This window comes from Bacillus atrophaeus (genome assembly GCF_039519175.1).
In the GTDB taxonomy this organism is placed as follows: Bacteria; Bacillota; Bacilli; order Bacillales; family Bacillaceae; genus Bacillus; species Bacillus atrophaeus.
In genome coordinates, this window is the sequence record NZ_CP154443.1 from 230687 (window position 1) to 346029 (window position 115343).

Below are 115343 nucleotides of genomic sequence, written 5' to 3' on the forward strand. Positions count from 1 at the left end.
AAAATGAGCATTAAACTCAGTCATTATTTCAAACTGCTTGGGATTTGTCAACGGCACTGGGTTTCAGCAAAAAAACAAAAGCTTCAAAAGCTTTTGCCAGACAATCATATTTATGGAGCCAAGGGGGCTCGAACCCCTGACCTCTACGCTTTTAGTTTTCTCCTTACATACTTTACTATAATTCCACATACTCTATAAACCTTGATATGACAGGCCTCAAAGACTCTTTCATCCTTTTTAATTCTTTGACGTAATTCTTTGTAATCTATATTTTTTAAAATTTTGTTGCCATTTTTATTTCTTCATTTGCCCCTCGTAAAATGACTCTGATACCTGACTGGGCAAAACGCCCACCCAGCTTCTAACATCGTGAAATGCGCTTCCAGCTTTTAGACAAAACAAAAAAACCCCCCATATTAAATGAGAGTCAACACAACATTATTCATAAAATTTACGCACATGCGGCAGCCATTGCTGCTCCACACACAACATCACATGCTACACCTGCAGGCGGGAATGCAAGAGTAACCACTCCACAGTAGTTAATACACGCTAATACTCCAAGCATCCCACAAGCAAAGGATTTTCCACTCCAACTGAATCCTTGGGTTGACATTTGACCTGGAGAGCTAACCGCATTATCTTTTCCAAACACTTTGAAATTACTATCATTTTTCTGGATGAGCACAGTAACATCATCTTGATGTTTAGAGTTATGAGGCACTTTCAAAACACTAAAATTAAAGAATTTTTTAGTTTCTTTGGCGTATCCTAGTGTATATGTAATGACATCGCCTTTTTCATTTTTATAAACACCGTAGACAAACTCTAAATCAGATTTCGTTCTATCTTTATCAATCTGAGCATTTTTGTAAAGTAAACTCTTATCTTTTAAGTCTACTTTTTTGTAACCCAAATCTTTGTATTTATCAATAGTATCTTTAAATTTGTCACTCTTCTCAGCTGCAAGTTGTTCTACTTCTTTAACACCCTTGTTACTCAATGTTTCTACATCAATGTTGTACACATCTTTAATCTCTTTTATTAGTTTCGCTTTGTCACTACCTTTTGAACATGTTTGACACTCTTGATCGCCACTGCCATTCTTGGTAGTTGCTGAAGCATTGAGTGGTAATAATGCCATTATTGCCACCGCTAAAATTAAAGCTAACTTTTTCCTCATATTTCTTTCTCCTTTGAATTTATTTAAAAACACGCCGAAGCGTATTTTTATCCTTTTTTATCTTCACCTTCCCAGATATCCCCAAATCTTCCGTATAAAAATTTAAGAATTAAACCCAAGATAATACCAAATAAAAGGAAAAGCACTGCATATATCAAGAAATCTGTAGTCATCATTTGTTTTCCTTTCATTGATCCAACAACGAATTGAACTACAATAAAAATAAGAGCCATTCCAGTTGTCGTAAAGGGTAAGCGTTTTACCCAACCATTATAATTTTTCTTCATTTTTTCAACTGTTAGCTTTTTAGTTGCCATCTGAATCACTCCCCTCATAAAAATCCTATCATAAATAATTTTTCCAAAGGGTAATCTTTTCGAATCATTTCACTTTAAAAATTAGTAAAAATGGTGAGTAAAAGATCAAGAAGAAAAGGGTCATTTGTCTTGGCTTTTCTTCTGATCTTTTGCTTGATTGGTTGAGACCGTGGATAACGGCTGGACAAGTTGTCTGCCTGAATTTGCTTGTGAAAAAAATAAACAAACTCAAGCAGGCGACTGATTAACTTGATTGTATATCAACTTGCGGTATCCGTGTGTATCACCCTATTTGCCGTTGGTTATTCCCCAAACAAGCCTACTGTGTCAAGTGTCCCTAACAGGTTCAGAAAATCCAACTTTGGATCCTTCTACTTGTGGCTTGTCCTACATAGTCAGTACAGCACTTGACTATGGTGTAGACAACAAGATGATCAAAACCAATGTAGCTAAAAAAGTAATACTTCCTAAAGAACCTAAACGCAAGAGAATTGATGTTTGGGATTTAGAGCAAGCTAACCAATTCCTTGAAACATCTAAAGAGGATGAACAAAACAGGTATCATTTGGCTTATGCTATCGCTATTATCTGTGGAATGCGTCAGGGAGAAATACTAGGGCTTACCTGGAAAGATGTTGACCTAGAAGAGAACCTTCTTTTTTTGTTGAACAAACATTGTCTCATGACGGTAAGGAAATTCTCGATGATACTAAGACTAAAAAAAGTAGACGAACAATTGAATTTAGTGAATCATTAGTAGATCAATTTAGAGAACAAAAAAAGGTTATTGAGAGCGAGAAAGAAAAGTTTGGGGACGATTACCAAGATCAGGACTTAGTAATATGCACAGAGCTTGGTAACCTAATCAATGCACGAAACGTTCCTAGAAAGCAAGCTAAATGGAAAGAAACCAACTTTGAATGATCTGAAAAGGAAGACAGGAAAGAAAGAAGAGGATATCCGTGCAGCTGTGAAGTATGTTTAAGCTTATTACTTTATTACTTATTATTTCTAGTTAATTCTTTAAAAGGAATTAGATGATTCGATTTAGACCAAATTTCTAAGTTAATGTTAATACTACAATACGGTTGCCTAAGAGCAACCGCAATTCTACTATCGACCCGTTAGCTTAAACATAAAAAGCACCTGTTTTCAGGTGCCCCAAACAACTATGATATTCTCCTCAATCTATTCGCGCCGAATCCACTGCTTTGGTATGTTTTGACGAGATCGCCCAATCGTACCGAAAAGCCCAAGATGCCGCTGCCCCTGTTCGTTCCACGCGGTACATCATACCACTCTCCGCTTAATTCCACCGCCCCACTCCAATCGTAACTCACTTCCCCTTCTAACACATTGGTCCAATTATGACCACTGCCGTTGTCGCTTAATCCTACCCACCAGATCTTATTGTTATCAAGATGCCGGATGTAGTAAATGCCTCCATCGTCGCCTCGCCAGGTTCCTGTCAAATCGTACGCAGGTTGCCTCCAATGAGTTAGTATAGGTACCTGATTGTAGTACATAAGTAGCACTCCTCTATTGGAATTTTTATTCGTTACAGCATAAGTCCACAACAAACAGCTAGCTTTACCATCGAAGTCGTTGCCATGTAGTCGCGCCAATTCCACCGGCTACCTTGGTCAACCGGTCTCCACTACGGGCGACGACCAAGGTGCCGCTGCCCCTGTTCGTTCCACGCGGTACATCGGCCCAATTGCCAGAGATTACTTCTGATCCAGTCTCATCAAACATCCGCATTCCATGAAACACGTGTGTCCAGTGTTGCCCCCTGCCGTTGTCGCTAAAGCCTGCCCACCAGACATGGGGGTCATCATGCCGGATGTAGTACACGCCTCCATCGTTGCCTCGCCAGATTCCTGTCATATCCGTTTCCTGCCGAGTCGCTTGTGCATCAACAAAAGACTCCCGATCATGCATATGCCTCCAATGAGTTAGCATAGGAACCTGATTGTAGTACATAATTAGCACTCCTCTATTGGATTTTTTTGGTTTTATCACAACATAACATATGCCAAAACAAAACAATTGAACCTAGGGATTAGAAATCTCAATGATCTGATTCGAATAGTAGGTATAATGACACACATCGAATTGATCATTCCGCCCTTTTGAACCACATTACATTCTGCTTCTTCTTTTTCCCATGGTAAAATCTTGTTGAAGTTTTTAAATGAAAGGATATGAACATGAAAGTATTTGAAGCCAAATCACTGCTTTCCGAAGCTGATAAACGTGCAAAAGAATACAAAGAATTAAGAAGTCAGATGATCAATCTAAAGAAGGCCTTTAAAGCCGTAGCTGATTTAGATGACAGTGAGTTTTCCGGAAAAGGTGCAGATAACATCAAAGCATTTTATAAAGATCACGCGGGTGTGGCTAATCAATGGATTGATTTAGTTGACATGAAGATTGCGTTTTTATCAAGTATTTCTGGCGTTTTAGAGGACGCCAGCTTATCCGATGCCTACGTGGAGGAATCTTTCTTAGAACATGAACTGTCTAACGCCTATACGAAATCTAAATCCATCATGTCTGAACAGAAAGAAGCCATGAAAGACATATTGAATGATATTGACGATATCCTCCCGCTTGATCTGTTTTCAACAGAAGACTTCAAAGACGAACTCGCCGATGCGAATGATAAGCGAAAAAAAACAGTCCAAAAACTAGGCACTGTAGACGAAGCGCTTATGACAGAATATGCCCAGTCGGAAACCAACGAGCAATTTATCAAGTCGGACTTTCAAAAGTTAGAGGAATCCACAGGTAAAGGAAAAAATGCTACGCCAATTCACTATAATGCCAAAGCATACCGTGAAAGTGACATACATAAGAAAAAGGGCGAAATTGAAAAGCGCACTGAAGCCTATTTAGCCATCAAAAAAGAAGAAGCAAAAGAACGTGAAATCAAGGACCTGAAGAAGAAACTTGCAGATGGTGTGACAGACCCGGATGAATATTTAGAAATTGCCAAGAAGATCGGATATGAGAACCTTACATCCGCTCAGAAGCAGTACGTCCTCCAGCTTGAACAACTAAAACAATCAGTGGAAGTTGTTGAGACGACTTGGGATGCTGTTAAAGGAGTTGGTGTTGGCCTTTATGATGTTGGTAAAGACACGGTAACAGGCGTCAAAGATTTAGCTGTCGGCGCATGGGAATTCTCTCAGCTCTCCGATGAACAAAAATTAGCCAAAACCATTTCAACAGTATTAAACACGCCCTCTTATGCAAAAATCATATGGACAAACATAGCCGATTCGTGGAATGATAAAATGGTTAACGGAGATGCGTATTCAAGATCACATTACATTACCTATGCGGTCGGAAGCCTTGTTGGACTAAAAGGGGCTGGCTCTGCTGTAAAGGTTACAGGAAAACTGGGTAAAGCAGGCGCTGCGAAGGTCGATAAAGTGCTCGAAGCTGGAGAAAAAGCTACTACTAAACACGTTAAAACAGGGATCAAAAAAGGAAAAGACTTTATCAGTTCTTTATCTAAAAATAATTATGAACCTTCACTTGTTGGAATAGCTCATGACATCGATAATACGTATAACGCAAAAAATACCCCTCTATTAAAAAGTATTATTGAAGATAAAAAAGAGAGTGTTCTCAGGAAATCTGGGACTTCTAACAACTATGGTGTAGATAATATGAAACAGGGTGATAGTACCCCTCTCGCACCTGGTGGAGGATTAGCTGCTCATGAAGCAAAAGGCGGGCACCTTATCGAAAGACATGTTGGGAAGACTGACGAGGAATTATTTCAACGATTAATAAAAGACACAAAAATTTCTGGATCTTCTTCATTTAAAGATAGAGCTACTGCAGAAAAGGTCGCAAGTTTAGTTTTGAGTGATCCAAAAAACATTAGTAAAATAAAAAAATGGCTCTCTAATTCTAATAGTAGACCTACTCTTCCTTTAAGATACAAAGGTGATGGAGAAGTTCTCGGAAGAAGGGTAGACCAAGACTCAAATGTTGCTAAGGATGTTACCAACGCCACAATAGTATTGAAAAAGAGTAAAAATGGAGAGTTTATTTTAACTGGTTATCCTACAAAATAAAAGGAGTTTTGAATAACAATGTACGATAATTATGATATTCTGGAAGAATTAAGTGATTTTTTAGAAGGAACATTTCATCAGGATATGGATTCACCAGAACAAGCTCTGGAAGAATTTATAGCTGAATCAAGTAAAGAATGCTTAGTTTTCACAATAAAATTTTGTGAAGAATTTTTAAATAAAGACATACCTGATCAAGAAAAAGAGAGCTTTATAAAATCAAACTCGGAGATTTATTTTCCGGCAATCGGTTTAACTCCTTTACAATGGTTGAAAAAAGTAATAACAGAAATAAAAGAGGCTATTTGAAAAGATGGAAAGCCTGGCGGATTAGGCGATCGAACTATTCTTGATGTATTTCAAACGTTACAGGCAATGTTCAAGACTGCTACAGAAGAATGGAAACTCATTAAAGACAATCCTATGGAGGGGTTAAGTCAGCCACATGTGGAACCAAAAGAAATGCAGTATTTTCAGACAGATGAAGCTGAAGAATGTATCCGAGTTTTATATGAGATTGATATTAAATGGCGTTTGTACTTTCTAGGTGCTATGATTGGTGGTTTACGGCGTGGTGAAGGGCTTGCCTTTCAGTGGCATTTAGATGTCGATTGGGATAGAGGTGGCTTCTATGTAAATCGCTCAATTTCTAAAACAGTCAACGGGCAGCCGCTTGTAAAAGCTCCTAAATCTCGCAGCTCAAAACGTTTTGTTAAAATGCCGGATTTCTATATGGATGAATTAGCAAAGTATTATCGCATATGGAAGAAAGAAAAGCTTATGCTCGGGGGTGCCTGGGAAGGTGGGGACAACCAATACATTTTTCACAGTGGCACTGGAAAACCCTATTACTATACCACCCCTACTGCAAAGTGGGCGAAAATATGAGTGCAATTCAAAAACGTGCTGGTCACGCGAGCAGACGCATAACATCTGATATTTACGGTCACGTTACCAAAAAACTTGAAAATGAGACAGCTCAATATTTAGATCAATTTAACCCGAAATTTATGGTGAAAAGCAACTAAATGACCTCAAAATAAAATTTTGGTCTCCAAATTGTCCCCAATTGCTTATTTGGGTTATTAGCTCTATTCCTGACAAACAAAAAAACCCTTATAGAATAAGGGTTTGAAGGTATGGAGCCAAGGGGGCTCGAACCCCTGACCTCTACGCTGCCAGCGTAGCGCTCTCCCAGCTGAGCTATGGCCCCGTGTTGTAACGTCATGTTTTATTATAGAAGATTTTTTTTTGAAACACAAGTTGTTTTTTTCTTTTTAGAGGAACTTTTTTATTTGATTTTCGTACGTATAGCAGACGAGGTGACTGTTATGGAAAAGAGAAGTAAGAAAAAAGAAGCGAGTGGTTTGATTATGCTGATTTATTTCAAATGTTGTTTTATGGAATTAGATTTATGATAAGGAAGATATTTTTATTGCTGCATCATTCTTAAATTATTGATTCCTAAATAAAAAATAAGACCTGCTCAGAGGTCTTATTTTTATTTTAGAAAAAGATCATCAGCAACACAATGCCGAGAATGATTCTGTAGATCGCGAATGGAACAAGCTTGATTTTGTTAATGAGCCGTAAGAAAAAACGGACGACGAACAGAGCCACGATGAACGCACTGATAAAGCCGACGGAAAAAAACGGCAGAAGATCAGCGTTTAAGCTGTCCCAGTTTTTCACAAGCGTTAAAGTGCTTGCGCCCATCATGATCGGAATCGCCATAATGAAAGTGAAGTCGGCGGCGGCTCGGTGATTTAAACCGAGAATGACACCTCCGGCGATTGTTGAGCCTGAACGGGAAAAGCCCGGCCATAATGCGAGACATTGAAATAATCCGGCTCCGATCGCTTGTTTATATGTGATTCGGTCCACCGTTTCCGTTGTTTCTTTTCTTTTGTTCATAAAGTCGGCCGCAAGCATCAATATGGCACCGGCGATTAAACCGAATGCTACGGTTTTGACGGAAAACAAATATTGATCAATGTAATCTTCGAACAAAAAGCCGAGGATTGTGGCAGGAACAAGACCTACTGCAATTTGGGCAATGCTCAGTTTGTGCCCTTTCGTTTGATCGCTTGTGATGTTTTTTTTCATTCCCAGCAAATTCAGAATACGGTCTTTAAAAACAATGGCTACGGCCAGAATTGAACCGAGCTGGATGACCACTTTAAATGTGTTTGCCGCTTCAGGCGTCATGAGGCTCTTAGATTTGAGCCAGATGTCATCGACTATGATCATATGTCCCGTAGAAGAAACCGGCGCGTACTCTGTTAACCCCTCTACTATCCCTAAAACAGCTGCTACAAAAATCTCCCATAGAGTCATGATTTTCTTCCCTTCATCAGACATTTATTTTTGGCAAAACTGAAGCTTTCCATTAATGGAAAGCCCGTCTTCTATAAGTATCGGCCATGCCTACTTTTTATGACCTGCAGCACGTCCATTTTTTTCTTCACCGTATAAATTGGAGCGCATTTTAAACCAGTCAAATAAATGGGTTGTTATCACTTTAACCACGGCATAGCCGGGTATTGCCAGAATAATTCCGACAACGCCGAAAAGCTTGCCTGCGGTTAAGAGAACGAAAATGATAGTGATGGGATGAATATGAAGGTTTTTCCCCATAATTTGCGGAGAAATCAGTTTCCCTTCAATCAGCTGGACGATTGTCCACACAATCACAAGCTTCAGCAGCATAAGAGGCGATGTGACAAGCGCAATGATAATGGCGGGTGTAATCGCGATTGTCGGGCCCAAATACGGAACAATGCTTGTACATGCGGCGATGATCGCAAGCAAAGATGCATAATCTAGACCGATAATCAGATAACCGATAAACAGCAAAAATCCGATGCAGAAGCTGACGATAATCTGGCCTCTGATATAGGAACTTAAACGGTGGTTCATTTCGCTTAATACAGTGAATGTCTGTTCTTTTAAGCGAGTCGGCACAAATTTTAATATGTAAACCGGCAATTTCTTTCCGTCTTTTAACAGATAGAAAAGAATAAATGGCACCGTTATGATAGAAATCACGATCTCGGTAATCGCGCCGATAAAATTCCCCACGCCTGTAAATGTGCTGTTCACAATTGTTGCCGCCTGATCTGATACTTTGTTGGCCAGATCTGAAATATTAATATTCATCGTCTGCTGCGCCTGATTGACAAAATCACTGCCGATCAGCTGTGCGGTCTGATCCTCTACAATATCCACATATCTTGGCAGATTATCAATCAAACTCATGATCTGCTCTTTCAAAAATGGAATGATTGACACGATGGTGATAGTAATCAGTCCGATAATTAAGATATATAGCAGCAAAATGGAATAAATCCTTTTTACTTTTCTCCGTTCAAGGAAATCGACTATAGGATTTAGCAGATAAAAGACAATGCCCGTTAAAATAATTGGCAGTGATATAGTTTTGAGCAGAACGATAATTGGAGTAAAGATAAATGATGTTTTGGTAAAAACCAGTATATTTAAGCCGATGAGCAGCAAAACAAGTAAAAATAAGACAAATTTATTATCTAAGAAGAATCGCTTGAATCTGCCGCTCCATGTTTGCAACGTTTCCACTGTCGTTCCTCCGTCATACATATTTTATTTAAATTGTACACTATCGGTCATATAATGAAAAATGAAAACCGCTTAAGAATTGGATTTTTCTGTTGTTCATGCAACTGACACTGGTAGTATTGCCGCGGTCCATCCCGATATAGCTTAGATTTTCAGATAAAATAAAAAATGCTTGAGCCGCCAAAGCTCGCCGTTTTCGCTTTCATATTTGTTTCCGCCTCTCTTTATCCCTTTTCTCAGAAAAAACAGCTATAATTAAAGATATCTTGTATAAAAAGGAGCAATCATTATGATTCGATTTGCAATTGTAGGAACTAATTGGATTACGGAACGTTTTCTCCAATCCGCGTCTGATATTCAAGATTTTCAGTTAACTGCTGTTTATTCAAGATCAGATGAACGCGCTGCTGAATTTGCAAAAACGCACGGCGCCGCCCATTCTTTCTCAAACCTTCAGGAAATGGCGGCGAGCGACTGCTTTGACGCCGTATACATCGCCAGCCCGAATGCTTATCATAAAGAACAGGCCATTCTCTTTATGAACCACGGCAAGCATGTATTGTGCGAAAAACCGCTTGCTTCAAACGCCAAAGATGCTGCCGATATGATTTCAGCGGCTAAGGCAAATGAGGTTGTCTTAATGGAAGCCATGAAGACAACCTTTCTCCCTAATTTCGTCAATATACAAAACCACATACATAAAATCGGGGAGGTCCGCAGATTTACCGCAAGCTACTGCCAATACTCTTCCCGATATGATGCTTTTAGAAACGGCACCGTGCTTAATGCGTTTAAGCCTGAATTGTCCAATGGTTCATTAATGGATATAGGAGTGTATTGTATATATCCCGCGGTTGTATTGTTCGGCGAACCAAAGGAAGTCAAAGCGAGCGGATACCTCTTATCATCCGGCGTTGATGGAGAGGGAACGGTTATTCTGTCGTATGACGGGTTGGAAGCCGTTCTGATGCATTCTAAGATTGCTACATCTTATGCCCCTGCGGAAATTCAAGGAGAAGACGGAACCATAATATTAGATACCGTTCACCGGCCTGAAAAGGTTGAAATTCGATACCGTGACGGACGTGTTGAGGACATATCAGTTGCCGACGATAAACCTGCCATGTTTTATGAAGCTGTCGAATTCATCACATTAATCAAAGAACAACAGCTTGAATCTGCCGGAAATACATTCGACCGCTCGTTGATGACCTTAAACATTATGGATGAAGCCAGAAAACAAATCGGTGTGGTTTTTCCAGCTGATCATTAAAAAATCCGCCGCGGCTGTTGGCCGTCGGCGGATTTTCTTACATTATTCACCCGCTAAAATGTCAGCAAACGCTTTTGCGTACTGCGGAAGGTCGGGCGGGCGGCGGCTTGAAACGAGATGTCCGTCTACAACAACCGCTTCATCAAACCATTCAGCCCCTGCATTTGTCATATCATCCTTAATGCCCGGTGTGCTTGTTACTTTTTTACCTGACAATATTCCCGAGGAAATAAGCACCCAGCCTGCATGACAAATCTGGCCGATTGGTTTTTCTTTTTTATTCATCGTGCGAATGATCTCCAAAACCTCCGGATATCTTCTGAGTTTATCAGGAGCCCAGCCGCCTGGAACAAGCACCGCATCGTATTCATTCACGTTAATGCTTTTGAAATCATAATCGGAAACAGCCGGAACACCGTATTTCCCTTTATATTGATGGTTCGCCTTTTCTCCTGCCAAATGGACGATTGCCCCTTCTTCTCTCAGCCGGTAAACAGGATACCAAAGCTCTAAATCTTCAAAATCATCACTGACGAAAGCGATGACCTTTTTCCCTTCAAGTCTCATATAGACAGCTCCTTTCTTTCCCTCAGTGTACGACATGATTCGCGGTTAAGGAAATAAAAGCTCTCACACTGTTTGGGACGGCGCCTGTCTTTTAAACAGAACTTCCCGTTCATATTGCTTTACTTCTTTCAGCCATGCCTCTTTTACCGGAACACCCATTTCTTCGCAGTAGTAATCCCAGATGGCGCCGAATGGGTACGTTTTGAACTCTTCGAATAAAGCCAGCCTTTCTGTGAAGCGCCCTTCTTCTTGTAATTGTTTTAAATGTCCGTTCGGCACAAGCATTGCATACAATAACGCTTTAATCATATTGCGCGTCCCGATTGTCCAAGCGGCGACTCGGTTAATGCTGGCATCAAAGAAATCGAGGCCGATCATGACGTTATCCAATGCCTCATTACGGACTATTTCAAGGGCAATTTCACGCAGTTCATCGTCTAACGTGATGACATGGTCACTATCCCAGCGAACCGGGCGCGAGACGTGCAGGGCGAGCTTGTCACTGTAAAGCAGCATTGCTGAGATTTTGTTTGACACCGCTTCTGTCGGATGAAAGTGGCCAGTATCGAGTAAGCACAGCTTATTATTTTTAAGCGCGTAGCCGAGATAAAATTCATGTGAGCCGACGACAAATGACTCTGAACCCAATCCGAATAATTTGCTCTCTACAGAGTCGAGATTGTGTTTCTCACTGATGTTTTCCTTGAAGATTCGATCTAATGACTCTTTTAATCTTTTTCTCGGTGTCAGCCTGTCGCTTGGGATGTCTTTATAGCCGTCCGGTATCCAGATGTTCGTTAAACAAGGCGTTCCTAATTCTTTTCCAAAATACTCACCGATACGTCGGCACGCTATGCAGTGATTGATCCAAAATTCCCTGATCTCTATATCAGGGTGGGAGAGTGTAAGACCGTCGGCCGCTTTGGGGTGTGAAAACAATGTCGGATTAAAATCTAATCCAAGGCCGCGATCTTTTGCCCATCTCACCCATTTTTCAAAATGGCGGGGCAGCAGTTCATCACGTTCGACAGCTTCCCCACTTGTTTCTGCATAAATGGCATGCAAGTTGACACGGTGTTTTCCCGGAATAAGAGAGAGTGCTTTCTCTAAATCTCTTCTTAATTCTTCAGGGGTATGCGCTTTTCCGGGGTGGTTTCCCGTCACGTCAATACCTCCGGAAAGTTCGCTCTTATTCGGTTCAAACCCTTCGATGTCATCACCCTGCCAGCAATGGATTGAAATCGGGACTTGTTTTATTTTCTCTAAAACTTGTTCTACATTTATTCCCCATTTTTCGTATTCTTGTTTTGCTCTTTCAAAGTTTTCATTACTTGTCATCTCGGCTTCAATCCTTTCTCTGAATAAAGATTACGACAAATGAAATACTTCCTGTAAGTCTTTTGAAACCGGGCTGTGGTCAGGATTTGTTTTCATTAATGGCGACATTGATTTCCACCATTTTTGACAAATCTCCGTTTCCGCCATCTTGCTCCACTTCTCTTCACTCTCTATTTCTAAATAAGCAAATAAACAGCCTGTTTGTTCGTCTAGAAAAATAGAATAGTTATGTGCGCCATGAGCTTTCAGCGCTTCTGCCATCTCTGGCCAAATTTCGTCGTGACGTTTCTTGTATTCCTGATACTTATTTTGATGAACAAACATAACGCCTGCTTTTCTTTTCAAGATCATCACCGCTTTCATTATCTGAATTAACAGCGCTTACAAAACTGTCCGCTTAAATAATTGAATCATAGAATCCCGGTCTGTTTCCTGCGGAGTGAAGGCTTTGATGTCAAATGAGTTCTTTACCAACAGGCGTGCTTGTTTTAGGTCCTGTATTTCTTTTGATGCAATCATTTGCATGAGCAGGTTTCCGATTGCCGTGGCTTCCGCCGGTCCGGCGTATACCGTTTTACCGCACATATCGGCTGTTAGCTGGTTTAGCAGATCATTGTGAGCGCCGCCGCCGACAATGTGAAGCTGCTGAATGGGTCTCTCTGTGATTTGTTCTAAGTCCTTGATGGCAATTGCATAAATGATGGCCAGATTGGTGTAGATGCAGCAGGCCAATTCACCTGCTGTGTGAGGAATCTTTTGGTGCGTTTCCCGACAATAATCCTGTATTTCCTTTATCATGTTATCAGGATGTAGGAAACGATCATCGTTGAAGTTAACAAATTGCTGGAATGGCTCTGTTTTTTGTGCTTCTTCTACTAATTGTGCAAAACTGTAATCTTCTTTTAATTGTTTTCTTATTTCTTGCAACACCCACATACCGATAATATTTTTTAAGAATCGAATGGTCTTAAAAGCGCCCCATTCATTTGTATAGTTGTTATACATAGCCAGATCAGTGAGAATGGGCGTAGCATTTTCCACACCGATTAACGACCACGTCCCGCTGCTGATATAGGCCCACTCATCACTTTCAGCGGGCGCCGCGATGACCGCTGAGGCGGTGTCATGGGAGGCTACGGTTATCACTTTGCATATCGGCAGATCAAAGGCGGGAAATCGCTCGTTTTTCAGCATGCCGAGTTCCTGTCCCGGTTCTATCAACGGTGCGAATTGCTCCTTCTTTACGGATATCGCATCAAGCAAGTCTTTATCAAATGTTCTTTTTGAGGCATGTAAGAGCTGCATGGTAGAAGCGTTGGTTGCTTCTGTTACACCGTTGCCGGTTAAGCAATAGCCTAAATAATCAGGCACCATTAAAATTCGGTCTGTTTTTTCCAAAACTGCATGGTCCTCTTCATATAACTGATAGATCGTGTTGAAGGGTAAAAATTGTATGCCTGTTTTCTGATAAATGGTTTCTTTGGAAATGGCAACAGTCAGTTTGTCAATCGTGCGTTCTGTTCTTTTGTCCCGATATGAGACAACTTCTCGTAAGCGCTTTCCTTTTTGGTCTAATAAAACATAATCTACCGCCCACGTATCAATGCCGAGGGTACAGTGCTCATAGCCAAGAGATTTGACTTTTTCCAGACCCTTTATGGTTTGCTCCAATAGATGGTCAATATCCCAGCAGCAAACCCCGTTATGAGTCGTAAATCCGTTTGCAAATCTGTGAATTTCCTTTGTTAATAATTTGCTATTTTTTATTTCTCCTATCATTACTCTTCCACTCGACGCCCCTATATCTACCGCGGCATAGACCATCTGCTCTCCACTCTCCTTCAGAGAATCGGCCATTCATTTCTTTTTTTATGATTATCTTATTATACAAACAAAAACATTTCAACAGTATATTCTTTCTTTGTTTTTGTTTTACAGGAAATAAAAAGACAAACAAGCAAACGTTTGTCTTTTTATGATGATGGGTGTACGGTTGTCACTTTTACTTTTTTCTCTTCAAGCGCTTTCATGTATTCCGGATTGATCTTGGAATCGGTGATGATCCGGCTGATGTCATGAATACGCGCAATATGAGAAAATTCACGGCTGCCGAATTTACTTGAATCCGCCATCAGGATTGTCTGGTCTGACCGTTCAATCATCCGTTTCTTTAACAGCGCCTGCCATTCATTTGAGTCGCTCAATCCGCCGTTTATATCAAAGCCTTTACAGGAAAGAAATGTTTTGTTTACATGATAGGTCTCAAGGGAACGTTCCGCTAAAGGTCCGACATATGATAAGGATTCAGACAGCAAAAATCCTCCCGTCGATATCACTTCAATTTTGTCTTTTTGACTGAGTTCAATCGCCGCTTTCATTGAATTCGTAATGACGGTCAGCTGAATATCGGGAAGTATTTTTGCCATGTACCACGCGGTTGTGCTTGCATCAAGAATGATTCGGTCTCCGCTTTCCACATATTCAGCGGCTTCACGTGCGATTGCTTTCTTTTCCGATACATTTGTGATTTCCCGTTCAGAAAAGTGAACCTCCGACTCCTGCTGCTGAATACTGACCGCACCCCCATGACTGCGGCTCAGCTTGTTTTCTTTTTCGAGTTTTTCAAGATCGCGCCGAATGGTTTCTTCGGTTACAGTGAATATATCACTCAATTCAGATACGCGTATGCTTGAACGTAAATTGACTAATTCGACTATTTTTTGGTGTCGTTCGGCTACTAGCATCAGCAACGCCCTTCCTCTATTCTACGTTGTGCACAGTTTCATTCTGTGTTTTTGTCTTTATATCTTAGCATATTTTTTCCTTGGTTCATTACCGTATTTTGTTAGCGTGTGAACGCCGCCGGAACGCCGCCGTCTACCGTAATCATGCAGCCCGTCGTTTTTTCCGCTTTAGAGGATGCTAAAAAAGCGATTGATTCCGCAATATCTTTTGGATAGATATTGACTAACAGGGTTGTGCGTTTTCGGTAATGCTCCTCTAATTGATCTGGTTCAATGCCATACGCCGCAGCCCGTTCTTCCCGCCAACTCGACCCCCAGATCGCCGATCCTTGCAATACGGCGTCAGGCAAAACCGAGTTGACCCGAATGCCATGTTCGCCTCCTTCAGCAGCGATACATCTTGCCAAATGCGTTTCAAGCGCTTTAACCGAGCTGTAGGCGGCTGCGTTTTTCCCTGCGTACACAGAATTTTTTGATCCGACAAAGACCATATTTCCGCCGGCATTCTGCTGCTTCATTTGTTTGAACGCTTCACGGGCCACTAAGAAGTAGCCTGTTCCCAATACATTAATATTGAGATTCCATTCTTTTAACGTGGTTTCTTCAAGCGGACTTGAAGTGGCCAAACCTGCATTATTAACAATAATATCAACACCGCCGTATGTAAGCGCGGTTTGTTCGAAAGCCTGCTGTACCTCTTCTTCCTTTGTAACATCCATCTTCACGGCTATTGCACGGCCTTCTCCGTATGTTTTGTTTATTTCCCCGGCAATTCTTTGAGCGCCCTCAACATTAAGATCAGCTACCACAACGTGCGCGCCTTCCGAAACGAAACGGCGGCAGGCAGCACTTCCGATTCCGCCTGCACCTCCCGTAACAAACGCCACTTTTCGTGAAAACTCAGCTTCTGCCGGTGCCAGAGTGAGTTTGTAAAGCTCAAGCGGCCAGTATTCGATATTGTAAGATTCATTTTCACTTAAAGAAACAAAACGGCCCAAAGCGGAAGAACCTTTCATCACCGCAATCGCCCGATGGTATAATGCGCCGCTCACTTTGGACATTTCCAGGCTTTTCCCTGTGTTTATCATACCAATGCCCGGAATTAATATGACTCTGGGCGCTGATTCAAAGCACTGGTCACCTTCCTGTTTATTGCGTTCGACATAATCTTTATATTCTGATTTAAAACGTGTGATGCCTGCTTTCACGTTTTTCAATAGTGCATCAATGTCTTGTTCTTGCGGATTCCAGTCAACATACAATGGAACGCGCTTTGTATGAACGAGGTGGTCCGGGCAGGCTGCGCCGGTTTGTGAAAGCTCGGGTGCTTTTACACTGTTTACAAATTGCAGAACATCGTCTGCGTCATCGTATGAGAGTATCATTTTCTTTTCACTGCTTACCGCGCCGCGGATGACAGGCATGATCTTCGCTAAGATTTGTCTGCGTTCTTCGGCCTGGAGAGACTCGTACCTTTCGCCTCCAAAAGCGTTTTTTTCTTCAATTCGTTTGTTGATGTACCTCTCTGCTTCGTTAATAATGGAAATGGTTTTTTCATAGCTCTCTGCTGACGTATTTCCCCATGTGACTAGGCCGTGTTTTTCCATTAAAACCAGCTCAGCGTGCGGGTTGTTTGCCACACCTTCGGCGATCATTTTTGACAAGGTGAACCCGGGGCGGACATATGGAACCCACACAAAACGGTTTCCGTATATGTCTTCGGCGATTTGTTTTCCATTATCTGCGCAGCAAATGCTGATGATGGCGTCTGGGTGTGTGTGGTCAATATGTTGATAAGGCAGGAATGCGTGCAGCAGCGTTTCAATAGACGGTCGGGGATGTTTGCTGTCTATCATACAATGAGCCAAGTACTCTACCATTTCCTCATCCGTCATTTCTTCTCTTTCGATTAATGGACGTATGTCTTCCAGTTTTAAGCCGGTAAAGTTATGCGCTTTCATTGTTGCCAAGTCTGAACCGCTGCCCTTTACCCACATGACTTCAATATCTCGGCCTCTAAAATCCTTCTCATAGGTTTTCATAGACGTGTTCCCGCCGCCCCAGTTGCATACAGCGCGGTCTGAGCCGATCAGATTAGAACGGTACACCAATTCTTCGGCTCCCTGCGGCAATCGGTCAGCCTTTTGTTCTTCCCATAAATGCTTCACCATTTTTGTTAACCTCCGTTTCTCTGTTTTTGTTTCTCATTTTATTATATATAACTTTTGTTTATTTTTGAATATTTTTATTTTTTGTTTTTATAAAAAAGAAAGCAGCATGTCACCATGCCGCTCTCTTGTTAGGTTAAGATTCAATTTTAAATTTTTTCGTAATCTCTTGCAGTTCTTCGGCCATGTTGGCGAGAGTTTCGGCAGATGAGCTGATCTCTTCCATTGAGGCAAGCTGTTCTTCGGCTGAGGCCGCGATGTCCTGTATGCTTGCCGTGCTTTCTTTTGCAACCGCTGAGATGTCGTCTACAGCTGTTGACACTTCTTGTGATCCGGCTGACAGCTGTTCAACCGTTGCATTCATATTTTGCAATTCACCGGAAATTTGTGTCGTCATATCAAAGATTTTTTTGAAACTTGCTGCTGTTTGATCTGTAATGTTCAAGCCTTCTTTGACTTCATGATTGACTGATTGGAACATGGACAGCGATGTGCTGATTTCTCTTACAATCTCTTGGATAAGCGCTTCGATTTCCTTGGCTGAGCCTGCTGATTGGACCGCCAGTTTTCTTACTTCTTCCGCCACCACTGAGAAGCCGCGGCCGTATTCTCCGGCACGGGCCGCTTCGATAGCCGCATTTAGCGCCAGCAGATTTGTTTGATCTGCTATACCGTTAATCACATTTAAAATACTTGTGATGTCTTTTGATTTTATCTCCAGCCCTTTTACCACGGCCTCCGCTTTCTGAACGGATTGATCTATCGTTTTCATTTGGCCGACTGTGTGCTCCACTAATGATTCTCCGCTTCCTGCCGTTTCAGAGGATTGAATGGAGGTCTCAGTAATTTTAGCGGAAGCTCGGGCAACTTCGGCGATGCCTGCATTCATTTCAGAAAGGTGTTCTGAGCTTGCTTCCATTTTCTCGCTTTGCGCTTCGTTTCCATTTGAAAACCGCTCGATAGCCAGTGTAATATGTTCGGTCGCCTTGCTTGTTTGTTCGGCGCTGGCCGTCAGTTCTTCTGATGAGGAGGCGACATTTTCAACTGATGTTTGAATGACGCCGATCACAGAACGCAGTGATGCAGACATTTCGTTAAAGCTTTCACTGAGCTGGCCCAATTCGTTTTTCGATCGAATTTCGATGACTTCCGTTAAATCGCCTCCGCTGATTTTGGCAGATGTTGAGACAAGCTTTCTTAAAGGTTTTGATATGGCTCTGATAATGAAGAAAATTAAAATGCCGCCAATCATCAATGATGCACAAAAAATAATGAGTGCCATGTGTAATACCGGGCTTGACGCATCTTTAATTTCACTGACAAAGAAAGTGCCGGCGATTTTCCAGCCTGTCTGTTTATTTGTCGTAAAGGCCATTTTCTTTTCTTGCCCTTCGAAGGTATATTGGAATTTGCCTTCATTTTTCGAATATACTTCGTTCGTCCACGCTCCTGTACCTGCTGTACCCGGGTCAATCGTCGGATGGGTAATATATTTTTTATCGCCCGTTGTAATAAATGTGAATCCTTTGCGTCCGATTTGAATTCTTTCTGAGGCGGCAAGCAGTTCATCCAGATTTAAATCAAGCGCAACGATACCTGATCCGTCTTTTGTTTGCTGTGAAATGGTGATGACCGTTTTATCTGTTGCTGCATCGGTGTATGGTTCAGAGAAAACCACTTGCCCTTTTTTCTCAACGGCGTTTTTGAACCAATCCCGTGTTGTCGGATCAAAGTCCTTCGGTACGCCGCCTTCAGGATATCTATATAATGTTTTGTCGTTTGAAGCTGTATAGATCGCTGACACATCGTCATTCAGCATGGTATATTGCTTGAATTTCTCGTTTAATAAAGATTTGTTCTTTCCATTAAATAAATCTGTGTTAATCAATTTACTGTAATAATCGAGGGCTTTTGTTTTGTCGTCCAGCTTATTTTGCAGAACGTTGTTCAACTCCTCGACGTTGCCCTTGGCACTGTGCATCAGTTCTTTGTCCAAAGAACTTCCTGCTGATTGATAGCTGAAATATGCTAATACCCCAATTGGCAAAATCAATATTGCCAGAAACGCAGCAATAAGGGGTTTGCTGATTGATGGTTGTTTGATCCATTTCATTAATTTTTTCATTCGTGGTGACTCCTTCTTTAAGATAAAACTATTATCGTCAGATAGGTCAAAAGGTTTAATTTAAAAACTAAAAAAAATACCCGGGAATGTGCTCCCGGGTATTTTTATACGTTAACAGGCTTTATTCAATTGTGAATCGCTTCGTCATGTCTCTTAATTCTTCAGCCATTCGGGACAGTGTCTCCGCTGATGAGCTGATTTCTTCCATTGAGGCCAGCTGTTCTTCGGCAGATGCCGCGATATCTTGGATACCTGCTGAGCTTTCTTTAGCGATGGCCGCAATGTCTTCTGAGGCCCCTGATATTTCTTGGGAGCCCGCGGAAAGCTGTTCGACTGTAGCGTTCATATTTTGCAATTCACCCGCAATTTGGTTTGTCATCTCAGAAATTTGTTTGAAGCTGGATTCCGTCTCGTTTGTAATCTCAAGTCCCGTCTTCACTTCGTGATTCACTGATTGGAACATGCCGAGTGATGTATTGATTTCCTTGACGATTTCTTTGATCAGGCCTTCGATTTCTTTTGCGGAATCAGCCGATTGAACCGCTAGTTTTCTCACTTCTTCCGCGACAACGGAGAAGCCCCGTCCGTATTCCCCGGCACGTGCCGCTTCGATGGCAGCATTTAGTGCCAGCAGGTTGGTCTGATCTGCAATTCCGTTAATGACACGTAAAATGTTTGTAATGTCTTTCGATTTTGTTTCTAATCCTCTTACGACGTTTTCAGCTTCTTTTACAGATTGATCAATCATGTTCATTTGTCCGGCCGTTTTGTGAACCAGCTTTCCTCCGTTACTGGCTGCTTCAGTGGACTGAATGGATGATTCCGTAATGACAGAGGAGGCTTTTGCCATATCCGAGAGGCCGTCATTCATTTGATAGATATGCTCAGCTGCTTCTTCAATTTTTTCACTTTGGCTTTCATTTCCGCTTGAAAATTGTTCAATCGCCATTGTGATATGTTCAGTCGCTTTGCTTGTCTGTTCAGCCGATGCCGTCAGCTCCTCAGAAGAAGACGCGACATTGTCGACAGAATCTTGGATGGCATGAATGAGCGAACGGAGTGAGCCTGCCATATGATTAAAGCTGTTTCCTAAATCACCTAATTCATCCTTTGAACGGATGTCAATGGTTTCAGTGAGATCTCCCTCACTGATTCGTTTTGAAGAAGCCACAAGTTTTTTCAGAGGCCCGGTAATTGAGCGGATGATGAGCGTCATTACGACAAGCCCCGCAGCAATGGCGGCCGTTAGAACGATTAACGCGAGATGAAGCACGGGTACAGCTGCCTCGTGAATTTCATCCTGATACATGGTTCCTGAGATTTTCCATCCGGTTAATGTATTGGTATCAAACACCATTTTTTTCTCTGAGCCTTCAAAAGCATATTGAAAATCGCCTTTCTTATTATCATAAAGCTGATCAACCCATTTGCCCTTTTGCTCGGTTCCCGGTGTTTGTTCAGGGTGGGCGACCACTTTTTTGTCTTTGCCCAGAATAAATCCGTAGCCTTCTTTCCCGATTTTCACTTTTTTCGTCGTTTCTAAAAGTTGGTCGATGGTCATATTAATGGCCACTACCCCTGACCCGTCTTTTGTCTGCTGGGCGATCGTCACCACCATTGTATCTGTGGAAGCTGTTTTATAAGGATCCGTAATCACCACTTTTCCTTTGCTTTCCACAGCTTTTTTGTACCAGTCCCGTTCGACCGGATTATAATCTCCCGGCATAGGGATGTCCGGATAACGTGTAAATGACCCGTTTTGATCACTTGTATAAATAGATTCAACATCTTTGTTGAGACTGATATATTGTGCGAATTTGTCTTTTATTGAAGCTTTTTTGTCTTTGTACACTTTTTGATTCAGCCATTCGCTAAAGTAAGCAGTGCTGTCTTCTTTTTCGCCGATATTGTCATTAATGATTTCATTCAGCTGCTGAACATTTTCTAATGCGCTGCCCATCATTTGCTTATCAAGCGAGCTCTTTGTGGATTGATAGGCGCTAAAGGCCAATATAGAAATTGGAATAATAAGAATGATCAAGAAAGATACAACTAGTTTTCTTGTAATGGATCGCTGTTTGATTAGATTGATTAGTTTTTTCATTTATTCATTTCTCCTTAACTAGGTTATTCTTCATATCGGCTCTATATGGGTAAATATATACAAAGTTAAAAGAGAAATCAGATAAAAAGAACTTTATACCTAAAGTTAAGTAGTAATATATACCTATTTAAATGAAAAAGCACCCTTGTGATGGGGTGCTTTTTCACATTTCAGACTCTATTCTATTTTAAAACGCTTTGTCAGCTCGCGAAGTTCTTCCGCCATTTTCGCTAATGTATTGGCTGATGAGCTGATTTCTTCCATTGAAGCAAGCTGTTCCTCCGCCGATGCTGCAATATCTTGAATACTTGCCGCACTTTCTTTTGAAATGGCTGAAATCTCCTCTGATGCTCCGGATATTTCTTCTGAGCCTGCGGAAAGCTGTTCGACTGTGGCGTTGATATTTTGCATTTCTCCCGCGATTTGGTTTGTCTTTTCCGATATATCATTAAAGCTTGCTTTGGTTTGATTGGTTATGACAAGTCCTGCCTCCACCTCTTGATTGACAGATAGGAACATGCCAAGTGATGTATTGATTTCTTTGACAATATCATTAATCAGAGTTTCAATTTCCTTCGCTGAATCCGCCGATTGCACGGCAAGTTTTCTTACTTCTTCAGCTACTACGGAAAAGCCCCGGCCGTATTCTCCCGCCCGCGCCGCTTCGATGGCCGCGTTTAAGGCAAGCAGATTGGTTTGATCCGCTATTCCATTAATAACACGCAAAATATTTGTAATATCTTTTGATTTAATCTCCAGGCCCTTCACTACCTGCTCAGCTTCTTTTACAGATTGGTCAATGGCAGTCATCTGGCCTGTCGTTTTTTGGACAAGCTGTTCTCCGGCTCCCGATATTTCAGTTGATTGAATGGAAGATTCCGTAATTACTGCTGTGGCGCGCGCCATGTCGTTCAGACCGTCTTTCATTTCGTTTATCTGTTCTGTTGTCGTTTCGATTTTGTCACTTTGCGCATCGCTGCCGTTTGAAAATCGTTCAATTGCCATTGTAATATGTTCAGTCGCTTTGCTTGTTTGGTCAGCCGAAGCCGTCAGCTCTTCTGATGAAGCCGCTACATTTTCGACTGAGTCCTTAATGCCGTGAATCAGAGAACGGAGGGAGTGCAGCATGTCATTGAAGCTTTGGCTTAACACCCCCAGTTCGTCTTTTGATCTAGCCTCTATTGTTTCAGTCAAATCGCCGTTGCTGATCTTTTTCGCCGATGCGACAAGGTGCCTTAATGGTTTTGTGATCGAACGGATAGTAAAGTAGATTGCGGTCACTCCGCATATGATTGCGATTCCGAGTACGATCCATGCTTTAATTAAGACATCTCTTGCCGCCTGCTTGATTTCATCCGCATACATCGTTCCGCTGATTTTCCAGCCCGTTGTATCACTCGTTTCAAAAGCCATTTTTTTCGCCTTATTATCGTGCTTGTATTCGAAGTCGCCGTTTTTCTCATTAAAAAGTTTATCAACCCACTTCCCTTTTAATTCAGTTCCTGCTTTTTCACCGGAATAGGCGATGACTTTTTTATTTGCACTTAAAATAAAGGCGTATCCTTTCTCTCCGATATTAATTGCTTTTGCTGTTTTGACCAGACCGTCTATTTTCATATCAACAGCAACTACCCCTGAACCGTCTCTTGTCTGCCTGGCGATGGTGACGACCATTTTTCCCGTCGAGATGGATTCATATGGCTCACTGATAATCGCTTCTCCTTTATGTGCAACCGCTTCTTTATACCAGTCTCGTTCTAAGGAATTAAAATCATCCGGCATGTCTGCTTTCGGATAGCGAGTGAATGTTCCGTCATTGCTGCTTGAAAATACAGCTTCAACCCCGTCATTCATCTGAATAAATTGTTCAAATTCTTGGTAAAGCTTATTTTGGTTCTTTTCTTTTAACTTCTCGGCGGTTACGTCTTTGCTGAAAAATTCCGTGTACTTTTTATTGCTGTTAACTTTTTCATTGATTATTTTATCTAATATTGCGACATTTTCCTTCGCGCTTTGCACCATCTGTTTTTCAAGCGATGAGACCGCCGATTTATAAGCGCTTGCTGCGAGTACAGCGATTGGAAGAATCAAGATTAATAAAAATGAAATAATGAGCCTTCTGCCAATAGATGATTTTCGCACCGTGGTGATTGTTTTTTTCATTTGCTGGATACCTCTTTCAATAATTTACATATTATATCGGATGATATTCCTTATAATTACATTGAAAAAGAAGGTAAAAATGAAAATTAGTTCTAAATACTCTGTAATAAAAGGGTCTTTATTCTTAATTTTATTGACTATATAAAAAACAGCACCTCCCATCTCGGGAAAGTGCTGTTTTTTCTTATGATTCTATTTTAAATCGTTTTGTTAAATCGCGCAGTTCTTCTGCCATCTGCGCTAACGTATTCGCTGAGGAACTGATCTCTTCCATCGACGCGAGCTGCTCTTCGGCTGATGCCGCGATGTCCTGAATGCTTGCTGAACTTTCTCTTGATACGTCCGCGATGTCACTGACTGCTGACGTGACGTGCTGTGAGTTGTCAGAAAGCTGCTCCGCTGTGGTATTCATCGTTTGCAGCTTGCCGGCTATTTCATTTGTCATGCCGAATATGTTTTGGAAGCTTTCTTTTGTATCGTCTGTAATGCTAAGCCCGGATTGGACTTCTTGATTCACCGCTTTAAACATATGCAATGATTTTTCAATCTCTGAAACGATTTCTTGAATCAGTTTTTCTATTTCTTTTGAAGAGTCGGCTGACTGGACAGCAAGCTTGCGCACTTCCTCCGCCACAACCGAGAAGCCCCGGCCATACTCTCCGGCTCTTGCAGCTTCAATTGCCGCATTTAACGCAAGCAGATTCGTCTGATCGGCAATGCTGTTTATGACTCTCAAAATGTTTGTGATATCCTTTGATTTTCCTTCCAGTCCTTTTACCACAGATTCAGCCTGCTGCACTGACTCATTTATGGAATTCATTTGGCCGACGGTTTGCTGGACAAGCTGTTCTCCGGTTCCCGCAATTTCTGTGGACTGCAAAGAAGCTTCTGAAATGGCTGATGTGGTTTGGGTCATATGGTGCAGACCGTCATTCATCATACTGAGCTGCTTAGAGCTTGACTCGACTTTTTCGCTTTGATCTTCATTGCCGTTCGAAAATTGTTCAATCGCCATCGTAATATGCTCAGTCGCCTTGCTTGTTTGCGAAGCGGACGCTGTAAGCTGTTCAGATGATGCCGCGACATTGTCGACAGAATCTTGAATGGCGCTGATCAAGGAGCGTAAAGATTCTCCCATCTCGTTAAAGCTATCGCCGAGCTCGCCTAGTTCATCCTTCGATCGGATTTGAACCGTTTCAGTCAAATCGCCGCTGCTGATTTTTTGAGACGACTGTACGAGGCGTTTTAACGGTCTTGTGATTGAGCCGACAATGAAAATGATCAGGATTCCGCCAATGAGAATGGAGGCGGCAAGTACGATCATGCCCATATTAAGCACCGGCTGTGAGGCCTCTTCGATTTCACTTTTATACATTGTTCCGGCTATTTTCCAGCCTGTCAGTTTATTTGTCGTAAAGGCCATTTTTTTATCTTCATTTTTCATGCTGTATTGTACTTGCCCGCTGTCATTATCATACATGTCGGCTACCCAATCGCCGGACAGCTTTTCACCTGGTTTATGGTCTTGATGGGCCACATATGTTTTATTTTTAGTTGCGATGAAGACATAGCCTTTTTTACCGATCTTGATTTGTTTCATCTGTGCAAGAAGCTGGTCTATCGTAATATCCATAGCGATAACGCCTGAACCGTCTTTTAATTCTTGCGCGATCGTAATGACCATGCTTCCGTCATTGGCTGCTACATAAGGGTCAGTCACGATAAGTGTGCCGCCGGCCTTTACCGCGTCCTTATACCAGGGACGTTCCCTCGGATCATAGCCGTCCGGCACTTTTTCTGTCGGGGCTTGTACATAAGCGCCGTCTTCCGCTCCTCCGTAAATTCTGGCGACATCTTCATTAATGGAGGTATATTGAAAGAATTTCTCCTCAAGCTGCTGTTGGTTTTTCTCTTCAAATGATTTGGCTTTTAGCAGTTCACTGAAATAAGAAACCGCCTTCGCCTTGCCGTCTAAATTATTCGTAATGGTCGTATCGAATGTGTTGACATTATTTTTTGCGTTTCCCATGATTTCCTGATCGAGCGTGCCGCTTGCCGTGCGATATGAACTCCATTCTAAAATGAGGATCGGGATGATTAGGATGATGCAAAAGGAAATAATTAATTTCTTTGATATGGACGGACGTCTAAGCCAATTAATAAATGTCTTCATGTATTGTTGCTCCTTCGGGGTTAGATACATTATATATCGGCTGCTTTAAAAAGTTTTATAATATCAAGATCATCTTTTTTACGGTTATCTCACTTTTGGCCCTCTCCGAAAAGAGTTTTCATTGCCCAAGCTTGATGCATATCTTATAAAAAAGCTTAGGGGGGCTTTAGATGATTATTGTATCAGGACAATGGCTCCGTCCCCAGGATACGGCAAACTGGCAGATTGAAGAGGGTCTGCATCCGCTGCTAAACGAGATGATCGCTTCACCCATTCAGTTTGATTACAATTCTGTCGCTGAACTTATTTTTGAACTAAATATACGCAAAAACATCGTGGCATCGGCCAGAGCGCTGCATCAAAGCGGCGCGAAATTCGCTACCTTCGTCAAAACATATGGGAATAAGGCATTCTGGAGAGTTTCGCCTGAAGGGGCTTTAGAGTTGAAATACAAAATGCCGCCTTCAAAGGCTATTCGGGATATTTTTGAAAACGGGACATTTTACGCGTTTGAATGTGCGACCGCTATCGTCGTGATTTATTATATGGCCGTACTTAAAACCCTCGGTGATGACAGGTTTGATTTGAACTTCCAAAGAATAACGCTTTATGATTGGCACTATGAAAAGCTACCGATTTACACGGAAGCCGGCCGCGATTTTGTAATAGGAGATTGTTTATATTTTAATAATCCGGACTTTAATCCGCAAAAAGCGCAGTGGAGAGGGGAAAATGTCATTTTATTAGAAAAGGATCAGTATTTCGCCCACGGCCTTGGCATTTTGAGCGGTGAAAAAATCATTGAAAAGCTGAATTCCTTCAGAAAAAAAGACGCCGTACAGTCCGCTTACCTTCTTGCACAAGCGACAAGACTGGACATTCCATCTCTCTATCGTATGATGCATTAAAAAAATCCCATCGTCTATCGGGATGACGATGGGATTTGTAATGCTTTTCTTTTTCTGTAGAACGGGACTGTGCCAAGATACTGATTTGCGGCCCACTCCATCTTTTCAAGGTCATGCCTTGTGACGATCGGATCGCGTCCGTTCCATCTGATCAAGCGGACAAAATAATAACCTTTGATCGGCGCCATGATTACTTTAGAATGAGGCCAGCCTTCAAATACAAATTGTATTTCTCCTCTTTTTTTATACGAATACTGAAGGATATTCATTAGCAGTCACCTCCGTTGATTCGCCTTAGGTTTTAGCAGAGTTGGTCTAATAAGGTTTTCACATCTGTCGCAGCATGCAGGCCTCCTGCTGATTGTCCGGCCCATAGGGATATATGCCCGGAATCTTGCTGAGCGGCCGCGTTTTGGCGCATCGGCTTTGTTAAAGTGTTCTGAATAGGATAAGGCAATGTGTCCGCCTCTTCTGACTGTTTTTGCTTCATCCACTCATTGACGATCCCCCTTGCCGGTTTTCCTGAAAACAATGAGGTCAGCCGAGTATCCGTGCCCTGAGCGGCAAGCAGTTCCCGTTTGTATATTCTTGATGCTTCGCTTTCTGCACACATAAGAAATGCGGTTCCGACCTGGACTCCTTGAGCGCCGAGGATTTCAGCCGCCTGTACTCCACGGCGGTCAAAAACCCCTCCGGCCGCGATGACAGGAACGTTAACGGCATCAGCCGCCTGCGGAATGAACGCTATCAAGCCCAGAGAGGATTCACCTTTTGCCGGCAGAAAGGTGCCTCGATGTCCTCCCGCTTCGCTTCCTTGCAGCGCGATCATATCCATTCCCCGTTCTTCAAGGGCAACAGCTTCTTCTATTGATGTGGCCGTACCAATGAGAAAGCAGCCATTGTCCTTTAGCTCCCGCACCGTGGCAGCGGGCGGCATCCCGAATGTAAATGAGCATGCTTTTACCTTATATTTGATGATAAGCTTTATTTTCTCATAAAAATCTTCCCAATCCTGCTCCTCAGTGGTCATCGGCGGAGCCTGTTCTGCCAGCGGTATGCTGGTTTTCCATTTCTCCAGTGCCTTTTCGTCCGGTGTTTCTCTCGATTCAGGGACAAATACATTCACCTGAAAAGAGCGGCTTGTTAACGCCTGCATCTCAGCTATTTGCTTTTCCAAGACTTGCGGGCTGAGGTAGCCTGACGCAAGGCTTCCAAGCGCTCCTTCACGAGAGACGGCGGCGGCAAGACGAGGCGTGACAAGCCCGCCGGCCATCGGAGCCTGTATGACAGGCTTTGTCAGCGATAAAATATTCATCCATTCCTTCATGGGCAAAGCCTCCTGTTTATCCCGTTATTTTGATATAGCATGTCCGGGTTCTCGGGCCGTCGAATTCGCAAAAATAAATGCCTTGCCATGTACCGAGCAGCAAGCGGCCGTTTTCGATGATGACATGCTGGGAAGCCCCGACTGTACTTGATTTCAAATGGGCTGCCGTATTTCCTTCCATATGGCGGTCAAGTTCGTGTTCCCACGGATATACCTCATCGAATCTTCTAAGCATGTCTTTTTTTACATCAGGATCGGCATTTTCATTTATCGTAATGCCGGCTGTCGTATGAGGGCAGTAGATTAGCGCCGTGCCGCTTTTCACTCCGGTTTCTTGCAGAAATGCTTCAACTTCATGAGTGATATCAAGCATTTCATCCCGTTTGTCCGTATTAATCTGCAATTGTTTCAGCATGTTTTCCCCCCCCCTTTCACTTCTATCTACTTGATTATTCGTTCTATCTTCTTTTTTTCCTGTAAATTTGCGGTCATAAACTTAATTCACAAAAAAACTCCAGTATGGAACTGGAGCCTGGCTACCATACGTATATTCTTGTTTCGTAAGGTTGTAAGAGGATTGAGGTGGTATGCTGATGATGTGTTGTCTCGATGTTCGATAAGACGAGCGAATCTGAGCTTAACGGATAGGCGGGATGTCTGTAAAGAGCGGGTGTCTTCGTCATGTTTGTCAGGATAAACGCGGTTTGCCGATCGCCCTTTCGCAAGTAGGCAAAGATTTGTTTATCTTCCGGCAGAAGCAAATCGTACAAACCATAAATAAAAACATCATACTTTCGTCGGAGTGCGATTAGATTTTTATAAAAATGATAAACGGATGCTTTATCCTTCATTTGTGATTTAGCATTCAGCCATGTGTAATTGTCATTGATGCCGATCCAGGGGGGAGCATCCGAAAATCCTGCGTACTTGCTTTCATTCCATTGCATCGGAGTTCTTGAGTTATCTCTTCCCTTTTTCCAGATCACCTTCATCACTTCTTTATGAGGAACCCCTTTGGCCGTCTCTATATCGTATAACCGTTTCATCGCCACGTCATCGTAATCTTCAATTGAAGGAAAGGCCACATTTGTCATGCCGATTTCTTGTCCCTGATAGATAAACGGGGTGCCTTTCATCAAAAAGTACATAGCGGCGAGTGCTTTTGCGCTTTCAGTTACATAGGTTTGATCGTCTCCCCATGCGGAGACCGAGCGGGGCTGATCGTGATTCTCCATAAAGAGAGCGTTCCAGCCTACGTCTTCCAAACTGTTTTGCCATTTAGACAAAATCCTTTTCAACTCCGCGACATCAATGCGCTCATCTGCGTCAATATCCCACAAACCAAGGTGTTCAAATTGAAAAATCATATCAAAAATGCCGGATTTTCCTCCGGCCCAATCCGCTGCTGCGTCCGCCGTAACGCCATTCGCCTCTCCGACTGTCACGATCGGATAGCGGGAAAACGTTTCTTTTTTCAGTTCTCTTAAAAAATCCATGATCCCTTCCACGTTCATATGGTACGGAAAAGAGGGGACATATGGAATATCCTCTGTGTTCGGCAGATCGGGAAGCCCTTTCTTTTTCTTAATATGAGAAATGGCGTCCACCCGAAATCCGTCAATTCCTTTGTCCAGCCACCAATTCACCATTTCATAAACGGCAAACCGCATGTTTTGGTTTTCCCAATTCAGATCCGGCTGTTTTTTGTCAAACAGATGGAGATAGTATTGGTCTGTCGTTTGATCGTACTGCCAGGCTGATCCGCTGAAAATGCTTTCCCAGTTGTTCGGTTCTTTGCCGTTTTTTCCATCTTTCCAGATGTACCAGTCCCTTTTTTCGGAATCTAAGGCCGAGCGCGACTCAATGAACCACGGATGCTCATCACTCGTATGGTTGACGACAAGGTCGATAATCAGCTTCATGCCAAGCCCGTGTATTTCATTAAGCAGGCTATCAAGATCATCCATGGTTCCAAACTCAGTTAAAATCTTTTTGTAATCCCTTATATCATATCCGTTATCCGCATTGGGCGAGTCAAAGACCGGACATATCCAGATGACATCCGCTCCCAAGTCTTTTATGTAAGGCAGCATTGATCTGATCCCGTTGATATCGCCGATTCCATCCCCATTCGAATCCTTGAAGCTGCGGGGATAGATTTGATATACCACCGCTTCTTTCCACCAAGCCTTTTCCATGAAACCACTCCTTACTCATAGTACAGTTATTATATGATATGGAGAAAAAAGGCTAAGAAGCATTCTTTTTTCAGAAAAAAGCCTCTCGCTATTTGCAAGAGACTGAAAATAAAAGTGTTATTTGACTTGAACATTCCCATTTTGAGAAATTGACTTGACCGCTGCCTTCGAAGATTTCTGTCCCGAATGCTTACCGCGCCGAAAACAGCCGCATTGCGTAACATGCGACTGCTTTTACCTTAAAAATCTGTTTTTTTAATTTCTACAAATCGGATGTGATGATCTTCAGCATCGAGAACTTTAAATTCGCACCCTTCCGTATAAAAGACATCGCCGTTTTTCAGTTCCATTTTTTGTGTCAGGAGCCAGCCCGCAATTGTGTCAATCTCCTCATTTTCAATGGCGATATCAAGCAGCTCATTTACTTCGTCTATTAAAGCCTTGCCATCCATAATATAATGGTGCTCGCCTTTTTTCACGATGTGCGGCATTTCATCCTGATCATATTCATCCCGAATCTCTCCGACGATTTCTTCTAAGATATCCTCGACGGTGACAAGCCCTGCGGTTCCTCCGTATTCATCGACGAGAATCGCCATATGAATCCGTTCTTTCTGCATACGGATCAGCAGCTCTTGAACAGGAATGCTTTCAATGACTCTGATAACAGGCCGCGTTAATTGGCTCAGTTTAATCGACTGTCCGAGAAAAAACGCTTTAAACGTGTCTTTACTGTTTATAATGCCGATAATATGGTCTTTATCTTCTTTTATCACGGGATAACGCGTATATCGTTCGTTTATGATTGAATGAATCGCTTCGTCAATGGTTTGATCAATTGAAATCGTTGCCATTTCCGTTCTCGGTATCATAATTTCCCTGGCCACGCGATTATCAAATTCAAATATTTTATTGACGTACCGGAATTCAGATTGGTTGATTTCTCCCTTTTTATAGCTTTCTGAAAGGATCAGCCTCAATTCTTCCTCACTGATCGCCACCTCATGTTCCTTCACCGAATGGAAGCCGAACAGCTTGACTAAAAAACGCGCGGACCCGTTTAACGCTTTAATAAACGGATACATCACTTTGTAAAACACAATGAGCGGTTTGGCTGTCCACAGGCTGACAGCCTCCGCTTTTTGAATGGAGATGGTCTTCGGAGCCAGCTCGCCAATCACGACGTGCAAAAATGTAATGACGATAAATGACGCAATAAAAGTCACGATATGAGTGATAGATCCAGGCATTCCGATAAGCGCAAACACAGGGTGAAGGATCCGTTCGACAGTCGGTTCTCCGAGCCACCCAAGGCCGAGAGCCGTTATCGTAATGCCGAGCTGGCAGGCGGATAAATATTCGTCAAGATTCGAAATGACTTTATGCGCCGCAATCGCCCGGCTGTCGCCGCTTTCCACAAGCTGGCTGATTTTCGATCCGCGTATTTTCACAATCGCAAATTCAGCAGCGACGAAAATAGCGGTTAAGCCGATTAATATAATAATCAGAGCGATATTTAATATAAGCAAAAAAAGCCCTTACCACAAATGGTAAGGGGCCACCTCCTTAACGTTAGTTCTCATTACGACCGTTTAAGAAGATCATCACAAACCGGAGCAGCTCAAACAATGACACAAGCGCGGCGGCCACATAGGTCAAAGCGGCGGCATTCAGCACTTTATTCACGCCATGTTCTTCGCTGTTTCGGATGATTCCTTCTGACACGATAATCTGTTTCGCGCGTGAGCTTGCATTAAATTCGACCGGCAGAGTTATAAGCTGAAAAAAGACGGCGGCGGAAAAAAGAATAATTCCAAGGCCGATTAAATTCAAGCTGCCTAGAAGCATGCCGCCTAGGAATAGCAAAGGGGCCACACCGGAAGCAAAATTCACGACGGGAAAGATTTTGTGTCTCAGCACAAGCGCACCATACGATTCCTGATGCTGCAAGGCATGTCCGACTTCATGGGAAGCAACGGAAATGGCGGAAATCGAGCGGCCGTAATAGACCGGCTCGGATAAACGCACCACCCGTTTCGTCGGGTCGTAATGGTCTGTCAAAGCGCCTCTTACCGGTTCTACCGGCACATCATAAAGACCGTTCAAATCAAGAATCCGTCTTGCCGTTTCTGCCCCTGTACGCTGACTGGAGGCTTCGACTTTTGAATATTTTTCAAAGTTGCTCTTCACTTTAAATTGTGCCCAAAACGACAATCCCAATGCGGCAATTGTTAAAAATATAAACAGCATATTATCATCTTCCTTTTTATATTGATCGACATTTCTTTTTAGATTATTTTAATGAGTTTTCTTTGCCATGTACAGAAATGCGCTTCCTTTTTCGCGCAGGGAAGCAAAAACCGAGAAGCAAACAGAACAGGCCGCCCACCAGCAAAAAAAAGGGGATCGTTCCGTTCAGTTCCTTGATATAACGAATCCAGGAAAAATCTCCGAGAAAATGGTCATACGCATTCAGATCAAAAATAATCAAAATGACTGCGGAAGCGATAAGCTGCGCACCGATCAATATCGTGATGGTTCTTTGTATGATCGTCATCTTTCCCATCCTCTGCGTCTAGTTTGTTTTAGTGTATGGAGAAAAAGGGTTTAATATGTTTTCGCTATTTCTTGAAACACATCGCGAGAACTGGGACATACTGAATAAAAAAGACACACGGGTGTGATGATCATGAAAGTGACAAGTGACGAGAAAGAACAGCTAAGCGCTGCAATTGACCGGATGAATGAAGGGCTGGATGTATTTATTCAGTTTTATAACGAATCGGAAAAAGATGAACCGCTGATTCAGCTTGAGGACGATACAGCCAAATTAATGAAAGAAGCCCGTGAATTATACGGACAGGATAAGCTGAACGAAACACTAAATGCCATCATTAAACAAATTTTATCTATTTCTCTAACAGAAGAAGGGAAGAAAAAATGAAGTCAAACCGGATTTTTATTTCCTGGCTGAGATGGCCGCTATATATCAGAATCGGCTTAATTATCCTTGTCCTTATCCTATTATTCGGGCAGACCATTTATTTACTGGAGCCTAAGCAGTTCACGTCGGTATTTGAAGGCATTTGGTGGGCAGTGATTACAGTCTCTACAGTCGGCTACGGAGACTATGTTCCGCAAACCCCATTGGGCCAGATCGTCGGGATGCTGCTCGTCTTAAGCGGCGCAAGTTTTGTCACCGCCTATTTTGCAACGCTTGCCTCCGCAGCTTTCAGCAAACAGCACCGCTATGTTGAAGGAAAGGTGAAATTCAAAGGGCGGGACCATGTCATCATTATCGGCTGGAATGAAAAATCAAACCATTTGCTGAGGGAGCTTCAGCTTGCCGCTCCTTCCAAAACCGTGGTACTGATTGATGATTCGTTAAAAGAAGGGCCGCTGATTGAAAATGTACATTTTATCCGCGGGCATGCTGCTGATGACGATACGCTGAAAAAAGCGAATATCGCCTCTGCTGACACCGTCATGGTCACTGCTGATCAGCATAAAAACGAAGCGGAAGCCGATATGCTTTCAGTGCTGACACTTCTTTCCGTCAAAGGGCTGAACCCTTCAGTCTACTGTATCGTTGAAATCTTGACTGACCGCTATGTGACAAATGCTGAACGGGCCGGCGCAAATAAAATTCTCGGAACATCACAGCTGCTGAGCCGGGTGATGCTTGAGCATTATCGGGTGAAACGGCAGCTTACTGAACCGCGAACCCTTACGGAGCTGACACTGGAAAAGATGGTGTATATGATTCCTGTGCCCGCGGAATTAGCGGGAGCCTCTTACCGTTCCTGCGTGTTACACTATCTTGATCATAAAGTAACGATTATCGGAATTCAAAAAGAGGAAGGGCCAATGCTCACCCCTCCTCTTACTTATAAAGTGCTTCAAACCGACCAGTTTCTCGCTCTTTAATGCAAAAGTACATCTTCTAATTCTTTTACGAGAGAAATACCGATATCCATGTATGCCTGGTCAATGTCTGCGTCCCGCCTTTCCGGCTCAGAAAATTGATTAAACATAGATTGAAATTGTCCGCTGCCGGCATGATCGTCAAGTTCAGCCTGATACACATGGCGCAGCAAAAAAGGCGTTCCCATGCGGACGGCGGCTCCACGTTCATCAAGCTGCCCTTGTTTGGCTTCTGCAGGGACTCTCAAAAACAAATAACCGTCTTTGTCATCAATTTTATAATCAAAAAAGCAATGATCGTACTCCCAGCCGCCGCTTATTACATAACCGAGCGGTTTCATTATTTGTTCAAGATCATGCAGAGAAAAGGATTCTCCCTCAATCGCAGAAGGTATAGTAATCATCGAATGGCTCCTTTTTTCATTATCCTCCCCTCTCCGGTCATCTTCATTCGGGACGGAATAACTTTACAAAAAGAACCGATTACATAGAGAATGTATTTTCTTTCGTTCGGGACACAGAAAAGAAAGCGCATTCAATTAAGAAGTAAATCAGAAGCCCTGCCGCAAATCCGGCGGCTGATTCCCAGGAAACATAGACAATCGCAAAATAAAGACCTAATTTGGTCAGAAGCGTATGCGGCCGTTTGAGCTGTAAAAGCCTCTGTACAGCATCTGTAAAAAGCCCAAGCGGAAGGCCGATAAGAAGAAATGAATGAATGAAATAGTGTGGGAACGTACTGCCAATACTTGAAGAAAACTCAGGCTGAACGACTTCGATATACATCAGCAAAAATAAAACAGCCGAAGATAGGCCGGCAATGATGAGATGTTTCATAACAGCTTGTTTCATAAACAAATCAGCATCCTTTATGTTTTTTTAAAAAAGCTGACCGGATTTGCAAGCCAGTCAGCCTTTGATATCTATTCTTCGAGACGTTTTTCAAGTTCTGCTTTTTTCTCTTCAAAGCCAGGTTTGCCAAGAAGCGCAAACATGTTAACTTTATAAGCTTCAACTCCCGGCTGGTCAAACGGATTGACACCGAGGAGATAACCGCTCATGGCGCAGGCTTTTTCAAAGAAATACACAAGGTATCCAAAAGTATATGCGTTCAGCTCCGGAATGTTGACGATTAAGTTCGGGACTTTCCCGTCCGTATGAGCGAGCATTGTGCCTTGGAACGCTTTTTTGTTGACGAAATCAACCGTTTTTCCGGCCAAATAGTTTAAGCCGTCAAGATCGTTCTCAGCTTCTTCAATGGTCAGCTCATGTTTTGGCGTCTCTACATTCAGTACAGTTTCAAACAGATCTCTTCGGCCTTCCTGCACATATTGGCCAAGTGAGTGAAGATCAGTTGAGAAATTAGCGGAAGACGGATAAATGCCTTTTTCGTCTTTTCCTTCACTTTCTCCGAAAAGCTGCTTCCACCATTCAGCAAAATATTGAAGAGCCGGTTCATAGTTAATCAGCATTTCAATCGTTTTGCCTTTATTGTAAAGAACGTTGCGAACGACAGCGTACTGGTATGCAGGATTTTCCTCTAATTCTGAAGCTGCGAAATCTTTGCTCGCATCAAGTGCACCCTTCATCATGTCGTCAATGTTTACACCGCTGACTGCAATCGGCAAAAGACCTACAGCCGTCAATACAGAAAAACGGCCGCCGACATCATCAGGAATGACAAACGATTCAAAGCCCTCTTCGTTAGAAAGCGTTTTTAACGCGCCGCGTTCTTTATCAGTCGTCGCATAAATGCGGGCTTTCGCTTCTTCTTTGCCGTATTTCTCTTCAAGAAGCTTGCGGAAAATACGGAAAGCGATTGCAGGCTCAGTTGTCGTGCCTGATTTAGAAATCACGTTAATGGAGAAGTCAGCATCTTCAAGAAGATCCATCACATCTCGCATATAGGATGAACTGATATTGTTTCCGATAAAGATGACTTGCGGATTGCCCCGTTTGGCTTTTGGCAATGTATTATAAAAAGCATGGTTAAGCGCTTCAATCGCAGCGCGGGCGCCCAAATATGAACCGCCGATTCCCACAACCAGCAATACGTCTGAATCAGATTTAATTTTTTCAGCGCTTTTTTTAATACGCGCGAATTCTTCTTTATCATAATGTTCAGGGAGGTCCACCCATCCTAAATAGTCGCTTCCCGCGCCTGTTTTTTCATGGATATTATGGTGTGCTGTTTTTACAAAATCACGTAGGTATGTAAGTTCATGCTCGTTGAAAAAAGTCAACGCTTTTGAGTAGTCAAAGCGTACATGCGTCATTGCTTGTCCCTCCATAACGATATAATGTTTTCCCTTTCACTTTATATGAACTACACGGTTAAATCAAGTCAGGAAAAAGGACGGAATACCTTGATTCCGTCCTTTGATATTATAGTGACGCCCGAAGAATGGCAAGTATGTCATCTTTGTTCAGTTTTTGGAAGTTTCCGAAACCGCCGTACTCCATTTCTTTAGCAGCGATATCGGCAATCAGATCAAGCTTTTCTTCTCCAATATCATAGTCTGCAAGGCGGGAAGGCGCTCCTAGGCTTGTCCAAAATGCGGAAAGCTTGTCGATCCCTTCAAGGACGATTTCTTTATCAGATTTGCCCTCTGTGTCGATGTCAAACATATTAAGCATAAGCGCTTTGAATCGCTCCACATTTGTATCGACCGTATATCTCATCCAGTTCGGGAAGAGAATCGCGAGTCCGCCTGCATGCGGAATATCATACACAGCTGAAACGGCATGCTCCATTGTATGAGATGCCCAATCGCCGAAGTAGCCCATTTGAAGCGTGCCATTTAACGCAATTGTACCAGCGTATAAAATGGTTTCGCGATGCTTGTAGTTTTGCAAATCCTCTAAGAGCTTCGGCGCTGTTTCGATAACCGTCTGAAGTACGGCGAAACACATTCTGTCCTGAAGCGGTGTATTTTCGACATTGTGGAAATATTGTTCAAATACATGGCTCATCATATCAACCATGCCGTAAACGGTTTGATTTTCAGGAAGACTGAATGTATTTTCAGGGTCCAAAATAGAGAAGCGGGGATGAGTCACATCACTGCCCCAGACGTATTTTTCATTTGTTTCCCAGTTCGTAATGACAGAGTCCGGGTTCATTTCAGAGCCCGTCGCGGCAATCGTCAAAATGGTTCCAAACGGCAAAGCGTCCTTCGCTGTTACCTTTTTGCTGAAGATGTCCCATGCGTCTCCATCATATTTCGCGCCGGCTGCGATTGCTTTTGTACAGTCGATGACGCTTCCGCCTCCTACAGCGAGAAGGAAATCAATCTGCTTTTGTTCACACATTTCAATTCCTTTTTTCACAGTGGCGAGGCGTGGATTTGGCTCTACTCCTGCAAGCTCAGTCACAATCGCGCCTTCCTCTTGTAAAATGGCAGTCACTTGATCGTACAGGCCGTTTCGTTTAATGCTTCCGCCCCCGTACACAAGCAGCACGTTTTTTCCATATTGCGCAAGCTCTTTTTTTAATTGTTCGATTTGGCCTTTGCCAAAAATCAGTTTCGTCGGATTGTAGTAAGTAAAATTCTCCATATATATGCCTCCATAATAGTCGCCGGGTAATAAAAAGCGGATTTTCCAATATACCATAAAATTAAAAAAAGAAAAAGAGGCAGCGCTAAGTGCGCCGCTTTCCCCCTTTTTCTCCGTTTTTATAAAGATGCTTTTAAGATAGCGAGAACATCTTCTTTATTTAATGATTTAAACTGTCCGAAGGCGCCATTGGCCATTGCTTTGTCTGCGATCGTATCCAATTTTTCATCAGTGATCTCATAATCAGCAAGTTTGTTCGGAGCGCCGAGGCTTGTCCAAAATGCAGACAGCTTGTCAATGCCTTCAAGAGCAATTTCCTCGTCTGATTTACCAGCTTCGTCAATATCAAAGACACGGACCGCAAGCTGTTTGAAACGGGCAGGATTTTCTGCAAGCACATGTCTCATCCAATTCGGGAAGAGAATCGCGAGTCCTCCCGCATGCGGAATGTCGTATACCGCTGATACAGCGTGCTCGATGTTATGAGTGGCCCAGTCCCCTCTGGCGCCCATTGACAGCATGCCGTTTAACGCGATTGTGCCGGTATACAAAATCGTTTCCCGCAGTTCATAATTCTCAAGATCATTGATCAGCTTAGGAGCTGTTTCAATTACCGTACGTAATAATGATTCACACATCCGGTCTTGGTACGGCGTGTTTGATGTGTGATGGAAATATTGTTCAAATACATGGCTCATCATATCGACCATGCCGTAAATCGTGTGGTCTTTCGGCACGGTAAATGTATTCACCGGGTCAAGAATAGAGAATTTCGGATAAACAAGCGGACTGCCCCATCCGTATTTTTCTTGCGTTTCCCAGTTCGTGATTACAGAACCTGCATTCATTTCAGAACCTGTGGCTGCCAAGGTTAATACTGTGCCGAACGGCAAAGCTTCTTTCGGCTGATGCTTTTTGGTCACAATATCCCAAGCATCTCCGTCATACTTCGCACCCGCGGCAATCGCTTTTGTACAGTCGATGACGCTCCCGCCTCCGACAGCCAGAAGGAAGTCGATATGATGTTCCTTACAGATCGCTGCGCCTTTATTGACAGTGGCAACACGCGGATTCGGTTCAACGCCTCCCAGTTCGTGTACTGTGACGCCTGCTTTATTCAGTAAATCTGTCACTTGTCCGTATAAGCCGCTGCGCTTCACGCTGCCGCCTCCGTATACGAGCAATACGTTTTTTCCATACGGCTTGATCTCTTCCGGCAGCTTTTCAACTTCTCCGCGCCCGAAAATTAATTTTGTCGGGTTCCAATATGTAAAGTTTTGCATGACATCTCCTCCTTAGGTTTTCATTATGCAGAATTTCTCTTTCCGATGTAAAGCAATCAGCTTTTGACATGTATAGTTTCCCCAAACTGTCACAATCTATAAATGTGTCACTTAATTTATGAAGGAGGTTGTACAATGAGCACGATTCAACGAATTGCCCTTGTTTTAACAATTATTGGCGCTATTAACTGGGGACTGATTGGCTTTTTTCAATTTGATTTAGTCGCGGCGATCTTCGGAGGCCAAAGTTCAGCTCTTTCCCGTATCATATACGGTCTTGTCGGAATTGCCGGCCTGATCAATCTTGGTCTGCTGTTTAAGCCAAGTGAGGAAGCTTCACGTGAGGAAGCAGCTAAACCTGAAATGAGATAAGCCAGACAAAATAGCACCGAGGCGTACATATCCGGTGCACCCCCTGAGCTATTTGCTGCCCCGCATTTTTGTATGGAGTGCAGATGCGGCATAAAAAAAAGCACCGAACTTTTATCCGGTGCTTTTTTCATGCTTATTTTTTGATAAGATCTTTGCGGTTTGATTGCTCAATCCACTCTTCAAGCTTATCTTTTAATGTGTTGAAGCCTTGAGGCGCAGATGTTTCTTCTTTTGCTTGCGCAGCTTTAGGTTTTCTTGGCTTGCTTTCTTTTTTCTCCGGCGCAGCTTGAGTTGCACGGATTGAAAGGCTGATTTTACCTTTTTCTTCATCAACTGAAAGTACTTTTACTTGTACTTCGTCACCGATTGAAAGATGCTCGTTAATATCTTTTACGAAACCGTGAGTCACCTCAGAAATATGCACAAGTCCTTGAGTTTCTTCATCTAATGCAACAAACGCACCATACGCTTGTAACCCTGTTACTTTACCAGTGTAAACACTGCCCACTTCAAATTTTGCTGCCATTCATAACAACTCCTAAGTTAAATTAAATATCTGTTTATACGCAATTTAAAATTATATCATACAAGTCCTTTTTTAGCAAAAAAACTTTTTTTGCGTATTTTGGTTTATCAATATGAAGAAGGGGGTATACTGCAAATACCAAAGGCTTTCTAGTATTCCCCCCTTTATTGGATGCGAACTGACAGTTCGTATCTTTTTTTATGTGGTTTGGTTCAGAAATCGTTTCATTCTGGTCAAGGCTTCCTGCAGCTGTTCGATTGAAGTTGCGTACGAACAGCGGATATAGCCTTCACCGCTCGGGCCAAACACATTTCCCGGAACAACGGCCACTTTTTCCTGAACAAGAAGCTCCTCGGCAAACTTCTCAGAGCTCATACCCGTGCTTTTAATAGACGGAAATGCGTAAAAAGCGCCTCCCGGGTGATGGCATTCCAGGCCGATCTCATTGAGTGTATCTACGAATAAGTTACGTCTTCTGCGGTAACTTTTCTTCATTTTCTCTACATCTTCCATGCCGTTTTTAAGCCCTTCCAACGCCGCATATTGCGCCATCGACGGAGCACACATCATGGAGTACTGATGAATTTTCAGCATAGCGTCTCGGATCTCGGCAGGTGCAGCTGCAAAGCCTAATCTCCAGCCCGTCATGGCAAAAGCCTTCGAAAAACCGGATATGACAATCGTCCGTTCCTTCATATCTGTTAACTCGGCCAAGCTTGTAAATTCTTGATCATACGTAAGTTCCGCGTAGATCTCATCGGCCAAGACAATAATATCGTGTTTTTTTGCAAATTCGGCAATATCATTCAGCTCTTCCTTCGAATAAACAGAACCTGTCGGGTTGGAAGGCGAGCAAATGAGGATGGCTTTTGTTTTGTCAGTCACAAGTGCTTCAAAGTCTGCCGCTGTTGCTTTGAATCCGCTGGCGGCTGTGGTATGAAGGTGAACCGGACGTCCGCCTGTCAGTGAAACAAGCGATTCATACGCGACAAAACAAGGCTCAGGGATTATCACTTCTTCCCCTGGATTCAGAATGGCCCGGATTGCGAGATCCAAGGCCTGGCTTGCTCCCACCGTGACAATCAGCTCATGATCGGGTGAATAGTGAAGATCAAACCGGCTGCTCAAGTATCGGCTGATTTCCTCTCTTAACGAGTAAAGCCCGGCATTGGCGGTGTATGATGTGTAACCTTGTTCCAGGGAAAGAATGCTTGCTTCCCTGACATTCCACGCCGTTACAAAATCAGGTTCACCCACCCCCAGTGAAATCACACCCTCCATTGTCGCAGCTAAATCAAAGAACCTGCGGATGCCGGACGGTTTAATCTGCTGTACATATTCGGATAAATAGGACGTGCTCATTTACGGAGACACCACGATTCTTTTGTCGTCGTCTCCTGATTCAAACACCTTGCCGTCATGCTTGTATTTTTTCAAGATGAAATGGGTTGTCGTTGATACGACTGAATCAAGCGTAGACAGCTTATCAGAAACAAAACGGGCAATATCAGACATCGAGCTCCCCCGGATCACGACAGACAAGTCATATACGCCTGACATGAGATAAACGGATTCAACCTCTTGGAATCTGTAGATTCTTTCCGCCACTTCGTCGAAGCCGACGCCCCGTTTCGGCGTTACCTTTACATCTATCATGGCAGTTACGCCTTCATGACCGTCAACTTTGCGCCAGTCAATCATGGCAGAATAGTCAATGATAACCTTTTCTTTTTCCAGTTTATCAATGATGTCTTTTACTTCACTTGCCGGGATGTTCGCCATCTTTGCGATCATATCCACATCGGCACGGCTGTTTTCGTCTAAAATTTCTAATATTTCTGTTTCTTTCTCTGTCAATTTCATTCATTTCACACCTTTGCAATGTCAAGAAATCTTCACGACATTATATCACGTTTCTTGGCGAATGCTAAGAAAAAAAGCCGAGAAACTTCCGCTAGAATTGACAAATTCAGGGCAGAATAAAAGCAGACCGCAAATGGAGTGAGGACAACATGACTGCCGTTACACCGGTAAACCGACTCATCGTACAAGGAATCGATTTATATTATGAGCATTATCGAAATCCCGGCAAGCAGACGCTTGTCTGTATACATGGTTTTTTATCATCAGCCTTCAGCTTCAGGAAATTGATTCCTCTTCTCCGGGATCATTATGAGATCATTGCCGTTGATCTACCTCCCTTTGGCCAATCGGAAAAATCACGGACGTTTTTATATACGTACAGTAATTTGGCGCGGCTTATTATCGGCCTTCTTGAACAATTGCAAATTAAAGAAGCCGCGCTTGTCGGCCATTCCATGGGAGGCCAGATTTCTCTGTCGGCCGCGCTGCAAAAGCCGGAGTTATTCACAAAGGTGGTGCTTCTTTGCAGCTCAGGCTATTTGCAGCGCTCGCACCCAACGATTACTTTCGGGACCCATCTTCCGTATTTTCATCTGTATGTTAAACGCTGGCTTTCAAAAAGCGGAGTGCTGAAAAATTTGCATAATGTGGTGTACAACAAATCTCTGATTGATGATGAAATGATAGCCGGATATGGAAAGCCTTTTACGGATGGCCAGATTTTCAAGGCGATGACGAGGCTGATCCGGCACAGAGAAGGAGATTTGCCGTCTGAGGCATTAAAAAAAATGGAAAAGCCCGCTTTGTTAATATGGGGAAATGAAGATCGGGTGGTGCCTGTAGAAATCGGGAAGCGCCTGCATCAGGACCTGCCCAATTCCGTGCTGCATTCCCTCGAAAAAACGGGGCATTTGGTGCCTGAGGAACGGCCCGAATTCGTATCAGAACAAATTCTTGAATTTGTCAGATGAAAAAAACCGGTATGTCTGCCGGTTTTTAAGGTGTGCAGGAGCTGCTGTCTTTGATGATCAATAGCTGCTCCGCCACTTTCATGCAATTGTCGAGAGGAAGAATCTGTTCAAATGAAGCTTCAAAAATATCCTGAATGGATTCGGCAAGCGCCTGCGGGTTCTCTTTCGCATATACAGCCTGCACGATATCCACAGCCTCAGTTTCATAAAACTCTTCTCCATATTTAAACGGGTCCCACTTTGAAATGATTTTCATCATTTCTCTGACCGCTTGGCTTTCTTCCATATTCATCACCGCTTATAATAAAGTTTGCAAATCTATTTTATCATAGTTATGCAAATAAAAATAAATGAACTCCTGAGGTGACAACAATGAATTTTGATCATAAAGAAAACAGAATTGGCACGCAATCAGTTAAGTGGGATAAGGCCGAGGCTTTATTTGGCACGTCAGACGCACTGCCGATGTGGGTCGCGGATATGGATTTCCGCGCGCCGGAAGCCGTCATAGAAGCGTTAAAAGAGCGCTTAGACCACGGCATCTTTGGGTATACATCGACAGACGCCAAGACGAAAGAAGCCGTCTGCACTTGGCAGAGCAAACGGCATAACTGGCAGGTCGATCCCGCAAACATCACATTCAGTCCCGGAATTGTCACAGCACTCAGCATGGCGGTCCAAGCCTTTACTGAACCGAATGACCAAGTGGTTGTCCAGTCACCCGTCTACACGCCGTTTTTTCATATGGTGGAGAAAAATGAGCGCCGCATTTTACACAATCTTTTAGATGAGGAAAACGGAAGGTATTATATCAATTTTGAAGATCTCGAGGCAAAGCTCAGCGAATCAAGTGTGAAGATGTTTATTTTATGCAACCCACATAATCCTTCAGGCAGGGCATGGAGCCGCGACGATTTGATGAAAATCGGAGAAATGTGCCTCCGGAATGATGTCATTGTCGTTTCCGATGAAATTCATTCTGATCTGATGCTGTATGGGAATAAGCATACGCCGTTCGCTTCTCTTTCTGAGGAGCTTGCCCGAATTTCCCTGACTTGCACGGCACCTAGCAAAACATTTAATATCGCCGGCCTGCAAGCTTCTGCTGTCATCATTCCGGACAGTTATAAACGCGCGCGGTTCACAGCGACGCTGCAGCGCCAAGGCATATCTAATCTGAATGCTTTTGCGGTGACTGCTATCGAGGCCGCTTACTTAAAAGGCGGACCGTGGCTTGATGAACTGATTCCTTATCTCGAAAAAAATATAGATGCGGTTCAATCCTTTTTGCAGGATGAACTGCCAGCGGTCAAAATGATGAAACCTGACGCTTCTTATTTGATATGGCTGGACTTCCGCGCTTGCGGTTTGTCAGATGCAGAATTAAACCAAAGAATGCTGAAGCAGGGCAAAATTATTTTGGAACCTGGAACGAAATACGGAGCCGGCGGAGAAGGGTTTATGAGAATCAACGTTGGGTGTTCTTTGGCCGACGTCAAGGAAGGCCTTCGCAGAATCAAAAACGCATTGCAATAACATTCAAAAAAGAACGCCATTAGCTGAGAAAAAAAGGCGTTCTTTTTAAAGAAAATTTGTTCTGTTGCTTTTATATTTTTCTTTTAATAAGTGTTATAATATAAATATATTTTACATGAAAGGATTTTACACAAATGGAAATTCTAAAAGATTATCTGCTTCACATCTCTTTTATTTTATTTCCTATCTTTCTTTACCAAGCCATCTGGCTGAACAAACCGATCATAACCGCGCCAAAAGCGAACAGCAAACTGGTGACTGCGCTCGCGGCCGTTTCCTCGTGCTTATGCATTATGTATCCCATTCAGGAAATGGAACACCATGTCCATTTTGGACTTCAGACGATTCCTATCATCATCTGCTTTATTTACATAAGCATAGTTTCCGGTCTTATTGTCGCCGCTTCGGCTTCTTGTTTTCAGCTGATGTTCTTTGATTCTTCCGCCTTTGCCTTTTTACTCGCACTTCCTTTTATTATTATTCTTCCTATTTTATTGCAAAAGAAATGGCCGTTTATGTCCAAAACAAAGAAACTGCTGTTTGGCTTTTTCATCGGATGCTGGGAAATCATCTTATTATTCATCTCAATCTTTACTTTTTCCGTACAAAATATTTCCAATTTTCAAAATTTTGGAACATTTGTTTTAAACGGCGCTGTCGCGGGACTCTTTAGCATCTGTGTACTGATGATAAGCATTTATACAATTGAAAGCATTGCTGAAAATATCATCTTGCGCTCACAGCTTATCCAATCAGAAAAAATGACCATTGTCAGTGAGCTGGCCGCCAGTGTCGCTCACGAAGTGCGTAATCCGCTTACAGTTGTCAGAGGGTTCGTACAGCTGCTTTTTAACGATGAATCTCTTCAAAACAAATCGAGTGCAGATTATAAAAAACTGGTGCTGTCAGAGCTTGACCGCGCTCAAGACATTATCACAAACTACCTTGACATGGCAAAGCCGCAATACTACGAAAAGGAAGTATTCGATTTATCCGCGCTTCTTAAAGAGACAGGCTCGCTTATGGTGTCTTACGCCAACTTTAAGTCTGTCGCGATACAGGTTGAAACAGAACCGGGTCTGTCTGTATACGGTGATGTGACGAAACTGAAACAAGCGATGATCAATTTGATCAAAAACAGCATTGAAGCTGTAACGCCCGGAAACGGCTTAATCCGGGTAAGCGCCAAAAGGCACAATCATATGATCCACATTTATATTACAGATAACGGAATCGGCATGACCGATCATCAAATGAAAAAACTGGGCGAACCGTATTACACATTAAAAACCAATGGAACAGGGCTCGGGCTGACCGTCACCTTTTCCATTATCAAGCATCACCAAGGCACAATATCATTTAATAGCAGCTTTCATTCAGGCACCACGGCTGTCATTAAGCTTCCTGCGGATCTCCCCTACTAGAAAATCGGACCCATCTTCTATAGAATAAAAGAGAGGTGAATCAAATGAGTTCTTTTGAGATCGGGTCTTTAGTAAAAGGATTTTATAAAACAGGTGTATACATAGGAGAAATCACCGATTGCAGGCCGCAGCATTACTTAGTCAAAATAAAAGCGGTGCTGACTCATCCGACGCAAGGTGACCTGCACCACCCGAAGCAGGCGGATGTGCCCTTTTTCCATGAAAGAAGAGCGCTTGCCTTCGGCGAACAGACCAATATTACGCATCAGATGGTAAAGCCTTATGAAGGCGAGGTGCCGGATTACAAGGAATCCTTGAAGCAGGCAGTCAGCCGGATGAAAGAACGGCTGAATGAAGATGGATCGGAGTGGGCAAAGCGCTCGCTTCAGAATATGAATGTGTTGGAGAAAGAATACTTCAACAGGAAATAACCCAGTCTGACAGCAGATTGGGTTATTTATGTGGCGCGCCGCAGTACCTCTGACAGATCGATCCGTTCGCCAATCGTCGGCGGCTTTGGTTTTTCGAGATACTGTTTATCCTGTTCGACACGTTTGAACAGCTTATGAGTCGTCAGCGCGTCGTCCAGTGCTTTATGATGGGTTCCCGTCCCTTCATCCCCATACTCTTCGGCAGCCTTCCATAATCCCGTCAGTGTCCGGTCTCCGAAAAAGTTTTTATATTCTAGCGACAAATCTCGCATTTCTCCTTTAAACGGGAAAGGTATATGGTTGAACATGCAGTTTTGCTTCAGCACCTTCATGTCCATATTTCCCCACGTAACAATCGTACAATCCTTCTGCGGGTCCAGCTCGTTCAGTTTCCGGATAAACTCTTCGAATTTCATCCCCTCGTCTACATCCTTTTGGGTAATCTTCAAAAATGATTTACACCGTTTGGTCAGCTTCGGAAACTTCTTTGGCTTAATATAGCTTGAAAACGTCTCAACCACTGCATCATCAACCGATTTTACAATCCCGGCTTCAATAATCTCCGGGAAAAAATTTTGCGGGCTGTATTTTCCTTCGGGCATTGTAAACTCAAAATCAATAATGAGTAAGTTGTTCTGGTCCACTTTTTACACCTGCCTTTCCTCCGATCGGGAAAATGCTATTCTTTATAGTATATCATTTCCCCTTCTCTTACTTTCCTCATTTTCTGAAAATAATGAATTTTCCCATCCGCACTCTTTCTTTTAAATCAATCACCGTTTCTTTATAATTATTAAGGTACCCGAAATAATAAGAAGGTGATGGTATCTCTGTCCGCAAGAAAAATTTCTTGATCATTTGGCTGGCGAATTTTTTCGTGTCAGCCAGCACAACGATGATTGTTCCTTTCCTCTCTTTGTATATTGAAACGCTCAGCACCCATTCGAACGGCTATGTTCAGAGGTGGAGCGGTTACGTGTTCGGCATTACTTTTTTAATGGCTTTTCTGGTGTCTCCGTTATGGGGCCGGTTCGGAGACAAACGCGGTTACAAGAAAATCCTTTTACTGACCGGGTCCGGAATCGCAGTCAGCATTCTATTAATGGGCTTTGTCACATCCGTCCATCAATTATTTTTTCTCCGGATGGCGATGGGTCTTGTAACCGGATTCATTCCGACATCGCTTGCCATGATTTCCGCTCAGACACCTAAAAACACAGCGGGAAAAACGCTTGGAACCCTGCAGATGGGGCAAGTATCGGGAAGTCTGTTCGGTCCCTTATTGGGCGGACTGCTTGCCGACAATTTCGGATTTACGTATACCTTTTTTATTACATCCTTTGTCATTTTTTCAGCCGTGATCCTCGTATTGGCGGGAGTGAGAGAGCAGCCGCTTCACGAACGCGGAAGCAAGCGGGCTTCTTATTCCAGAAAAGAAGTGGTTTCTTATATCTTTCACCAGCCTGCGCTTCTTGTGATGATGCTGCTGACTATGCTGATTCAGATAGGAAATTTCAGTATCCAGCCGCTGCTCGCTTTATATGTAAATGAGCTGCACGGACCTGTAAATTTAGCCTTTTTCTCCGGTTTGGCATTCTCAGCCACCGGACTTGGGAGTTTGCTGCTGGCAAGAAAGTGGGGAGATTTTGGAGACCGCTACGGCCATCATCGGATCTTAATGATTCTTTTGACTGCGGCTGCGGTGTTCTTTATCCCTCAAGCGCTCGCTTCCTCTCTCAGCATGCTGCTCGTTTTCAGGTTTTTATTCGGTATGGCGATGGGCGGGCTGCTGCCTTGTATAACGGCTGCTATCCGCCTTAAGGCTCCCGGCAGCATTCAAGGGGAAGTGCTCGGCTACAATGTCAGCTTTCGATTTTTAGGAAATGTTCTCGGCCCTCTTTTAGGCGGCGTCATATCCAGCCACTTTACGATTTCGGCGGCTTTTTACGTGACAAGCTTTCTCTTTTTCGCCGGAGCCTGCCTGCTTTGGATCACACAGCGGCTGCAAAAGGAGTCGCCTGCCAATGCACGCTGATTTCTCTTAAAAATTCATGATTCTTCTAAATTTAACCTTCTCGTAATCTCAAAAGAGTGGTACGATATGGCTAGAATTTAGGAGAAAAGAGAGTGGCCATGTTACGTTCAATTATCGGATGGATTTTGCTCCTTTGCATAATCCCGTTGTTCGCATTTACATTAATCGCTTCCGGAAAAGAAGTAAAAGAGATGAAATCTCTGGATCAGGTGCTTGATAAAAATATCAATCTCAAAAAAGTCAGCCTTGTGCAAAACAGCTACATGTATGACAGAGACGGCGCCCTCGTATCTGAAATCGTCAGCGATGATGAAAACCGGGTGCTGGTGCCTTATAAGAAGATACCAGAAGAAGTCAAACAGCTGTTTCTGACTTCCGAGGACCGGCATTTCTACGAACATAAAGGCTTTGACTTTATGGGAATGGTCAGAGCCGCTGCGTCCAATGTCAAAGACCAGAAAATCGACCAAGGCGCGAGCACCATTACCCAGCAGTTGTCGAGGAATCTGTATTTAAGCCATGAACGTACCTTCAACCGAAAGCTGACTGAGCTCATGTATTCCTATCAGCTTGAAAAAAAGCTTACGAAGGACGAAATTCTGGAAAGCTACTTAAATACGATTTACTTTAATAACGGCGTTTACGGCGTCGGATCTGCGGCTCAGTTTTATTTCAATAAGCCGCTGAAATCTCTCACTCTGGGAGAAATGGCTTTTATTTGCGCTATACCTAATAACCCTACATTATATGATCCTTTAAAGCATTTTGACTACACGAAAAGCCGTCAAGAACGATTGCTTAACGGCTTGAAAAAAGCAGGAGTCATCACAAACAAACAGCTGAAAAAAGCGCTCAAAGAGGACATTAAGCTTGACGTCGTCCAAAAGAAGAACAAATATCCAGACTATGTTACCTATGTGAATGAGGAATTCACACAATTGGTATCTTCTTCTGAAGGATTCGATAAACGTCTAGCAAAAGCCAATGATAAAGAAAAAGCAAAAATAGAGAAAGAGCTGTCAAAAAAAGTAAGCACTCTATTAAAAGACGGGGTGAAAATCTACACAGCGCTTGATCCGTATATGCAAAATCAAGTCGTCGCCCAGGTCAATCAGAACCTTCCTTATGAAGGTGTGCAGGGCGGTGCCGCGGTCGTTAACCATCAAACGCATCAAATCGTCGCCTTATCGGGCGGGAAAAATTATGCGAAATATGATTTTAACCGCGCATACCAGGCTTACAGACAGCCCGGTTCATCAATTAAACCGCTGCTGGATTACGGCCCTTATATTGAAAAAACGGGTGCCACTGCATCCAGCTCAATTGATGCCAGCAAGTTTTGCAGCAAGGAATATTGTCCGCAAAACTACAATAATCGCACATATGGCACTGTAACGCTGGATACAGCGTTTAAAAACTCGTATAACACACCTGCCATCAGAATGCTGGACCGTGTCGGCGTAAATACTGGATTCAGTTATTTAAAGCCGTTTCACTTTGCTGAACTGAAAGATACAGATTATGTTCTGCCGGCGGCGCTTGGCGGTTTTACAGACGGCATGTCACCGCTTGAAATGACAAACGCGTTTACGACATTCGGAAACAGCGGAAGTTATACGCCGAGCCGCGCGATTACGAAAGTCACTGATTTAAACGGAAAAACCATATTGAAATGGAAAGATAAACCCGTCCAAGTATACAGCATCCGCACCAACAATGTATTAAGGCAGCTAATGGCCTCTGTTGTCAAAAGCGGAACAGGGAAAAAAGCAAATTTCAAAGCTCCTTATGTAGGCGGGAAAACAGGAACCTCGAATAATTATAAAGACATGTGGTTTGTCGGCTTAACAGATACGTACACAATGGGTGTATGGGTCGGAAAAGATAATCCGGGAAGCGTCGAGTATCTTCACAATGCGGGGCCGCAGCTTTCCATTTGGAGAAACACGCTGCAAGCGGCTTATTAAAAGATCGGAGGGGACCTGACATGAAGCATGGTAACATTCCAAATCGCGTGCTGCTGTTTGACGGCGTGTGCAATTTATGCAACGGCGCCGTTCAATTCATTATTAAGCGAGATCCAGACGGTTTGATTTCCTTTTCATCCCTGCAATCAGAAACGGGACAGCAGCTGCTGAAGCTGAACGGGCTGCCGACGGAACACTTTGACAGCTTTGTTTTTATTGAAGACGGCAAAGTCTACACAAAATCTACGGCCGCCATAAAAGTCTTCCGCCATTTACGCGGGGCGTGGCGGTTCTCCGTTGTCCTGTTAGCCGTGCCAAGACCTGTCAGAAACATGGTTTATTCTTTGATTGCCAAAAACCGCTACAAATGGTTCGGCAAGAAAAATGAATGCATGCTCCCCTCCCCTGCAATTAAAAAAAGATTTTTACCGTAATACAAAAATGGCTAGCTTACACAGGTAAGCTAGCCATTATGCTATTATAAAGCTTGATAAATATGAACAAAATGCCAATAATAAACGTAAACCAAAACAGCAGTTCCAGCAGAATGAAGCCGATTAACGAAACCATAGACAGCGTCGAATGGATTTTGTACACAATAAAGATAAAATAAGCAAGTGTGACAACGGCAAAGAGAGCCGCAATCCAAAACACATTTTGGACAAGCGCAAAGGATAAAATGCCTCCGCCTAAATAAATGGCAGCGCCCAGCCTGATTTTTTTCAGGTTGTTTCCCTCAGGGTCTTGTGCAAAAAAGAGAAGCGAAAGCTCCGTCACAGTATTCGCAATTAATTTCAGAGCGGATAAAACCATAAAATATAAAAGAGCAAATGCTGCGAATAACGCGAGTCTGATTCCTTTCTCCGAGAAATACTCCAGCATTCCATCATAAATTCCCAATGAAGACAGAAGCTTCATCGCATAGAGAGCAGTTGAAATGGATAAAGACGAACTAAAGAGCAGGATAGCAATAAGCGGAAAATATCCTGTCAAATATGTATTTTTCATAGTAAAGTCCCTTTCTGTAATCTACCTCATTTATTATGGAGGACTTAAAACGCATTGACAAGATAAATTATTCCATTTTTTTCTCCTTTTTACGAAATAAAGCCCCAAATCTTCACAAACCGGCATTTTGGGAGTAAAGTAGTACGCAGGAATTAAAAACGTGAGGAATGCTTCTATGAAAAAAACGCTGAAACTGCAAACCAGATTAACGATTTTTGTCTGTATCGTCGTCTTAATCGCACTGTTTATCACCTTTTTTACGATCGGCGCCCAAACGTCGCGAAGTATCAGAGAGCAGGAAAAATCCACTGCCCTGCAAACCGCTGAAATGGTTGCGGATGCCCCGATTGTTCCCGATTCATTGGAGAATGGCAAAGATCAAGAGCTGCGCGAATATACATCCCAAGTCCAAAAAATCACAAGCACTGAATTTGTCGTGGTGATGGACATGAACGGAATCCGAAAAACACATCCGAATCCGGACAAAATCGGAAAACGGTTTACCGGCGGAGATGAAACAAAAGCGCTAAAAGGGCATGTTCATATCAGCACTGCCTCAGGTACGCTGGGAAAGTCAATGAGAGCGTTTGTTCCTGTCTATAACAAGGACGGGAAACAGGTCGGAGCGGTAGCTGTCGGCATAACGATCAATGAAATAGATGAGATTATCAGCCACAGCTTACGTCCCCTGTACTTTATTATTTGCGTCAGCATCTTCGTAGGTGTCATCGGAGCCGTCATCGTCGCCCGTACCGTCAAAAACATTATGTATGGCCTCGAGCCGTATGAAATAGCGACACTTCTTCAAGAACGGAGCGCCATGCTTGAATCAACGAAAGAAGGCATACTCGCTGTCGATGAATTAGGAAAAATCAAGCTTGCTAACGCAGAAGCAAAGCGCCTGTTTATTAAAATGGGCATACAGGTCAATCCGATCGACCAGGATGTCAATGCTGTTTTGCCAAAGAGCCGGCTGAAACAAGTGATCGAAACGAAAAAGCCTCTTCAAGACAGAGATATCCGAATTAACGGATTAGAGCTCGTATTTAACGAAGTTCCCATCCAGCTGAAAGGACAAACTGTCGGCGCAATCGCGACATTTCGGGATAAAACGGAGGTTAAACATTTAGCCGAACAGCTTTCAGGTGTTAAAATGTACGCAAACGCGTTAAGAGCGCAATCTCATGAATTCATGAATAAACTTCATGTCATATTAGGCCTTGTACAGCTGAAAGAGTATGATGATCTAGGAGATTATATTAAAGACATTGCCATTCAGCAAAAATCAGAAACAAGTGAAATTATAAATGATGTGAAAAGCTCGGTCCTTGCGGGTTTCCTGTTAGGAAAGCAGAGCTATATAAGAGAGCAAGGCGCGGATTTGGACATACAATGCGACAATGTCATCCCGAACGCGGCTGATCCGTCTGTGGTCCATGAGCTGATTACGATTATCGGCAATCTCTTAAACAACGCCCTCGACGCGGTGTCCAACAGGCCGAAAAAGCAAATATCCATGTCCATGCGCTATCACGAAAAACAGCTGCACATTGAAATTTCAGATACCGGGTCAGGCCTGTCGGCAGAAGACCAAACAAAAATATTCGAACAAGGCTACTCAACAAAAGGAAAAAATCGCGGATTCGGCCTCTATTTTACCCAGCAAAGCATGGAGAACCTGAAAGGCCAGATGATTGTAACCAGTGAAAAGAACGAAGGAACGACCTTCAGTCTTCGCATACCGTACGAATCGAAGGAGGAACAGCATGATTAATGTATTAATAGTTGAGGATGACCCCATGGTGGGTGAATTAAATAAACGCTATTTAAGCCAAATTGAAGGCTTTCAGTTGAAAGGAATCGCCTCTTCCTTTCAAAGCGCGCTGCACGTTTTAGGCGAGCATCATATCGACTTGATTCTGCTCGATATTTATATGCCGGGGAAAAACGGCTTGGAGCTTTTGACTGAAATCAGAAGCCAGAATGAATCGGTCGATGTCATTGTCATCTCAGCAGCGAGTGAGCTTGATGTCATCAAAAAAACACTCCGCTACGGAGCCGTCGATTATTTAATCAAGCCCTTTGAATTTGATCGCTTCCAAACCGCTCTTTCTGACTATCGCCGTAAACAAAAAGTATACTCGACCCACAGAAGCATGAGCCAAAAGGAACTTGATGCGGAGCTTTTTCAGAAAAAAGAAGCGTCTGAAAAAGTGCATCTGCCAAAAGGCCTGACAAAAAGCACGCTGAAACTCATTTGGTCCAGCATACAGTCGTTTGAAGGCGCCTCCTTCACGACGGAAGACCTAGCGAATCATACAGAGATCTCTCAAGTATCCATTCGAAAATATTTAAAATTTTTAGAAGACATTCAAGTGCTGAATGTCGAAATGGCATATGGAACGATCGGAAGACCCGTATTCCAGTACAACGTTAACACGGGAAATGCCAGCGGAATTAAACAATATCTATAAAAAAAGCGCACTGTCCTGCCCGGGACAGTGCGCTTTTTTTGTGCGTTACATCTTATGCCAAAGAGCTTGAAACCTCCCCCGCTTTAAGCTATATAGAAATAACAACGGCATGTCTGATTCATTTTTTTGATATGGTGAGGAGTTTAATTCAGAAAATAGGTATTTTTTAAAAAATTGTGTGAAATTCTATTTATTTATTGCCAGTAAAATGATAAATTATGATTGGTTAGTTGATCCTCATGCATAAGTCATAAGTCACACTTCTGAAAGCGGTGTTCACGTTTTTCCGTAATGGAATGACCCAACATCCATCTCTTCCCCGCCCTTTGATGGAAATTCAAAGAATAATGCCGTATAGGGGAAGAAAGGCCTGCCCTTGATCAAATCTTTTCACTATTATCAGAAAGTTTTCTCGATTCTCATACTTTTTCAACTGCAAACTTTGATCAGGACAACCATCAGCATGACTGCCAGATCAGCACGAACCAAATTATACTGGGGGGTTATATCTTGAATAAACGCAAAATCGGCTTAGCGATGTCACTTGTGGTCGCAGCAGGCACCATTTTAGGGGCATGCGGGAACAGCGAGAAAAGCAGCGGCTCCGGCGGGAACAAAAACAAATTCAGCGTGGCGATGGTAACAGACATCGGCGGAGTGGATGACAAATCCTTTAACCAATCAGCTTGGGAAGGCATTCAAGCTTTCGGTAAAGATAACGGGCTGAAAAAAGGCAAAAACGGATACACCTACCTTCAATCAAAATCCGATGCAGATTATACAACGAACTTAAATAAATTGGCCCGTGAAAAATTCGATCTGATCTACGGCGTCGGCTACTTGATGGAAGATTCTATCAGTGAAATCGCCGATCAGCGCAAGGATGCGAATTTCGCGATCATTGATGCTGTAGTGGATAAAAACAATGTGGCAAGCCTTACATTTAATGAGCATGAGGGCTCTTTCCTCGTCGGTGTTGCCGCAGCGCTGTCCAGTAAAACAGGGAAAATCGGATTTGTAGGCGGAATGGAATCTGAATTAATTAAAAAATTTGAAATCGGGTTCCGTGCGGGTGTACAAGCTGCCGATCCTAAAGCGAAAGTCGAAGTAAAGTACGCCGGAGCTTTTGATAAAGCCGAAGTCGGCAAAGCCACAGCGGAAAGCATGTACAAATCTGGCGTAGACGTCATCTATCACGCGGCAGGCGCTACGGGAACCGGAGTCTTCACAGAAGCGAAAAACCTGAAAAAAGAAGATCCTAAACGCGACGTCTGGGTCATCGGTGTTGACAAAGACCAATACGCAGAAGGCCAAGTGGAGGGAACAGATGATAACGTCACACTGACCTCCATGGTGAAAAAGGTTGATACGGCTGTTGAAGACTTAACGAAAAAAGCGAGTGAAGGCGACTTCCCAGGCGGAAAAACCATCACATACGGATTAGACCAAGATGCGGTAGGCATCTCATCCTCTGACCAAAACCTGTCTGACGATGTCAAAAAATCAGTTGATGAATGGAAACAAAAAATTATCGACGGGCTAAAAGTTCCGTCAACCGATAAGGAACTTAAAAACTTCAAAGCTGAATAAGAGCCCAGGGGATAAGGAGAAGCGAACCCTTATCCCCTGTTTTACTGACAGAGCGGTAAAGGAAAAGCTGCACTTTCTCCTCTGCCGCTTTTCTTTTGCCAGACTCTTTCTAAAAAGCATCTCTACATAAAAGGAGCGGTCAAACCTGTGGAATATATTATTGAAATGCTCAATATACGCAAGGAATTTCCCGGAATCGTCGCCAATGACAACATTACTCTCCAAGTCGGAAAAGGCGAAATTCATGCGCTGCTCGGCGAAAACGGAGCGGGGAAATCAACCCTTATGAATGTTCTGTTTGGCCTCTATCAGCCTGAAAAAGGTGAAATACGGGTTCGCGGGGAGCGCGTCCACATTAACAGCCCAAACAAGGCGAATGAACTTGGAATCGGTATGGTGCATCAGCATTTTATGCTCGTTGATACGTTTACGGTCGCCGAAAATATCATTCTCGGCAAGGAGCCAAAAAAGCTTGGCCGGATAGACCGGAAGCGGGCTTCCCAAGAAGTACAGGAGATATCTGACAGATACGGCCTTCAAATTAATCCGGAAGCCAAGGTATCCGATATTTCAGTCGGAATGCAACAGCGTGCGGAAATATTAAAAACCCTGTATCGCGGAGCCGACATTCTGATCTTCGATGAGCCGACTGCTGTTTTGACGCCTCAGGAGATTAAAGAGCTGATTCAAATTATGAAAAACTTGGTGAGTGAAGGAAAATCCATTATTCTCATCACCCATAAACTAAAAGAAATCATGGAGGTTTGCGATCGCGTCACCATCATCCGAAAAGGACAAGGCATCAAAACACTTGATGTGCAAAATACCACCAAAGATGAGCTGGCCAGCCTGATGGTCGGACGGGACGTCTCGTTCACAACTGAAAAAAAAGCCGCCCGGCAAAGAGGGGAAGTTCTCACACTTGATGCGGTCACTGTAAAAGATATCCGCGGAGTAGAAGCGGTCAGAAAGCTGTCCCTTTCTGTAAGGGCGGGTGAAATCGTCGGTATAGCCGGCGTCGACGGCAACGGGCAGACCGAGTTAATCGAAGCGATCACAGGCCTTAGAAAAACGGAATCTGGAACAATCTCCTTAAACGGAAAGCAAATTCAAAACTTGAAGCCAAGAAAGGTGACAGAATCAGGCGTCGGTCATATCCCCCAGGACCGCCATAAACACGGGCTCGTGCTTGATTTCCCGATCGGAGAAAATATTGCCCTGCAAAGCTATTACCACAAACCTTTTTCGGCAGTCGGCGTTTTAAATAAAAGCGAGATTTATAAAAAAGCGAACAGCCTGATAAAAGAATACGATGTCAGGACGCCTGATGAATATACACATGCGCGGGCTTTATCAGGCGGAAACCAGCAAAAAGCCATTATCGGCCGCGAAGTGGACAGGAACCCGGATTTGTTAATCGCCGCACAGCCAACACGCGGGCTTGATGTCGGGGCCATTGAATTTGTCCATAAAAAGCTGATTGAACAGCGCGACGCCGGAAAAGCCGTTCTCCTTCTTTCTTTTGAACTGGATGAAATCATCAATCTCAGTGACAGGATTGCGGTCATATTTGAAGGCAGCATTATCGCAAATGTAAATCCGCAAGAAACAACGGAGCAGGAGCTCGGCCTCTTGATGGCAGGAAGTACGCACAAGGAAGCGGGGAAAGCAAATGTATAAACGTCTCTCTCATTTACTCATTCCGCTGATCGCCATTATTCTCGGGCTGTCAGCCGGGGCAGTGATTATGCTTGCCAGTGGCTACAGCGTTGTCAGCGGATATTCCGCCTTGTGGAATGGGATATTCGGCGAAATTTACTATATCGGCGAAACGGTGCGCCAGGTTACACCGTATATTTTATCCGGCTTGGCTGTAGCCTTCGCATTCAGAACCGGTCTTTTTAATATCGGTGTTGAGGGCCAGCTCCTTGTCGGATGGACGGCTGCCGTGTGGGTCGGAACGGCATTTGACGGCCCGGCGTATATTCACCTGCCGCTTGCTCTGATTACAGCAGCTGCCGCCGGCGGTTTATGGGGTTTCATTCCCGGATTTTTAAAAGCGCGCTTCTACGTTCATGAGGTAATCGTCACCATTATGATGAATTATATTGCGCTGCATGTGACTAATTATTTGATCTCAAATGTGATGACAGACAATCAGGATAAAACAGAGAAAATCCATGAATCGGCCTCCCTCCGCTCTCCTTTTTTTGAGCAGATTACCGATTTTTCGCGCCTTCACTGGGGGATTCTTGTCGCGCTTCTCGCGGCTGTTTTGATGTGGTTTATCATCAATAAAACAACCAAAGGATTTGAGCTTCGGGCAGTCGGCTTCAACCAGCATGCTTCTCAATATGCCGGAATGAGCGTGCGTAAAAATATCATGACCTCGATGCTGATATCCGGAGCTTTTGCGGGCCTTGCCGGCGCTATGGAAGGTCTCGGAACTTTTGGTTACGCCGGAGTGAAAGGGGCATTTACAGGCGTAGGGTTTGACGGAATCGCCGTGGCTCTTCTCGGAGGAAACACAGCCTTAGGCGTTGTGCTTGCGGCTTGTCTGTTAGGCGGACTGAAGGTCGGTGCTTTAAATATGCCGATTGAATCGGGCGTGCCGACAGAAGTTGTCGACATCGTAATCGCCATTATTATTTTATTTGTTGCGTCCAGCTATGCCATCCGTTTGATGCTGGAGAAATTGAAGAAAAAGGGGGCAAAATAAGTGGACTTCCTGCAAATTTTATCAATCATTGTCCCGGCCACGCTTGTGTATGCAGCCCCGCTCATTTTAACGGCGCTCGGAGGTGTCTTTTCCGAGAGATCAGGCGTAGTAAATATCGGCCTTGAAGGGCTGATGATCGTCGGCGCCTTCACCAGTGTCTTATTCAACTTATTTTTTGGGCATGATCTCGGGGCAGCCGCACCTTGGCTCTCGCTTTTAGCGGCTATGATTGCCGGCGCGCTGTTTTCGCTCATTCACGCAGTCGCCGCGATTTCATTTCGGGCGGATCAAACCGTCACCGGGGTAGCGATTAATATGCTCGCATTAGGGGCCACTTTATTTATCGTAAAGCTCATCTACGGAAAAGCGCAAACCGATAAAATCCCCGAACCCTTTTATAAAACGAATATCCCGGGTTTAAGCGATATTCCCGTGTTAGGAAAGATTTTCTTTTCAGATGTGTATTATACATCTATCCTCGCCATCGTGCTGGCCTTTGTTTCTTGGTTTATTCTGTTCAAAACACCATTCGGCCTTCGCATCCGGTCAGTCGGCGAGCATCCGCTGGCGGCTGATACTATGGGGATCAATGTATATAAAATGAGGTATATCGGTGTCATGATAAGCGGACTGCTAGGCGGTCTCGGCGGCGGCGTGTATGCTTCTACGATCGCACTTGATTTTACACACTCCACCATTTCCGGCCAAGGTTTCATCGCGCTCGCCGCACTTGTTTTCGGAAAATGGCATCCAATCGGAGCGCTCGGGGCGGCATTGTTTTTCGGTTTTGCGCAAAGCTTAAGCATCATCGGCTCGCTGCTTCCGCTTTTCAAGGACATACCGAACGTGTATATGCTGATTGCACCTTATGTATTAACCATTCTCGCACTGACCGGTTTTATCGGCCGTGCAGATGCGCCGAAAGCTAACGGCGTCCCTTATATTAAAGGAAAACGTTAACTCACCCTCCCCCGGAAGCATGTTCCTGGGGATTTTTTTCTATGACAATATACCCTTTTAATTTAATTTTTTATTGATTTTTTAATTTAAAAAAATATAAATTGTTAACGCTTTCTTTTACACTGTAACAAACGACATGGGGGTGTATGACAATGGGAGCTGTCAATAAAACAGAGGTGGTTTCACCTGATGTACCGCAAAAGAAAAACCTGTTTCAAAAAATATGGACATGGGAAATCGGTGTGATACCTCTGCCATTATATACAGTTTTAGCAGTTATTATTATTCTTTCAGCTTATTACAATGAGCTGCCGGCAAACATGCTTGGCGGATTTGCCATCATCATGATACTGGGTGTTTTTCTCGGAGATATCGGCCAGCGCATTCCGATTTTAAAAGATATCGGCGGACCGGCTATTTTGTCTCTGTTTGTTCCTTCTTTTTTGGTGTTTTTTAAGGTGTTAAACCCCGCCTCTTTAGACGCGGTTACGAATTTAATGAAAACATCGAATTTCCTTTATTTCTATATTGCTTGTCTTGTTGTAGGAAGTATCCTCGGTATGAACCGAATTGTATTGATCCAGGGATTTATCAGAATGTTCGTCCCTTTGGTCGCCGGTACGCTTGCTGCGGTGGCTGCGGGTGTGCTTGTCGGTTTAATTTTTGGCTACAGCGTGTACGACTCCTTTTTCTTTGTGATCGTTCCGATTATTGCCGGGGGAATAGGTGAAGGAATTTTACCTCTCTCGCTTGCGTACTCGCAAATCTTGGGTTCTTCAGCCGACGTATACGTGTCTCAGCTTGTGCCGGCTGCAATCATCGGAAACGTTGTCGCCATCATCTGTGCAGCTTTGATGAAAAAATTAGGCGAAAAACGACCGGAGCTTAACGGCAACGGGCGCCTCGTGAAATCGAAGCAAGCAAATGATATCTTCAACCAGAAGGAAGTTGAAGCAAAAATTGATTTTAAACTAATGGGTGCAGGAGTTCTGCTTGCCTGTACATTCTTTATCTTCGGTGGATTATTAGAAAAATTCATTTTCATTCCCGGCGCGATTTTAATGATCATTTCGGCAGCGGCAGTGAAATATGCGAATATCCTGCCGAAAAAGATGGAAGATGGAGCTTTTCAGCTTTACAAATTTATTTCTTCAAGCTTTACATGGCCTCTTATGGTAGGCCTCGGTATTTTGTTTATTCCGTTAGATGACGTGGCGTCTGTAATTTCGATTCCATTTGTTATCATCTGTATCTCAGTAGTCGTTGCCATGATTACATCCGGATACTTTGTGGGCAAGCTGATGAACATGTACCCTGTCGAATCTGCAATTGTCACCTGCTGTCACAGCGGACTCGGCGGAACAGGAGATGTCGCGATTTTGTCCGCTTCAGGAAGAATGGGCCTTATGCCTTTCGCTCAAATCTCAACCCGTCTCGGCGGAGCGGGAACAGTCATTTCAGCAACGATCTTACTGCGCTTTTTCACTTCATAGTATACCGGAAAAGAGTTCTGCCCTTGCGGCAGAACTCTTTTTTATCGTGTGACAATCCTCATATACTCCCGCGGCTCGAATGGAATATGCTGAGATTCCGTTTCTTTTATCCCATCTGTCAGATGCTCTGCGAGAAAAAAACGTTCCCATTCATCCACACTTACGGATGAGCGTCGACCTTCATATTTATTCATGATGAATGTTCCCGCTGTTATCGAACAAAATAAGACAGAACATACGGCGGCTTTTCTTCTCATCTTATCAGCTCCCTGTTAACAGCATGAGCCAGGGACAAATTGAATATACAAACAGATTGATTTTTGTTAAACTTAATTTGAGTTCAAAGGACCTTATAAACCTCATTTTCCCGCATTGCATCATGACATCCGTATAAAATGTGCGTTATAATTTGGACTGGGTCGTTTGACTGTTTATTCTTACGGTTTATTTATACATAAAGCCATACGCCAATTGAGAAAGACAGAAGGAGGTCTTATTTTTTGCAGCTATTACATTTCGCTATTTTATCGCCTTTTTTATTCGCTTTTTTCATTCCCTTTTTTGCAAAATATGCAAAAAAAATTCATACAGGCTGGTTTGTGTTAGTCCTTCCCGTTTTGCTGTTTATATACTTTATTCGTATGCTCAGCATCACGATGGCTGGAGAGACAGTCAGGTCCGTATTAGAATGGATTCCGTCATTAGGCATTAACTTTACCGTTTATATAGACGGTCTCGGTTTGCTATTCGCCTTATTGATCACGGGGATCGGAGCTTTGGTAGTACTGTACAGCATTTTTTACTTATCAAAGGAAAAGGAACAGCTCGGCCCTTTCTATGTCTACTTATTGATGTTTATGGGCGCCATGCTCGGCGTTGTTTTGGTAGACAATGTAATGGTCCTTTATATGTTCTGGGAGCTGACTAGCCTGTCATCGTTTTTATTGATCGGGTATTGGTACAAACGGGAAAAGTCACGCTACGGGGCAACGAAATCATTGCTGATTACTGTATTTGGCGGACTTTGTATGCTTGGGGGCTTTATCCTTCTGTATATCATTACAGATTCCTTCAGTATCAGAGAAATGATTAACCAGGTTCACTTGATTGTGGGTCATGATTTCTTTATTCCTGCGATGATTCTGATTCTATTAGGGGCATTTACCAAATCAGCACAGTTTCCATTTTACATCTGGCTGCCGGATGCCATGGAAGCGCCAACCCCTGTCAGCGCCTATCTTCATTCCGCTACTATGGTAAAGGCGGGCATTTATGTCATTGCAAGATTCAGTCCTGTTTTCGCCTTTTCTTCTGAGTGGTTTTGGATTGTGTCTCTTACCGGAATCATTACCATGGTATGGGGTTCGTTCCATGCTGTAAAACAAACTGATTTAAAAGCGATTTTGGCCTTTTCCACAGTCAGCCAGCTTGGAATGGTCGTGTCCATGCTCGGGGCCGGTGCAGCCGCTCTGCATTATGACAACACAGAGTACTATACGGTCGCAACAATGGCCGCAATCTTTCATTTGATCAACCATGCCACATTTAAAGGAAGTTTATTTATGGCAGCCGGGATCATTGATCATGAAACGGGTACAAGAGATATACGCAGGTTGGGCGGTCTGATGGCCATTATGCCGATCACCTTCACCATTTCTCTGATCGGAACGTTCTCAATGGCCGGCCTTCCGCCATTTAACGGGTTCTTGAGTAAAGAAATGTTTTTTACAAGTATGCTTCGGGTAACTCATGTTGACCTATTTAATGTCCAGACATGGGGAGTGCTTTTCCCTGTACTCGCTTGGATCGGTAGTGTCTTTACATTTATCTACAGCATGAAACTGCTGTTTCAAACGTTCAGGGGCACCTATCAGCCCGACAAGCTTGAGAAAAAAGCACATGAGGCTCCAATCGGCATGCTGATTTCACCCGTTATTCTTGTCGCATTTGCGGTGAGCCTGTTCTTCTTTCCGAATATATTGTCATACAGCGTGATAGAGCCGGCGGTGAGTTCGATTTATCCGACGCTCCTGGACAGCCATGAAAAATTTCATGTTCATATCTCACAATGGCACGGATTTACTACCGAGGTATTTATGACACTAGGCATTATTGTCATCGGAACGGCCGGATACTTGACCTTATCGAAGTGGAAAGGCATTTATCAGCTATTTTCCAAAAAGCTCACGCTGAACCGGCTTTACGACAAGCTGACAATCGGGATGGAAAAAGGGTCGTATCAAGTGACAAAACGGTATATGACCGGATTTTTAAGAGATTATTTGCTGTATGTATTTGCGGCTTTTATCATTCTGATGGGGTCGGCTCTCGTCTTTAAAGGCGGATTTTCGTTTTCGACAGAAGGAACTGCAAAAATCGGGGTATATGAAATCATTCTTTCAGTTGTCATGATCAGCGCAACCGCGGCGACTGTATTCGCCAAATCAAGATTAACTGCCATTATTTCGCTCGGGGTCGTCGGTTATACCCTTGCGCTGTTTTTTGTGATTTTCAGAGCGCCGGATTTAGCATTGACACAGCTTGTCATCGAAACGATTTCTGTTGCGCTGTTTCTTCTTTGCTTCTATCATTTGCCGAAACTTCGATGGAAAAAGAAAACAAGAACGTTCCGCCTGAACAATTTTATCATCAGCTTAGGAGTCGGCATCATCGTCACTCTGCTCGGCATCGCATCTTCAAGCCAGCGGACAAAAGACAGCATCTCTTCCTTTTTCACAAAACACAGCCATGATCTTGGCGGAGGAGACAATGTAGTCAATGTCATTCTGGTTGATTTCAGGGGCTTTGATACGATGTTCGAAATTACGGTATTGACGATTGCCGCTCTCGGCATCTACGGCATGATCAAAACAAAAGTGAATGAGGAGGGGAAAAGCGTTGAACCAAGAGAAGACAAATGACATGATATTGCAAACCGTAACAAAACTCGTATCGTTTATTATTTTGCTTTTCTCTTTCTATTTGTTTTTATCAGGGCATAATGCGCCTGGCGGAGGATTTGTCGGCGGGCTGATTACCTCGTCTTCTATCGTCCTTTTACTCTTGGCCTACGATTTAAAAACAGTGAAGGCCATTTTGCCGGTAAACTTCATTTATGTGGCGGGTACGGGACTTCTCATCGCGATTTTAACAGGTGCGGGGGCTTTCGTTTTCGGCGCCGCTTTCCTCTCCCATACGTTCGGGTATTTTCATTTGCCGTTTCTCGGCAAAACTGAACTGGCGACAGCCACGCTGTTTGATTTAGGTGTTTATCTTGTTGTTGTCGGTGTGACGATGACCATTATTCAGACGATTGGAGAGGAAGAATAATGGAAATCTTAATGGCTGTAATTGCCGGAATTATATTTATGGCGGCAACCTATTTGCTGCTCTCTAAAAGCCTGCTCCGGGTGATTATCGGAACGGCGCTTTTGAGCCATGGGGTACACTTGCTGCTTCTTACCATGGGCGGCTTAAAGAAAGGCGCTCCGCCGGTTTTAAGCGAGCATGCGAAGGCATTTGTTGATCCGCTTCCGCAAGCCTTGATTTTGACGGCTATCGTCATTTCATTCGGCGTTACCTCCTTTATCCTCGTTATGGCCTTTCGCGCCTATCAGGAATTGCATACAGATGATATGGATCAAATGAGGGGAAATGATCAACATGAATAATTTTGTTATTTTACCAATTCTTATTCCGCTGCTGGCGGCAGTGGCGCTGATTTTTATGAACAAGCGCATTATGCTCACACGGGTCTTCAGCGCGGCGGCTTCTGTTCTTGCGATTGTCATCAGCGCAATCCTCGTTCAAACCGTTTTTACAAAAGGGGTTCAAACGCTGAATCTCGGCGGCTGGAAAGCGCCTTACGGCATTGTGCTTGCCGCAGACCAGTTTGCCAGCCTGCTTGTATTAACAACAGCCGTCATCGGTCTGTTGATTGTCCTCTATTCGTACCGTTCAATCGGCGAAAAGCGGGAGCGCTCATTCTATTATTCCGGTGTGCAATTTTTACTTGCCGGTGTCAGCGGGGCGTTTTTAACAGGCGATTTATTTAACATGTATGTATTTTTTGAGCTTTTGCTTATTGCATCCTATATGCTGATCGTTCTCGGAGGAACAAAGATCCAGCTTAGAGAATCGTTAAAGTATATTGTGTTTAACATTGTGTCATCCGCCCTTTTCGTCATCGGTGTCGGCTTTCTGTACGCTGTGACAGGGACGTTAAATATGGCGGATCTGAGTGTAAAAATCAGTGAATCGGGCCAAACGGGACTGATTACTGTGATCGGCGTTCTTTTTCTCATCGTGTTTGGTCTTAAAGGCGGGATCTTCCCCTTCTATTTTTGGCTGCCGGGGTCTTATTACGCGCCTCCGACCGCGATTGCCGCTTTGTTCGGCGCTTTGCTGACAAAGGTCGGCTTATATGCCATTACGAGGGTATTTACGCTCATTTTCATCCACGATACCCAATTTACCCATCAGCTGATGATGTGGCTTGCGGCTCTTACGATTTTATTCGGGGTCATCGGCTCAATCGCCTATTCTGATGTGATGAAAATTGTCATTTATAATATTATTACGGCGGTTGGCGTCATTTTATTTGGGATTGCGGTCAATACACCCGCTTCGATTCAAGGGGCGATTTACTACTTAATCCACGATATGTTGATTAAAGGCGCGTTATTTATGCTGGCGGGCACGCTGATCACGCTGACAGGCACGGCCAGCCTCCATAAAATGAGCGGACTGATTAAGAGGTATCCGGTTCTCGGCTGGATGTTTTTAATATCCGCTGTCTCTCTCGCAGGAATCCCGCCGTTCAGCGGGTTTGTCGGTAAGTTTAAAATTGCGGAAGGCGGTTTTGCCCAAGGGGAATTTGTGATATCCATACTGGTCTTATTGTCCAGCCTGCTCGTTCTGTACTCGATCCTGAAAATCTTCATGTATGCTTTTTGGGGAGAAGAAAAAGAAACGCCAAATCAGGAAAAACGAACAGCAAAGGGACTGCTTTATCCGGCAGCGGTATTCCTCTTATTGTCCCTTCTTTTCGGACTCGGAACAGAGTATGTGTCACCTTACGTCAACCAGGCGGCAGAAACATTACTGAATCCGGAAAAATATATTGAAGCTGTTTTGAAGGAGTAGATGGCATGGCTTTTCAACTTTTATTAAATGTTCTTCTCGCTTTTTGCTGGATGCTGCTAAGTAATGATGCGAGCGCCGTCAGCTTCGTAACGGGGTTTGTGTTAGGCATGGTGTCGCTCTTTTTCTTCAGGCGTTTCTTTGCCCACCCATTCTACCTGTGGAAGCTGTGGGCTGTCATCAAACTTGTTCTGATTTTCATAAAAGAATTGTACCTTGCAAATGTCAGCGTGTTAAAAGCGATCATAAAGCCGAAACTCAACATACGGCCTGGGATTTTCGCGTTTAAAACAGAGTTAACGGAGGATTGGGAGATCACTTTGCTTTCTCTGCTTATTACCTTAACGCCGGGTACACTTGTGATGGATATTTCCGATGATGGAGACATTCTTTATATCCATGCGATGGATATCGAAGATGCTGAAAAAGCGATACACGACATCCGCGTTTCTTTTGAAAAAGCAATTCAGGAGGTGAGCCGCTGATGCTTACTGTCATTCTTCAGATTTCACTCGGCATTATGGCGGTTTCGACTCTTCTTTATGTCATCCGGGTCATCAAAGGGCCGTCTGTGCCAGACCGGGTGATTGCGCTTGATGCAATCGGCATCAACCTGATTGCCATTACGGCGCTCGTCTCCATTTTGCTTCGCACGAGCGTATTTTTGGATATTATTTTGCTATTAGGCATTCTGTCTTTTATCGGAACAATTGCATTTTCTAAATTCTTGGAAAAAGGGGAGGTTATCGAAAATGATCGCGATCGCTGAATGGATTGTGGCCATCTTTGTTCTTATGGGATCTCTCATCTGTCTTGTCGCTTCCTTCGGGACGCTCCGGCTGCCGGATATGTATACGCGGTCCCATGCCGCTTCAAAAGGATCGACACTCGGCGTGAATGTAATTTTGCTAGGTGTATTTTTCTTTTTGTGGTTTATAACGGGAGAAATATCGATTAAAATTCTGCTCGGCATTTTATTCATCTTTATCACAGCGCCTGTCGGCGGACACTTAATCTGCCGTGCCGCGTATAGTGCGGGCGTCAAGCTGGATAAAAGAAGTGTGCAGGATGATTACGAGGGGATCAGGAACTTTGTGATTAAACGAAAAGAGGATTCATACTTATAAAAGTGAGCAGCCGGACTGGCAGAGTTCCGGCTGTTTTTCTATTTCGTAATGACAGCCATCGTGCATCGGGAGGTACAAATGAGTCTCTCCTCGTCATCATAAATGTTGATGACGTACACAATTGTCGTTCTGCCTTTATGAACGGGCTCAGCTATCGCTTTCACCGTTCCTTTGTTTACAGCTTTCAAATGATTCGCATTAATCTCCAGACCCACACATGCCTGAGTCTCTTGGTCGATCAAATGCTGCGCTCCCACGCTTGCCGCTGTTTCCGCCAGTGCGGCTGACGCACCTCCATGCAGGTAGCCAAACGGCTGCACCGTACGGTGGTCAACGGGCATTATGCAAACACACCTATCCGCCGTACTCTCCGTAATCTCAATGCCCAGCGCTTCAAGCAATGTATGTTTCATATCCATTACGTTAACTCCCTTTTTTAAAGTACGCCATCCGATTTTGCAATCAGTACCGCTTCCGTCCGGGAACCGACGTTCAGTTTGTTGAAAATGGACGTCAGGCTGTATTCAATCGAACGCTTGCTCAGATGGAGCGCGTCAGCTATTTCCTGATTGGTAAATCCCTTTTCCACCTCTTGAAGAATGAGGCATTCTCTTGGCGTCAGAACATCTTGATCATTTTGCGAAGCGGCAGCAGGTTTTGTTTTTTGATGAGTGACCAACTGTTTAAAATAAGAAAAATCAACTAAAATTTCATCATTGAGCACATGATATATGTATTGCGTAATCTTTTCTTTTGATTCGGTCTTGCTGATCGCGCCGTGCAGCCCTGCACGAATGGCCTCCTCAAAATAATCCTCCACTTCATAGCCGGTATAAACAATGATTTTGCAGAGAGGATTCTCTTTTAAAATCTTTTTAGAAAGCTCCATCCCGTTGATTTCACCTAGATTTAAATCCATTAAGATGAGATCATAAGCCGCAAAATCATGATTATGAACAAAATGTTCACTGGCATCAGGACTGAGACAATCGACAGAAAGATTTGCATCTGTTTCCAGAATTGTCTTGGTGCCTTCCATGACAGCCGGATGGTCATCAATCACAAGTATCTTTTTCATGTTTTCCTCCCTTTTACTCATTCATTTCCATTTTATAAAAAAGACTTGGCTTGTGCCAAGTCGATTCCGTTATAAATCCATTACAATTCCATTTCAATATCGGCTCGCAATCCATTTCCTACGCTTGTATCGATCCGAAGGTGCCCGTCTAACGCACGAACCCGCTCTTTAATGCCCGAAAGCCCCATACTCATCGATTGTTCATTCAATTTTTCCTTATCAAAGCCAACGCCGTCATCCTCATAATGAAGAACGATTTTATTTTGAAAACTGATCAGCATAATCAGCACCTCGCCGGCTTGGGAATGCTTCATGGCATTTGATAAAAACTCTTGAATAATCCGGTACAAATTCAGCTGAGAATCAAGATCAAGCGATGCCGTAAACCTTCCCGTATTCAGCCGAATATGAAACGGCGCGCTTTCCTGCTGCTGCGCAATAAGCTTTGACAGCGCCTTTACCAATCCCAAATCATACAAGAGCTGCGGCCGCAATTCATGGCACGTCTCCCTCGTCATCAAAATCACATCAGACATCTGCTGATTCATTTGCACCAGCTTGTCCTGCACCTCATTCTTACAAGGATCTTCCTTCTTAAAATCAGCAAGAAACAGCTCGCATTGCCGTTTTAAGGAGATCAAATCCTGAAGAACGGAGTCATGGAGGTCACGCGCCAGGTCGGATCGTTGTTTTTCTTCGATGGCGAACATCAGCTTTTTCAGCCATATTGGATTCGTTCCCTCTTGCTTTAAATCTTTCAGGTGATCCATCAGTTCTTCAATCTGCATGACATTTTCCATTGATACACTAGTGTAAAAAGACAATGTCTTCAGCCATGAGATTTCATCACGGGTCAGTCTAGGGGTGTTAATGTTGGACAAACAAAGCAGAACATAAGAACTTCCGCCTCGTTCACCAACTTTCATGAGAAAGCCTTGATTAACTTCGATAATTTTCCCAATTTCTGATGTTACGTTCTCAAATTCCTTTTGATAAAGGTGCCACTCCGGTTCAATTTCCTGCTTATCTAAATATATCACTTTGTTGTCAGAAGCAACTTCAAAAGTATAGGCTTTGCTTACGAGTAAAACTTCTAAAATTGAATTCTTTAGTTCTTTAAAGACTTGTTGGAAAGAAGTTACGCTCCTCATTAGCTGAGTGTATTTAAAAATACTGTCCTGATAATTGAATTTTTCAGAGAAACGTTTTAATCGAAATTTAAAATCTATAACCTCTTTAAAATAAAAGACAGCGAACATGACAACGAAAATAAATACAGTTTGGCGTGCAGGATTCATCTGTATTTTCACTAAATCAAACCACACTAATGCCCCAACTATGAATAGAGTTGGTATGATAGCAAGGAGAGCATAATATCTCATTCTTCCTAAAATAAATTCTATATCAAACAGTTTATTGGCAACAAATTGATACACTAATCCGAACGGGATAAGTACGAGCAATGACGCCGAAGCTAATGCCGGGAAAATATAATTCCCTGTGAGTATAATCGGGAGAACATAAAATATCAAAAATGGCGCAAATGAAAGTGTATTTGTTAGAATTAATAGTTTAAGAATAAATGAATGCTCAGAATATTTATATTTATTCAGATGAAAGTATATAGATATAAAAGCAAATAGAGTTAAGGCTGCAAAAGAAACTAAGTTAATATTCGCTAAAATGTCATTATTAACTTGATTATAGCCTATAAACTCAATCACAATATTCAATATTGGTATGATATAGAGAAAAGAGATTAAACTATTCAAAAAGGTTTTTCCTATTTCTTTAAGATATCCTTGAATAAACTGAAGATAAAGAATAGGAGAGGATATGAAAGTAAACAAATTTATATATCTATTTATTCTATGTCCCCTAAATGGCCCACCTGCACTTATATATGCTATTGAAATGTCTAACAACAACAAAATAAGAATATACCCAGCAAATGATTTTCTTATCTTACTTACCTTAAGTATATAAAAAATGCAGATTATACTTAAAAAATAAAAAACCAAAGGAAGTACGAACAGAAAGAAACTATACGGTCTATTTAAAGTAACTAAATCAAAATCTTCAAGATGAATTATTTTTCCATTTCTTATAATATCCAAACTGTTAATGTGACTCAAATAGCCCCATTTTGTATGCTTTTCTGTTGGTTTTCCTTCATTAATTTTTAAAATGGTATCTCCCTGTCTGAGACCAACAAATTGTCCATAAGAAGACTCCGAAATTTCTTCAATTACAAGTTGATTTTTATTATTTTTATCAACCTTAGTGCCAATTATAATACCATTCATATTGATATATGCTATATAGCAAACATAGAGAACACTTAAAACAATTACAGCTATTGTGAATTTTTTTATCAAGTTCTTCAAAATGAACCACCTATTAACCGTCCCATTCACGAGTTCTTTGAGCAGACATATGATAATCATCGTAAGCTTTAAGTATTGTTTGAGTTTCGTCTAAATCAAAACCTATAAGGCAAGCTTCTTTATTTTTCAATTTTTTTAATACTTCAGGATAATTTAAAAAGTAATTAATTAGATCTTGCATTTTCATCATCCTTTTTATAGTTTAATAGGTGTTCCTTTATTATCTCTTTTTTAGCTTTATCTAAGTTTAATTGTTCTATAGCAGAAATACATTTCTGCTTATATAATTGCAATAATACTGAAATGTATTGAGTAACTCCTGCCTCAATTAACTTTTTTTCGAATTTATCCTTATCTGCTAACGCTTTGTAATATAAGTCTTTATGAGAAAATAAGTAAAATAATTCTTCTGAAGCTTCATTAAATATTCGTTTAATATATAAATAAACCAGTGTCTGTTTGTTTTTTTCAATATCACTGCGATTCCTAGAAAAAAGAACGTGGTAATCTCCAGAAATTTGAGCTACAATCCCCTTATAATAGGAGTATCTTTCTACTATTTCACTATATTCTCCTGACGCCAAAATAACCCCTGTTACATTAGCTAAGGCAACTAGGCTTCCACATTTAAATTTAATTACCTCTAAACATTCATCTTCTGTCTTGGATTTATTAGTGATATCATCGTGTTGTCCTTGCATGGCTTCTTTTACATATTTTAAAACATAGTTAAATATCAAAGGATTGATATTCATTGAATGTATACTTGATAATCCTGCTGTATACAAAGAAAGTGCTGCATTTAAGGATTCTGAACGATCAATTTTCATCCAAAAAGCCTGGTGATTGTCTTCATCTTCAAGATCATCCAAGATATCCGATGAAAGAATAAGGATTTCTATTCCCGCACCCAGCTTCGTAGCAACATCTAAATCCTCCCCTCCAAAAACAACGTAATGTAAAATTGTTGATTCGGCAAAGGAAAATAAATCTTTTGAATCGATAAATGAGTAAAGAAGCTGTGATAAATCATCGTTAAAAATGTTTTGTTTTATAATTTCTTTCATTTCCCGCTTGATATTTACTGGATCTAAACACATTTGCTCAATAACGACTTCCCCCCTCCCATTCTATTTTACTAAATGGCGCCCAGGTTGGACAGCGGGTTTTTCGTTTTTTAACAATCATATAATACTTTATCCTTTTATTGTATGGGAAAGCACAAAAAAAAGACTTGTTTCCAAGTCTTTTTCACGAAATTTTCATTGCATATGTGAATTTATCGAGCTGATCAATGCTTTTGTTAATGTTTCGTAATGAATCTGTCGTTTCTTTGATATCAAGTTCGAGTCGGAATAATAATTGTTTCACTTCTTCAAGTTTTTTCTTTTCCACCGTTTCCACACTCCTTTTTTTGAAAGATCAATGAATTGTGTATGGTGAACGAGTCCTAGGTATTTGATCTGTTATTAATAGTGTAAACGGTTTTGCGTTATTTTTCACCGAAAAGTATGCAAAAAGTCTATGCGTGACACCGCAAATATCAATAGGTCAATATTCACTAATTGCTCATAAAGAGAACGGGACTATTGCTCTAAGTTTATGAGCAGATGTTTTGAATGGATATTGCAGAAAATCTTGCCTCCATTGGTTTTTCAGTGTTTTCTCAATTCTTCCACCAAGACTATAGTCCTTAGCGTTTCTTTTTCAAAATTCGATACGCCGACATGAATGATTCCTGACCGACAAACACCGAAAAGACCGCAACTCAGGTTGGGGCCTTTTTGCATTGTCATATCTTTTATGGCAGGGTCTATACTAATATAGACGATACCCTTCGAGAAGAGGTGCCGAATGAGATACCCCATTCCCTGTTATTATGTGAATCCATCAGCTGTCCGCCTATATAGAGACGCTTCTTGGCGTCCTCCCGCTTATCCGTCAGTGAATACAGCATCCTTTATTCGTTCCGCAAAAGACGCTGCGGGGCTGCTTGCGGATGCCCAGCTTGTGATTTATGGCATTGCGGCCTCACCCGAACTGTCACGCCGCATTATCGCCGCTGCGCAGGAGTCTAAATCAGAAACTGTGAAACGGCTGATTCGGCAAACAGGCGTGAAAAGCAATCTTGATGTCTCCTTTAATCCAGATGGGATTCATATCAACCTGCTTCATTCGCGCAGCCGTTTTGTTGTTGCACTGCAGTGGTCGTAAGCAGAACGTAATACAATTTTAACCCTTTTCGCCCATAAGCTTATCGCACCACTCTATGGCTTCCAGATAACATTTATATGCTTCTTCTCTGTTGAGTTCACGGTATATTTCTTCGCAGCTGTCCCATTTGTTGCACTCTATCAGCTTCGCAAGCTTAAGAATGTTATAATAGTCATTTTTGTGCCCCAGCAAAGCTTGTCCGACCTCGTCCATTAGCGGCAGTTCTTTCACGATATCTTCTATTTCTCTATGCAGCAGTGTGTCTATTAAAGAAAACATTCCGATCAGCATATAAGAGGATGGATGCGGGCGGGCCGTTTTTTTTGCGAGCAGTTCGCATAGCTTTGCTCTCATTAAAGAGATTTTAATAACCTCATGTTTGCTTGAATTTCCTTTTTTCTTTAAATCTTTAAAAGAAAGAATATACACCCATCTTTTTATTTCATTAAAGCCAAGCAGCATAATGGCCTGCTTGATGCTTTCGATTTTTTGGGTCAAGCGGGTGTGCGATGAATTTAAGAACTTTAATATTTGATAGGATAATGATAAATCCCGTTCTATGTATTCTGTGACACGCTGTATATTGGGCTGTTCCTTGCTCAATTCATTCAGCAGCTCGTAATATGAGTGAAAATGAAACGACAGATCATGTCCGCAGATCACGCGCGGTTCACTGAAAAAGTACCCTTGAAACAAATGAAAGCCGTCTGCCGCAGCCTGCTCATACTCTTTGCGGGTCTCCACTTTTTCCGCTAAAAAGCTCAGCCCTTTGGATCTATAGGTCTGCATAATTTTTTTTCGTTCCACTCGCGATGTCTTTAAAAAGTCTATTTTTAAGATATCAATATATTGCATCATCTTGTGCAGCAGTTGTTCATCCGTTGGGTTTATGGTATAAAAATCATCCAGCGCTAAGGTATACCCCATTTTTTTCAGTTGTCTGCATCTTGAGATCAAAGCCGGGGTGATCGGAATATCTTCAAGAATTTCAACGACGAGCTGATTCGGATTGAAGGAGGTGGGGAGATCTGAAAACATCAGGCTTTCGGTAAAGTTTACAAAGCTGCGTTTTCCTTCTGTCAGCTTCTCAATCCCGATGTTTAAAAAACTGTTAATGATTAAATCGGTTGTTGCTTGATCGCCGTCTGCGGCCGAGTAAACATTCTCTTCACTCTCTCTGTATAGAAGTTCATAAGCGACAACCTGTTCTTTTATATTAAAAATAGGCTGTCTTGCAACAAACACCCTCATTGATTTATCCTCCTTAGCATAGGCGCATTCCTTCAATCTTAAGTATATCAAATAAATTGGCGAATCTTGTCTAAATATGAAAAATAATATTCAAATCAAAAACAGACCTTTCCGCGTCAGAAAGGTCTGTTTCATACTTATTCAAGCTCTTCATCAAGTTTGCTTTTCACTTCATGAATGCGCTGCATTTTATTGCTCCAGCACTCTTCGCTCAAGTCGACCGGATATTCTTCCGGCTTGCTGATTCTCTTATATTCTTCCCACAAAAGCTTAAGATTGTCCTGTGCATATTGCTGGATGTCCGTAATTTCGGGGTTTTCATAGCAAAGGACGCCCTTGTCAAAAATTTGTTCATGAAGGTCTTTCGCGTAAAAGTTCGTAACGAATTTGCTGATGAACGTGTGAACCGGATGAAACATCTTCAGCCGCTTCTGATCATTCACCTGCTCGTCGTAAAGCGCCAGATAATCTCCTTCAGAATGGTGATTCAATTTATTGATGATGCGGTATACTTTCTTTCTTCCCGGTGTGGTCACTTTTTCCGGATTTGAAGAGATTTTGATCGTATCGACCATTTTACCGTCTTCTTCAATCGAAACAAGCTTATACACTGCGCCAAGAGCCGGCTGATCATAGGCTGTAATGAGCTTCGTGCCGATTCCCCAGATATCAATCCGTGCTCCTTGTGATTTAAGGTTCAAAATGGTATGTTCATCCAGATCACTTGAAGCTACGACTTTAGCTTCCGGAAATCCCGCTTCATCAAGCATCGCCCGCGCTTTTTTTGAAAGGTAGGCCAAATCGCCGCTGTCGAGGCGGATGCCGATAAAGTTAATGCGGTCTCCGAATTCCTTTGCCACCTTGATCGCGTTCGGCATTCCTGAACGGATCGTATCATAGGTATCCACTAAAAATACGCAGTCTTTATGGGTCTCCGCATATTTTTTAAAAGCGGTGTACTCATCACGGTAGGCCTGGACAAGTGCGTGTGCGTGTGTGCCCGACACCGGGATATTAAAGCGCTTACCGGCTCTGACATTGCTTGTTGCGCTAAATCCGCCGATCAGGGCCGCTCTCGCTCCCCACATGGCTGCATCCATTTCATGCGCCCGTCTTGTGCCGAATTCGAGGGCCTCTTCATCGCCTACGACGCCTTTAATCCGCGCTGCTTTTGTAGCAATTAATGTTTGGTAATTCACAATGTTGAGCAAAGCCGTTTCAATCAGCTGGGCTTCGACAAGAGACGCTTCCACACGCATGATCGGCTCATTGTTAAAAACAAGCTCGCCTTCTTTCATGGAATAAAGCGAACCCGTAAACGTCAAGCCGCGCAAATACTCGATAAAATCTTCTTCGTACCCAAGCTCCAGTCTTAAATAATTGAGGTCGCTCTCGGTAAACTTGAAGTTTTCCAGGTATTCAATCGCTTTTTCTAGTCCGGCAAACACTGCATAACCATTTTCAAACGGAAGCTTTCTGAAAAAAAGCTCAAAAATCGCTTTCTTTTCATGAATGCCGTCTCTCCAATACGTTTCCGCCATATTAATTTGATAAAGATCTGTATGTAATGACAAACTGTCATCTTTAAAACCATGCTCCACCAATTTATTTCCCCTTCCTTACTCTGCCACTTTCGCTCCGATGCTATTTGCAAAATGGGAAAGAGCCCAAGTGTGCCCTTCAGGATTAAAGCTTGCGACAGCATGTTTGTGAACAACAATCCGAAAGCCCTTGTTGTACGCATCGACAGCTGTGTGCAACACACATATATCGGTGCAGACTCCGGCTAAGTGCACCTCTTCAATCTGCCGCTCACGCAGTTTCAGCTCTAAATCGGTACCCGCAAAAGCAGAATATCTCGTTTTTTCCATATAGTATACATTTTTTTCGTTCTCATGTTTCTGATAAACAGGCAATAGCTTTCCGAACAGCTCTTTTCCTTCCGTTCCGTTTACGTTATGCGGAGGAAAAAGCCGGGTTTCCGGATGATATGCATCATCTTCTTCATGTGAATCTACGGCAAAAACGACGTATTCACCATTTTTTATAAAGGCCTCTGTCAAACTGACGATTTCATCTTCAATCAATCTGCCTGGCTCTCCGCAAGTCAATTTGCCGCCGCTTGCAACAAAGTCATTCGTATAATCAATACAAATAAGTGCTTTTTTCATAGCCGGCCTCCCCGCCATCGGTATGAGAACATTATATCTTATCTACAGTTGTAAGTGAATTGGCAACTGAAAAATCAGTAAAAAGACAAACCGTAAGTTTGCCTCTTTCAGGTTTTCAGAACCGACCGTTTAAAAATATCGTCCTGAACATATATGGCATCTCGATTAATCGCCTGTTGCTCAACAATGACGAGGCCTAAAGGCGTATTGAAATGCAGGTCTGATATGATAGAAAAATGCATGCCATTCTGGCGGGCCATCTTCATATACGGAGAATAAGCCGTATAATTCAGCTCACCATTTATTAATAGAGAAGCTCCTTTATTTTTCTGAATCGCCTGCCTCACTTCTTCGTAGGGTTTGCTTCTCAGAACCTGCCCTTTCGTTAACGCAATAATGACTCTTTCCCGAAGTGACCCTAAAAATAAGTGCCGTTCATCAGGTTTTGTTTCCAAAGGCCCGTACATCCCCTGCTGCAAATAGAGATCAATTGTTTCGTCGCTCAAAAGCCCGTCCTCCTGGTTCAGATAACATGATGTGTGACCGGCATGATGCCGGACTCAATGATTCGAAATCAATATAGCCCACAGACAAGACCGCCTGGCATGTCAGCCCCGCCCTCAGTACTCCCCGATAAGGAGTATTCCCTCGTGCGGCGGAGGCTAAACTGATCTGCGGAATGCTTGTCCGCCTGTATTACATTTCAGTTACCCAATGAATGATTTTTTTCGTCAATTCTAAAGCCGGCTCTTCTTCTGTCAGACGGCGTAATGACACTTCCAGCCTTTCAGGAAGAGAGGCTTTCTCTTCTTCATATGAGATGATTGTGCTCCATTCCAGCTGGGGAACGGCGACAAGTGTATGAAATTCTTTTTTATTTTCATGAAGATAGACGTCGCCGATCATGCCGATTTGTGCAATGATGTTTGCTTTTCTGATTTTCATAAGACTGCTCCTCTAATAAAAGACTATTCATATTATACTATAAAAAAGCAACAGCCTCTTATCAAGGCTGTTACCCGTTAAAAGATATTGTCTCGTCAATCACATCGGCGTCGCTGTAATATGTTTTGCTGTAACGGTTGTTTACTTTCATAAAATCACCGCTGTGAAACGCACCGGATCCCGCGCCTGTTTGATCAACGCTTTTGGGGGAAATGGCAAAAACATCGCCGAAGCTTGCCGCGGCATCTCCGGTTAATGACATGATATAGATCGGCCCTACAATTGCAGGCATACACACACCTCCCGCGCTTATTTCAAGCATCATATGCGGATGGGCTGAAAAGGTGCCCGCGTCTTATAGGCGTGAATGATCCGCTTCAAGCTTAGATCGCTGGCGAAGCTTAATGAGCCGGACAATATTCAGGAAAAACGCCTTTAACACGGCATAAACCGGCACAGCCAAAATCATGCCGAGAATACCGCCAAAGCTTCCGGCCCCGATTAACAAAAGGATAATCGTTAATGGATGGGTATTCAGTCTTTTTCCGATTACAAGCGGTGACAAAAGATTGCCGTCAAGCTGCTGAACGACCACTACAACAATGATCGCAAAAAGCGCTCTAGCCGGTGAATCCATCAGCCCGATGATGACCGCGGGAGCCGCACCGAGAAATGGCCCGACATACGGAATAATATTAGTGACGGCCATGACGAGTCCGAGAATCAAAGCATACGGCAGACCAATAATGGAATAACCGATAAAGCAAGCGGTTCCGACAAAAAGACAGATCAGCAGCTGGCCTTGGAAATAAGCAGCCAGCGTATCGTATAAGTCTTTAAAAATCTTCATTCCCTCCGTCCGATAAGAGGCGGGCAATATTTTGACAGCCAAGTGCGGAAAACGATGGCCGTCCTTCAGCATATAAAAAAGGATAAACGGAACAGTGATAATGACAAGCGTGATATTCGTCACAACGCCAAAGACCGCTGACAGGCTTGATGTAATATTTTGCGGCAGGCTCTGGAGAAAACTTGTCAGTGACTGTTCAATTTTTGATATCGACACGTAATCTTGATTCATCATCCATGTAAACCACTGGGAATGGGATAAATCATTTGTTAAGCCCTGAATCTGTTTTATGTATTCAGGAAGATTTCCAAATAATCCGGAGATTTGGGACGTAAGAATAGGCCCGACCGTCGCAAATACAAAAACAAGCAAACCGATAAACAGTAAATAAATCAATAAGATTGATAATGTCCTCGGTATTTTTTTCTCAAGCAGACGGACAACCGGATTGAAAATAAAAAATAAGATCCCCGCAATTAAAATCGGAAAGAACAGCGTAGAGATAAAGATGATAAACGGCTGAAAAATAAATGACACTTTCGTTGATACAAGGATAATGAGCAATACAAATAAGATTTGCAATGTCCAAAAGTGAACTTTCGATTTCAACAAGCTTTTTCCTCCTAGTTTTTTCGATCTTTTCTGATGAAAGATCGGACTGGTACTATGATTGTATCAAAAAAAGGAGGCTGTCAGTACTCCATGTTTTAAAGAGTTCTTTAAGAGCATAGCCATCTATGCAGGATGGGATGCAAATCGTGTTTCTTTGCGTTATAGCGTGCAACAGAAAAATAGGACATCCCCGGAAAACCGGATCGTCCCTTCTTCCTCTTTCTATGCCGCCTTCCTTTACACTCTTTCGCTGTAATCCGGCATAACGGATACGATTTGCCCGATTCTGACTAAGAAAGCGGAACCGCCGCTGCCTTCAATAATGATATGGTCCGGATTGACTTCTTTCAATTTCCCTCTGACGATGTCTTTTACAGTCTGAACAACGAACCTGGAGCCGATCAGTTTTTGGATGGTTTGATATACGTAAGGGTCTACTAAAGACACCAATTGCGGACTTCCCTGATGAGCCATTTCTTTTAGTCCCCTTTATTTCTTGGTTTACCTCAGCATATGCCTCGAATAAGGCATATGACATAGGCAAACCGCCAAGAAATGAAAAGGAAAAGGAAGGGATTCAACGCGAAGATAACTATGGGCGGGATACATGACGGGAAGCGGTGTCGCCGTTGGGTTATGTAAAAGCGGAAGGCCGAAAAAGGCCTATACTGGCTTTGTTATGGGGGACTGGGCTTGGTCGATTAACTGATCAAGCTTTTGAATCTTTTTGAGCGCGGCCGTGTGATCTATTTGACGGTAATGATGATGTCCGCCAGGTTCTTCATCCAGTTCGTCCGCTTTTTTCACAATTTGCTGCAGCGTGTTTTTATCCAACTCGCCTTCAGGCAAATAAGAATCAGTATGAAGCAAAATGGCCAGCGCCACTTCTTTTGCCGCTTTAGGTTCTTCACCAAGCCGAATCAGCAGCTTATGGGCGCGCTCCGCACCTTTGATGGCGTGAATATCATTTCTTCTGTACTTTTCATAATCCCATTCACCGTCTGTGTACCATTCGTAATGTCCGATGTCATGCAGCAGCGCCGCTTTCGCAGCCAAATCAGGACTGACATTCGCTTTTACCGAAAGACGATACGCATGAAAAGCGCAGGCAATCGCATGAGCCACACCGGAACGCTGTAAATATTTTTGTGCAACTGGATGGGTGAAGACATCCATTAATGTAACCTTTCTCATGGAAACCCCTCCTTTATATATTTTTAGAATCCTAACATATCCTGAGAAGAAACTCAATTCTTATGTCACATCATTTTGCCTTATATCCTCATTTCCTATACGGCAAAAAGTATGTTTCAGTCAGTATATGCACCCGACTGGCGAATGATTGGACATAAGCCGGCCCCGAGACTGCCCAATTCTCCATATAAAAAAGAGCGGGATGTCTCCCGCTCTACAACAACTCTTTTATACTGTATATACGCCCATTTTCCACTTCATCGCCTAAAAGAGATAACAAGGTGCCTGCGATAAATTCCGGACTGCGCAGGTTTCCTGACTCATTCAGCTTTTGAAACCGTTCGATGTCATGAAAATCTTTTTTTGATGATGAGCGGATGACCGCCTGCATATCGGTGTCCATAACGCCTGGTGAGAATGAAATCATTTTCACTGGAAGACGTTCGTCCTCTTGTTCATATCCGAATGTTCTCGTAAACATATCCAAACCGGCTTTTGAACTGCAATATGCGCTCCAGCCTTTGTATGGGTTCTTCGCAGCCCCGGATGAGATGTTTACGATCGTTTTCTCACCCTCAAATGTGCTAAAGCGTTTTGTGAACATCTGGCTTAGCAGCACGGGAGCTGTCAGGTTGAGATCATAGTGGCGCTGCAGTTCTTCCAGCGACGCTTCTCCGGCCCTTTTAATCGGTGTGACCATTCCGGCGTTGTTGATCAGTGTGACGGCGGAGAAGTCCTCAGGCTGTATGGATTGAAGCAGCGTGTTAAATTGATGCTCCGCTTCCTGAAGATTCGTCAGGTCGATTTGATGCTGTGAGAGCCTCTCATGGCTGATCTCGCTTTCCGATCTGGATAAGGCATGCACCTTGTGGCCTTTTTCTAAAGCTTGTTGCGCAATCGCTTCTCCTAAGCCCTTTGAAGCCCCGGTGATGATATAAAGCTGCATGGCAATTCCTCCTTCCTGGTTTATTTTACGTACTGCGCAATGGGAAAACAAGCATCTGAACTTAACGCTTTTTGTTGTCTTGCAGCGTTACCCTCGGAATGAGGAAGATAATGCCGGCAATTCCAAGCAAAATCAGAACTGTGTATATCATCGGCAGCAAAAATGATGGTTTAGCCGTTTCATCCGTTTGACTTTGAGCTGACTTTACAGCCGGTTTTTCATCAAACGTAAGTCCCAGCTGTTTCGTTTGGGCTTTAATAGTGTTTGAATCCTCAATATCAGATGAGGTGAACAGCTCTTTTTTCAGCTCAGCGTCGGGATCTTTTGACGGCAGTTCAAATGTTAAATTTTTTTGCTCTTCAGGCAAAGCCGTTTTTTCTTCATAATAGGATTCTTCATGTAAGTAATCTGTATTGATCTCAACATCTTTCTGTTGATACTCATTCGGTTTTACATCTGTGTTCTCTTCAGTTACGGCGGCGGCGGACGGAATGAAAAGGAAAAAGGAGAGCATAAAAAGCATGATCCCCTTTTCCATACACCACTTATACGTCATGGGTTTCTTCAATCTCCGCCGTTTTATCTGCCATCAGCCGAATAACCAGCGGCAAAGCCACTGTAATCAGCGTAATGATCAGTAAAGCAGTGATTCCCATCGTAAACAAATGGCCCGTTCCGTACTGAATGTCGATATATACTTTTGAAACAGGGTTATCGAAGCTGAAGTTCGGCATAACCAAATCAATCAGCGGTGCGACATAGAATAAAATCATAGCCGATGACGCGATCCAGCCCGCTATTGATCCAAACATAAATGCCGCCCGAATAAAGGCCGAACTTGCAACCAGAAGCAAAATTGTAAAGATTGACCACTGAATCGTCTGATCGTCAGGAAGTGAATAGATATTAAGCCCGAACAAGCTGATCATCAGTCCGACCAAAATGTTCAGAATACCAAAGAGCGCACCTTTTACAAGAATCGGGGCATTTTGATAATACGAGCTGAAATATCCGATCAGCAGACTGCTGATTAAAATAATGACGAGTATCACAACCGGCGGTACAGTCTGTGTCCGTTCTTCAGGAACTTCACCGCTGATTTTGAGCGGATTCGCCAAATAGTCATAGACATACCCGTTGTTTTGCCCGTCGACGAGCGTGTTGCCCAAGATTCCGTAGACATCTTTACGCACAAGCTTCGTGGAATCCACGTTTTTGCCCCAGTTGTTATTTAACGTATCTGCTTTCGTCTGTACTTCATTTACACTCTCTTGCATGTTGCTGGTGTAATCAATGATGCCTGACTGGCGGTCAGATAATGAGCCCATCATGCTTGAGATCTGAAGCACTTCTTGGCCTACCGTATCCTGTACAGTGAGCGCCATCGTACCCGAGAGGCCGCCGTCCTTAAATGTGGCTGCTTCTTGAGCGGCGCCGCTTGTCAACTGATCAGAAGCATTTGCCGCGCTTTCAGAGATTTTAGAAAGCTCATCTAACACGCCAGACTGCTCGTCTCTGATATAGTTGCTGTAGTTGCTCGCAAACTCAGTCATGCCTTCAATGAAATTGTCGATGTCTTCATCGGTAGCCATCGTATTGTTTTTGAGATTCTCCCAGCTTGCGGTTTCTTCCGGTTTGATGGCTAGGATTGATGTGACGTTTCCTTGTTGGCCCTCAATGGCACTGCTTTTTGCAGCAGCATCAATGGTTCCTGATAATACAGAGTCATATACAGATAAATATTTATAGTATTTCATTAAAGCAGAGATGCTTTCTGTATTGATTTCTCCATAGAATTGAAGCTGATCTTTATATTCTAATTCGCGAATTGCAATGTAAATCCTTTCAAACTCCTGCTTTCGTTTCTCTTCGAGTCTTTCGAGTTTATTATCGAGCGTTTTTACTTGGTCTTTCAAATCGTCAATTTCATCATTAAGACCATCCATATGATCTTGCAGTTCTTTGAGTTTCTTTTTCAGCTCTTCATTATGCGTATTTTCTTTTTCTTTAAGCTCTTCTTCAATTTTCTTAATTCGTGCTGATGCTTTGCTGAGCTGTTCTTTTGCTTTGGCGATATCAGAATCGCTTCCTGCCTGATCTTCATCCTCTGGCTGCGTCGTGTCTCCGCCGCCTCCGATATCACCAGAATCTCCGGTTCCGTCTTCATTTGCCAGCTGGACAAAATTGAGTGCTGAATCAGATGACGCAGTTTGTTTGGCAGATGCATTTGTTTCGGTTTCTCCGCTGTATGACTTACCGTTAGAGGCGTCACCGTTCTGATCTTCGCCGGTCCCCTGCTGCTGGTCCTTATCCTCCTGAGTCCCGCCGTCCGTTTGTCCGTTGGTATCACTGCCGTTATCGCCGTTCCCAGCGTCTCCCTGTTGATCATCAGGATCGGGACCAGGAGTGCTTCCGTCATTCGGTTTTTCTGTCGTTGGATCTTCTTTTTCAGGCTCCTTCAGACTGTCTGAAATGTCCTGAATGTCGGCGGCGATGTATTTCAGTTCATCACGCTGTTTTTCCAGATCAATTTTCAGTTCTTCCGGATCTTCTTTTTTTGGATCTTGATTTTTATCGTCAGAACCTTTATCTTCATCCGGAACCGGGTCATCTTTCGCAATCGTGAGCGCTTTACGCGCGTCAACGAGCTGACCATACACTTGGTTTAGCGCAGTCTGTCTTGATGCGGCTTGATATTGATTGATAAGTTCGCTTTGTATCTTCGCCATTCCAAATTCCTGCTTAGGCACCTGGCCTTCTCTGATTTGCTGGGTAGCTGCCAAAACTGTGCTTGTTTGCCCAAGCTGCGTTTTCACTTGGCTTATGCCTGTAGACAGTCCGCTCATCATCTCGCTGAACTGATTAGCCGCTTGCTGTGCTTTGATCGCGTCAAGCCCGGTTTGGATTTGTTTTTGGTTTGAATCTTGTGCTGCCAGAAGCAGCTTCTTTTGATTTTCTTGATATTGTTTGTATTTCTCAACCGTTTCGACGAAGTCTTTCATCACGCTTTTCGCTTCGTCTGCTGTTGTCGCTTTTTCTTTCGTTGTGCCTTGCGCTTCATTCATTGATTTTTTCAGCTCGTCGATCAGGTCTTTTTGGCGTTTGATCTCGCCTGCTAAATCATTGGAGCTCGGTTTATAGAAATTGTACATGACATTTTGAAATTCTGATTCTTTGTTGACGATGTTGTCAAATTCTTCTCTGACATTGTCAACTTTCTGCGAGACAAAGTTCCAATATAATGTCGACATTTTTTTGTTCATGGACTTTTGGGCATCCTCAAGCTCACGCTGCACCTTTTCTTTGTTTACGGCATTCAGATTATCCTGAACACTGAATTCCAGCGTTGCTTTTTGCGGGCGCTCTTGATCATAGCTCAAAATGTTTTTCGAAAAATCAGAGGGAATATAGACCACCGCATCATACTTTTTGGATGCCAGTCCGGTTTCAGCGGCGCTTCGGTTGACAACCGTCCACGAGTAATCGGGGCGCTCGCCTAAGACAGCCGCCACCTCTTTACCGAACTGTGCCGATTGCTCATCCTCTTCATCCGCCGACACTTCTTCATTTAATAAGCCGGTATCTTCATTGACCACGGCGATTTGCCGTGTTGCGTTTATTTTTTGCTTTGTCGGGTCGTCTCCGATAAATCGGAAAAACAACACCGGCAAAAGCAAAATGATGATGATGGCAGATATTAATTTGATCACGCTTTTTCGTTGTTCTGTCATCTTGCATTCTCCCTTTCCGCAGAACATAAAGGAATTTGAACTTTTTGCTCCTTCCCGTTTTCAACAATGTAGCCAAAGCCCGGCTGGATGTCTGGCTCTTGTCTCTGGTAAGGGAGAGGAATCACATTTTGTTCAGATTTTTTCATCAGAAGAATCGCATGGCGAATCTGCTTCATTTCTGTCGTCAATGAATCATAGCCTTTTGAGAATTCACTGTGATTTCCGCCCGGGATAAAGCTAAAGCCAAGGTGGGCGTAAGATTTCATAAACAGTGCCAGCTGATCCTGGATTCTCGTGTCGATGGTTTGCTGGAACCTCGTGATGCCGTCTATCATCAGCACGACTTGTGAGAAACGAAGGCTGGCGGCATCTCCCTGCCGAACGGCTTCTAAGTACATTGCTTCTCTCGTTTTGAAAATTTCTTCGGCAGCTTCGATCCATTGCATGATATCTTCTTTCGTTTCCAGATAGGACACGTCCGCTTCTTTTGCATACTGCGACATACCTCTGTCAATTGAATCAAACAGGCCGATCAGTTCAGTCTCATCATCTATCAGGTGTTCAAGCATCACTTTCATGACATTTGTTTTTCCGCGCTGCGTCTGTCCCAAGATGAGACAGTGCTTATGTTTCGCCAGATCAAAATACACTGGGCTGACTGTTTCTTCATCAAGGCCCATCGGAATAGATAAAGGCGCACGGTCTTTTTTGAAGCGGACAGAAAATTCTTTTGATGACAAGGTTTCCGGCAGCATCGGAATCGGCGCCGGAGACTGGTGCGAACTGTAACGCTCCAGAAGGGCTTGAACGTCCGTTTTCAATTCATTAAACATGTCCATATCATTATCTGCTTCCACCGGCAGGAACATCTGCGCAAAATAAAGCTCTTCTTTGTTAATAATAACGCGCCCGGGGATCGGCTCCAGGCTGAATTTCGGACGGCCGTAAATGGAGTAGCCCTCAGACTGATCCATTAAATAATGAACGACCTTTGTTTTTAAGTTGTTTAATAACGATTGGCGGACAGCGTTTACCCGTGTCGCTGTCAGCATGAAATAAATCCCTAAGCTCTGCCCGTCACGGGTGATTTGGATAAATTCCGATTCAAGCTCATGCATTTCGTCCTTCACGATGTCAAAATTGTCAATCGTGATGAAAATGAACGGAAGCTCTTCTTCGCTGATCGCATTGTACATTTTTATATGGCTGATTTCTTTTTCCCTGAACAGCCTTTTTCTGCGGTCGATTTCTTCTTTGATCCGAATCATGAACTTTTCAATTTTACGTGTTTGATCCATCAAAAAGTAGTCCGCTGTATGCGGCAGCTTCGCTAACGGGAGCAGCGTTCCGTTGCCGAAGTCAAAGATGTACATATGCAGTTCTTCAGGCGTGTACCCTTCCGCGAAATTCATTAGGAACGTGGTCGCCGCGATGGATTTTCCGTAGCCGGACGATCCGAAAATACCGATATTGCCGTCATCCATCATCGTATAAGCAAGCGGCGTTTGGCTTTGTTTATCAGGCTCATCAATATAAGCAAAATGAAATTGCCCTTTGTCTTCGGATTGGAAGAGAGTGCGCGGAATCCGTTCCGCAAGCGGCGGCAGCCATGGACTTGGCAGCTTCTCAATCCCCATCTCTTCCTGGATTCGTTCGATTTCATCAACAACGGCTTCAATTTCAGCCTGTGTTTCTTTTTTCGCAAGCTCGTCCGTATCAACTTCAGAGAGCGGGATAAGCCCAGTGTCCGTCACAATGGCGATTTCGTCCTCAGTGCCGTACACTTCCTCCAAATAAGGTGCTCCGCTCCACGCGGATTGGAACAGCTCGTACACTTCGTTGTTTCCGACCTGCAAATACCCCCGTCCTGTTACGGTAATATTTGCGGCGTCGCTGTTCTTCAGAATTTCTTTACTGTCGCTCGCATCCTGAACCTTGAGCGCCACTTTAAAGCGCGAGTTGCTCCAGATTTGATCGTCAATGATTCCGCCAGGCTTCTGCGTCGCCAAAATCAAATGGACTCCGAGGCTTCGGCCGATACGCGCAGCACTGACAAGCTCCCTGATAAAATCAGGCTCCTCGCTCTTCAGCTCGGCGAATTCATCTGAAATTAAGAACAAATGCGGCATTGCGATATCTGTTTTCCCCTGTTTAAACAGCTTTGTATAATCATTGATGTGATTGACTTGATACTGATCAAACAGGCGCTGCCGTTTTTTCAATTCGCTTTTAATGGAAGCGAGCGCCCGCATGCTGAAGTTTTTGCTTCCTTCGATATTGGTGATCGTACCGAGCAGGTGGGGAATATTGCGAAACGGCTGCGCCATGCCCCCGCCTTTATAGTCAATCAATAAAAAGGCCGCTTCATGCGGATGAAAATGAACCGCAAGCGATAAGATGTAGGTCTGGAGAAATTCACTTTTTCCGGAACCCGTGGTCCCCGCAAGCAATCCGTGCGGCCCGTGGGCTTTTTCATGAAGGTTCAGATAGACAATGTCATCTTTCCCTTTGTAGCCGATCGGGACAGACAGCGACTTCGTTGATTCGCTAGTTTTCCATTTTTGCCGTATTCCGATTTCCTTGACTTCCTTTGCATGAAACAGTTCTAAAAACGATACCGTTTCAGGAATGGAGTTGGTAATGCCGACTTGATGATTCAGTGTTCTGAGCGTTCGTGAAAACCGTTCGTTGTCTTCCCGCTGATGATGGTCAAGCTGAAACGGAATCCGCACCGCTTTTTTCTTTTGGATTAAAATATCCCCTTCCTGCTCATTGATGTAGCGGACAAGGGTATGAATATTTTCCGATAAGCTTTCCTTTGTTTCCGCGGCAACGATCGTAGAGATGCCGAGATGCTCGTGCCGCCCTTCTAAATATTCTAAGATGACATGCTCTGAAATGAGCTGCTGGTTCGTAATCACAAATACAAAGTGCGGTTTAAACAGCAGCTTTTCTTTTTCCTCTTCCAAATCTCGCTCTCTCAACACTTCGTAAATGGAAGACAAAAGCTGGTCGCGGGTTTGTTCATTGTATATAAAGCCCTTCGCATAAATATGAGGCATTTGGAATTGAGGCAGCCACTTCATCCATTCCCAGTCTTTATATTCATGCTCATGGAAAATGAAGACGAACCGCAAATCATGATAACTATTAAAGAAAGCCAGCTGTCCGATCAGCTGATGAATTTCGTTTTTCACAATTTGCGATTTTCCCACAAGCCCCATTGGCCCTTCTGCCAAATCAACCGTAACAGGCGCTTGGCGGATCTCCTTATACACCCGCTGCATGTGCTGCGATTGCTCCATTAAATGGTCAATATCCCGGTTAGCCAGGTCTCCGCCGCTCATCGAAATTTCATAGCTGGACGGAACCGTTCCGGTCCCGAGGCGGAGCTGAAGAAAATCAGCGCTTTCCAGTGATTTTTCCCAAATGCGGTCGCTGATTTCTGTGGTGAGATGTTTCATTTTTTCAAAAGAAGGGAAATGGAATTCCAGCACTTGCTTTTGTTTTTCAGCCAATTCCTGAAGCTCTTTCCGTTTGTTATCCAGATAAAGCTTATAGACACGCTCACGTTTTTCTTCCCGTTTTTTCCGCTGGCTTTTTTCACGGAAATATTGAACCGTCGACGTGATAAGGGTCATCATAAACATTGCCAGAGACACGATGATAAAGATTCCGCGCGGCTGAATGAGGGCAACAATCCCCATCACGATCAGCATGACAATAGGCGGCAGGATAACAAGCCACAGCCCTCTGTTGTTTTGATCGCTTTCTTGTGAAGGAAAGCTGAATGACACCCGGTCTTCCGGAAGGTCATAAACCATCCGTGGTGTTCTCCGGTATTGCGGATATTTCTTTTTCATTTCCGAGCTTGGCTTTGCCGTTTCCACTAAAGTTGTTTCATATGGTTCATAATGCATAATCTCCAAAAGATCATGTTCCACAATTCTCATTTGAAGAAAATCCCAAAACAGCTCATCTCCTGCCTGAAGCGGCGTATCCTCTTTCACCTTCTCACCATTCAGGAAAACGTCCTGATCTGCCGGGATGACATTCCAGCATCCCATCGTTTGAAGCAATGAAAAAGCGCCTTTACCAGGAAAAGCAGACTCATTACTCTCTTTATAAATGTCGGCTTTTTGAACATCAGATGAACAAGTGATTTCGTTTTTTTCACCTACATAGAAGAAAGACGCGCCCTGCTGATCGTCTGTCAACAGCAGCCGAACCTCCTGCTGACCGGACTGCAAAGAAAACCATTCTCTTAAGGACAAAACGCCGAGTCGGTCATTTCCCAGGAAAACTTCATATTCATCATCCTCACTCCTGTGAAGAGAAACAGATCCGTTTTCAAACGGCATACTGAGGATGGTGACGGAATCCTTCACATCACGTCCGATTGTCACCGGCTGGGATATCGGGAGATCAGACAATTTTATTTTTTGGAAGTTTTGCTGATAGAAAATCCATAAAAGACTCATATGGCGAACCTCCTTGCGGCCTTAGAACAGCATGTATCAATTTGCACATTTTGAATGAAGCTATTTATCATCTTTTTTCTCATCTTTCTTATCATTCTTATCTTCTTTTTTCTCTTGTTCTTGTTTTTCTTTCTCTTCCGCTTTCTTTTTCTCTTCCGCTGCTTTCGCCTCTTCTGCGGATGTTTGTTCGGCTGTATCGCTTTGAGCGTTTTCAGTGTCTGATTCTTCTTTTTGTTCATTTATTTCTTTATCTACTTTTTCTAGCTCACTTTGTACAGAGTCGAGTTCTTTTTGTTTTTCTTCATCTTTCATACTGTCATCTGCTAATAGTTCTTGTTTATATTTCAGGAGGCCTAAAACTATATATGGGTTGTATTCAAGCTTGCGCCCGATGCTGATTGCTTCTTTGTTATCGCCTCTTCCAATATCAACCCAATACAGAAAATGCTGAGGGTCTGATTGAAGCGTGACCAGATTTTGAATGTTTTTCCGTTGGTTCTCACCTAGTTTTTCAACCGCCACGTATGATGAAGCCAGTTGATACTGCACCGATTCCGGCAGGCTTTCCGCATCGTATTTGGACAGCTTGCTGATGACTTCACTGTATTGCTTATTTAAGAACGCGCGGTTGCTCTCCACAATCGCTTCATGCTTCGGGTGGGCGAAAAATAATGAATACATGGCATAAATCAGCGACGGAACGAGCAAAACAATCAGCGCCAGGCCGATATACCTTTGGATGCTCCACTTTTTTCTCGGGATATGTATGTATGTCTTCTCTTTGGCTTCAAGCTGATCAATATTGGTCTGAATGAGTTCAAGCAATTCATCAGCCGTTTTCGCGTTTAATATTTCCTTTGCTGCCGTTGAAAAGGTCATCGTTTCGCTGTATTTGAGATAGTCTTCAAACGCAAATTCGCCGTCTACAGCCAAGGCTGCGGCAGCTTTCAGTTCGTTCCACACTCTCTCCTCGTCATTGTCATATGGAGGGATGCTTTCTTTCACTCCATAATGAAGGAAGTATGGCGTTAAGCCCTTGTTGAATACGATATTTTCCGGTGCGACAATCAGATGAAGCCGCTTCATGGTGTGCTGCTGGACAGCCTGAACGAGCTGATAGGCGAATTGCCACTTGCTTTTTTTATCTTTAGCTTTGATAGAGCGAAATTCTTTGTATGAGGGAGGAGGTTGGACTGTGATGATCACTTCATCTTCTGTGATGCCGATCTCTTTATGAAAAAATGGATTAACATCTTTAATAACATTTGCTTCGAGACCGTTCAGAAGTTTGATTTTTTCCCGCTGAAAGGTAAATGTATAGCCTGTTTCCGTCTTTGCGGTTTCAGCTTCTAATTGGTTTTCTAAATAGGACTTTTTTTTATCTGACATTCAACCAGATCCTTTCATAGTATTTCAAGCCGGTCTCCGCTTGTAATGCCGCAGTCAGATAATTTGCACTCTCCAGAAAACACTGTTTCCTTATTTACCACTCTGACCCAATAGCCTTCTCGCGGAGGAAGTGAGACGCTTTGGGCCTGCCAAGCGATGTCAATCACTTTTTTCACCGGGTGGTAATCTGACAATCTGAGGTCGAAGACACTGCCGTTATAATGTTTCAAATCTATGGTAATATCAATATACATTTATAATCACCCTTACATAGAAAGAGCGCCATCTTCTTTGAATCAGGCGCTCCTTCGCTTTCATACTATTATCCGCGGATTTGGCTTGCGATATCTTGGTCAGTAGACTCAAGAGTGTTTGCTGTTTGATCAAGCTGCTGATTCACATCTTGAAGCAATTCTGACATTTTGATGAATGAAGGTTTGAGCTGCTCATATTGATCTGCGAACGCTTCACTTGAAGCACCTTCCCACATTCCTTTTAAATCGGAGATCATTCTGTTTAAACGATCTACCTGATTCATTACTTCTTGACTTTCAACGCCATATTGCTTTGCCATTGCTCTTAGCTCTTCGGGTGTGACACGAATAATTCCTGACATATTCCTCATTACCTCCTGTGCCATCAGCCTAAATATGGGCTAATTCACTTATTTTTAGAACGTTTCTATTATAAAAACAAGATTTCGGTATAGTCAAACAAATATGTTTTAATTTTACAAAATGAGTCCATTGGGGTATCTCTCTTTACGTAAAAATTCCATAAACTATGAAACAAATAGGTTTATTTTCTTACATATTCCTTCTTTTTCCGATTAGTTCAAAATACCCAGTAGCCGACGTCTTTTTAAAAAGGAAGCTTTCAGAAAAATTGAGGCCTCTGCACCAATTTCAATGAGATTCATTTCGCATGTCTTCCTCCATCCGAATAACCCTTCGTTCATCAAGCAGACAAACAGGCCGTGTCAGAGGATTTTTGTTGATTTCCCCAAACAACTGCACACATAATAAAAGCAGGGGATGGCATCTTGCCAACAACATATGAAAGCTATGAAAAAGTAGGGATATGTATGACCAATCTAAGTGATCCGTTTAAATACAGTTTTGACAGGCTTGAGGATGTCGCCGACCATATCAGCGAGGTTCTTCAATGCCCCATTACAATAGAAGATGTCAATCATAAGCTGCTTGCGTACAGCACCCACAGCGATTGTACTGATCCGGCCCGGACGTCGACGATCATCGGCAGAAGAGTGCCCGAAAAGGTCATTAATAAATTATGGAAGGACGGGACGATTCCCGCTTTGCATAAAACGGACCAGCCGATCAGAGTGAAGGAAATTGATGAGGTCGGCCTAAGCAACCGCGTGGCCATTTCCATTTGGAAAAACAATCAGGTGCTTGGTTTCATCTGGGCGCTTGAAATTCAAAAGACGCTATCGGACGATGATTTGCTGACCTTGCAAATGGCTGCAAAAGCGGTGCGGAATAAGCTCCTCAATCTTCAAATCAGAAAAACAAAAAATGAAGAACGCAGCCAAGAATTCTTTTGGAAAATGCTGACTGGCCACATACATGAAGAAAGTGAAATGGCAGAAGGATTTCATAAGCTCGGGATGGCGGTCCCTCCTGTTTTTTCTGTCATGATTATTCGCTTGCAAAGCGAAATGACTGAGAAAAAAGAACGGCAGCTGCAATATTTACAAGAGACTACCCAGCAGGTCCATGTATTGCTGGCAACTGCGGATTATAATGAACTTATAATTTTAACAGCTCCCAAAAATGATCAGCCCTTTAAAGATTTGAAGCAGTTTGCTTTCCGCATACAAAAACAGCTGACAGACCGTTATAAATTGGAGGACGCTTCAATTGCTTTCGGCGGGATATACGAATCAATCTCAAATGTATACCGCTCCTATCAGGAGGCTCTCGCTGTCTTAAAGGCAAAAGAGCGATTTGTGAGAGAAACCAAACACCTATTCAGCTTTTCGGAGCTGGGCATTTATCAGTATCTCGATGTATTAGATGAAAAACGCAAGCATACCGGATACTTCAATTACTCTCTGGCAAAGCTGGAACAGTACGATCAAGAGCATCAATCAAACCTGGTTGAGACCTTGGAACGGTTTATAGACGCTGACAGCAACGTCAATACAGCCGCAAAAGCTTTAAATATTCATGTGAACACGCTGAATTACCGGCTGAAGAGAATCAGCCAGATCGCTGAATTCGATTTAAAGAATATTAATGAGAAATTCACGATGTATCTGGATATCAAGCTTCGAAACACTCATTTGTGAAATTTCACAAATCGGTGTTTTTTTATTTTCTTTTTCAAACAAAGAATTTTCTTAAAAATCGGGATACACTAATAGCATAGTAACTACGCAACAAATGGGAGGAATCAGATATGATTATCGGAGTTCCAAAAGAGATAAAAAACAATGAAAACCGTGTCGCTTTAACGCCGGGCGGGGTTTCACAGCTCGTCAGCGGAGGCCATCGCGTATTCATCGAATCTAACGCCGGGCTTGGAAGCGGATTCGAAAATGAAGATTATGTATCTGCAGGCGCAGAAATCATCGCGGACGCCAAACAGGTGTGGGATGCCGAGATGGTAATGAAGGTCAAGGAGCCTCTTCCTGAGGAATATGTGTATTTTCGTGAAGGGCTTGTTTTATTCACCTACCTTCATTTAGCCGCAGAACCTGAACTTGCAAAAGCATTAAAAGATAAAGGCGTAACTGCCATTGCATATGAAACGGTAAGCGACGGGCGGTCATTGCCTCTTCTCACGCCAATGTCAGAGGTAGCGGGAAGAATGGCAGCACAAATAGGCGCGCAATTCCTTGAAAAGCCAAAAGGCGGAAAAGGCATTTTATTAGCAGGCGTGCCTGGAGTTTCCCGAGGAAAAGTAACGATTATCGGCGGAGGAGTGGTCGGTACAAACGCAGCGAAAATGGCTGTCGGGCTGGGTGCTGATGTTACGATGATCGACTTAAACGCTGACCGTTTGCGCCAGCTGGACGATATTTTCGGCCATCAGATTAAAACGTTAATCTCTAACCCCGTCAATATTGCAGATGCTGTAGCAGAAGCGGATCTCCTCATTTGCGCCGTATTAATTCCTGGTGCAAAAGCTCCGACTCTCGTTACGGAAGAAATGGTCAAACAAATGAAAGCCGGCTCAGTGATTGTTGACGTCGCCATTGACCAAGGCGGTATCGTGGAAACTGTTGATCATATCACAACACACGATCAGCCGACTTATGAAAAACACGGCGTTGTGCACTATGCTGTTGCAAACATGCCGGGAGCTGTGCCGCGGACATCAACAGTGGCATTGACGAATGTAACAGTTCCTTACGCTTTGCAAATTGCGAACAAGGGCGCTGCTGCAGCAATAGCTGAAAATCAGGCATTAAAGGCCGGATTAAACACAGCGAACGGCCATGTGACGTATGAAGCCGTTGCAAGAGATTTAGGATATGATTATGTATCCGCCGAAAAAGCCTTACAGGACGAGTCTTCTGTGGCAGGCGCTTAATAAAACGTTAGCTTGCAGATTCCATTCTGCAAGCTTTTTTTGTAAAATATGCTCTTTTTCAAAGGAAAAAGGAGATGGCAGGCCGAAATAGATGATTATACTGAAGGTAAAGGGGGATTCGTATGGCAGTTCAACAATATGGAGTGTTAAAAGGAATCGTCTCAGACATGAGAAGAGAAACAGATGATGACAGTCCGCATTTCCAAGTAGAAGTGATTGGTGAAAAGGATACGCGTTATAGATGTGCGATTAATGTGATGTCCAGTTCTGAAGAGTCAGAGGTTTTGTATCTGGCTGATGATCAGTTTGATTCTAGTTCCATCACCTTACTTCCGAACCTGCCGTATGGATATAAAAAGATTGATGCCGCGAATCGGGATCTTGCTTTAGACTATGTGCGCGGCAATCTTTTCGATTCTGCAAAAATGAAACCTCTCCCTCATGAAGTGACGGGGCCTGATAATGACTTAAATGATTTTATTGAAACCTACATGCAAAAGGCCAAAGAAGAAAAAGCGCCCGTTTATATTTACGGCTCAAAGTTCGGACCAGAACAGACGCCGGATAAAATTTTTGGTTTTACCCCGACAAACGGGATGCACAATATTCACATGAACCAAGGAAACGCCATGGATACCCGGTGGAAAAAAGATAATGGCTCATGGCATGATGGAGGCATTTTGATACAATTTGCCGACCAATGGGCGGCAGTGTTTTTAGCTTTCTTATCACAATCTTGGTGTACTGACGAGGAGGGCAATCCTGTAGAGGATTGTGACCATACACATCAGAAATATTAAAAAACGCTCCTCCCTTTCGGGGAGCGTTTTTTTATGGAGTGATACGCGAACCGCAAGATCCTTATAAAAAAGAAAGACTGCCGGCGTGATGCCGGCAGTCTTCTTTAAGGTACCGCCTATAGGCTTCTGATACAGACCGTCGATCAGTTTTACTTTTCTTCGGCAATGCCCGCCTTAGGTTTAAGGCTGTTTGGCTGCATATTATGCCAGTGTGAATTAATGTAATCGAGGCAAGCCTGACGTCCCTCCTGCTCATAGACTACATTCCAGCCGTTCGGCACTTCAATGGAGCCTGGCCAGAGTGAATACTGCCCTTCTTCATTAATCAGCACAAAGTATGTGCCGTCCGCATTCTCAAAAGGATTTGTCATCTGCCATTTCTCCTCCCATTCATTTCGTCCAGTTTTTCGGCAAGAATCTGCCCAATTTCAGCAAGCGGTCCAGGCTGGCACAGATCCTTATGGCGGCAATCAATATCATGCTGTTCGATCCGTCCATTGACATATTGCATCCACGAATCAGGTTCAATTGGGTCGAACCATTCCGGTATGACGGTTGACCTGAAGAACAGAAGGCTGCCATGATATGTTTTAGGTGTATAGGCGCCTAAAATGCCGACGGAATTGACGTACGTTTCTTTCAAGTTTAGAATGACAGATTCGTCAAGACTGGCTAACGCGCTTCCGTCACGGCGAAGAATGTCAATTGCATTGTCAAGATCCATCGGTTTGTCTCCCAAACTATCAGGATCATAACCTCCCAAAGCCAGCAGCGCGATAAGTGCTTCCTGTTCATCAGGGGCTTCTTTAATTGGCAAGAAGTGGTTTGGATAGGCATCCAGCATCACAAGGAGCGAAACCTCTTCGCCTTGGTTTTGCAGCTGAGTCGCCATAGCATGAACCACATTGCCTCCAAGCGACCAGCCAAGCAAATGATAAGGGCCTTTTGGCTGCACCGTACGAATATGTTCGATATAATCCGCAGCCATTTCGTCGAGTGATTTCGGAAGGTTCTCACGCTGTCCGATCCCGCGCGCCTGTAATCCATAGATCGGATAATCTGTCCCCAAAGATGTCATCAGCCCGGCATAGCACCAGCTAAGTCCGCCGGCGGGATGTACGCAAAACAGGGGCAATTGCTCTCCATGCGTTCTCAGCGGCAGCAAGACATCCAGCGCGCTTTGGCTGGAGCCCATCTCAAGCCTTTCGGCAAGACCGGCTACAGTCGGTGCCTCAAACAGGTTGCCGATGCTCAGCTCAACTCCGAGAGCCTCACGAATCCGGCTCATCAGCTGTACAGCAAGCAGCGAGTGACCGCCAATGTCAAAGAAACGGTCATCAATACCTACGCGCGGCAAGTTGAGAACTTCAGTGAACAAGTCACACAAAATTTCCTCTTGCGGGGTTCTTGGCCCCCGTCCGGTAACGTCCGCTGCAAAATCAGGCGCCGGCAATGCCTTACGGTCAAGCTTGCCGTTTGGTGTCAGCGGCAGCTCGTCCACCATTACAAAAGCTGAAGGAACCATGTAATCCGGGAGACTGCCGGCAGCATAGCGGCGAAGTTCTGCTTGATCAGGAACGGCTTGGGAAGCAGCCATGGTATAAGCGACAAGGCGTTTGTCTCCCGGCTGGTCTTCACGGACGACAACCGCAGCTTGTCCGACATCAGGATGCTGAACGAGCACAGCTTCAATTTCACCTAATTCAATTCGGAACCCGCGTATTTTGATCTGATGATCCGCACGGCCCATGTAATCCAGTGAACCATCCGCACGCCGCCGCGCCAAATCGCCGGTCCGATACATCCGAGTGCCCGGAGGACCGAACGGATCAGCGATAAATCGTTCAGCTGTCAAACCAGCACGCCCTAAATATCCTCGCGCAAGCCCTGCTCCGGCGACATACATTTCTCCCACTACGCCCGGCGGTACAGGCTGCAATCCGGCATCAAGCACGTAAACACCAAGATCAGGTATTCCGCAGCCAATAAGACTATTAGCTCTCATGGCGGCAATGTCCCTGTCAAGCTCAATATAGCTGACATGAACCGTCGTCTCAGTAATGCCATACATGTTAATCAGCTTCGGCGCATTGTCCGGATGGCGTTTATACCAGTCTTCTAAGCGGCTAAGCTCAAGAGCTTCACCGCCGAAAATGACAAAGCGCAAACAAAGAGCCTGACCGAGCTCGTCATGTTCCCGTTCCGCCTGCATGAATTGATAGAATGCCGATGGTGTCTGGTTAAGAACCGTCACACCTTCTTTTACAAGCAGAGATAGAAAATCTTCAGGCGACCGGCTTATCTCGTGCGGCACCACTACAAGACGTCCGCCATGCAGTAAAGGACCCCAAATCTCCCAAACTGAAAAATCGAAAGCATAGGAATGAAACATCGTCCATACATCTGATGAACTGAATTGGAACCACTGTTTGGTAGAACCAAACAGTCTGATGACGTTCTGGTGCGGTATGATCACACCTTTTGGAACACCGGTTGAACCGGAGGTATAGATAATATAAGCCGGATGAAGCGGTGACAATGGCTGGACGCGGTCATCATCATTCGGATTGCTGTCGTTATACTTGCTTAATTTCTCAGCCGTTTTAGCATCATCAAGTATAATCTTCGGCAAAGAATCTGTATCAGGAACTTTTGCCTCAGCCTGCGTGCCGGTGATCACGCATACGGGCTGGGCATCGCTGAGCATAAATGCCAGACGTTCAGACGGATAGTCAGGGTCTAGCGGCAGATACGCCGCGCCTGCCTTGAGGACCGCCAAAAGACCGACAACCATATCTAACGAACGCGGAAGGGCCAAAGCAACAATTTGTTCCGGTCCCACTCCCCTGTCAATCAGCATATGGGCAAGACGATTCGCCCGTTTATTCAGCTGGTCATAGCTCAGAGCAGCGTCCTCAAACGCTACGGCACAAGCTCCAGGATTTTTTGCTGCCTGCTTCTCGAATAATAGCGGCAAACATGTTTCTGTTTTTTCTTGAGAAACCTTATTCCAATCCGCAAGCATGTCCCGACGCTCCTCAGGTGCGAGGATGTCCAGGCTTCCAATCCGCTGATCCGGATCAGCGGCTGCTGCTTCCAATAACCTCAGGAGCCGCGCCGCAAGCGCTTCGACTGTTTCTTTCTTAAATATATCAGTACTGTATTCAATCAATCCATCGAGTCCGGCCTGTGTGCCGTCTGAATGGCGGCGTTCACTAAGCTCTATTGTTAAATCAAATTTGGCAGATCCGACACTGCTGATGTGAAGATCGCTTTGGATACCTGGCAAATCCAGTACAGCGTCCGGCGTATTCTGGAATGCCAGCATAATTTGGAACAGCGGGTGTCTGGCCCGTGATCTCGCCGGATTAAGAACTTCGACGAGACGCTCGAACGGCACATCCTGATTTTCATAAGCCGCCAGATTCACCTCTCGAACTCTGTCGAGAAGCTCCCGGAAACTCGGATTATCGGAAGTATCTGTTCTCAGCACCAAAGTGTTAATAAACAAGCCTACCAGATCACCTAACGCATCATCACTGCGGCCGGCAATCGGGCTCCCGATCGGAATATCAGTGCCTGTGCCGAGACGAGTGAGCAGTGCGGAAAGGCCTGATTGCAGCACCATAAACAGGCTGACCCTGTTATCACGTGAGAGGTCATGCAAACGATAGTGCAGGTCCGGATCAATATGGAAATGAATCGTATCCCCACGATAACTCGGCTCAGCGGGACGCGGATAATCAGCAGGCAGCTCCAGCTGATCAGGCAGATTCGCCAGCGTCTCACTCCAGAAATTAAGCTGTTTCGCAATCAGGCTGTCCGGGTCCTTCTCACTGCCAAGCAGGTTCTGCTGCCAGAGTGCGTAATCAGCATATTGAATTTTCAGCGGCGGCAATTCCGGAGCCCGATCTTGACAGCGTGCCGTGTAAGCTGCAGCAAGGTCACGAGTAAGCGGCGTTAAAGACCACCCATCACCTACAATATGGTGAAGCAATAACAGCAAAACATGCTCATCCGTTCCAGTGACGAACAGTTCGGCGCGAATTGCCGGTTCAACGGCGAGATCAAAACAATATCTCACAGCTTCAGAAAGTGCTTCAGAAAGCGCATTTTCGTGAATGTCAGTAACAATTAATTCAGGATGTGCCTTTGCAGTATCCAAAATGAGCTGACGCGATGTTCCCTGAGACTCCGGGAAGATGGTGCGCAAGGTTTCATGGCGGGCTGCAACGTCACATAGAGCATCTTGCAGAGCAGCTCGATTCAATTGGCCAGATAAGCGTATGACCACAGGAATATTGTAGGTCGGGCTTGGTCCTTCCAGACAGTGCAGGAACCACAATCGGCGCTGGGCAAAGGAAAGCGGAATTTCCTCAGGTCGAGCCGCTTTCTGCAAAGCAGGACGAGCACTCTGCGCTTGATCCAGATGTGCGGCAAGACCGGCCACTGTAGGATCATCAAACAGTTTGCCGATGCCTATCTCCGCTCCAAGGGTATCGCGAACCCGACTCATCAATCGTGCGGCAAGCAGGGAGTGTCCGCCCAGTTCAAAGAATCCGTCATCTATCCCTACACGTGAAAGACCGAGAACCTCAGCAAACAAATCACAAAGAATTTCTTCTTGCGGCGTTCTAGGGCCGCGGCCAGCCGACGACGCGGTGAAATCAGGCGCAGGCAGCGCTTTTCGGTCCAGTTTCCCGTTTGGTGTCAGCGGCAATTCATTCACTGAAACAAAGGCCGATGGCACCATATAATCAGGCAGACTGCCGCCGGCATACCGCCGAAGCTCTGCAGACTCAAGGTTCGCTCCCGGCGAAAAGACGACATAAGCAACTAAACGCTTATCTCCTGGCTGATCTTCCCGAACGACAACCGCCACCTGTTCGATATCAGGGTGGCGGGCCAGTACGGCATCAATTTCCCCCAGTTCAATTCGGAAGCCGCGAATCTTAATTTGATGATCGGCACGGCCAATATAATCCAAGGAACCGTCTGTACGCCATCTTGCCTGATCACCTGTGCGATACATGCGGCAGCCCGGCGGACCATAAGGATCGGCAACAAAACGCTCGGAAGTCAAATCGGCACGGCCTAAATAACCTCGGGCCAGCCCATCACCGGCTATATACAGCTCTCCCACAACTCCTGGCGGAACAGGCTGTAAACAGTTATCCAGCACATATACCTGCGTATTCCAAATCGGTCTGCCGATTGGCGGCACTCCTGCCTTCTTGTCATCAAGCACGGCGGCAGTCGACCAAATTGTCGTTTCAGTGGGTCCGTAAAGATTCGTAATTTTACACTCGAGTTCCTGTAATGCATTCATTAGACCGCTCGGCAGCGCCTCGCCGCCGACAAGCACTCTGAGCCCTTTCAATTTTTCGGGACTGCCGGTCACAAGCGCGTGCCACAGCGTCGGAGTAGCCTGCATGATTGTGATGTTGTGCTTTTCAATCATTTTCGTTAATGCCGGCGGATCCTGAATCGTTTCCTTTTGAGCGATAACAAAACCGGCACCGCTTAGAAGCGGAAGGAACAATTCCAAAGCTGAGATATCAAAAGCAACTGTGGTTACAGCGAGCAGCCGGTCGTGTTCATCCAATGAAAATGTCTCCCGCATGGACATAAGAAAGTTGCTTAAGCTTTTCAAGGTGACGACGACGCCTTTAGGCCTTCCGGTCGAACCGGATGTATAGATGATATAAGCCGGATGAAGAAGCGACACCGACTCCGTACGGTCGCCGTCAAGCGGGTCAGCGACTGGATAACGCTCCAATACTTTAGCTGTCACGGGATCGTCAAGCACGAGCTGCGGTGTTGTGCCGTCATCTGGCAGGCTTGATGCAACCTTTTCAATCGTGATCATACACGCAGGCTTCGCATCACTTAGCATATAGGAGATTCTGTCAGCCGGAAAATCAGGATCAAGCGGCAGATACGCAGCACCCGTCTTCAGGACAGCCAGCATTGCAACAGCCATATCTGCAGACCTCGGCAAAGCCAAAGCCACAAATTGCTCCGGGCCCAGGCCGCGGGCAATTAATAAATGAGCAAGCCGGTTCGCACGCTCATTCAGTTCTTTATAACTCAGTTCAGCCCCATTACAAACGAGAGCAATGTGTTCCGGCGTACGGACAGCCTGTGCCTGAAATAACTCCGGCAGACTCGCTTGAGGCGCCGTACGGGCTGTATCGTTCCACTCAACTAATACACATTGGCGCTCCTCTGGCAAAAGAAGATCCATTTGCCCAATCGGCGTTTCTGGGCCGACAGCTATTGCCGTTTCCAGAAATCTCAGAAAACGGTGTTGATGAAGCTCCAGATCCTCAGTACTGTAGACTTCAGGGTTCGCATCCAAATCAATTCTTAACCCTCTGCCATCTGATCTGTCGTACACATTAATTGACAGATCATCGACAGGTCCAGCCGAGAGGTTATGTGTTGTACCGCGGCAGCCCGCAAAGTCGAGACCGTAGTCAAACGGCATAAGATTAATCTGAGGACCAAATAACCTATGGTTATCTCCAATCAATTTAAGATCCCGGCGCAGCTCTTCATGCCGATACTTCTGATGACGCTTGATTTCACGAATTTCCTGTGAAACCTGAAGGACAAGTTCGGCGAAACTCATATCCGGACGCACTGACAATCGCAATGGAAGCAGATTCATGACCATACCGGGGATATTCAGCGAAATCGAACCGAGTCGTCCCATCATCGGCAAACCAAGAACAACATCCTCAGCACTTGTCATTCTGTGTATGTAGGATGCTGTCGTTGCAATGACAAGTTCATGCCAGTTTGCCGCATGAGAGCGTGCGGCTGCTTTCAGTTCATCTGCGCTGGATTGGGACAAATACGCCGTCTGACGAAGAAAGCTTTCCGACGTCCGAGGCGCCCGGTCAGCCAAACTGACAACGTCCGGCTCATCTGCAAAGCGCTCAAGCCAAAATTGCCGATCCCGGTCAAACTGCTCTGATAAGTGATACTCCTCATCTTCTTGCAGAATGCGATGCAAAGAACCAAAGCCCGCTTCTTCAAAAGGAAGCTCATTCACAAGTGCGGTATAGATTTTTGACACCCGCTGGGCAATAAGCGAGAAACCGAATCCATCAATTGCAATATGATGAATGCGCTGATACCAGAAGAAGCGATTAGGCGCAGCCTTGAACAAAGCTTCGGTGAACAATGGGCCGGATGCCAGATCGACAGGCTTTGCCAAGTCTTCTTTCATCCAATGTAATGCCGCCGCCTGGGGATCAGGTTCTGAGCTGACATCAATAAAGTGCAGCGGAAAATCTGGGGACGGATTTATCTTCTGCCAAGGTCCGTCCACATTCTCACCAAAGCGGACATGCAGCGATTCTGCTTCCATTACAGCGTGCCTCAAAGCTTTTTCAAACAGGACAGCATCAACAGGTCCATCAATTTCTATGTATTCGCCGGTATTGTAAATAGGATTATCCGGATCAAGCTGCTGAGCAAACCAAATGCCGGCTTGGGCTCCGGATAAAGATAATTGAGCATCTTTTGTTTCTGTATCAGGCATTCATATGACCTCCTTTATAGATAGTCTGCGTTGGGCAGCACCTTCTGTGAACGTGAAGAAAGCAATCTCCACCAATTTTCGAGCGTCGGATTTTCAGCAAGTTCAACAAATGTAACCTCTGCTCCTGCACGGCGCCACTGCTCGACAAGGCTCATGATCCTGACTGAGTCAAGCCCTCTGTCAATCAAATCATCGGTGTCTGCAATATCAGCAGGCGACTCTTGAAGAAGCTCAGCAATTTGCTGACGGACTGCCTGCTGTGTCAGCAGTTGTGAGGACGAACCGGATGAAGGTTCAGACACTGATTTCGGCGCGTTCTTCAGCTTTTCAAGCAAATCAAGGGTTGAAATGGTGACCGCACAGCGTCCGGCTGCATATTCAAGAGACATTTTGTGCTGTTCCAATGAAAAATCAGCTACCGCATCACCGACAAAAAACGGCTCAACATCCTGCATGAATGCGTCACATGCGGTCAATAGACATCCGATGTTTGCATATATACCGCAGATGATCAGCTGATCGCGGCTTTTTCCCCGCAAAATATCCAGCAGATTGGTCTTTTTAAAAGCGCTGTATCTCCACTTGGTCAGGACAGTATCGTGATCATCAGGGGCAAGCTCATCAACAATCTCCTGCTCATAAGGGCCGTCATTGAGGCCGGGACCCCAAAAATCAGTCAGAAGGGCGCGGTCTTCCGGCGTTTGTGCGCCCGGCTGAGCCGTATAAATGACAGGTATACCCAGCTCTGCACATTGGCTTTTCAGCTTGCGAATATTGTCTACAAGCTCGACTACAGGAGATGTTCCGGCTGTAAAAGCATCGACAAAATAGTTTTGCATATCATGAATCAGGAGAACTGAACGCTTCGGATCAGGCTCCCATGTTACTTTATTATTCGGCAGGTCCGATGCTGACGGCATCGGATAAGAAGAAATGGCAGGAATAGCCATTTACATCACGTCCTTTCATCTATTTGGCAAAACGATTTTTTATTATATTCCTGCAGGGGCTTTTGAGACAGACAGCTTTTGGACAATCGTCTCACGGAGCGCCTTTTTACTCACTTTCCCTACGCCGGTCTGCGGAAATGAATCAATGAACTCTACCCGATCGGGAATCTTATATGCCGCCAGCCCGCGCTCCCGAAGGAATGCTTTAAGCTCACCGGCTTTTGGAGGATTTCCGCGCGGGATGACAAATACACAGGAACGTTCACCAAGAAACTCATCAGGCATGGATACCATCGCCGCATCATGTACATGAGGATGGGCAAGAAGGTGATTCTCGACTTCCTCGGCAGCCACTTTGTCCCCGCCCCGATTAATTTGATCCTTGGCACGTCCCTCTACGACGACATAACCTGATTCGGTCAAGCTTACGAGATCGCCTGTACGGTAGAAACCATCCGGAGTAAACGACTTCGCGTTATGCTCGTCGGCTTTATAGTACCCGCGGATCGTATAAGGTCCCCGGGTCAGCAAATGCCCTGTTTGGCCTTGTTCAACTTCACGATCGTCGTCATCTAACACCCGAACCTCATCAAACGGTGACATCGGTCTGCCTTGCGTATTGACAATCAATTCTTCCGGGTCATCCAGTCTCGTATAATTGACCAGTCCTTCTGCCATTCCGAATACCTGCTGCAAGGTGCAGTCAAACGTCGTTTTAACCCTCCGGGCCGCCTCTGCACTGAACTTGGCGCCTCCCACTTGGAGCACCTGAAGACTTGATAGGTCATCCTGCCTTGTTGACACAGCATCCATCCATACCATAGCAAGCGGCGGCACCAGCGCCGTCATCGTGACACGCTCCCGCTCAATAAGGGGAAATGAGTCATCCGGGCTTGGCGTCGGGGCAAGAACAACTCTTCCACCGGCATATAAGGTACCAAGAACACCCGGCGAACTTAGCGGATAATTATGAGCCATCGGAAGAGCTGCCAGATACACACTGTTTTCATCAAGATGGCAGACCTCCGCACTGATTCGCAGGCTGTATATGTAGTCATCATGAGTCCGCGGGATCAATTTCGATAACCCGGTGCTTCCTCCTGAAAGCTGAAGAAAAGCAACCTCGGCAGAACTGACTTCAGGCAGATTGACAGGGTCAGCGTGCAAGTCGCCGAGCGCTATAAACTCTTCCGCTTCACCGACAACAACCACGTGCTCCAGCGTAGGAAGCTTGTCCTGAACCTGTCTGGCAAGTCCGCGATAATCAAATCCTGAATATGTGTCAGGTATGATATAAGCCGCAGCCTCTGCAAATTCACAAAAATAAGTGATTTCACTGCTTCGGTGGGAAGGCAGGGCAAAGACGGGCAGTGCACCCAGTCGGAACAGCGCAAAGCACACTTCAAAGAACTCTGCGATATTGGGGAGCTGAACCACCACACGGTCCAGCTGCTTGATTCCTAATTCCCGGAATCCCGCAGCCAGGCGGTCTGCTCTTTCATCAAGCTCTTTGTAACTCCAATTTCTTTCTCCGCAGGTGACAGCAATTCGTCCGCCGTATAAAGCGGCCCGTTCCCTCAGCATTCCGCCGAAGGTTTCACCCAGCCAGCAGCCTTCTTTCCGATATTTTTCTGCAAATTCTTTAGGCCATGCATGGCATCCAGTCAGCATCCTTTATCCCTCCAACAATGATTTCAGCAAATCGTTTTTCAGGCCCATAGCCAGAAGCATCGTGCGAAACTTGGCTGAAGTCTCCGCCAGCTCGTCTTCGGCTTTTGATCCCTTGACAACGCCCGCTCCTGCGAACAGACGAAGCGCGTAATCCTCTGCTTCTGCACAGCGGATCGTGACGACCCAATCACCGTCCCCCTCAGAATCACACCAGCCAACCATTCCTGTAAAGAAACCGCGGTCAAAGGGTTCAATTTCTTTAATTGCTTCCCGGGCCGAATCGGTCGGCGTTCCGCAAACGGCCGGAGTCGGATGAAGTGCAATTGCCAGTTCCAGCGCAGACGTTGACGGATCAGAAAGCTCCCCTCTGATTTCACTGGAGAGATGCCACATTGTCTCGGTTTGGACAAGCGAAGGTTCAGCAGGAACATCCAGTGTCCGGCAAAATGGCCGGAGTGCGGCGGCAACCGCATCAGCAACCACTTCATGTTCATGCAGATCTTTGGCAGAAGAAAGCAATTCCGCCGCCCTCCGCTGATCCTCAACTGGATCTTCACTGCGAGGCCTGGACCCTGCCAGAGGATTCGACACTACCTGTGTTCCCGATCTGGAAACAAGCAGTTCAGGGCTTGCTCCAATTAATGTCCGCCGGCTAGGGGACGCGCCCAAATCGGCGCTGTCCGTTTCCTGCTTCGATACATCTGCGGCAAAGGTATAGCCGTTTGTATTATGCTGTGCCAAATGATGAAGCAGGCTTTCAATATGAATAGGTTTCGGTGAAGTGAGCTGCAGCGATCTTGACAGCACAATCTTGCTCAGATCGCCAGCTTCTATTCTTTCCAGCCCTCGTTCAACGCCTCTCATATATTCCGCAGGCTCAGGAACCGGCTGCATTTCGTATGTATTCTCTGGCGGCTGCTGATGACGGCCGGCAGGATCTAATTGAAGCGGACCCGACCAGCGAATGTTCGTCGGTACAATAAGCTTGGCTGGTTTTGTATAGTCAAAAGGAATTGCCCCTACAACGGCTGGATTGCTGTGTCCGCATTCCTTGGCTTCGTTTAGGACAGCGGCAATGCGCCCGGGCAGATCTTTTAATTGATCCTCATGCCCATCCCGGTTTGGCACCTCGGCAAAAGCCCCCTCCGCAAGCAAAGTCCGATGCGGGGTGGATAAGAAAAAAGAACCTGCTCTGTATTGGCTGAGAAGCTGTTCCGCTTTCTCTTCAGAAATAACATGATGTTCCGACATTTTTATAGCCTCCTTTTAAAATGGTTACACACCTAACGTTGCGCCGCCGTCAACACGCAAATCGTGCATTGTGATATGCCCTGCCCGGTCAGAAACCAAAAAGAGCACGGCATTGGCGATATCAGATGGCTTGGCGATCTTTTTCAGCGGAATTCCTGTTTTGAATGTTTCAAGTGAGCCGGCAATTACTGCCTGAGCCCCGTTCTCATCTGGCCACAGCGACCATTGCATCTCCGTTTCCGTTGACCCTGGAGAAACCACATTGCAGCGGATATTATATTCCGCAAGTTCCAGTCCGAGGCACTTTGTAAACATCGCGGCTGCCGCTTTGGAAGATGCATAAGCTGCCATAGACGTACGCGGCATAGCAGCGGCATTTGAGCCTACCGTTACAATTGAACCTGATCTTCGATTCATCATGTATTTGCTGACCGATCGGGACACGTTGAATACGCCAGTGGAATTAACTGAAAAAGTCGCCTCCCAATCGTGATCGCTGATAGATTCAATCAGCCCGGGACGAAGTACCCCTGCAACGTTTACGAGAATGTCTATCGGGCCGATTTCTCGTTCGATTCTCGCCGTTATCTCATCAACCGCACTGCTGTCACCTACATCAGCCGGGAACGCTTCCGCTTGGTACCCGTCAGCTCTGAGGCCTGCCATCAGTACATTAAGTTTCTCCACATTTAGATCGACTGCCGCAACCCTTGCTCCAAGTTCAGCAAGCGCACGAGCAACTTCTTCCCCGATGCCTTGAGCAGCTCCGGTTACTAAAGCGGTCTTGCCCTTAATTCCCATAACATCCATCTGACTCATTTCCTTTCTCTTCATGACGCTTTAAGTCCCATACCAGACTTCCGGCGGACGAACGAAAGCACACCGCGCCTCCGGACAGGGCGGCGGGCGGCCTTGTTCATTTATTTAGCATGAAATATCGCTTTATATTGATAATGATAATCATTATCAATTAATCTTTAAAACTATCATAACCAAACCAAATCTTTCAGTCAAATACATTTTTAGCTTATCGGCGTCTATTTCAGTCAATATTCAGTCATTTCCAAGCATATTGAAGCATGAATAGCTCTCTTTTTCCCATTACCTAAATAATAGGAAAATAGATTCACTGCAGCATCATATCTCCGAGCTGCCTCTGACATGATGCTGCAGCGGTGTTTGTTAAACTATAGGTTTGGACCGTCAGGGTGCAGGGCAAATCGTAAAGCTCTGCTGATCAAAACGGGCAGCACCGATATATGTCCTTCTCCCTCAAACTCGTGAAATTGCGTTCGTACTCCGTACCCGGCCAGGGACGACAGCTGTTCTGAAAGCTCTTTCGCATGATCATTTATGCGGCTTTTATGGCTTTTCTCTAATTCTCCCGCTGCGAGCATGACATTGACATTCAGCTTTTCCCGGCTTACACGGTCGCCAAATTGGCGGGACTCCTTATGAATAAACCGTTTGTTCCAATGGATGGATGGACTCCCCGCGATATAAGTTTGGAACGCATCCGGTTTTGTAAAAAGCACTTGCAGCACAAAAAGTCCTCCAAGAGAATGACCAAAAATCGTCTGCCTGCTGGTGTCAATCTGATAATCACGCTCGATTTCAGGTTTTACTTCCTCTTCAATAAAGGTTAAGAAATCCTCGGCTCCCCCTTGTTCCGGCCACGGTGTCCCGCCAGGTCTTGAAGGAAGCTCAGTATCAGGGAGCGGCAGTGTAAAATCACAGTGGCGGGCCGGAGAAAACGGCGTCTCTGTCTGATAGCCGATGCCGACGATGACTGCCGGAATAACACCCGTTTTTTCCGGACGCCGGCTTTGCACGCGAATTGCCTCTGCCATCGTTCCGAATACGGAATTGGCGTCAAGCAGATAAATGACAGGATAACCAGCAGGAGGCGGATCTTCACTCGGTTTTGACACGAAGATTTGATATTCGCGATTTCCAGTACGTGAACACATCAGACGTGATTCTGTTCCCGGTATCGTGAACGCGCGAGCGGCCAAGGCTGCCGCCTGTTCGGTCTTTTTTCCGTCCATTTTATGTACCTCCTTTCTTCCCCTCGATTAGCTGAGGGTGATGATATGCCCGAATATCATAGTCAATTTAGGATTCAAATGATCAATTCCATGGTGAATCAGGAATGGGTTTTTATTAAAAAATACCTAGTGATAATGATTTTCAATATCAACTAAACATCTCAAATAATAGTTTCTCTGACAAAGAAAGTCAACTTTTTTCCAAATAAAAAAGGCACCTAATTTGAATAAGGTACCTAGGAACTAGAATGATGGAAAATAATTACTTTCATTTTTTCGTTTAAGAAACTGTTACGGAGCATCTATGGATACTTTATCAACTTCATATTAAACCAACGAACAGCACCGGCATAAAAACCTGCATTCCAATGACTTAGCTGTTCACCTAATATCCACAATATGGTATTATTACTCTTAACCTTGTAATCAGGAAGTGGATATCGTTATGAACAACGAAGAACCAGATGAACCCTTTAAAGACTTACCATTCAGTTCTAAATTACTAGTCATCGCTTCACTATTTCTCATTATTGCTGCGGCCATCGGGGTCATTGCCGGCGGATATTTCTTTGGCATAAAAGGTTTATTTTCAATCCTTGGGGTTTCATATGAATCTGATAAAACATTACTGTTTTTTATATTCGGCTGTTTTGGAGCGGGATTGATTATAGAACCATTCATTAAGTTGTTTTCCATGTTTGTTTATCATTTAACGGCAATGAAAAAGACAGCCATTACCAGGCTGGTATTTTATTTCATTGGCAATGTTATCACTATCAGTATTGTAGACTTTTTCATGGATTCTATTTATATTCCAGATTCCCTCATTACTGTTATTTCGGCAGTAATGGCTTTCGCCGAACTGGCATTTGATGATAAGCCTGATCAATAGTCTGCTTCAGCCGTGAACTTTTTCCTTTCCTGATCCGTATTAATTGTGTAAGGAGGTCTTTTATTGATGAAGAAATATGAATTTGTAAGAGTTGAATTAAGTTCCATGAGAAGAAGACCTAAAGAGGATTATCAAGAAATCATACATGAGTATGCGAAACAAGGCTGGAAGCTTGTTCAGATCTTTGCTCCCAGTATTGACGGCTACGGTGCGGCTGCTTATTTTGAGATCATATTTGAAAAAGAGGCTTAGTCATTTGTTTGGCTGAGCTTTTTTTATGTAAGCCGAGGTTTTTTCCTTTTTTCAAGGCGAGATGAAAGGAGAATCCATAACCAATCAAATAAGGGGAATCTCCCCTTATTTAATCCCATTGAAATCTTTGATTTTGCCACGGGTCGCCTCTCATATGGTATCCGTTTTGTTCCCAGAATCCCGGGTGGTTTTCTTTCGTAAACTGGATGCCGCGCAGCCACTTGGCGCTTTTCCAAAAATAAAGATGAGGAAAAACTCCTCTCAGCGGAAAGCCGTGTTCCGGGATTAAGGGTTCCCCGTTATGCGCATATGCGAGCAGAGAGGTTTCTGCTATAAAATCCGCAAGAGGCAGATTGGCCGTCCAGCCTTCTTCCGCATGCAGAATGACGAAGCCCGCTTCTTTCTTTACCTGCGCTTTTTCCGCGATATCTTTTGCCCGCACTCCCTGCCACACATTATCAAGCCGGGACCAGCCGGTTACGCAATGGATATCATTTTTCGTCTCAGCCGTCGGAAAAGCTTTTATATCATTGAAGCTTAGGAGCATCGGCTCGTCAACTAAGCCGTAGACTTGCAGGTTCCACTTCGTCATATCCTTATAATACGGCACGTTTCCGGCATGAAGCACAGGAAATTTGGTTGTGACGTTTTGGTTGGGCGGCACTCTTCCGGATTGATCGGTTTGCTTTGGTTTTCCGAAAAACATACGGCTCCCTCCTTATGTTAACTTATTTAATAATGAAGTTGACAATTAATCTAGATTCGATTACTCTATGATTGTGTATATATCCAAGGGGGAAAAAAGATGATTCAGAATAAACTTCGTGTGAGTGATATGGCGCTGATCGGCATGTTCGCAGCACTCATGGGTGTCGGCGCCAACATTACATCAATGGCACCTTTTTTGCAAGTGGCAGGTATTCCGCTTTCTATGCAGCCCTTTTTCTGTCTATTGGCCGCACTGCTTCTCGGGAGCAGACGAGCTTCTATCGCCATGATTGTTTACGCGCTTGTCGGATTAATCGGCGCGCCTGTCTTTGCTCAGTTTTCAGCGGGCTTTGCTCCATTTGCCGGTAAAAGCGGCGGCTTCATTCTATCTTATATTCCGGCAGCTTTTGCTGCGGGGTGGTATTTAGAACGGAAAGCGCAGCCAAGCAGACTTCGTTTTCTTATCGCTTCTTTGCTCGGAACTGCCATCATGTATCTGGTCGGCACTACTTATATGTATCTTGCCTTAAAGATTTGGATTGATGCGCCCATCAGCTATGGAACAGCCTGGATTTTCATGTTCTGGTTTATAGTTAAGGATATGGCTTTTGCAATTGTTTTGGCTTTTATCGCGCCTTCCATTTACCGTTCTATCCATAAAGCAACCGGCTTCAGCAGAAATCATATTTCTTCCACATAATGAACCGTTCTCTTTGAGTGGTTCTTTTTTATGCCCAAACAAAAAAGCCCTCCGCCGGAGAGCCTTTTTGTTTACAGCACAAGCGCCGCAATCCATCCAAATAAAACAAGCGGAATGTTATAAAAGATAAATGTCGGCACACAAGTATCCCAAATATGGTGATGCTGTCCGTCTGCACTAAGCCCTGAGGTCGGGCCGAGCGTACTGTCGCTTGCAGGAGAACCGGCGTCTCCAAGCGCGGCTGCAGCACCGATGACCGCAATCGTCGCCATCGGGCTGAACCCAAGCTGAAGGCACAGCGGAACAAAGATCGTGGTAATGACCGGGATCGTGGCAAAAGATGATCCGATCCCCATCGTGATTAAAATACCGACAGTCAACATGAGAAAAGCGCCCAATGACTGGTTATGTCCGATAATGCCGGCTGCTGATTTCACAAGCGCACCGACATCGCCCGTTTTTGTCAAGACATTCGAGAATCCAGCCGCAACCAGCATGACAAACCCGATAAAGGCCATCATGACCATACCATCTGTAATTAAAGAATCAGCTTCCTCACGCTTCATTACACCGGTGACAAACAGGATAATGAGACCGGCAAGCGCCCCCATGATCATTCCTTCTACTCCTAATACTTGCGATAAGTAAAGCTGGACGCCAAGTGACACAACGATGGCCAAAACGGCTATGGCGAGGCTTTTTTTCGTATAGGGAGATGCTTTCATTCCCGAAACGTCTTTCGTTTCATATACTTTTGGTTTACGGTACACGAGCACAGCTAAAATCAATCCGACAACCATTCCCGCAGTCGGAATGATCATCGCGTATGGGATGTCTCCGAGAGAAACTTTCAACCCGGCATCCGCCATGTTATCTCTTAGCATACCTTGGAAAATCTGTCCGAAACCAACAGGCAGTGCAATATACGGCGCTGTGAGTCCAAAGGTAATCACACAAGCAATCAGCCTGCGGTCCATTTCAAGTTCATTAAAGATTTTTAACAGCGGCGGAATCAGCACCGGAATAAACGCGATATGAACGGGAACCACGTTTTGCGAAAAACACGATACGATTAAAATAATGAAGACGATCAGTACCTTGGACAGCGCCTTTTTCCGTGTATCTTCCTTTTTCCCGATTAATTTCACAGATGCTTCAACCATTGCATCCGGCAAGCCCGTTTTTGTTAAGGCCGCCGCAAAAGCGCCAAGCAGCGCATAACTGACGGCAACGGTGGCATTGCCCCCAAGCCCCTCTGTGAAGGCTTTAACGGTCTCCCCAAGACCAAGGCCTCCTGTTAAACCGCCGGCTAAGGCGCCTATCATTAAAGCAATAACTATATTGACACGCAGCAAGCTTAATACCAGCATAAGCAGCACTGCGATAACGACTGCATTCATACTACCCCTCCAAAAATCCTTTAGTTTGCTAATGTAGTAGATAAGTAAAGTGATGAACGTATCTTATCATATGACAAACACTTTAGTCAACTAAAGATTTAAGCAGAAAATAAAAATCCCCCGCTGCAGTTTCTCAGTGGGGGGAGAAGGGGTTATGCTTTTGTTTTTTCTGGTGTGAAGCGCTCTGCCAATGTCGCGAGTGTTCTAGCCATCACACCTGTGGCGCCCGCCGGTCCAAAGCATGTTGCTTTTTTCGACGTTGCGGTGCCCGCTATATCAAGGTGAACCCAAGGCGTATGTTCAGCAAATTCTCCGATAAACGTTCCTGCCATGATCGCATGGCCTTCTCTTCCCGGTGAATTGTTCAAGTCCGCCATTTGGCTGTTTTTCACACGTTTTTTATCCTTTTCAGTGATCGGAAGCTGCCAGATCGCCTCACCGCACTCTTCCGCAGCCTCAGCCACTTGCTGATAAAACGCTTGATCATTTGTCATGGCGCCCGTTGTTTCCGTTCCTAATGCAACGACGACACCGCCTGTCAGCGTTGCTGCATCCACCAATACAGACGCGCCATGCTGCTTGGCGTATGTGATGCCATCCGCCAGCACAAGTCTTCCTTCCGCATCTGTATTTAAAATTTCAATGGTTTTTCCGCTTAAGGATACAATAACGTCATCAGGCTTCATCGCCGCGCCTGATATCATATTATCCGTCGATGGGATCACAGCCAGCACATTTTGTTCAGGCCGGAGTTCTCCAATAGCCTCCATTGCGCCGAGCACCGCGGCTGCTCCTCCCATATCTGATTTCATGCCGACGATGCCGTCTTTTGTTTTAATCGAATATCCTCCGGTATCAAACGTAATCCCTTTACCGACAAATCCGATGACATCTTCCCAGGCTTCTTTTGCCTGATATTTCAGCACAATCATTTTCGGGGGTTCCGCCGAGCCTTGGTTCACGGCAAGTATGCCTCCCATGCCGAGTTCTTCCATATCGTCTTTTTCCAAAATTTCGCATTCAAAATCGTACTTAGCGGCAAGCTCAACCGCATAAGAAGCCAAATCAGTTGCAGTCAGCATATTGCCGGGCATATTGACAAGCATTCTTGCAGAGTTGGCCGCCTGGCCGAAAGCGCGGCCGACCCGAAGACCCGCCTGAACCTCTTGAGAATCTCCCTCTGTCAAGGCATAGACCGACTTCATCTGTTTTTCCGGCTCGTTTGATTTATGTTTATAATCCTGCACTTCGTATGTAGCAAGCAGGCAGCTTTCCGCTAAGGCATGAGCGGCATCGGCTGTCGGCACTTTATCGGAAATAAAGGTATCAAGCAAAACAGAAACCTCTTCTTTCCGATCTTTATGGATGGTTTGAAAAGCGCGTGCAAAACATTCCTTTGCATCCTCAAATGTATAATCTGCCTCTCTTCCCAAACCAATAAAATAAATGCGTTTCATACCTGAGGCGAGGGGCGGGAATACTTTTGATACTTGATTCCGTTTCACAGAAACATCGCCGTCTTTCAGAAGCTGCGTCAGCTGGCCATCCAGCTTTTCATCAATTTCCTTTACGTTTTCAGTCAGCTGGCTTTTTTGAAAAAGCCCGACCAAAAGCGTTTCTTTATTTTCCAATTGATTGACTGCGTAAAACATGAGCACACACTCCTTGTCAACGTAATGGGTATTTGTCAGCAACAATGGTATAATAGGAAAAACATTCTTTCCCATACACTTATTTTAACAAACAATGAAGCAGAGCTGCTTTTTATTATGAAAACATAACTGATTTTCTTAAAGAAAGGATGTTCACATATGGAACTCTTTATGAATTTTCCTTTATTATCAAGTCTGGCCGCTATTGTATTTGCCCAAGTCGTTAAAGTGCCTATACAATTTATCGTATCAAGAAGGCTCGACTGGTCACTGGTAACAAGCACCGGCGGCATGCCGAGCTCCCACTCCGCCGCAGTGACGGCACTGTCCACAGGCGTGGCTCTGGAACACGGATTGGGCTCTTCCTTATTTGCGGTCTCGGCAATTTTCGCTGTCATTACCATGTTTGATGCCACAGGCGTCAGACGGCATGCCGGAGAACAAGCGACAGTCATCAATAAACTTGTCATTGATTTTAACCGGTTTGTCAGTGAAGCGAAAGATTTTCAGAAAGCGGAGGAAAAAGAAAAGCAGAAAAAGCTGAAAGAGCTGCTCGGCCATCAGCCGATTGAGGTCTTTTTCGGCGGGTTAACCGGCATTTTGCTGACCCTGATTTTAAATTACTTTTTCATGTAATTCCGTTACAGAAGCGATAATAAAGCCCAAAACTGTTGACAGTTTTGGGCTTTTTTTCATTCTTTCTGCGCCTCAGCGCTCACGCTGAGCACCAAGCACGCAAACGTTATTCCTTCACCGTTTTATACTGATTCCTGAATACCTGCATGGATTTATTCTCGTTTAATTTCAGAAGTTCGGCTTCCGTCACTGAACCGTTTCCTTTTTTAATCACATATACATCAAGGGTTTTTTTGCCCCAATTGCTATAGACATCCTTAACCGTTTCATAATAAAGATCCAGGCGGCTTCCTTTAATAGCTGAGCCTGTGTCCGCGACTACGCCATATCCGTAATCCGGGATGAACAAAATCGTCCCGATCGGAAAAACGGACGGGTCTGCGGCAACGGTGGAATATAAATCTCTTTTCACCTTTACGCCTGAGTATGTAAGACCGTATTGAGGATCATCAGGATGTTTTCCGGTTGACTCCGGTCCGGCTGTATAACCGGTTGCCGTTACTTTATGCGCGGGATACTGCTTCCAGTCAAAAGCCTCCTCCAATGATTTGCTGGGCTTAACTGGTCCGGACATAGATTCGGCTTTTTTCTGCTGGATCGATTTCAATGTCAGACCAAGCTGCTTCAGAGACTTTTCATGGTTTTCATTGACCCAGTTTGACAGGTCCTTCGCCTCTACTCCTGAAACAGCTAAATACGTTGTGCCAAAGGCAAGTATAAACAAAATGGACATCAGCAAACGTCTGATTATTTTCAACATCATCCACCTCTCTCCTTCAGTCAGTGTTCCCAACTCAGAGAGCATTATTCAAGCAGATGTGTCTTTCCGGATGCACAAAAAAAGCTTTCTATTAAAGAAAGCGGCATTTAAAACATTTGATATCCTCTTTTTCTAAGCGCATTAATGGCAACGCCTGAAACGATAGCGCCGGCCAGACCGCTTGCCAATATCAGCACATCGGCTGCTGCCAGTGAGATCACACGCTGAAACAGGCTGGAAAACGATTCTCCCGGCGCGTGAAAATAACTGATAAGCTTATCCTTACTAATAATGAAAAGGCATACAATTGGATAGACAACAGCCATGATCCAAGACATTCTTAACAGCATGTTCAATAGAAAACCAATACCGAAAAACAGCACAAAAAATAGGACAACTGAAATAATTACGACAGGCAAACTAATCAAAATATTCCACCCCCTGCGGCCACTTTAAGTGTACCGCGGGGGCGGCAAAAAAGTCAACGTCTGGAAAATGTTCGATCCGCTTTGCCGGTTCCCCCGCAAGAAGGACATGTTTCTGACCCGCCGAGAAGCAACTGAATATACCCTTTTCCTGAACAAA

106 protein-coding genes, 1 tRNA gene and 1 pseudogene (1 of these 108 cut by a window edge) are annotated in these 115343 nt (G+C 44.1%); 39 read left to right on the forward strand and 69 right to left on the reverse strand.

Features of this window, described 5'->3' with window-relative positions:
- Positions 1-451: 451 nt before the first annotated feature.
- Entirely contained in the window at positions 452-1183 is a 732-nt protein-coding gene (locus AAHT65_RS01325; protein ID WP_343310861.1) for a putative immunity/bacteriocin fusion bifunctional protein, read from the reverse strand.
- A gap of 47 nt (positions 1184-1230) precedes the next feature.
- Positions 1231-1500, reverse strand: a complete 270-nt coding sequence (locus tag AAHT65_RS01330; RefSeq protein WP_343310862.1) for a hypothetical protein — start codon at positions 1498-1500, stop codon at positions 1231-1233.
- Between the two features lie 430 nt (positions 1501-1930).
- On the opposite strand from AAHT65_RS01330, the gene AAHT65_RS01335 reads away from it, so the two are divergent.
- The 5 genes from AAHT65_RS01335 to AAHT65_RS01355 all read left to right on the forward strand — a co-directional run bounded on the left by AAHT65_RS01335 (position 1931) and on the right by AAHT65_RS01355 (position 6619).
- A complete protein-coding gene (locus AAHT65_RS01335; protein ID WP_343310863.1) occupies positions 1931-2257 on the forward strand; it encodes a tyrosine-type recombinase/integrase in 327 nt (108 codons plus the stop codon).
- Positions 2258-3710: 1453 nt separating this feature from the next.
- Complete coding sequence (locus tag AAHT65_RS01340; protein ID WP_343310864.1) at positions 3711-5591, forward strand: ribonuclease YeeF family protein; 1881 nt, start codon at positions 3711-3713, stop codon at positions 5589-5591.
- Positions 5592-5609: 18 nt separating this feature from the next.
- Positions 5610-5900: a contact-dependent growth inhibition system immunity protein gene (locus AAHT65_RS01345; protein WP_343310865.1), complete on the forward strand. Its 291-nt coding sequence runs from the start codon at positions 5610-5612 to the stop codon at positions 5898-5900.
- Positions 5901-6038: 138 nt separating this feature from the next.
- Complete coding sequence (locus tag AAHT65_RS01350) at positions 6039-6479, forward strand: hypothetical protein (RefSeq protein WP_343310866.1); 441 nt, start codon at positions 6039-6041, stop codon at positions 6477-6479.
- A complete protein-coding gene (locus AAHT65_RS01355; RefSeq protein ID WP_343310867.1) occupies positions 6476-6619 on the forward strand; it encodes a hypothetical protein in 144 nt (47 codons plus the stop codon). The genes AAHT65_RS01350 and AAHT65_RS01355 overlap by 4 nt, the downstream gene beginning before the upstream one ends.
- Positions 6620-6731: 112 nt before the next feature.
- On the opposite strand, the gene AAHT65_RS01360 is transcribed toward AAHT65_RS01355, so the two are convergent.
- From AAHT65_RS01360 to AAHT65_RS01370, 3 genes are all read right to left on the reverse strand, one after another.
- Positions 6732-6804: transfer RNA gene (locus AAHT65_RS01360), tRNA-Ala, on the reverse strand.
- 293 nt (positions 6805-7097) lie between these two features.
- The gene (locus tag AAHT65_RS01365; RefSeq protein ID WP_035175263.1) at positions 7098-7928 is read right to left on the reverse strand and encodes an undecaprenyl-diphosphate phosphatase; all 831 of its coding nucleotides are present in this window, start codon (positions 7926-7928) and stop codon (positions 7098-7100) included.
- Between the two features lie 90 nt (positions 7929-8018).
- Positions 8019-9185 carry an AI-2E family transporter gene (locus tag AAHT65_RS01370; RefSeq protein ID WP_004429956.1) on the reverse strand — a complete coding sequence of 389 codons (1167 nt, stop codon included), beginning with the start codon at positions 9183-9185 and terminating at the stop codon, positions 8019-8021.
- Between the two features lie 289 nt (positions 9186-9474).
- Between AAHT65_RS01370 and AAHT65_RS01375 the strand changes: the two genes are divergently transcribed.
- Positions 9475-10458 carry a Gfo/Idh/MocA family oxidoreductase gene (locus tag AAHT65_RS01375; protein WP_343310868.1) on the forward strand — a complete coding sequence of 328 codons (984 nt, stop codon included), beginning with the start codon at positions 9475-9477 and terminating at the stop codon, positions 10456-10458.
- A 42-nt stretch (positions 10459-10500) separates the two neighbouring features.
- Here the strand turns inward: AAHT65_RS01375 and AAHT65_RS01380 are convergent, their stop codons facing one another.
- The 11 genes and pseudogenes from AAHT65_RS01380 to AAHT65_RS01425 form a co-directional block, all read right to left on the reverse strand.
- Positions 10501-11025: a type 1 glutamine amidotransferase domain-containing protein gene (locus AAHT65_RS01380; RefSeq protein WP_004429950.1), complete on the reverse strand. Its 525-nt coding sequence runs from the start codon at positions 11023-11025 to the stop codon at positions 10501-10503.
- Between the two features lie 63 nt (positions 11026-11088).
- Positions 11089-12363 (reverse strand): L-rhamnose isomerase, encoded by a 1275-nt coding sequence (gene rhaA, locus AAHT65_RS01385; protein ID WP_088117848.1) that lies wholly within the window; start codon positions 12361-12363, stop codon positions 11089-11091.
- Positions 12364-12393: 30 nt separating this feature from the next.
- Positions 12394-12708, reverse strand: a complete 315-nt coding sequence (gene rhaM / locus AAHT65_RS01390) for an L-rhamnose mutarotase (RefSeq protein ID WP_004429944.1) — start codon at positions 12706-12708, stop codon at positions 12394-12396.
- Between the two features lie 36 nt (positions 12709-12744).
- The gene (gene rhaB, locus AAHT65_RS01395) at positions 12745-14187 is read right to left on the reverse strand and encodes a rhamnulokinase (protein WP_343310869.1); all 1443 of its coding nucleotides are present in this window, start codon (positions 14185-14187) and stop codon (positions 12745-12747) included.
- A 149-nt stretch (positions 14188-14336) separates the two neighbouring features.
- Positions 14337-15107 carry a DeoR/GlpR family DNA-binding transcription regulator gene (locus AAHT65_RS01400; RefSeq protein ID WP_343311492.1) on the reverse strand — a complete coding sequence of 257 codons (771 nt, stop codon included), beginning with the start codon at positions 15105-15107 and terminating at the stop codon, positions 14337-14339.
- A gap of 101 nt (positions 15108-15208) precedes the next feature.
- Positions 15209-17278 (reverse strand): bifunctional aldolase/short-chain dehydrogenase, encoded by a 2070-nt coding sequence (locus AAHT65_RS01405; protein ID WP_343310870.1) that lies wholly within the window; start codon positions 17276-17278, stop codon positions 15209-15211.
- A 133-nt stretch (positions 17279-17411) separates the two neighbouring features.
- Complete coding sequence (locus AAHT65_RS01410; RefSeq protein WP_343310871.1) at positions 17412-19400, reverse strand: methyl-accepting chemotaxis protein; 1989 nt, start codon at positions 19398-19400, stop codon at positions 17412-17414.
- Between the two features lie 121 nt (positions 19401-19521).
- Positions 19522-21504: a methyl-accepting chemotaxis protein gene (locus tag AAHT65_RS01415; protein ID WP_010789751.1), complete on the reverse strand. Its 1983-nt coding sequence runs from the start codon at positions 21502-21504 to the stop codon at positions 19522-19524.
- 177 nt (positions 21505-21681) lie between these two features.
- Positions 21682-22632 (reverse strand): methyl-accepting chemotaxis protein, encoded by a 951-nt coding sequence (locus AAHT65_RS21575; protein WP_411764306.1) that lies wholly within the window; start codon positions 22630-22632, stop codon positions 21682-21684.
- Positions 22627-23667: pseudogene (locus tag AAHT65_RS21580) on the reverse strand (cache domain-containing protein); the annotation flags it as partial. The pseudogene AAHT65_RS21580 and the gene AAHT65_RS21575, both read right to left, overlap by 6 nt.
- A 184-nt stretch (positions 23668-23851) precedes the next feature.
- A complete protein-coding gene (locus AAHT65_RS01425; RefSeq protein ID WP_343310873.1) occupies positions 23852-25840 on the reverse strand; it encodes a HAMP domain-containing methyl-accepting chemotaxis protein in 1989 nt (662 codons plus the stop codon).
- 170 nt (positions 25841-26010) lie between these two features.
- On the opposite strand from AAHT65_RS01425, the gene AAHT65_RS01430 reads away from it, so the two are divergent.
- Positions 26011-26748: a protein-glutamine gamma-glutamyltransferase gene (locus AAHT65_RS01430; RefSeq protein WP_343310874.1), complete on the forward strand. Its 738-nt coding sequence runs from the start codon at positions 26011-26013 to the stop codon at positions 26746-26748.
- 14 nt (positions 26749-26762) lie between these two features.
- Here AAHT65_RS01430 and AAHT65_RS01435 read toward each other — a convergent pair whose 3' ends face one another.
- The 7 genes from AAHT65_RS01435 to AAHT65_RS01465 form a co-directional block, all read right to left on the reverse strand.
- On the reverse strand, positions 26763-27017 hold the full coding sequence (locus AAHT65_RS01435; RefSeq protein WP_063637877.1) for a hypothetical protein: 255 nt from the start codon (positions 27015-27017) through the stop codon (positions 26763-26765).
- 32 nt (positions 27018-27049) lie between these two features.
- A complete protein-coding gene (locus AAHT65_RS01440; RefSeq protein ID WP_268534748.1) occupies positions 27050-28075 on the reverse strand; it encodes a nitronate monooxygenase in 1026 nt (341 codons plus the stop codon).
- Between the two features lie 16 nt (positions 28076-28091).
- Positions 28092-28490 carry a secondary thiamine-phosphate synthase enzyme YjbQ gene (locus AAHT65_RS01445; protein ID WP_003327202.1) on the reverse strand — a complete coding sequence of 133 codons (399 nt, stop codon included), beginning with the start codon at positions 28488-28490 and terminating at the stop codon, positions 28092-28094.
- Positions 28491-28611: 121 nt separating this feature from the next.
- Positions 28612-30273: an alpha-glucosidase gene (locus AAHT65_RS01450; protein WP_343310876.1), complete on the reverse strand. Its 1662-nt coding sequence runs from the start codon at positions 30271-30273 to the stop codon at positions 28612-28614.
- 239 nt (positions 30274-30512) lie between these two features.
- Positions 30513-31802 (reverse strand): hemolysin family protein, encoded by a 1290-nt coding sequence (locus tag AAHT65_RS01455; RefSeq protein WP_010789759.1) that lies wholly within the window; start codon positions 31800-31802, stop codon positions 30513-30515.
- 43 nt (positions 31803-31845) lie between these two features.
- Positions 31846-32523, reverse strand: coding sequence for a zinc metallopeptidase (locus tag AAHT65_RS01460; RefSeq protein WP_003327199.1), 678 nt, complete (start codon positions 32521-32523; stop codon positions 31846-31848).
- Positions 32524-32566: 43 nt separating this feature from the next.
- Positions 32567-32830, reverse strand: a complete 264-nt coding sequence (locus AAHT65_RS01465; RefSeq protein ID WP_106045473.1) for a hypothetical protein — start codon at positions 32828-32830, stop codon at positions 32567-32569.
- Positions 32831-32962: 132 nt separating this feature from the next.
- Between AAHT65_RS01465 and AAHT65_RS01470 the strand changes: the two genes are divergently transcribed.
- Positions 32963-33217: a protein mistic gene (locus AAHT65_RS01470; RefSeq protein ID WP_088117859.1), complete on the forward strand. Its 255-nt coding sequence runs from the start codon at positions 32963-32965 to the stop codon at positions 33215-33217.
- Entirely contained in the window at positions 33214-34200 is a 987-nt protein-coding gene (locus tag AAHT65_RS01475; protein ID WP_106045474.1) for a potassium channel family protein, read from the forward strand. Before AAHT65_RS01470 ends, AAHT65_RS01475 begins: the two co-directional genes overlap by 4 nt.
- Here AAHT65_RS01475 and AAHT65_RS01480 read toward each other — a convergent pair.
- The 5 genes from AAHT65_RS01480 to AAHT65_RS01500 form a co-directional block, all read right to left on the reverse strand.
- Entirely contained in the window at positions 34197-34601 is a 405-nt protein-coding gene (locus AAHT65_RS01480; RefSeq protein WP_003327193.1) for a YugN-like family protein, read from the reverse strand. The two genes, AAHT65_RS01475 and AAHT65_RS01480, sit on opposite strands and share 4 nt — an antisense overlap.
- A gap of 79 nt (positions 34602-34680) precedes the next feature.
- Positions 34681-35049, reverse strand: a complete 369-nt coding sequence (locus AAHT65_RS01485; RefSeq protein WP_343310877.1) for a hypothetical protein — start codon at positions 35047-35049, stop codon at positions 34681-34683.
- Between the two features lie 71 nt (positions 35050-35120).
- The gene (locus AAHT65_RS01490; protein ID WP_003327190.1) at positions 35121-36473 is read right to left on the reverse strand and encodes a glucose-6-phosphate isomerase; all 1353 of its coding nucleotides are present in this window, start codon (positions 36471-36473) and stop codon (positions 35121-35123) included.
- A 109-nt stretch (positions 36474-36582) separates the two neighbouring features.
- Positions 36583-37755, reverse strand: a complete 1173-nt coding sequence (locus tag AAHT65_RS01495; RefSeq protein ID WP_343310878.1) for an iron-containing alcohol dehydrogenase — start codon at positions 37753-37755, stop codon at positions 36583-36585.
- A 119-nt stretch (positions 37756-37874) separates the two neighbouring features.
- Positions 37875-39038, reverse strand: coding sequence for an iron-containing alcohol dehydrogenase (locus AAHT65_RS01500; protein ID WP_003327188.1), 1164 nt, complete (start codon positions 39036-39038; stop codon positions 37875-37877).
- Between the two features lie 135 nt (positions 39039-39173).
- Between AAHT65_RS01500 and AAHT65_RS01505 the strand changes: the two genes are divergently transcribed.
- Entirely contained in the window at positions 39174-39410 is a 237-nt protein-coding gene (locus AAHT65_RS01505) for a DUF378 domain-containing protein (RefSeq protein WP_003327187.1), read from the forward strand.
- A gap of 133 nt (positions 39411-39543) precedes the next feature.
- On the opposite strand, the gene yugI is transcribed toward AAHT65_RS01505, so the two are convergent.
- From yugI to AAHT65_RS01520, 3 genes are all read right to left on the reverse strand, one after another.
- Positions 39544-39936, reverse strand: a complete 393-nt coding sequence (gene yugI / locus AAHT65_RS01510) for a S1 domain-containing post-transcriptional regulator GSP13 (protein WP_003327186.1) — start codon at positions 39934-39936, stop codon at positions 39544-39546.
- A gap of 198 nt (positions 39937-40134) precedes the next feature.
- Entirely contained in the window at positions 40135-41298 is a 1164-nt protein-coding gene (locus tag AAHT65_RS01515; RefSeq protein WP_343310879.1) for an aminotransferase, read from the reverse strand.
- Entirely contained in the window at positions 41299-41799 is a 501-nt protein-coding gene (locus AAHT65_RS01520) for an Lrp/AsnC family transcriptional regulator (protein WP_003327184.1), read from the reverse strand.
- 149 nt (positions 41800-41948) lie between these two features.
- Here AAHT65_RS01520 and AAHT65_RS01525 point away from each other — a divergent pair, with 149 nt between their 5' ends.
- On the forward strand, positions 41949-42770 hold the full coding sequence (locus AAHT65_RS01525) for an alpha/beta hydrolase (RefSeq protein ID WP_343310880.1): 822 nt from the start codon (positions 41949-41951) through the stop codon (positions 42768-42770).
- Between the two features lie 25 nt (positions 42771-42795).
- Here AAHT65_RS01525 and AAHT65_RS01530 read toward each other — a convergent pair whose 3' ends face one another.
- Positions 42796-43056, reverse strand: a complete 261-nt coding sequence (locus AAHT65_RS01530) for a DUF1871 family protein (protein WP_061669375.1) — start codon at positions 43054-43056, stop codon at positions 42796-42798.
- An 86-nt stretch (positions 43057-43142) separates the two neighbouring features.
- Between AAHT65_RS01530 and AAHT65_RS01535 the strand changes: the two genes are divergently transcribed.
- From AAHT65_RS01535 to AAHT65_RS01545, 3 genes are all read left to right on the forward strand, one after another.
- Positions 43143-44306 (forward strand): MalY/PatB family protein, encoded by a 1164-nt coding sequence (locus AAHT65_RS01535; RefSeq protein ID WP_088117864.1) that lies wholly within the window; start codon positions 43143-43145, stop codon positions 44304-44306.
- 134 nt (positions 44307-44440) lie between these two features.
- Positions 44441-45730 (forward strand): sensor histidine kinase, encoded by a 1290-nt coding sequence (locus AAHT65_RS01540; RefSeq protein WP_106272792.1) that lies wholly within the window; start codon positions 44441-44443, stop codon positions 45728-45730.
- A gap of 44 nt (positions 45731-45774) precedes the next feature.
- Complete coding sequence (locus AAHT65_RS01545) at positions 45775-46161, forward strand: kinase-associated lipoprotein B (RefSeq protein WP_094232688.1); 387 nt, start codon at positions 45775-45777, stop codon at positions 46159-46161.
- 26 nt (positions 46162-46187) lie between these two features.
- On the opposite strand, the gene kapD is transcribed toward AAHT65_RS01545, so the two are convergent.
- A complete protein-coding gene (gene kapD, locus AAHT65_RS01550) occupies positions 46188-46805 on the reverse strand; it encodes a 3'-5' exonuclease KapD (protein ID WP_003327178.1) in 618 nt (205 codons plus the stop codon).
- Between the two features lie 182 nt (positions 46806-46987).
- Here kapD and AAHT65_RS01555 point away from each other — a divergent pair, with 182 nt between their 5' ends.
- The 3 genes from AAHT65_RS01555 to AAHT65_RS01565 all read left to right on the forward strand — a co-directional run bounded on the left by AAHT65_RS01555 (position 46988) and on the right by AAHT65_RS01565 (position 50597).
- On the forward strand, positions 46988-48196 hold the full coding sequence (locus AAHT65_RS01555; RefSeq protein WP_308729414.1) for an MFS transporter: 1209 nt from the start codon (positions 46988-46990) through the stop codon (positions 48194-48196).
- A gap of 92 nt (positions 48197-48288) precedes the next feature.
- Positions 48289-50163 carry a transglycosylase domain-containing protein gene (locus AAHT65_RS01560; protein ID WP_151290262.1) on the forward strand — a complete coding sequence of 625 codons (1875 nt, stop codon included), beginning with the start codon at positions 48289-48291 and terminating at the stop codon, positions 50161-50163.
- 20 nt (positions 50164-50183) lie between these two features.
- Positions 50184-50597, forward strand: coding sequence for a thiol-disulfide oxidoreductase DCC family protein (locus AAHT65_RS01565; RefSeq protein WP_088117867.1), 414 nt, complete (start codon positions 50184-50186; stop codon positions 50595-50597).
- A gap of 16 nt (positions 50598-50613) precedes the next feature.
- On the opposite strand, the gene AAHT65_RS01570 is transcribed toward AAHT65_RS01565, so the two are convergent.
- Positions 50614-51171: a DUF5366 family protein gene (locus AAHT65_RS01570; RefSeq protein ID WP_003327172.1), complete on the reverse strand. Its 558-nt coding sequence runs from the start codon at positions 51169-51171 to the stop codon at positions 50614-50616.
- A 175-nt stretch (positions 51172-51346) separates the two neighbouring features.
- On the opposite strand from AAHT65_RS01570, the gene malK reads away from it, so the two are divergent.
- From malK to mnhG, 14 genes are all read left to right on the forward strand, one after another.
- Positions 51347-52945, forward strand: coding sequence for a malate sensor histidine kinase MalK (malK, locus tag AAHT65_RS01575; RefSeq protein WP_088117868.1), 1599 nt, complete (start codon positions 51347-51349; stop codon positions 52943-52945).
- Positions 52938-53645, forward strand: a complete 708-nt coding sequence (locus AAHT65_RS01580; RefSeq protein WP_003327170.1) for a response regulator — start codon at positions 52938-52940, stop codon at positions 53643-53645. Before malK ends, AAHT65_RS01580 begins: the two co-directional genes overlap by 8 nt.
- Before the next feature lie 510 nt (positions 53646-54155).
- On the forward strand, positions 54156-55235 hold the full coding sequence (locus AAHT65_RS01585; RefSeq protein WP_327853168.1) for a BMP family protein: 1080 nt from the start codon (positions 54156-54158) through the stop codon (positions 55233-55235).
- A 147-nt stretch (positions 55236-55382) separates the two neighbouring features.
- Positions 55383-56915, forward strand: coding sequence for an ABC transporter ATP-binding protein (locus AAHT65_RS01590; RefSeq protein WP_343310882.1), 1533 nt, complete (start codon positions 55383-55385; stop codon positions 56913-56915).
- Positions 56908-57954: an ABC transporter permease gene (locus tag AAHT65_RS01595; RefSeq protein ID WP_061570542.1), complete on the forward strand. Its 1047-nt coding sequence runs from the start codon at positions 56908-56910 to the stop codon at positions 57952-57954. The genes AAHT65_RS01590 and AAHT65_RS01595 overlap by 8 nt, the downstream gene beginning before the upstream one ends.
- Complete coding sequence (gene nupQ / locus AAHT65_RS01600) at positions 57955-58914, forward strand: guanosine ABC transporter permease NupQ (RefSeq protein WP_010789779.1); 960 nt, start codon at positions 57955-57957, stop codon at positions 58912-58914. It begins immediately after the preceding gene.
- Positions 58915-59066: 152 nt separating this feature from the next.
- Positions 59067-60407: a 2-hydroxycarboxylate transporter family protein gene (locus AAHT65_RS01605; RefSeq protein WP_216412454.1), complete on the forward strand. Its 1341-nt coding sequence runs from the start codon at positions 59067-59069 to the stop codon at positions 60405-60407.
- A gap of 500 nt (positions 60408-60907) precedes the next feature.
- Complete coding sequence (locus tag AAHT65_RS01610; protein ID WP_343310883.1) at positions 60908-63328, forward strand: Na+/H+ antiporter subunit A; 2421 nt, start codon at positions 60908-60910, stop codon at positions 63326-63328.
- Positions 63306-63737 (forward strand): Na(+)/H(+) antiporter subunit B, encoded by a 432-nt coding sequence (locus AAHT65_RS01615; RefSeq protein WP_094232696.1) that lies wholly within the window; start codon positions 63306-63308, stop codon positions 63735-63737. Before AAHT65_RS01610 ends, AAHT65_RS01615 begins: the two co-directional genes overlap by 23 nt.
- The gene (locus tag AAHT65_RS01620; RefSeq protein WP_003327160.1) at positions 63737-64078 is read left to right on the forward strand and encodes a Na(+)/H(+) antiporter subunit C; all 342 of its coding nucleotides are present in this window, start codon (positions 63737-63739) and stop codon (positions 64076-64078) included. The genes AAHT65_RS01615 and AAHT65_RS01620 overlap by 1 nt, the downstream gene beginning before the upstream one ends.
- A complete protein-coding gene (locus tag AAHT65_RS01625; protein ID WP_277713828.1) occupies positions 64071-65552 on the forward strand; it encodes a Na+/H+ antiporter subunit D in 1482 nt (493 codons plus the stop codon). The genes AAHT65_RS01620 and AAHT65_RS01625 overlap by 8 nt, the downstream gene beginning before the upstream one ends.
- Positions 65553-65557: 5 nt before the next feature.
- Positions 65558-66034, forward strand: coding sequence for a Na+/H+ antiporter subunit E (locus AAHT65_RS01630; RefSeq protein ID WP_094232698.1), 477 nt, complete (start codon positions 65558-65560; stop codon positions 66032-66034).
- Complete coding sequence (locus tag AAHT65_RS01635) at positions 66034-66318, forward strand: Na(+)/H(+) antiporter subunit F1 (protein ID WP_094232699.1); 285 nt, start codon at positions 66034-66036, stop codon at positions 66316-66318. Before AAHT65_RS01630 ends, AAHT65_RS01635 begins: the two co-directional genes overlap by 1 nt.
- Positions 66302-66676, forward strand: coding sequence for a monovalent cation/H(+) antiporter subunit G (mnhG, locus tag AAHT65_RS01640; RefSeq protein WP_061570550.1), 375 nt, complete (start codon positions 66302-66304; stop codon positions 66674-66676). Before AAHT65_RS01635 ends, mnhG begins: the two co-directional genes overlap by 17 nt.
- Before the next feature lie 38 nt (positions 66677-66714).
- Here mnhG and AAHT65_RS01645 read toward each other — a convergent pair whose 3' ends face one another.
- The 6 genes from AAHT65_RS01645 to degQ all read right to left on the reverse strand — a co-directional run bounded on the left by AAHT65_RS01645 (position 66715) and on the right by degQ (position 71536).
- Complete coding sequence (locus AAHT65_RS01645; RefSeq protein WP_010789785.1) at positions 66715-67095, reverse strand: hotdog fold thioesterase; 381 nt, start codon at positions 67093-67095, stop codon at positions 66715-66717.
- Between the two features lie 17 nt (positions 67096-67112).
- Positions 67113-67754, reverse strand: a complete 642-nt coding sequence (locus tag AAHT65_RS01650; protein ID WP_003327154.1) for a response regulator transcription factor — start codon at positions 67752-67754, stop codon at positions 67113-67115.
- 80 nt (positions 67755-67834) lie between these two features.
- A complete protein-coding gene (comP, locus tag AAHT65_RS01655) occupies positions 67835-70141 on the reverse strand; it encodes a two-component system sensor histidine kinase ComP (RefSeq protein WP_343310884.1) in 2307 nt (768 codons plus the stop codon).
- A 13-nt stretch (positions 70142-70154) separates the two neighbouring features.
- Positions 70155-70322: a competence pheromone ComX gene (locus AAHT65_RS01660; protein ID WP_094232702.1), complete on the reverse strand. Its 168-nt coding sequence runs from the start codon at positions 70320-70322 to the stop codon at positions 70155-70157.
- A complete protein-coding gene (locus AAHT65_RS01665; protein ID WP_094233215.1) occupies positions 70306-71208 on the reverse strand; it encodes a polyprenyl synthetase family protein in 903 nt (300 codons plus the stop codon). Before AAHT65_RS01665 ends, AAHT65_RS01660 begins: the two co-directional genes overlap by 17 nt.
- Before the next feature lie 184 nt (positions 71209-71392).
- Positions 71393-71536, reverse strand: coding sequence for a degradation enzyme regulation protein DegQ (gene degQ / locus AAHT65_RS01670; RefSeq protein ID WP_003327149.1), 144 nt, complete (start codon positions 71534-71536; stop codon positions 71393-71395).
- 459 nt (positions 71537-71995) lie between these two features.
- Here degQ and AAHT65_RS01675 point away from each other — a divergent pair, with 459 nt between their 5' ends.
- Entirely contained in the window at positions 71996-72355 is a 360-nt protein-coding gene (locus tag AAHT65_RS01675; RefSeq protein WP_343310885.1) for a hypothetical protein, read from the forward strand.
- A gap of 18 nt (positions 72356-72373) precedes the next feature.
- On the opposite strand, the gene AAHT65_RS01680 is transcribed toward AAHT65_RS01675, so the two are convergent.
- From AAHT65_RS01680 to AAHT65_RS01755, 16 genes are all read right to left on the reverse strand, one after another.
- Complete coding sequence (locus tag AAHT65_RS01680; protein ID WP_327853172.1) at positions 72374-73606, reverse strand: EAL and HDOD domain-containing protein; 1233 nt, start codon at positions 73604-73606, stop codon at positions 72374-72376.
- Between the two features lie 137 nt (positions 73607-73743).
- Positions 73744-75210, reverse strand: coding sequence for a nicotinate phosphoribosyltransferase (locus AAHT65_RS01685; RefSeq protein WP_088117879.1), 1467 nt, complete (start codon positions 75208-75210; stop codon positions 73744-73746).
- A 15-nt stretch (positions 75211-75225) separates the two neighbouring features.
- Positions 75226-75777, reverse strand: coding sequence for a cysteine hydrolase family protein (locus AAHT65_RS01690; protein ID WP_063637896.1), 552 nt, complete (start codon positions 75775-75777; stop codon positions 75226-75228).
- A 107-nt stretch (positions 75778-75884) separates the two neighbouring features.
- Complete coding sequence (locus AAHT65_RS01695; RefSeq protein ID WP_003327144.1) at positions 75885-76283, reverse strand: YueI family protein; 399 nt, start codon at positions 76281-76283, stop codon at positions 75885-75887.
- A gap of 190 nt (positions 76284-76473) precedes the next feature.
- Positions 76474-76722 carry a YueH family protein gene (locus AAHT65_RS01700; RefSeq protein ID WP_088117880.1) on the reverse strand — a complete coding sequence of 83 codons (249 nt, stop codon included), beginning with the start codon at positions 76720-76722 and terminating at the stop codon, positions 76474-76476.
- Positions 76723-76792: 70 nt separating this feature from the next.
- Positions 76793-77014, reverse strand: coding sequence for a spore germination protein (locus tag AAHT65_RS01705; protein WP_003327142.1), 222 nt, complete (start codon positions 77012-77014; stop codon positions 76793-76795).
- Between the two features lie 63 nt (positions 77015-77077).
- Entirely contained in the window at positions 77078-78184 is a 1107-nt protein-coding gene (locus tag AAHT65_RS01710) for an AI-2E family transporter (RefSeq protein ID WP_010789794.1), read from the reverse strand.
- 237 nt (positions 78185-78421) lie between these two features.
- The gene (locus AAHT65_RS01715; RefSeq protein WP_003327140.1) at positions 78422-78658 is read right to left on the reverse strand and encodes a YuzF family protein; all 237 of its coding nucleotides are present in this window, start codon (positions 78656-78658) and stop codon (positions 78422-78424) included.
- 189 nt (positions 78659-78847) lie between these two features.
- Positions 78848-79378 carry an HD domain-containing protein gene (locus tag AAHT65_RS01720; protein ID WP_003327139.1) on the reverse strand — a complete coding sequence of 177 codons (531 nt, stop codon included), beginning with the start codon at positions 79376-79378 and terminating at the stop codon, positions 78848-78850.
- Positions 79379-79592: 214 nt separating this feature from the next.
- Complete coding sequence (locus AAHT65_RS01725) at positions 79593-80324, reverse strand: (S)-benzoin forming benzil reductase (protein WP_010789795.1); 732 nt, start codon at positions 80322-80324, stop codon at positions 79593-79595.
- 61 nt (positions 80325-80385) lie between these two features.
- Positions 80386-80862, reverse strand: a complete 477-nt coding sequence (gene essA / locus AAHT65_RS01730) for a type VII secretion protein EssA (RefSeq protein ID WP_010789796.1) — start codon at positions 80860-80862, stop codon at positions 80386-80388.
- Positions 80863-80869: 7 nt separating this feature from the next.
- A complete protein-coding gene (gene esaA / locus AAHT65_RS01735; protein WP_088117881.1) occupies positions 80870-84055 on the reverse strand; it encodes a type VII secretion protein EsaA in 3186 nt (1061 codons plus the stop codon).
- Positions 84052-88536 (reverse strand): type VII secretion protein EssC, encoded by a 4485-nt coding sequence (essC, locus tag AAHT65_RS01740; RefSeq protein WP_088117882.1) that lies wholly within the window; start codon positions 88534-88536, stop codon positions 84052-84054. The genes esaA and essC overlap by 4 nt, the downstream gene beginning before the upstream one ends.
- A gap of 60 nt (positions 88537-88596) precedes the next feature.
- A complete protein-coding gene (essB, locus tag AAHT65_RS01745) occupies positions 88597-89925 on the reverse strand; it encodes a type VII secretion protein EssB (protein ID WP_088117883.1) in 1329 nt (442 codons plus the stop codon).
- A gap of 14 nt (positions 89926-89939) precedes the next feature.
- On the reverse strand, positions 89940-90179 hold the full coding sequence (locus AAHT65_RS01750) for an EsaB/YukD family protein (RefSeq protein WP_010789800.1): 240 nt from the start codon (positions 90177-90179) through the stop codon (positions 89940-89942).
- Between the two features lie 68 nt (positions 90180-90247).
- Positions 90248-90541, reverse strand: coding sequence for a WXG100 family type VII secretion target (locus AAHT65_RS01755; protein ID WP_010789801.1), 294 nt, complete (start codon positions 90539-90541; stop codon positions 90248-90250).
- A 468-nt stretch (positions 90542-91009) separates the two neighbouring features.
- Between AAHT65_RS01755 and AAHT65_RS01760 the strand changes: the two genes are divergently transcribed.
- The 3 genes from AAHT65_RS01760 to AAHT65_RS01770 all read left to right on the forward strand — a co-directional run bounded on the left by AAHT65_RS01760 (position 91010) and on the right by AAHT65_RS01770 (position 94286).
- Positions 91010-92239: a PucR family transcriptional regulator gene (locus tag AAHT65_RS01760; protein WP_003327134.1), complete on the forward strand. Its 1230-nt coding sequence runs from the start codon at positions 91010-91012 to the stop codon at positions 92237-92239.
- A gap of 110 nt (positions 92240-92349) precedes the next feature.
- Entirely contained in the window at positions 92350-93486 is a 1137-nt protein-coding gene (gene ald / locus AAHT65_RS01765) for an alanine dehydrogenase (RefSeq protein WP_003327133.1), read from the forward strand.
- 122 nt (positions 93487-93608) lie between these two features.
- Positions 93609-94286 (forward strand): YukJ family protein, encoded by a 678-nt coding sequence (locus AAHT65_RS01770; RefSeq protein WP_010789803.1) that lies wholly within the window; start codon positions 93609-93611, stop codon positions 94284-94286.
- Between the two features lie 149 nt (positions 94287-94435).
- On the opposite strand, the gene AAHT65_RS01775 is transcribed toward AAHT65_RS01770, so the two are convergent.
- From AAHT65_RS01775 to AAHT65_RS01805, 7 genes are all read right to left on the reverse strand, one after another.
- Complete coding sequence (locus AAHT65_RS01775; protein WP_088117884.1) at positions 94436-94657, reverse strand: MbtH family protein; 222 nt, start codon at positions 94655-94657, stop codon at positions 94436-94438.
- Positions 94654-101838, reverse strand: a complete 7185-nt coding sequence (locus tag AAHT65_RS01780) for an amino acid adenylation domain-containing protein (RefSeq protein WP_343310886.1) — start codon at positions 101836-101838, stop codon at positions 94654-94656. The genes AAHT65_RS01775 and AAHT65_RS01780 overlap by 4 nt, the downstream gene beginning before the upstream one ends.
- Positions 101839-101852: 14 nt before the next feature.
- Positions 101853-102788, reverse strand: coding sequence for an isochorismatase (locus tag AAHT65_RS01785; protein ID WP_088117886.1), 936 nt, complete (start codon positions 102786-102788; stop codon positions 101853-101855).
- Positions 102789-102830: 42 nt separating this feature from the next.
- On the reverse strand, positions 102831-104459 hold the full coding sequence (locus AAHT65_RS01790; RefSeq protein ID WP_088117887.1) for a (2,3-dihydroxybenzoyl)adenylate synthase: 1629 nt from the start codon (positions 104457-104459) through the stop codon (positions 102831-102833).
- Between the two features lie 3 nt (positions 104460-104462).
- Positions 104463-105710, reverse strand: a complete 1248-nt coding sequence (dhbC, locus tag AAHT65_RS01795) for an isochorismate synthase DhbC (protein ID WP_061669346.1) — start codon at positions 105708-105710, stop codon at positions 104463-104465.
- A 24-nt stretch (positions 105711-105734) separates the two neighbouring features.
- Entirely contained in the window at positions 105735-106520 is a 786-nt protein-coding gene (locus AAHT65_RS01800; protein WP_343311493.1) for a 2,3-dihydro-2,3-dihydroxybenzoate dehydrogenase, read from the reverse strand.
- Between the two features lie 377 nt (positions 106521-106897).
- A complete protein-coding gene (locus tag AAHT65_RS01805; protein ID WP_088117889.1) occupies positions 106898-107758 on the reverse strand; it encodes an alpha/beta hydrolase in 861 nt (286 codons plus the stop codon).
- A 445-nt stretch (positions 107759-108203) separates the two neighbouring features.
- Between AAHT65_RS01805 and AAHT65_RS01810 the strand changes: the two genes are divergently transcribed.
- Both AAHT65_RS01810 and AAHT65_RS01815 read left to right on the forward strand, forming a co-directional pair.
- On the forward strand, positions 108204-108650 hold the full coding sequence (locus AAHT65_RS01810; protein WP_343310887.1) for a YrvL family regulatory protein: 447 nt from the start codon (positions 108204-108206) through the stop codon (positions 108648-108650).
- 66 nt (positions 108651-108716) lie between these two features.
- The gene (locus AAHT65_RS01815; RefSeq protein ID WP_003327123.1) at positions 108717-108902 is read left to right on the forward strand and encodes a DUF4177 domain-containing protein; all 186 of its coding nucleotides are present in this window, start codon (positions 108717-108719) and stop codon (positions 108900-108902) included.
- Positions 108903-109011: 109 nt separating this feature from the next.
- Here AAHT65_RS01815 and AAHT65_RS01820 read toward each other — a convergent pair whose 3' ends face one another.
- A complete protein-coding gene (locus tag AAHT65_RS01820) occupies positions 109012-109608 on the reverse strand; it encodes a sulfite oxidase-like oxidoreductase (protein WP_343310888.1) in 597 nt (198 codons plus the stop codon).
- A gap of 99 nt (positions 109609-109707) precedes the next feature.
- On the opposite strand from AAHT65_RS01820, the gene AAHT65_RS01825 reads away from it, so the two are divergent.
- Positions 109708-110310 carry a biotin transporter BioY gene (locus AAHT65_RS01825; RefSeq protein WP_061669342.1) on the forward strand — a complete coding sequence of 201 codons (603 nt, stop codon included), beginning with the start codon at positions 109708-109710 and terminating at the stop codon, positions 110308-110310.
- A gap of 71 nt (positions 110311-110381) precedes the next feature.
- On the opposite strand, the gene AAHT65_RS01830 is transcribed toward AAHT65_RS01825, so the two are convergent.
- Positions 110382-111710 carry a Na+/H+ antiporter family protein gene (locus tag AAHT65_RS01830; protein ID WP_343310889.1) on the reverse strand — a complete coding sequence of 443 codons (1329 nt, stop codon included), beginning with the start codon at positions 111708-111710 and terminating at the stop codon, positions 110382-110384.
- 152 nt (positions 111711-111862) lie between these two features.
- On the reverse strand, positions 111863-113362 hold the full coding sequence (locus AAHT65_RS01835) for a leucyl aminopeptidase (protein ID WP_199679693.1): 1500 nt from the start codon (positions 113360-113362) through the stop codon (positions 111863-111865).
- A 159-nt stretch (positions 113363-113521) separates the two neighbouring features.
- On the opposite strand from AAHT65_RS01835, the gene AAHT65_RS01840 reads away from it, so the two are divergent.
- Positions 113522-113998 carry a divergent PAP2 family protein gene (locus AAHT65_RS01840; RefSeq protein ID WP_003327115.1) on the forward strand — a complete coding sequence of 159 codons (477 nt, stop codon included), beginning with the start codon at positions 113522-113524 and terminating at the stop codon, positions 113996-113998.
- A 106-nt stretch (positions 113999-114104) separates the two neighbouring features.
- Here the strand turns inward: AAHT65_RS01840 and AAHT65_RS01845 are convergent, their stop codons facing one another.
- The 3 genes from AAHT65_RS01845 to AAHT65_RS01855 all read right to left on the reverse strand — a co-directional run.
- Positions 114105-114761, reverse strand: coding sequence for a 3D domain-containing protein (locus AAHT65_RS01845; protein ID WP_094232720.1), 657 nt, complete (start codon positions 114759-114761; stop codon positions 114105-114107).
- 104 nt (positions 114762-114865) lie between these two features.
- A complete protein-coding gene (locus AAHT65_RS01850; RefSeq protein ID WP_003327113.1) occupies positions 114866-115186 on the reverse strand; it encodes a YuiB family protein in 321 nt (106 codons plus the stop codon).
- A gap of 53 nt (positions 115187-115239) precedes the next feature.
- On the reverse strand, positions 115240-115343 hold the 3' portion of the coding sequence (locus tag AAHT65_RS01855) for a YuiA family protein (RefSeq protein ID WP_199679695.1). Its footprint extends 40 nt past the window's final position; only the last 104 of its 144 coding nucleotides appear in the window; the start codon falls outside the window, past its right edge; it ends in the stop codon at positions 115240-115242.

Bases quoted from the DNA above. Each gene is read 5' to 3' on its own strand.
- AAHT65_RS01325 (WP_343310861.1), bottom strand. From the start codon at position 1,183: ATGAGGAAAAAGTTAGCTTTAATTTTAGCGGTGGCAATAATGGCATTA.
- AAHT65_RS01330 (WP_343310862.1), bottom strand. From the start codon at position 1,500: ATGGCAACTAAAAAGCTAACAGTTGAAAAAATGAAGAAAAATTATAAT.
- AAHT65_RS01335 (WP_343310863.1), top strand. From the start codon at position 1,931: ATGATCAAAACCAATGTAGCTAAAAAAGTAATACTTCCTAAAGAACCT.
- AAHT65_RS01340 (WP_343310864.1), top strand. From the start codon at position 3,711: ATGAAAGTATTTGAAGCCAAATCACTGCTTTCCGAAGCTGATAAACGT.
- AAHT65_RS01345 (WP_343310865.1), top strand. From the start codon at position 5,610: ATGTACGATAATTATGATATTCTGGAAGAATTAAGTGATTTTTTAGAA.
- AAHT65_RS01355 (WP_343310867.1), top strand. From the start codon at position 6,476: ATGAGTGCAATTCAAAAACGTGCTGGTCACGCGAGCAGACGCATAACA.
- AAHT65_RS01365 (WP_035175263.1), bottom strand. From the start codon at position 7,928: ATGACTCTATGGGAGATTTTTGTAGCAGCTGTTTTAGGGATAGTAGAG.
- AAHT65_RS01375 (WP_343310868.1), top strand. From the start codon at position 9,475: ATGATTCGATTTGCAATTGTAGGAACTAATTGGATTACGGAACGTTTT.
- AAHT65_RS01380 (WP_004429950.1), bottom strand. From the start codon at position 11,025: ATGAGACTTGAAGGGAAAAAGGTCATCGCTTTCGTCAGTGATGATTTT.
- rhaA (WP_088117848.1), bottom strand. From the start codon at position 12,363: ATGACAAGTAATGAAAACTTTGAAAGAGCAAAACAAGAATACGAAAAA.
- rhaB (WP_343310869.1), bottom strand. From the start codon at position 14,187: ATGGTCTATGCCGCGGTAGATATAGGGGCGTCGAGTGGAAGAGTAATG.
- AAHT65_RS01400 (WP_343311492.1), bottom strand. From the start codon at position 15,107: ATGCTAGTAGCCGAACGACACCAAAAAATAGTCGAATTAGTCAATTTA.
- AAHT65_RS01405 (WP_343310870.1), bottom strand. From the start codon at position 17,278: ATGGTGAAGCATTTATGGGAAGAACAAAAGGCTGACCGATTGCCGCAG.
- AAHT65_RS01410 (WP_343310871.1), bottom strand. From the start codon at position 19,400: ATGAAAAAATTAATGAAATGGATCAAACAACCATCAATCAGCAAACCC.
- AAHT65_RS01415 (WP_010789751.1), bottom strand. From the start codon at position 21,504: ATGAAAAAACTAATCAATCTAATCAAACAGCGATCCATTACAAGAAAA.
- AAHT65_RS21575 (WP_411764306.1), bottom strand. From the start codon at position 22,632: ATGCTGCACTCCCTCCGTTCTCTGATTCACGGCATTAAGGACTCAGTC.
- AAHT65_RS01425 (WP_343310873.1), bottom strand. From the start codon at position 25,840: ATGAAGACATTTATTAATTGGCTTAGACGTCCGTCCATATCAAAGAAA.
- AAHT65_RS01430 (WP_343310874.1), top strand. From the start codon at position 26,011: ATGATTATTGTATCAGGACAATGGCTCCGTCCCCAGGATACGGCAAAC.
- AAHT65_RS01435 (WP_063637877.1), bottom strand. From the start codon at position 27,017: ATGAATATCCTTCAGTATTCGTATAAAAAAAGAGGAGAAATACAATTT.
- AAHT65_RS01440 (WP_268534748.1), bottom strand. From the start codon at position 28,075: ATGAAGGAATGGATGAATATTTTATCGCTGACAAAGCCTGTCATACAG.
- AAHT65_RS01445 (WP_003327202.1), bottom strand. From the start codon at position 28,490: ATGCTGAAACAATTGCAGATTAATACGGACAAACGGGATGAAATGCTT.
- AAHT65_RS01450 (WP_343310876.1), bottom strand. From the start codon at position 30,273: ATGGAAAAGGCTTGGTGGAAAGAAGCGGTGGTATATCAAATCTATCCC.
- AAHT65_RS01460 (WP_003327199.1), bottom strand. From the start codon at position 32,523: ATGCTGTTTATATTTTTAACAATTGCCGCATTGGGATTGTCGTTTTGG.
- AAHT65_RS01465 (WP_106045473.1), bottom strand. From the start codon at position 32,830: ATGACGATCATACAAAGAACCATCACGATATTGATCGGTGCGCAGCTT.
- AAHT65_RS01470 (WP_088117859.1), top strand. From the start codon at position 32,963: ATGAAAGTGACAAGTGACGAGAAAGAACAGCTAAGCGCTGCAATTGAC.
- AAHT65_RS01475 (WP_106045474.1), top strand. From the start codon at position 33,214: ATGAAGTCAAACCGGATTTTTATTTCCTGGCTGAGATGGCCGCTATAT.
- AAHT65_RS01480 (WP_003327193.1), bottom strand. From the start codon at position 34,601: ATGATTACTATACCTTCTGCGATTGAGGGAGAATCCTTTTCTCTGCAT.
- AAHT65_RS01485 (WP_343310877.1), bottom strand. From the start codon at position 35,049: ATGAAACAAGCTGTTATGAAACATCTCATCATTGCCGGCCTATCTTCG.
- AAHT65_RS01490 (WP_003327190.1), bottom strand. From the start codon at position 36,473: ATGACGCATGTACGCTTTGACTACTCAAAAGCGTTGACTTTTTTCAAC.
- AAHT65_RS01495 (WP_343310878.1), bottom strand. From the start codon at position 37,755: ATGGAGAATTTTACTTACTACAATCCGACGAAACTGATTTTTGGCAAA.
- AAHT65_RS01500 (WP_003327188.1), bottom strand. From the start codon at position 39,038: ATGCAAAACTTTACATATTGGAACCCGACAAAATTAATTTTCGGGCGC.
- AAHT65_RS01505 (WP_003327187.1), top strand. From the start codon at position 39,174: ATGAGCACGATTCAACGAATTGCCCTTGTTTTAACAATTATTGGCGCT.
- yugI (WP_003327186.1), bottom strand. From the start codon at position 39,936: ATGGCAGCAAAATTTGAAGTGGGCAGTGTTTACACTGGTAAAGTAACA.
- AAHT65_RS01515 (WP_343310879.1), bottom strand. From the start codon at position 41,298: ATGAGCACGTCCTATTTATCCGAATATGTACAGCAGATTAAACCGTCC.
- AAHT65_RS01520 (WP_003327184.1), bottom strand. From the start codon at position 41,799: ATGAAATTGACAGAGAAAGAAACAGAAATATTAGAAATTTTAGACGAA.
- AAHT65_RS01525 (WP_343310880.1), top strand. From the start codon at position 41,949: ATGACTGCCGTTACACCGGTAAACCGACTCATCGTACAAGGAATCGAT.
- AAHT65_RS01530 (WP_061669375.1), bottom strand. From the start codon at position 43,056: ATGGAAGAAAGCCAAGCGGTCAGAGAAATGATGAAAATCATTTCAAAG.
- AAHT65_RS01535 (WP_088117864.1), top strand. From the start codon at position 43,143: ATGAATTTTGATCATAAAGAAAACAGAATTGGCACGCAATCAGTTAAG.
- AAHT65_RS01540 (WP_106272792.1), top strand. From the start codon at position 44,441: ATGGAAATTCTAAAAGATTATCTGCTTCACATCTCTTTTATTTTATTT.
- AAHT65_RS01545 (WP_094232688.1), top strand. From the start codon at position 45,775: ATGAGTTCTTTTGAGATCGGGTCTTTAGTAAAAGGATTTTATAAAACA.
- AAHT65_RS01565 (WP_088117867.1), top strand. From the start codon at position 50,184: ATGAAGCATGGTAACATTCCAAATCGCGTGCTGCTGTTTGACGGCGTG.
- AAHT65_RS01570 (WP_003327172.1), bottom strand. From the start codon at position 51,171: ATGAAAAATACATATTTGACAGGATATTTTCCGCTTATTGCTATCCTG.
- malK (WP_088117868.1), top strand. From the start codon at position 51,347: ATGAAAAAAACGCTGAAACTGCAAACCAGATTAACGATTTTTGTCTGT.
- AAHT65_RS01580 (WP_003327170.1), top strand. From the start codon at position 52,938: ATGATTAATGTATTAATAGTTGAGGATGACCCCATGGTGGGTGAATTA.
- AAHT65_RS01595 (WP_061570542.1), top strand. From the start codon at position 56,908: ATGTATAAACGTCTCTCTCATTTACTCATTCCGCTGATCGCCATTATT.
- AAHT65_RS01605 (WP_216412454.1), top strand. From the start codon at position 59,067: ATGGGAGCTGTCAATAAAACAGAGGTGGTTTCACCTGATGTACCGCAA.
- AAHT65_RS01620 (WP_003327160.1), top strand. From the start codon at position 63,737: ATGGAAATCTTAATGGCTGTAATTGCCGGAATTATATTTATGGCGGCA.
- AAHT65_RS01625 (WP_277713828.1), top strand. From the start codon at position 64,071: ATGAATAATTTTGTTATTTTACCAATTCTTATTCCGCTGCTGGCGGCA.
- AAHT65_RS01630 (WP_094232698.1), top strand. From the start codon at position 65,558: ATGGCTTTTCAACTTTTATTAAATGTTCTTCTCGCTTTTTGCTGGATG.
- AAHT65_RS01635 (WP_094232699.1), top strand. From the start codon at position 66,034: ATGCTTACTGTCATTCTTCAGATTTCACTCGGCATTATGGCGGTTTCG.
- mnhG (WP_061570550.1), top strand. From the start codon at position 66,302: ATGATCGCGATCGCTGAATGGATTGTGGCCATCTTTGTTCTTATGGGA.
- AAHT65_RS01645 (WP_010789785.1), bottom strand. From the start codon at position 67,095: ATGGATATGAAACATACATTGCTTGAAGCGCTGGGCATTGAGATTACG.
- AAHT65_RS01650 (WP_003327154.1), bottom strand. From the start codon at position 67,754: ATGAAAAAGATACTTGTGATTGATGACCATCCGGCTGTCATGGAAGGC.
- AAHT65_RS01660 (WP_094232702.1), bottom strand. From the start codon at position 70,322: ATGCAAGATCTAATTAATTACTTTTTAAATTATCCTGAAGTATTAAAA.
- AAHT65_RS01665 (WP_094233215.1), bottom strand. From the start codon at position 71,208: ATGAAAGAAATTATAAAACAAAACATTTTTAACGATGATTTATCACAG.
- AAHT65_RS01675 (WP_343310885.1), top strand. From the start codon at position 71,996: ATGAGATACCCCATTCCCTGTTATTATGTGAATCCATCAGCTGTCCGC.
- AAHT65_RS01680 (WP_327853172.1), bottom strand. From the start codon at position 73,606: ATGAGGGTGTTTGTTGCAAGACAGCCTATTTTTAATATAAAAGAACAG.
- AAHT65_RS01690 (WP_063637896.1), bottom strand. From the start codon at position 75,777: ATGAAAAAAGCACTTATTTGTATTGATTATACGAATGACTTTGTTGCA.
- AAHT65_RS01700 (WP_088117880.1), bottom strand. From the start codon at position 76,722: ATGAAAATCAGAAAAGCAAACATCATTGCACAAATCGGCATGATCGGC.
- AAHT65_RS01705 (WP_003327142.1), bottom strand. From the start codon at position 77,014: ATGCCTGCAATTGTAGGGCCGATCTATATCATGTCATTAACCGGAGAT.
- AAHT65_RS01715 (WP_003327140.1), bottom strand. From the start codon at position 78,658: ATGGCTCATCAGGGAAGTCCGCAATTGGTGTCTTTAGTAGACCCTTAC.
- AAHT65_RS01720 (WP_003327139.1), bottom strand. From the start codon at position 79,378: ATGAGAAAGGTTACATTAATGGATGTCTTCACCCATCCAGTTGCACAA.
- AAHT65_RS01725 (WP_010789795.1), bottom strand. From the start codon at position 80,324: ATGCAGCTTTATATCATCACCGGGGCTTCAAAGGGCTTAGGAGAAGCG.
- essA (WP_010789796.1), bottom strand. From the start codon at position 80,862: ATGGAAAAGGGGATCATGCTTTTTATGCTCTCCTTTTTCCTTTTCATT.
- esaA (WP_088117881.1), bottom strand. From the start codon at position 84,055: ATGACAGAACAACGAAAAAGCGTGATCAAATTAATATCTGCCATCATC.
- essC (WP_088117882.1), bottom strand. From the start codon at position 88,536: ATGAGTCTTTTATGGATTTTCTATCAGCAAAACTTCCAAAAAATAAAA.
- essB (WP_088117883.1), bottom strand. From the start codon at position 89,925: ATGTCAGATAAAAAAAAGTCCTATTTAGAAAACCAATTAGAAGCTGAA.
- AAHT65_RS01750 (WP_010789800.1), bottom strand. From the start codon at position 90,179: ATGTATATTGATATTACCATAGATTTGAAACATTATAACGGCAGTGTC.
- AAHT65_RS01755 (WP_010789801.1), bottom strand. From the start codon at position 90,541: ATGTCAGGAATTATTCGTGTCACACCCGAAGAGCTAAGAGCAATGGCA.
- AAHT65_RS01760 (WP_003327134.1), top strand. From the start codon at position 91,010: ATGACCAATCTAAGTGATCCGTTTAAATACAGTTTTGACAGGCTTGAG.
- ald (WP_003327133.1), top strand. From the start codon at position 92,350: ATGATTATCGGAGTTCCAAAAGAGATAAAAAACAATGAAAACCGTGTC.
- AAHT65_RS01770 (WP_010789803.1), top strand. From the start codon at position 93,609: ATGGCAGTTCAACAATATGGAGTGTTAAAAGGAATCGTCTCAGACATG.
- AAHT65_RS01775 (WP_088117884.1), bottom strand. From the start codon at position 94,657: ATGACAAATCCTTTTGAGAATGCGGACGGCACATACTTTGTGCTGATT.
- AAHT65_RS01780 (WP_343310886.1), bottom strand. From the start codon at position 101,838: ATGCCTGATACAGAAACAAAAGATGCTCAATTATCTTTATCCGGAGCC.
- AAHT65_RS01785 (WP_088117886.1), bottom strand. From the start codon at position 102,788: ATGGCTATTCCTGCCATTTCTTCTTATCCGATGCCGTCAGCATCGGAC.
- AAHT65_RS01790 (WP_088117887.1), bottom strand. From the start codon at position 104,459: ATGCTGACTGGATGCCATGCATGGCCTAAAGAATTTGCAGAAAAATAT.
- dhbC (WP_061669346.1), bottom strand. From the start codon at position 105,710: ATGTCGGAACATCATGTTATTTCTGAAGAGAAAGCGGAACAGCTTCTC.
- AAHT65_RS01800 (WP_343311493.1), bottom strand. From the start codon at position 106,520: ATGGATGTTATGGGAATTAAGGGCAAGACCGCTTTAGTAACCGGAGCT.
- AAHT65_RS01805 (WP_088117889.1), bottom strand. From the start codon at position 107,758: ATGGACGGAAAAAAGACCGAACAGGCGGCAGCCTTGGCCGCTCGCGCG.
- AAHT65_RS01810 (WP_343310887.1), top strand. From the start codon at position 108,204: ATGAACAACGAAGAACCAGATGAACCCTTTAAAGACTTACCATTCAGT.
- AAHT65_RS01815 (WP_003327123.1), top strand. From the start codon at position 108,717: ATGAAGAAATATGAATTTGTAAGAGTTGAATTAAGTTCCATGAGAAGA.
- AAHT65_RS01820 (WP_343310888.1), bottom strand. From the start codon at position 109,608: ATGTTTTTCGGAAAACCAAAGCAAACCGATCAATCCGGAAGAGTGCCG.
- AAHT65_RS01825 (WP_061669342.1), top strand. From the start codon at position 109,708: ATGATTCAGAATAAACTTCGTGTGAGTGATATGGCGCTGATCGGCATG.
- AAHT65_RS01830 (WP_343310889.1), bottom strand. From the start codon at position 111,710: ATGAATGCAGTCGTTATCGCAGTGCTGCTTATGCTGGTATTAAGCTTG.
- AAHT65_RS01835 (WP_199679693.1), bottom strand. From the start codon at position 113,362: ATGTTTTACGCAGTCAATCAATTGGAAAATAAAGAAACGCTTTTGGTC.
- AAHT65_RS01840 (WP_003327115.1), top strand. From the start codon at position 113,522: ATGGAACTCTTTATGAATTTTCCTTTATTATCAAGTCTGGCCGCTATT.
- AAHT65_RS01845 (WP_094232720.1), bottom strand. From the start codon at position 114,761: ATGATGTTGAAAATAATCAGACGTTTGCTGATGTCCATTTTGTTTATA.